The sequence below is a fragment of the Flavisolibacter ginsengiterrae DSM 18136 genome (genome assembly GCF_059568575.1).
This window is the reverse complement of record NZ_JCANTR010000004.1, coordinates 172,645-287,987: the sequence shown is the minus strand read 5'-3', so window position 1 is coordinate 287,987 and position 115,343 is coordinate 172,645. Positions and strand designations below refer to the sequence as shown.

103 protein-coding genes, 1 tRNA gene and 1 riboswitch (2 of these 105 only partly in view) are annotated in these 115,343 nt (G+C 41.5%); of the genes, 46 read left to right on the top strand and 58 right to left on the bottom strand.

Going from position 1 to position 115,343, the window contains the following annotated elements; translation table 11 throughout:
* The 4 genes from kaiC to BP74_RS06790 all read right to left on the bottom strand — a co-directional run.
* Positions 1–970, bottom strand: partial view of a circadian clock protein KaiC gene (kaiC, locus tag BP74_RS06805; RefSeq protein ID WP_496372380.1) — the 5' portion only. 758 nt of this gene lie to the left of the window's left edge; the window shows 970 of its 1,728 coding nt (coding positions 1–970); the start codon lies at positions 968–970; the stop codon falls past the left edge of the window.
* Positions 971–1,249: 279 nt separating this feature from the next.
* Positions 1,250–2,056 carry a COG4705 family protein gene (locus tag BP74_RS06800; protein ID WP_496372378.1) on the bottom strand — a complete coding sequence of 269 codons (807 nt, stop codon included), beginning with the start codon at positions 2,054–2,056 and terminating at the stop codon, positions 1,250–1,252.
* 169 nt (positions 2,057–2,225) lie between these two features.
* Entirely contained in the window at positions 2,226–2,534 is a 309-nt protein-coding gene (gene rbp / locus BP74_RS06795; protein ID WP_496372376.1) for an RNA-binding regulator, read from the bottom strand.
* A gap of 199 nt (positions 2,535–2,733) precedes the next feature.
* Complete coding sequence (locus BP74_RS06790) at positions 2,734–2,982, bottom strand: hypothetical protein (RefSeq protein WP_496372374.1); 249 nt, start codon at positions 2,980–2,982, stop codon at positions 2,734–2,736.
* 326 nt (positions 2,983–3,308) lie between these two features.
* Here BP74_RS06790 and BP74_RS06785 point away from each other — a divergent pair, with 326 nt between their 5' ends.
* Positions 3,309–3,731: a response regulator gene (locus tag BP74_RS06785; RefSeq protein WP_496372372.1), complete on the top strand. Its 423-nt coding sequence runs from the start codon at positions 3,309–3,311 to the stop codon at positions 3,729–3,731.
* 144 nt (positions 3,732–3,875) lie between these two features.
* Here the strand turns inward: BP74_RS06785 and BP74_RS06780 are convergent, their stop codons facing one another.
* The 14 genes from BP74_RS06780 to BP74_RS06715 form a co-directional block, all read right to left on the bottom strand.
* Positions 3,876–4,721: an alpha/beta fold hydrolase gene (locus BP74_RS06780; RefSeq protein WP_496372370.1), complete on the bottom strand. Its 846-nt coding sequence runs from the start codon at positions 4,719–4,721 to the stop codon at positions 3,876–3,878.
* Between the two features lie 234 nt (positions 4,722–4,955).
* Positions 4,956–6,137 carry a DJ-1/PfpI family protein gene (locus tag BP74_RS06775; RefSeq protein WP_496372368.1) on the bottom strand — a complete coding sequence of 394 codons (1,182 nt, stop codon included), beginning with the start codon at positions 6,135–6,137 and terminating at the stop codon, positions 4,956–4,958.
* Entirely contained in the window at positions 6,134–7,057 is a 924-nt protein-coding gene (locus BP74_RS06770) for a GlxA family transcriptional regulator (RefSeq protein ID WP_496372366.1), read from the bottom strand. The genes BP74_RS06775 and BP74_RS06770 overlap by 4 nt, the downstream gene beginning before the upstream one ends.
* A 45-nt stretch (positions 7,058–7,102) precedes the next feature.
* Positions 7,103–7,912 carry a hypothetical protein gene (locus BP74_RS06765; protein WP_496372364.1) on the bottom strand — a complete coding sequence of 270 codons (810 nt, stop codon included), beginning with the start codon at positions 7,910–7,912 and terminating at the stop codon, positions 7,103–7,105.
* Positions 7,913–7,948: 36 nt separating this feature from the next.
* Positions 7,949–8,437: a heavy-metal-associated domain-containing protein gene (locus BP74_RS06760; protein ID WP_496372362.1), complete on the bottom strand. Its 489-nt coding sequence runs from the start codon at positions 8,435–8,437 to the stop codon at positions 7,949–7,951.
* Positions 8,438–9,143: 706 nt separating this feature from the next.
* Positions 9,144–9,809 (bottom strand): GNAT family N-acetyltransferase, encoded by a 666-nt coding sequence (locus BP74_RS06755; RefSeq protein WP_496372360.1) that lies wholly within the window; start codon positions 9,807–9,809, stop codon positions 9,144–9,146.
* Between the two features lie 84 nt (positions 9,810–9,893).
* On the bottom strand, positions 9,894–10,325 hold the full coding sequence (locus tag BP74_RS06750; protein ID WP_496372358.1) for a DUF2147 domain-containing protein: 432 nt from the start codon (positions 10,323–10,325) through the stop codon (positions 9,894–9,896).
* Positions 10,326–10,332: 7 nt separating this feature from the next.
* Positions 10,333–10,584: a hypothetical protein gene (locus BP74_RS06745; RefSeq protein WP_496372356.1), complete on the bottom strand. Its 252-nt coding sequence runs from the start codon at positions 10,582–10,584 to the stop codon at positions 10,333–10,335.
* 407 nt (positions 10,585–10,991) lie between these two features.
* A complete protein-coding gene (locus BP74_RS06740) occupies positions 10,992–11,567 on the bottom strand; it encodes a helix-turn-helix domain-containing protein (protein ID WP_496372354.1) in 576 nt (191 codons plus the stop codon).
* Between the two features lie 34 nt (positions 11,568–11,601).
* Positions 11,602–12,249 carry an adenylate/guanylate cyclase domain-containing protein gene (locus BP74_RS06735; protein ID WP_496372352.1) on the bottom strand — a complete coding sequence of 216 codons (648 nt, stop codon included), beginning with the start codon at positions 12,247–12,249 and terminating at the stop codon, positions 11,602–11,604.
* A 70-nt stretch (positions 12,250–12,319) separates the two neighbouring features.
* Positions 12,320–12,754 carry a DUF6010 family protein gene (locus tag BP74_RS06730; RefSeq protein WP_496372350.1) on the bottom strand — a complete coding sequence of 145 codons (435 nt, stop codon included), beginning with the start codon at positions 12,752–12,754 and terminating at the stop codon, positions 12,320–12,322.
* A gap of 417 nt (positions 12,755–13,171) precedes the next feature.
* Positions 13,172–13,243: transfer RNA gene (locus tag BP74_RS06725), tRNA-Arg, on the bottom strand.
* Positions 13,244–13,291: 48 nt separating this feature from the next.
* A complete protein-coding gene (locus BP74_RS06720; protein ID WP_496372348.1) occupies positions 13,292–13,870 on the bottom strand; it encodes a MarC family protein in 579 nt (192 codons plus the stop codon).
* A gap of 90 nt (positions 13,871–13,960) precedes the next feature.
* A complete protein-coding gene (locus BP74_RS06715) occupies positions 13,961–15,931 on the bottom strand; it encodes a TonB-dependent receptor plug domain-containing protein (RefSeq protein WP_496372346.1) in 1,971 nt (656 codons plus the stop codon).
* 91 nt (positions 15,932–16,022) lie between these two features.
* Positions 16,023–16,229, bottom strand: a riboswitch (cobalamin riboswitch).
* 127 nt (positions 16,230–16,356) lie between these two features.
* On the opposite strand from BP74_RS06715, the gene BP74_RS06710 reads away from it, so the two are divergent.
* Positions 16,357–16,866 carry a MerR family transcriptional regulator gene (locus tag BP74_RS06710; RefSeq protein ID WP_496372344.1) on the top strand — a complete coding sequence of 170 codons (510 nt, stop codon included), beginning with the start codon at positions 16,357–16,359 and terminating at the stop codon, positions 16,864–16,866.
* A gap of 73 nt (positions 16,867–16,939) precedes the next feature.
* Positions 16,940–17,455: a thioredoxin family protein gene (locus BP74_RS06705; protein ID WP_496372342.1), complete on the top strand. Its 516-nt coding sequence runs from the start codon at positions 16,940–16,942 to the stop codon at positions 17,453–17,455.
* 66 nt (positions 17,456–17,521) lie between these two features.
* On the opposite strand, the gene BP74_RS06700 is transcribed toward BP74_RS06705, so the two are convergent.
* From BP74_RS06700 to rsfS, 6 genes are all read right to left on the bottom strand, one after another.
* Positions 17,522–18,607, bottom strand: coding sequence for a mechanosensitive ion channel family protein (locus BP74_RS06700; protein WP_496372340.1), 1,086 nt, complete (start codon positions 18,605–18,607; stop codon positions 17,522–17,524).
* Positions 18,608–18,645: 38 nt separating this feature from the next.
* Positions 18,646–19,464: a hypothetical protein gene (locus BP74_RS06695; RefSeq protein ID WP_496372338.1), complete on the bottom strand. Its 819-nt coding sequence runs from the start codon at positions 19,462–19,464 to the stop codon at positions 18,646–18,648.
* Positions 19,461–20,246, bottom strand: a complete 786-nt coding sequence (locus BP74_RS06690; protein WP_496372336.1) for a UDP-2,3-diacylglucosamine diphosphatase — start codon at positions 20,244–20,246, stop codon at positions 19,461–19,463. Before BP74_RS06690 ends, BP74_RS06695 begins: the two co-directional genes overlap by 4 nt.
* An 11-nt stretch (positions 20,247–20,257) precedes the next feature.
* Positions 20,258–20,884, bottom strand: coding sequence for a LutC/YkgG family protein (locus tag BP74_RS06685; protein WP_496372334.1), 627 nt, complete (start codon positions 20,882–20,884; stop codon positions 20,258–20,260).
* The gene (gene ftsH, locus BP74_RS06680) at positions 20,881–22,971 is read right to left on the bottom strand and encodes an ATP-dependent zinc metalloprotease FtsH (RefSeq protein ID WP_496372332.1); all 2,091 of its coding nucleotides are present in this window, start codon (positions 22,969–22,971) and stop codon (positions 20,881–20,883) included. The genes BP74_RS06685 and ftsH overlap by 4 nt, the downstream gene beginning before the upstream one ends.
* A 96-nt stretch (positions 22,972–23,067) precedes the next feature.
* Positions 23,068–23,469: a ribosome silencing factor gene (gene rsfS / locus BP74_RS06675; RefSeq protein WP_496372330.1), complete on the bottom strand. Its 402-nt coding sequence runs from the start codon at positions 23,467–23,469 to the stop codon at positions 23,068–23,070.
* 98 nt (positions 23,470–23,567) lie between these two features.
* Between rsfS and BP74_RS06670 the strand changes: the two genes are divergently transcribed.
* Positions 23,568–24,314 carry a biotin--[acetyl-CoA-carboxylase] ligase gene (locus BP74_RS06670; RefSeq protein WP_496372328.1) on the top strand — a complete coding sequence of 249 codons (747 nt, stop codon included), beginning with the start codon at positions 23,568–23,570 and terminating at the stop codon, positions 24,312–24,314.
* A 12-nt stretch (positions 24,315–24,326) separates the two neighbouring features.
* Here BP74_RS06670 and bcp read toward each other — a convergent pair whose 3' ends face one another.
* Positions 24,327–24,785: a thioredoxin-dependent thiol peroxidase gene (gene bcp, locus BP74_RS06665; protein WP_496372326.1), complete on the bottom strand. Its 459-nt coding sequence runs from the start codon at positions 24,783–24,785 to the stop codon at positions 24,327–24,329.
* Positions 24,786–24,870: 85 nt separating this feature from the next.
* Complete coding sequence (locus tag BP74_RS06660; RefSeq protein WP_496372324.1) at positions 24,871–26,559, bottom strand: M23 family metallopeptidase; 1,689 nt, start codon at positions 26,557–26,559, stop codon at positions 24,871–24,873.
* Positions 26,560–26,673: 114 nt separating this feature from the next.
* On the opposite strand from BP74_RS06660, the gene BP74_RS06655 reads away from it, so the two are divergent.
* The 4 genes from BP74_RS06655 (at position 26,674) to BP74_RS06640 (ending at position 30,947) form a co-directional block, all read left to right on the top strand.
* Positions 26,674–26,991: a hypothetical protein gene (locus tag BP74_RS06655; protein ID WP_496372322.1), complete on the top strand. Its 318-nt coding sequence runs from the start codon at positions 26,674–26,676 to the stop codon at positions 26,989–26,991.
* A 120-nt stretch (positions 26,992–27,111) separates the two neighbouring features.
* Positions 27,112–27,315, top strand: coding sequence for a hypothetical protein (locus BP74_RS06650; protein WP_496372320.1), 204 nt, complete (start codon positions 27,112–27,114; stop codon positions 27,313–27,315).
* Positions 27,316–27,496: 181 nt separating this feature from the next.
* Positions 27,497–30,319 carry a carbamoyl-phosphate synthase large subunit gene (carB, locus tag BP74_RS06645; protein WP_496372318.1) on the top strand — a complete coding sequence of 941 codons (2,823 nt, stop codon included), beginning with the start codon at positions 27,497–27,499 and terminating at the stop codon, positions 30,317–30,319.
* A gap of 148 nt (positions 30,320–30,467) precedes the next feature.
* A complete protein-coding gene (locus BP74_RS06640) occupies positions 30,468–30,947 on the top strand; it encodes a DinB family protein (protein ID WP_496372316.1) in 480 nt (159 codons plus the stop codon).
* A 238-nt stretch (positions 30,948–31,185) separates the two neighbouring features.
* Here the strand turns inward: BP74_RS06640 and BP74_RS06635 are convergent, their stop codons facing one another.
* The 8 genes from BP74_RS06635 to BP74_RS06600 all read right to left on the bottom strand — a co-directional run bounded on the left by BP74_RS06635 (position 31,186) and on the right by BP74_RS06600 (position 38,309).
* Positions 31,186–31,596: a hypothetical protein gene (locus tag BP74_RS06635; RefSeq protein ID WP_496372314.1), complete on the bottom strand. Its 411-nt coding sequence runs from the start codon at positions 31,594–31,596 to the stop codon at positions 31,186–31,188.
* An 8-nt stretch (positions 31,597–31,604) separates the two neighbouring features.
* Positions 31,605–32,342, bottom strand: coding sequence for a hypothetical protein (locus BP74_RS06630; RefSeq protein WP_496372312.1), 738 nt, complete (start codon positions 32,340–32,342; stop codon positions 31,605–31,607).
* Between the two features lie 35 nt (positions 32,343–32,377).
* Entirely contained in the window at positions 32,378–32,932 is a 555-nt protein-coding gene (locus tag BP74_RS06625) for an RNA polymerase sigma factor (protein WP_496372310.1), read from the bottom strand.
* Positions 32,933–33,424: 492 nt separating this feature from the next.
* Positions 33,425–34,387, bottom strand: coding sequence for a transketolase family protein (locus tag BP74_RS06620; protein ID WP_496372308.1), 963 nt, complete (start codon positions 34,385–34,387; stop codon positions 33,425–33,427).
* A gap of 64 nt (positions 34,388–34,451) precedes the next feature.
* Entirely contained in the window at positions 34,452–35,198 is a 747-nt protein-coding gene (locus BP74_RS06615; RefSeq protein WP_496372306.1) for a polysaccharide deacetylase family protein, read from the bottom strand.
* Positions 35,199–35,274: 76 nt separating this feature from the next.
* Positions 35,275–36,330, bottom strand: coding sequence for a UDP-glucose 4-epimerase GalE (galE, locus tag BP74_RS06610; RefSeq protein WP_496372304.1), 1,056 nt, complete (start codon positions 36,328–36,330; stop codon positions 35,275–35,277).
* Positions 36,331–36,360: 30 nt separating this feature from the next.
* Positions 36,361–37,578 (bottom strand): inorganic phosphate transporter, encoded by a 1,218-nt coding sequence (locus BP74_RS06605; RefSeq protein WP_496372302.1) that lies wholly within the window; start codon positions 37,576–37,578, stop codon positions 36,361–36,363.
* A gap of 89 nt (positions 37,579–37,667) precedes the next feature.
* Positions 37,668–38,309, bottom strand: a complete 642-nt coding sequence (locus BP74_RS06600; protein ID WP_496372300.1) for a DUF47 domain-containing protein — start codon at positions 38,307–38,309, stop codon at positions 37,668–37,670.
* 331 nt (positions 38,310–38,640) lie between these two features.
* Here BP74_RS06600 and BP74_RS06595 point away from each other — a divergent pair, with 331 nt between their 5' ends.
* From BP74_RS06595 to BP74_RS06580, 4 genes are all read left to right on the top strand, one after another.
* Positions 38,641–41,481, top strand: coding sequence for a TonB-dependent receptor (locus BP74_RS06595; protein ID WP_496372298.1), 2,841 nt, complete (start codon positions 38,641–38,643; stop codon positions 41,479–41,481).
* Positions 41,482–41,502: 21 nt separating this feature from the next.
* Positions 41,503–42,882 carry a beta-helix domain-containing protein gene (locus BP74_RS06590; protein WP_496372296.1) on the top strand — a complete coding sequence of 460 codons (1,380 nt, stop codon included), beginning with the start codon at positions 41,503–41,505 and terminating at the stop codon, positions 42,880–42,882.
* Between the two features lie 226 nt (positions 42,883–43,108).
* On the top strand, positions 43,109–45,535 hold the full coding sequence (locus tag BP74_RS06585) for a bifunctional YncE family protein/alkaline phosphatase family protein (RefSeq protein ID WP_496372294.1): 2,427 nt from the start codon (positions 43,109–43,111) through the stop codon (positions 45,533–45,535).
* A 197-nt stretch (positions 45,536–45,732) separates the two neighbouring features.
* On the top strand, positions 45,733–46,086 hold the full coding sequence (locus BP74_RS06580; protein ID WP_496372292.1) for a hypothetical protein: 354 nt from the start codon (positions 45,733–45,735) through the stop codon (positions 46,084–46,086).
* A 76-nt stretch (positions 46,087–46,162) separates the two neighbouring features.
* Here the strand turns inward: BP74_RS06580 and BP74_RS06575 are convergent, their stop codons facing one another.
* The 3 genes from BP74_RS06575 to BP74_RS06565 all read right to left on the bottom strand — a co-directional run bounded on the left by BP74_RS06575 (position 46,163) and on the right by BP74_RS06565 (position 48,043).
* Positions 46,163–46,519, bottom strand: coding sequence for an ArsR/SmtB family transcription factor (locus tag BP74_RS06575; protein WP_496372290.1), 357 nt, complete (start codon positions 46,517–46,519; stop codon positions 46,163–46,165).
* Between the two features lie 195 nt (positions 46,520–46,714).
* On the bottom strand, positions 46,715–47,245 hold the full coding sequence (locus BP74_RS06570; RefSeq protein WP_496372288.1) for a DUF2911 domain-containing protein: 531 nt from the start codon (positions 47,243–47,245) through the stop codon (positions 46,715–46,717).
* A gap of 147 nt (positions 47,246–47,392) precedes the next feature.
* Entirely contained in the window at positions 47,393–48,043 is a 651-nt protein-coding gene (locus BP74_RS06565; protein ID WP_496372286.1) for a TMEM175 family protein, read from the bottom strand.
* A 167-nt stretch (positions 48,044–48,210) separates the two neighbouring features.
* Between BP74_RS06565 and BP74_RS06560 the strand changes: the two genes are divergently transcribed.
* The gene (locus BP74_RS06560) at positions 48,211–48,867 is read left to right on the top strand and encodes a porin family protein (RefSeq protein WP_496372284.1); all 657 of its coding nucleotides are present in this window, start codon (positions 48,211–48,213) and stop codon (positions 48,865–48,867) included.
* Between the two features lie 51 nt (positions 48,868–48,918).
* Here BP74_RS06560 and BP74_RS06555 read toward each other — a convergent pair whose 3' ends face one another.
* Complete coding sequence (locus tag BP74_RS06555) at positions 48,919–49,986, bottom strand: sensor histidine kinase (protein WP_496372282.1); 1,068 nt, start codon at positions 49,984–49,986, stop codon at positions 48,919–48,921.
* Positions 49,987–50,013: 27 nt separating this feature from the next.
* Positions 50,014–50,694 (bottom strand): response regulator transcription factor, encoded by a 681-nt coding sequence (locus BP74_RS06550; protein WP_496372280.1) that lies wholly within the window; start codon positions 50,692–50,694, stop codon positions 50,014–50,016.
* Between the two features lie 201 nt (positions 50,695–50,895).
* Between BP74_RS06550 and BP74_RS06545 the strand changes: the two genes are divergently transcribed.
* The 13 genes from BP74_RS06545 (at position 50,896) to BP74_RS06485 (ending at position 65,281) form a co-directional block, all read left to right on the top strand.
* The gene (locus BP74_RS06545) at positions 50,896–53,103 is read left to right on the top strand and encodes a hypothetical protein (RefSeq protein ID WP_496372278.1); all 2,208 of its coding nucleotides are present in this window, start codon (positions 50,896–50,898) and stop codon (positions 53,101–53,103) included.
* 130 nt (positions 53,104–53,233) lie between these two features.
* Positions 53,234–55,003: an ABC transporter ATP-binding protein gene (locus BP74_RS06540; RefSeq protein ID WP_496372276.1), complete on the top strand. Its 1,770-nt coding sequence runs from the start codon at positions 53,234–53,236 to the stop codon at positions 55,001–55,003.
* 176 nt (positions 55,004–55,179) lie between these two features.
* Positions 55,180–56,172 carry a hypothetical protein gene (locus BP74_RS06535; protein ID WP_496372274.1) on the top strand — a complete coding sequence of 331 codons (993 nt, stop codon included), beginning with the start codon at positions 55,180–55,182 and terminating at the stop codon, positions 56,170–56,172.
* Positions 56,173–56,282: 110 nt separating this feature from the next.
* Positions 56,283–57,413 carry a F0F1 ATP synthase subunit A gene (gene atpB, locus BP74_RS06530; RefSeq protein ID WP_496372272.1) on the top strand — a complete coding sequence of 377 codons (1,131 nt, stop codon included), beginning with the start codon at positions 56,283–56,285 and terminating at the stop codon, positions 57,411–57,413.
* 30 nt (positions 57,414–57,443) lie between these two features.
* The gene (gene atpE / locus BP74_RS06525) at positions 57,444–57,722 is read left to right on the top strand and encodes an ATP synthase F0 subunit C (RefSeq protein WP_496372270.1); all 279 of its coding nucleotides are present in this window, start codon (positions 57,444–57,446) and stop codon (positions 57,720–57,722) included.
* Between the two features lie 130 nt (positions 57,723–57,852).
* Positions 57,853–58,347, top strand: coding sequence for a F0F1 ATP synthase subunit B (gene atpF / locus BP74_RS06520; protein WP_496372268.1), 495 nt, complete (start codon positions 57,853–57,855; stop codon positions 58,345–58,347).
* Between the two features lie 89 nt (positions 58,348–58,436).
* The gene (gene atpH / locus BP74_RS06515) at positions 58,437–59,000 is read left to right on the top strand and encodes an ATP synthase F1 subunit delta (protein WP_496372266.1); all 564 of its coding nucleotides are present in this window, start codon (positions 58,437–58,439) and stop codon (positions 58,998–59,000) included.
* Positions 59,001–59,071: 71 nt separating this feature from the next.
* Positions 59,072–60,649: a F0F1 ATP synthase subunit alpha gene (gene atpA, locus BP74_RS06510; RefSeq protein ID WP_496372264.1), complete on the top strand. Its 1,578-nt coding sequence runs from the start codon at positions 59,072–59,074 to the stop codon at positions 60,647–60,649.
* A gap of 148 nt (positions 60,650–60,797) precedes the next feature.
* On the top strand, positions 60,798–63,047 hold the full coding sequence (locus BP74_RS06505; protein WP_496372262.1) for a TonB-dependent receptor: 2,250 nt from the start codon (positions 60,798–60,800) through the stop codon (positions 63,045–63,047).
* A gap of 54 nt (positions 63,048–63,101) precedes the next feature.
* Positions 63,102–63,758 (top strand): tetratricopeptide repeat protein, encoded by a 657-nt coding sequence (locus BP74_RS06500; protein WP_496372260.1) that lies wholly within the window; start codon positions 63,102–63,104, stop codon positions 63,756–63,758.
* 41 nt (positions 63,759–63,799) lie between these two features.
* A complete protein-coding gene (locus BP74_RS06495; protein ID WP_496372258.1) occupies positions 63,800–64,375 on the top strand; it encodes a hypothetical protein in 576 nt (191 codons plus the stop codon).
* Between the two features lie 5 nt (positions 64,376–64,380).
* Entirely contained in the window at positions 64,381–65,004 is a 624-nt protein-coding gene (locus tag BP74_RS06490; protein ID WP_496372256.1) for a hypothetical protein, read from the top strand.
* Positions 64,997–65,281, top strand: coding sequence for a winged helix-turn-helix domain-containing protein (locus BP74_RS06485; RefSeq protein ID WP_496372254.1), 285 nt, complete (start codon positions 64,997–64,999; stop codon positions 65,279–65,281). Before BP74_RS06490 ends, BP74_RS06485 begins: the two co-directional genes overlap by 8 nt.
* Positions 65,282–65,337: 56 nt before the next feature.
* Here BP74_RS06485 and BP74_RS06480 read toward each other — a convergent pair whose 3' ends face one another.
* The 3 genes from BP74_RS06480 to pdxA form a co-directional block, all read right to left on the bottom strand.
* Positions 65,338–66,987 (bottom strand): T9SS type A sorting domain-containing protein, encoded by a 1,650-nt coding sequence (locus tag BP74_RS06480; protein ID WP_496372252.1) that lies wholly within the window; start codon positions 66,985–66,987, stop codon positions 65,338–65,340.
* A 129-nt stretch (positions 66,988–67,116) separates the two neighbouring features.
* Entirely contained in the window at positions 67,117–68,211 is a 1,095-nt protein-coding gene (locus BP74_RS06475; protein WP_496372250.1) for a T9SS type A sorting domain-containing protein, read from the bottom strand.
* A 457-nt stretch (positions 68,212–68,668) separates the two neighbouring features.
* Positions 68,669–69,757, bottom strand: coding sequence for a 4-hydroxythreonine-4-phosphate dehydrogenase PdxA (pdxA, locus tag BP74_RS06470; RefSeq protein ID WP_496372248.1), 1,089 nt, complete (start codon positions 69,755–69,757; stop codon positions 68,669–68,671).
* A gap of 763 nt (positions 69,758–70,520) precedes the next feature.
* Between pdxA and BP74_RS06465 the strand changes: the two genes are divergently transcribed.
* Positions 70,521–71,123, top strand: a complete 603-nt coding sequence (locus BP74_RS06465) for a hypothetical protein (RefSeq protein ID WP_496372246.1) — start codon at positions 70,521–70,523, stop codon at positions 71,121–71,123.
* Positions 71,124–71,668: 545 nt separating this feature from the next.
* Here BP74_RS06465 and BP74_RS06460 read toward each other — a convergent pair.
* On the bottom strand, positions 71,669–75,592 hold the full coding sequence (locus tag BP74_RS06460) for a T9SS type A sorting domain-containing protein (RefSeq protein ID WP_496372244.1): 3,924 nt from the start codon (positions 75,590–75,592) through the stop codon (positions 71,669–71,671).
* A 232-nt stretch (positions 75,593–75,824) separates the two neighbouring features.
* Between BP74_RS06460 and BP74_RS06455 the strand changes: the two genes are divergently transcribed.
* The 7 genes from BP74_RS06455 (at position 75,825) to BP74_RS06425 (ending at position 85,490) form a co-directional block, all read left to right on the top strand.
* Positions 75,825–80,144 carry a PQQ-dependent sugar dehydrogenase gene (locus tag BP74_RS06455; protein ID WP_496372242.1) on the top strand — a complete coding sequence of 1,440 codons (4,320 nt, stop codon included), beginning with the start codon at positions 75,825–75,827 and terminating at the stop codon, positions 80,142–80,144.
* Positions 80,145–80,210: 66 nt separating this feature from the next.
* Positions 80,211–80,963 carry a 16S rRNA (adenine(1518)-N(6)/adenine(1519)-N(6))-dimethyltransferase RsmA gene (gene rsmA, locus BP74_RS06450; protein ID WP_496372240.1) on the top strand — a complete coding sequence of 251 codons (753 nt, stop codon included), beginning with the start codon at positions 80,211–80,213 and terminating at the stop codon, positions 80,961–80,963.
* Positions 80,963–81,904, top strand: a complete 942-nt coding sequence (locus BP74_RS06445; protein ID WP_496372238.1) for an NAD(P)-dependent oxidoreductase — start codon at positions 80,963–80,965, stop codon at positions 81,902–81,904. Before rsmA ends, BP74_RS06445 begins: the two co-directional genes overlap by 1 nt.
* 124 nt (positions 81,905–82,028) lie before the next feature.
* Positions 82,029–82,418 (top strand): hypothetical protein, encoded by a 390-nt coding sequence (locus BP74_RS06440; protein WP_496372236.1) that lies wholly within the window; start codon positions 82,029–82,031, stop codon positions 82,416–82,418.
* A 54-nt stretch (positions 82,419–82,472) separates the two neighbouring features.
* Entirely contained in the window at positions 82,473–84,431 is a 1,959-nt protein-coding gene (locus tag BP74_RS06435; protein WP_496372234.1) for a T9SS type A sorting domain-containing protein, read from the top strand.
* Between the two features lie 113 nt (positions 84,432–84,544).
* Positions 84,545–85,018, top strand: a complete 474-nt coding sequence (greA, locus tag BP74_RS06430; protein WP_072836343.1) for a transcription elongation factor GreA — start codon at positions 84,545–84,547, stop codon at positions 85,016–85,018.
* 76 nt (positions 85,019–85,094) lie between these two features.
* Complete coding sequence (locus tag BP74_RS06425; protein ID WP_496372232.1) at positions 85,095–85,490, top strand: HIT family protein; 396 nt, start codon at positions 85,095–85,097, stop codon at positions 85,488–85,490.
* Between the two features lie 5 nt (positions 85,491–85,495).
* On the opposite strand, the gene ruvC is transcribed toward BP74_RS06425, so the two are convergent.
* Positions 85,496–86,068: a crossover junction endodeoxyribonuclease RuvC gene (gene ruvC, locus BP74_RS06420; RefSeq protein WP_496372230.1), complete on the bottom strand. Its 573-nt coding sequence runs from the start codon at positions 86,066–86,068 to the stop codon at positions 85,496–85,498.
* A 22-nt stretch (positions 86,069–86,090) separates the two neighbouring features.
* Here ruvC and BP74_RS06415 point away from each other — a divergent pair, with 22 nt between their 5' ends.
* On the top strand, positions 86,091–87,086 hold the full coding sequence (locus BP74_RS06415) for a lysylphosphatidylglycerol synthase domain-containing protein (protein WP_496372228.1): 996 nt from the start codon (positions 86,091–86,093) through the stop codon (positions 87,084–87,086).
* 47 nt (positions 87,087–87,133) lie between these two features.
* Here BP74_RS06415 and BP74_RS06410 read toward each other — a convergent pair whose 3' ends face one another.
* The 5 genes from BP74_RS06410 to BP74_RS06390 form a co-directional block, all read right to left on the bottom strand.
* Positions 87,134–88,021: an MBL fold metallo-hydrolase gene (locus tag BP74_RS06410; protein ID WP_496372226.1), complete on the bottom strand. Its 888-nt coding sequence runs from the start codon at positions 88,019–88,021 to the stop codon at positions 87,134–87,136.
* The gene (locus tag BP74_RS06405) at positions 88,018–89,313 is read right to left on the bottom strand and encodes an MFS transporter (protein ID WP_496372224.1); all 1,296 of its coding nucleotides are present in this window, start codon (positions 89,311–89,313) and stop codon (positions 88,018–88,020) included. Before BP74_RS06405 ends, BP74_RS06410 begins: the two co-directional genes overlap by 4 nt.
* A 105-nt stretch (positions 89,314–89,418) precedes the next feature.
* Entirely contained in the window at positions 89,419–90,255 is an 837-nt protein-coding gene (locus BP74_RS06400; protein ID WP_496372222.1) for an undecaprenyl-diphosphate phosphatase, read from the bottom strand.
* Positions 90,256–90,270: 15 nt separating this feature from the next.
* The gene (locus BP74_RS06395) at positions 90,271–90,549 is read right to left on the bottom strand and encodes a DUF3098 domain-containing protein (RefSeq protein ID WP_496372220.1); all 279 of its coding nucleotides are present in this window, start codon (positions 90,547–90,549) and stop codon (positions 90,271–90,273) included.
* A 150-nt stretch (positions 90,550–90,699) separates the two neighbouring features.
* Positions 90,700–91,578 carry a cell division protein FtsX gene (locus BP74_RS06390; RefSeq protein ID WP_496372218.1) on the bottom strand — a complete coding sequence of 293 codons (879 nt, stop codon included), beginning with the start codon at positions 91,576–91,578 and terminating at the stop codon, positions 90,700–90,702.
* A gap of 246 nt (positions 91,579–91,824) precedes the next feature.
* Between BP74_RS06390 and leuS the strand changes: the two genes are divergently transcribed.
* From leuS to BP74_RS06375, 3 genes are all read left to right on the top strand, one after another.
* The gene (gene leuS / locus BP74_RS06385; RefSeq protein ID WP_496372216.1) at positions 91,825–94,599 is read left to right on the top strand and encodes a leucine--tRNA ligase; all 2,775 of its coding nucleotides are present in this window, start codon (positions 91,825–91,827) and stop codon (positions 94,597–94,599) included.
* 82 nt (positions 94,600–94,681) lie between these two features.
* Positions 94,682–95,527, top strand: coding sequence for an endonuclease/exonuclease/phosphatase family protein (locus BP74_RS06380; protein ID WP_496372214.1), 846 nt, complete (start codon positions 94,682–94,684; stop codon positions 95,525–95,527).
* Positions 95,528–95,621: 94 nt separating this feature from the next.
* A complete protein-coding gene (locus BP74_RS06375; protein WP_496372212.1) occupies positions 95,622–96,104 on the top strand; it encodes a hypothetical protein in 483 nt (160 codons plus the stop codon).
* A gap of 19 nt (positions 96,105–96,123) precedes the next feature.
* Here the strand turns inward: BP74_RS06375 and BP74_RS06370 are convergent, their stop codons facing one another.
* Both BP74_RS06370 and BP74_RS06365 read right to left on the bottom strand, forming a co-directional pair.
* Positions 96,124–97,134 (bottom strand): hypothetical protein, encoded by a 1,011-nt coding sequence (locus BP74_RS06370; protein WP_496372210.1) that lies wholly within the window; start codon positions 97,132–97,134, stop codon positions 96,124–96,126.
* A 215-nt stretch (positions 97,135–97,349) separates the two neighbouring features.
* On the bottom strand, positions 97,350–100,598 hold the full coding sequence (locus BP74_RS06365) for a S41 family peptidase (RefSeq protein ID WP_496372208.1): 3,249 nt from the start codon (positions 100,596–100,598) through the stop codon (positions 97,350–97,352).
* 50 nt (positions 100,599–100,648) lie between these two features.
* Here BP74_RS06365 and BP74_RS06360 point away from each other — a divergent pair, with 50 nt between their 5' ends.
* Together BP74_RS06360 and BP74_RS06355 are read left to right on the top strand one after the other, a co-directional pair.
* Positions 100,649–101,377, top strand: a complete 729-nt coding sequence (locus BP74_RS06360; protein WP_496372206.1) for a peptidoglycan DD-metalloendopeptidase family protein — start codon at positions 100,649–100,651, stop codon at positions 101,375–101,377.
* Positions 101,378–101,515: 138 nt separating this feature from the next.
* Positions 101,516–102,766 carry an OmpA family protein gene (locus tag BP74_RS06355; RefSeq protein WP_496372204.1) on the top strand — a complete coding sequence of 417 codons (1,251 nt, stop codon included), beginning with the start codon at positions 101,516–101,518 and terminating at the stop codon, positions 102,764–102,766.
* A gap of 45 nt (positions 102,767–102,811) precedes the next feature.
* Here the strand turns inward: BP74_RS06355 and BP74_RS06350 are convergent, their stop codons facing one another.
* Entirely contained in the window at positions 102,812–103,474 is a 663-nt protein-coding gene (locus BP74_RS06350; protein ID WP_496372202.1) for an NADPH-dependent F420 reductase, read from the bottom strand.
* A 295-nt stretch (positions 103,475–103,769) separates the two neighbouring features.
* On the opposite strand from BP74_RS06350, the gene ruvB reads away from it, so the two are divergent.
* Positions 103,770–104,804, top strand: coding sequence for a Holliday junction branch migration DNA helicase RuvB (gene ruvB / locus BP74_RS06345; RefSeq protein WP_496372200.1), 1,035 nt, complete (start codon positions 103,770–103,772; stop codon positions 104,802–104,804).
* A 35-nt stretch (positions 104,805–104,839) separates the two neighbouring features.
* On the top strand, positions 104,840–105,676 hold the full coding sequence (locus BP74_RS06340) for a hypothetical protein (RefSeq protein ID WP_496372198.1): 837 nt from the start codon (positions 104,840–104,842) through the stop codon (positions 105,674–105,676).
* A 37-nt stretch (positions 105,677–105,713) separates the two neighbouring features.
* On the opposite strand, the gene BP74_RS06335 is transcribed toward BP74_RS06340, so the two are convergent.
* Positions 105,714–106,412, bottom strand: a complete 699-nt coding sequence (locus BP74_RS06335) for a response regulator transcription factor (protein WP_496372196.1) — start codon at positions 106,410–106,412, stop codon at positions 105,714–105,716.
* Positions 106,413–106,538: 126 nt separating this feature from the next.
* Here BP74_RS06335 and BP74_RS06330 point away from each other — a divergent pair, with 126 nt between their 5' ends.
* Positions 106,539–106,910, top strand: a complete 372-nt coding sequence (locus BP74_RS06330; RefSeq protein WP_496372194.1) for a co-chaperone GroES — start codon at positions 106,539–106,541, stop codon at positions 106,908–106,910.
* Positions 106,911–106,918: 8 nt separating this feature from the next.
* Here the strand turns inward: BP74_RS06330 and BP74_RS06325 are convergent, their stop codons facing one another.
* Both BP74_RS06325 and BP74_RS06320 read right to left on the bottom strand, forming a co-directional pair.
* A complete protein-coding gene (locus BP74_RS06325; RefSeq protein WP_496372192.1) occupies positions 106,919–107,302 on the bottom strand; it encodes a response regulator in 384 nt (127 codons plus the stop codon).
* A 72-nt stretch (positions 107,303–107,374) separates the two neighbouring features.
* Positions 107,375–107,752, bottom strand: a complete 378-nt coding sequence (locus tag BP74_RS06320; protein WP_496372190.1) for a response regulator — start codon at positions 107,750–107,752, stop codon at positions 107,375–107,377.
* A gap of 180 nt (positions 107,753–107,932) precedes the next feature.
* On the opposite strand from BP74_RS06320, the gene BP74_RS06315 reads away from it, so the two are divergent.
* Positions 107,933–109,480 (top strand): helicase HerA-like domain-containing protein, encoded by a 1,548-nt coding sequence (locus BP74_RS06315; RefSeq protein WP_496372188.1) that lies wholly within the window; start codon positions 107,933–107,935, stop codon positions 109,478–109,480.
* 11 nt (positions 109,481–109,491) lie between these two features.
* Here BP74_RS06315 and BP74_RS06310 read toward each other — a convergent pair whose 3' ends face one another.
* The 3 genes from BP74_RS06310 to BP74_RS06300 all read right to left on the bottom strand — a co-directional run bounded on the left by BP74_RS06310 (position 109,492) and on the right by BP74_RS06300 (position 114,036).
* Positions 109,492–111,426 carry a RecQ family ATP-dependent DNA helicase gene (locus BP74_RS06310; protein WP_496372186.1) on the bottom strand — a complete coding sequence of 645 codons (1,935 nt, stop codon included), beginning with the start codon at positions 111,424–111,426 and terminating at the stop codon, positions 109,492–109,494.
* Between the two features lie 18 nt (positions 111,427–111,444).
* Positions 111,445–111,801, bottom strand: coding sequence for a four helix bundle protein (locus BP74_RS06305; RefSeq protein ID WP_496372184.1), 357 nt, complete (start codon positions 111,799–111,801; stop codon positions 111,445–111,447).
* Positions 111,802–111,909: 108 nt separating this feature from the next.
* Positions 111,910–114,036, bottom strand: a complete 2,127-nt coding sequence (locus BP74_RS06300; protein WP_496372182.1) for a heavy metal translocating P-type ATPase — start codon at positions 114,034–114,036, stop codon at positions 111,910–111,912.
* A gap of 205 nt (positions 114,037–114,241) precedes the next feature.
* On the opposite strand from BP74_RS06300, the gene tsaE reads away from it, so the two are divergent.
* Both tsaE and BP74_RS06290 read left to right on the top strand, forming a co-directional pair.
* Positions 114,242–114,691: a tRNA (adenosine(37)-N6)-threonylcarbamoyltransferase complex ATPase subunit type 1 TsaE gene (gene tsaE / locus BP74_RS06295; RefSeq protein WP_496372180.1), complete on the top strand. Its 450-nt coding sequence runs from the start codon at positions 114,242–114,244 to the stop codon at positions 114,689–114,691.
* Positions 114,692–114,723: 32 nt separating this feature from the next.
* Positions 114,724–115,343, top strand: partial view of an alanine dehydrogenase gene (locus BP74_RS06290; protein WP_496372178.1) — the 5' portion only. It continues 595 nt past the right edge of the window; 620 of the gene's 1,215 nt are visible here — the first part of the coding sequence; the start codon lies at positions 114,724–114,726; the stop codon falls past the right edge of the window.

The following is a 115,343-nucleotide window of genomic DNA, read 5'->3' as shown; positions in this document are numbered from 1 at the left end:
TATTTCGAATAATCTGTTGAGTGGATTCCTCAAAAGCAAAATACAGGCATCTTTCTCTACGCTGGCAGCATGCATGAGCAAAAGAAACGGCAATACTGGTTTTGCCGGTTCCTGCAGACCCGGATATCAATATAGAACTGCCCCTGTAAAATCCTTTTCCTCCTAACATATTATCGAGGGACGGCAATCCTGAAGAGATTCTTTGTTTGGAAACAGGTGCATCAAGGGTTAAGGAGGTAATGGGTAATACTGATATTCCATCCTGGTCTATCAGGAAAGGATATTCATTGGTGCCATGAATAGAACCCCTGTATTTTACTATACGTAACAACCTGGTAGATATCTGGTTAAATACCCTGTGTTCCAATAAAATCACACAATCAGATACATATTCCTCTAAACCCTGCCTGGTAAGCATACCATCGCCTTTTTCACCTGTTATGATCGCCGTAACACCTTTTTCTTTCAACCATCCGAAAAGGCGTCGCAATTCAGCCCTTAAAATAGTTTCATTGCCCAAGCCTGAAAACAGGTTCTCGATTGTGTCCAGGACCACTCTTTTGGCACCGATACTGTCTATAGCATGTCCCAGCCTGATAAACAACCCATCAAGATCATATTCCCCGGTTTCTTCTATTTCACTCCTGTCAATATGTACATGATCCAGTTTGATGAGATTTTGCTTTTGAAGTTTATCAAGGTCAAAACCGAGAGAAGCCACGTTGATGGCAAGTTCATCAGATTTTTCTTCGAAAGCCATGAAAACCCCTGGTTCCTTGAAATTTAATGCTCCCCTTACAATGAATTCGATAGCGAAAAGCGTTTTTCCACTGCCAGCCGCACCGCATATCAGGGTGGGCCGGCCTTTTGGCAATCCGCCTTCTGTGATCTCATCAAGACCTGCAATGCCTGATGGCATTTTAGGTAAGGTTTTTTTTGATGCTGCTCTTTTATTGGACAATGATGACATAATTTTTTTTTATCATTTAGCTTCCCGGTTTGGCTTTTCTGTAGAAAAGACATTTAGGATATAAAAAAAACTCATGCCAAAACAGGCCATTACTGATTAATAATTCAGAATATATTCTTTGCAAAAGCTATTGCTTTGACTTAAGCACCAGTCTATTAGCCACTTGCACATCGCATATATCAAGACGTTATTTGTTCCTTCTCAGAAAACAATCCATGTTCACTTTAATAATTTGAAGTAGAAAGCAATATGCTAAGCCAAGCAGGATAAAGAGAGATTTTATGTTGCTGTGATCCCAGGTTTTCTGAAACCATTTAGTTGTTTTGAATTGTACTTCCTGTTCTTTATGGATTCATATATAATCAGAACAATCAATAATCCAAATAGAATCAGGGAAGAGCCTTTGGTTCCGTAATTCATTCCTCCCTTCTCATGTGGTTTGGTAAGCAGGTCACCAAAAGTGGCACCGAATGGACGGGTTAATACAAAGGCGATCCAGAATAATATAACTCTTGAGATACGGGTAAAATAATAAGCCAATACTACAATGGCTAAAACTGAGGAGATCAATAAAGCACTTCCTCCAAAGCCAAGCCCTGAATCATCGGCCAGGAAGTCTCCAAGAGCAGTGCCCAATGTATTGGAAAACAGAATGGCAGTCCAATAAAAAGCTTCTCCCCGGAAAGACCGGATGTGGTCTACGGAAAGGGATTTTTCTACCAGTTTCCATACTACCAGTATTAATATCAGTATGGATACAAGTATGAGAGCGCCTTTGGCATATCCCAGCTGCAGGGTTCTATCCATATAATCTGACATGGTAGTTCCAGCCGTGCTGGTGGCAACAATCACTGCCCAATATAATGGTGGTATATATCTTTTTACAGTGAGTTGTGAGATCACAGTGATTAAAAAGAAACTAAAAAAGATAAGGGTACTGACACCATACCCTACTTTCAGGGTTTGTGCAAGCAGGTCGCCGCCAGTTTCACCCAATGTGGTTGCCGTAATTTTTGTTATCCAGAATAACAAAGTGAGTTCGGGGATCTTACTTAGATACTTGCTATCATCTCCTGCTCTTTCCATTCTTTTTTAAATGGATTGTTACAACGATAATGCCATTACTGATCCTTTGAAGTGAAAATAATAGGGTAGCGTACAACGGATGTAAGTAATCTCCCAACTGTAAAACGGGCGTATTTAAAACTAAAAAAGCCTGGAGAACCAGGCTTTTTTATTACTTCGGAAAAGTATATTAATATCTGTTTTTATTATAATTATTTCCGTTGTTGTAACCGCCGCTGCTGCGGGCTGGCCTGTCTTCTTTAGGCTTTGCTTCCATTACTTTGATGGTCCTGTTTTCAACAGTAGCACCGTCTAATTCAGCAATAGCTTTCTTAGAAGCAGCGTCATCAGACATTTCAACAAATCCAAATCCACGGGATTTACCAGTTTCTCTGTCGTTGATGATTTTAGCTGAAGTTACTTCTCCATAAGGAGCAAAAAATTCTCTTAAGTCTTCATCTTGTACGTTGAAGCTTAAGTTTGAAACATAAATGTTCATGTGATCTAACAATAATTGATTAAAAAAATATCTGAGGCAGCGGAAGTAAAACTAACTACGATGCAGATTGCTAAGCAGGATAATTACTAAATACTAATGCGAGGCTCAAATTAACCCTGTGAAGATAGCTTTATTATTGATAGTAAATGTAAATATTATCACAAGGAATTTTGAGCCCGCATAAACTGACAGTTAAAAACTAATTGACAAGACCATCCAGGGAGATGGATTCCAGGTAAGGAGTGAGTGTCCTGATGTTATCGGATACCCTGTATTCCTCTACGGCTTTGTTATGCACATTGCAATAGGTTTCAACATAATAGCTATCCAATTGAAACAAAAAGACCATTCGATCATAAAATTGTCTTTTGCCTACTAACACTCCAAGATGGAGCACGGTTAACTTCTTTTCCTCTTCATTTAACAAGATAAAATCAGAAAGCTTCATAGTACCAATTTTAGAATTTAACTAATAATGTTTACTAATAACCTGACTCTGAACAATGATAAATGCTGATGCCTGACGAAACGAAATACTAACTGAAATAAATTCTACAAGGGCGATAGGTATATATGTAGGCGGCCCATATAGAAAAAGAGGCTAGGGCAAATATATAATATGAAATTTAAAAAGTACATAGGTATCTCCAATTACTTCCATTTTAACCTTAACATAAACTCTCTTAATACTCAAAAGTTAATATTCGACACAGAAAATCAACTGGATATACCCGGTTGGGTTTATTCACCTACCTTGTTTGGAAATGAACATAAATGAACAGGAACGGCCCTATCGTTATAATAGAAGATGATTCGGATGACCAGGAAATACTGGTAGAAGTCTTTAATAAGTTGAACTATTCAAATAAGCTCATTTTTTTCCAGGAAAGTGAAGATGCCCTCGATTACTTAAATCGCACTGATATTTCTCCTTTTCTCATCTTGTCTGATATCAATATGCCTAAATTGGATGGATTCGCTTTGCGAAACAAAATATACACAGATGCACAATTAAAATTGAAATGTATACCCTACCTGTTTTTCACAACTGCTTCCTCCCAAAAAGCTGTGATAAATGCCTATAGTATGTCGGTTCAGGGTTTTTTTGTAAAGCAAAATTCCATGGGTGAATTGGAAAAGACCATCCAGGTGATCATGGATTACTGGAAAAGATGCGTGGCACCAAATGATGTATAAAAAAAATTACACTTCTCTGCCTGGGGGTTGCATTGGTAGCCATGCCTGGTGTCATTTTTTCAAATATCTGATGTTATCCAAATTGTTTTTCACCAAGATTATTAACCTGGCTTTCATCTGTTTTAGTGAGATCACCAATTTTTGTTACCTATTTAAAAAATCAAGCAGAATTTTATTGAAAACATCGGGTTGATCCATCAATGGTAAATGGCCAGCCTCTTCAATTAGATGAAATTTTGCATTTGGAATTATTTTAGCAGCTCTTTCACCATATTCAACTGGAAACAATCGATCGTCTTTTCCCCAAATAATAAGTGTTTCATTTTTTATCTTTTGCAATAATTCTTCGGGCACTTTCGATACAACAGTACCTCTGCCTTGCTTAAATACATTCTTCCCACCCGTTGATTTGGCAACAGCAACCGAGTAAAGACTGTGGTTCGGGTCTCTGTTTTCAGGCTTCTGGAGTATATAATGAGAATTAAAACTATTTGCCATAGAGGATGGAAAACTATTCATCCATATGATTCCGAATAGAGGCCAAAAGGAAACTTTCGCACCTAAGCCAGCAGCGTCAACTAAAACAAGTTTATCAACCATCTCTGGATGGTCTATGGCAAACTGTAACGCAATGGCACCTCCTTGAGATAATCCAACTATATGAGCCTTTGAAATTTTCATTTTTATTAAAAAGTCTTTAAGCCATTTTGAGAAATAAGGGCGGTTATAATGCGCATTGGGCTTGTCAGATTCACCATATCCTACGATGTCTGGTGCAAGCACATGAAAATTTTTAGAGATAGTACCAATAGATGGATACCAGGTGACAGCACCAGCACCGGCGCCATGTAGACAAATCACGGAATTACCAATTCCTGCAGATAGGTAAGCAGTTTTAACTGAATCAATAGTTACCTCACCTTCCTCAACCGAAACCATCATCCTATCAATCAGCGCTTTCCTAAAATCATTTCTATTTCTTTTTTTCAAAATTTAAGTTTATGCAGTTTAATGTTAATGTAAATAGCCTGCCTAAAATGGTTTACAACAGTTGATATGGGTTCTAAGGAAATACTCATTTTAGGTTCACTTCTGAAGATAGTTTTATCAATGACTGTGGTAGGTGGCTCCAACAGGGGATGGGACATAAGGCTGCGATCCGTCAATCACCTGAAAATTCGCCATCTTGCCCTTTGCATTATGTTCCAGTATGTTAGTTTCATCTTAGTTATAGTCAAGCATTAGCTTCACGATGTTTTTATAATTATCACCATATTCATTTTCAATCCGAAGAAGGCACTCACTAATTATATAGTGTCTTTGAGAGCTATCATATTTGATAACTTGAGCGGATTTAAAAAGCTTCTGATCTGCCGTTGAAAATGTCATGGGGCTAACAACGTGGAGTTCATCTAAGTCATTATTGGTTAATTGCCCCGTAGGAATAAGGGTTAAACCATGCAATGTTTTTATGGGCTGGTCGCCTGCCGAAAAACTTTCAATTGACCCCGGAAAAGTACGGTTGTAAGTATCCATGATCCCTGCCAATGTAAATTCATTTATTCCTTCCTGAAGAAGTACCCCGAGCTTTTTGTTTTTCCTGAAAATTATTTTTTTACCAATCGTTACTTTATCGCTAAAGTGGAAGGTGTTGCTCTTATGGTCTAATTTGGGAGTGTCAAATGGATAAGAAACGTCTTCAATCACCTTGCGCATGGTTTCCATTCCAAATAATTTGTTGATAATCGTAAGACTCCCTTCAGTTGCGTTGGAGACACCGGCTGTACTATAAAGGTTTCCACTACTGGCAACGCTTGTATGCTGCACCCAGAGCGGCTTACTGAAACTTGCTTTGATGCCTTCGTAATCAGAGGCGTGTGCCGTGATCGGTTTCCCGTCGAACAGACCCGTTGCCGCCGCTGTTGCCGCACCGTCGCATACGGAAAGAATAGTTACGTTGTCAGAGTGATGCCTTTTAATCCAGTTAACAATTACCAGATCCTGATGAAGTGAATCGGCAACGGCTAAAAAAGGAATAACGATAACATCAGGATACATACGCAATGAATCAATTTGGGAAAACGTCATTTGCGGCAGAAGGAAAAAGCCTTTTTTAACGACGATTGGAACTTTGTTCTTTGCAACTATGTAGACATTGGCCTTTTCCGTGGCGTTAAAAAGATAATAGGGAGCCATCATGTCAAAAAGTTCAGTGCCTTCGTTATTTGCTACAATCACCACCGTCTTCTTTGAGCTATCATAAGTAGGAAGTTGGTAAGTAAAATTGTTCTTCCCCTCGTAAACTGGTGTTCTGCCAAACTCCCTTAAGGGTGCACAGGCATGGAAAAGGAGGGCTGTTACCGCTACCAGGATGATAGCGGCTTTCATAATTTTTGTCGGTTTCATTTTTTATTTGCTTTTAGTATTCGTTGTAATTGTCTTGCGGTTTTAAAACCACATTTAGTGGCGATGTATTCAATTGTAAACTCAGGGTTGTTGAGCATTGTCTTGGCGAACTCAAGGCGCAAAAGCGTGAGGTATTCAAGCACCGTCGTTCCTGTTTTTTCTTTAAAAACACGACTCAGGTTCCGTGGGCTCATGGCAACAAGTGACGCCAGGTCTTCGATGGTATTCTCATCTGATAAATGCTCAATCAGGTGGTCCTGGACTATGTGGATGGCCGGATTGATGTGGTTACGATAATCAAGGTAGATGCTTTGTTGGGTATGACTTTGGCTTCTGCGGTGATACACCACGAGACCCCTTGCAACTTTGTGCGTAAAAAGAGCGCCTTTTAATTCTTCCAGTATTGCCAGCGAAAGGTCAATGCCGGCACTGATGCCTGCACTGGTGTAAACATTGTTGCTCTTTTTAAAAAGAATGTCCGTAATGACTTTTGCTGTTGGAAACTGTCGTTGTAATTCTTCTACCCTCCTCCAATGAGTGGTGCATTCAGTGTCTTTTAGCAAACCAGCGTGGCCCAGGGCAAACGCGCCATTGCAAACTGAGCAAATGAAAACACCCTTATCAGAAAGTGATTTTATCCAGGAAAAGAAATGGTGCTCTGCCCGAAACGCAATGCTACTTACATACTCAAAATCCATCCCCGGAATGAAAAGGTAATCGCCTTCTTTTAGTTCGGCTTCTGTGTAATGCTTCACGTTCCCAAATGAAATTCCGGAGGTGCTAATGATTTCCTCCTTGTACGAATAAAATTGGAGTTCTACTTCGAAGCCATAGAATTTCGCCTCAGTAAATACCTGGGCGGGACCGGCCAAATCCAAGAGTTCAACGGAAGGAGGAACGATAAATGCTATTTTTCTCATCTCTTTATTTTGATTTTGAATAACTCCGGGTTCATGTGATGGCCATTAGAAGGTATTAAAAAAATTATATTCAAGGCGAATAAAGGCTCCATTGGGTGCGGTTCTCAATAGTGTCGTTCTTAATTCTTTTCTGTAACCAATGTCCAACCTGCCCTGGCTGTTAAATATAAATTGTACAGACGGGGCAACGTCCACGAAATATTTTCCTGATTCTGTATTCACCTGGCTTAAGAACTCCATCATTAAATTAAGATTTGTCTGTCTATAACCTTTGTACTCTTTTGGCAATAGTAACTTCCCAACTGAGAGGGTATAGTTTATAGCTTTTCTATTGTCTTGCCCATAAAGAAATTTGTTACCATTTCCGTTATCAGAAGCCTTTAGATATGATATGCTGGATGATAACGCCACCTTGCATAATAATTGGGTAGCAACGATGCCAAACTCCGCTCCCGTATTATGGCCGTACATATTGATTTCTTCCTGGTGAATGTCACTATTATTATAGCTGACCCTGCCAAAGCCAGCCATGCGAAAATGTTTTTGCACTGCATCATTACTTAAGAACCGATATTTCGCATAGACGCTCCCACCTTCATACTTCAAAACATCACTACGGTTACTAAAGAAAACATCACCGCTAACCATCAACTTTTTAGAAATACCCAGCATGATTTCCGGAATCAGGTGATAATTTATTTTCGACGTGTAGGTTTCACCCATGATAGAGTTGTCCACCCGAAAGCCAATGCTTCCAACGGCACGGTTGCTGGCCGGCTCTGTTTGCGAAAACAACTCCTGGGCACTTGCTGATACGAACAGAGAAAAAGACGTTATAACAAATAGAAGTTTCATTTTATCGGTTTGCAGCGTGAACGATAACTGAGCGTTTTATAGACTTGCGTGGTAAACTCCAGCAACTGTTGCAACCTGGCCAAGAGCATTACTTTTATATTCTTTCGAAGAGACAAAACCTTTATCCAACAACCTAACCCGTTGTATTCCATTTAACGATAGACCTTTGCCGTTGATAATGGAAAAGGTATAATTACCCATTGTCACAGTACCATTGTCCTTTAACTCTACGTCATTGAAATGTATAGCAGCAACAAAACTGGAAACAGAAAAGCCTGCATCTTCAACTTTCTTCTTTATTTTATCAAAATCAACTTCAGCGTTTTGCTTGAAGGAGATTTCAAACGTATAGCTTTTCAAGTCTGCGTCTACTTTCTCTACAAAATCAAGGGTCTTTAACGACTTGTTGATCGCATTACTGCACATGCTGCATGTTAGTCCACTTGCCTGCAAATAAACTTTGGTGATTTGAGCTTTTGCAATCATTGACACGACGATGGCAAGCAGTAAAAAAATCTTTTTCATGATATTTATTTTCTTTTTGAAAACTGTTTGATTAAGCCTGAAAATTAGATTTTGCATTAGAGCGTTTGAGGATAAGTCACCTTGATTACTTTCTCCTTTTCAGGTCCTTTTGAAACGGTATCCCTACCGACCTGTCATCAGTATAGGAAAGAGTCTCTTTTTCATTTTTTATTTGTTTTACAATATGAAGGTAAATTGACTCGGCAGGGTTGGAAGGACAGCCTCATGTCAGAAACGGACAACCTGTAAATTGCCACCCTGAGCCTCTGACTGATAGAAAAGTTTTTTAAACCCATAATGATATATATCACTGCTGCCGTTGCGCACAGGATAAGCATTAATAAAAACCCAACCTTGCTTTCCCATGAAGTTCAATGCGTCGATAATTGTGTTGAATTTTTTTAGTTTGCCATTGTAGGTTCTCAGCCGGTCATCTGACCAGAAACTTTTTTCTTCACCAAAGTCAATGTCTATGGTGACCTTATTGCTAAAAAGCCTGGGTGTAGTATGAGCTGGCAGTATTGCTCAATTTTGCTTGTGTCAGTTTGTGCAAATACAGCAATAGCTGACAGTTGAAAGAATAGAATGACTAGTAATTTTTTCATTTCTTTTTATTTAATTGTTTGAAATTTTCGGTTTTTGAAAGGCACAAAAGGGTGCATATGATGCTATGCACCACGTTAAAATTGTTGGCCTGTTTTCAGGATTAAGAAGCCAGGGAAAGTAGTTGGCTGCCGACGCATTCATTCTGGGAGGCAGCGCAACAACATGCAGGTTTTCTGTTCTTCAAATATGGGCTGCTACAGTTCCAGCAAGATGCAGGTTCTTCATGGGAGATAGTGATGTCCATTTCTGCAAGCAAGCTTCGGCTACTTTCGGATAAGTGAGTTTTTTCAATAGTGGCAAAGCCCTCATTGTTGTATATTTTGCCAACATAGTGAAAGCCTGCTTTCTGAATACCTTTCAAAGACGACCTGTTTTCCGGCGCATGAATAATCCAGAAGCGGTCTGCCTTTTTGCATTCAAAATTTATTATGTATTGGAGTAAAGTCGGATAGATACCCAGGCCGCGAAACGTTTCCATTGTTCTAAAGTTCCAGAGATAGCGATTGCCAATAGGCAATATCAGTTCGTGAGCCAGTTCTCCGATCATTGCCTTTCCCCTTGCCATCCATCCAAATGCAGCAGGCATATTGTTTAGGTAGGCTACAAAGGCCACATGATCATTTGCTATACGTTTTACTACGTCTTCACGGGTGGTGCCACCCATCCAGGCAAGCAAACCTACTTTGGTGCATTCTTCCATTATCAATCCTGCCGGTGGTTTAATGAAGGACAGCGTATCCGTGGATTTAAGTGTATAAAGAGACATGACTTTATGGTTGTTGTTTTAAATACAGAGATAGGTTGAGATGAATAGATGACTTGGTGAAGATTTGGCCCTTTGTTTTTTAGCTTATAAAATGCGCTCAAACGTTTCTTTTCTACCGAATAGCGAGATACCTATATAACCACGCACCTTAAGATTAAGCCCGCTGATACTTATTTTGCAACTATAGGTTTTGCCGTTTTCAGGATCATAAACCTGTCCATCCGTATAAGTGCCATCGTCATAAGAAAAATTAGTGAACATATCCATGCCAAGCAGGCCTCTGTTTCTCAGTTTGCTATCCTGATTCTTTGTGTCTTTTCTTGGGTTGGATGCCCAAATTGTTCTGCCGAAATAATGGTTTCCCTTTTTATACATTTCAATTTTTGCGTCTTTTTTTGGGGACCAATAAACGCCAATTATTTTGTCAGAAACGGACTTGCCGGGTTGTGCAAACCCGCCAACAAAAAGCAATATCATAGAGATGGAGAACAGTGATGTTTTGGTTATTTGTTTCATTTTGTTTTCAGTTTTTTGTAAGTGAAAATATTTCTGTCGGTAAAGTCTGCCTGTCGATATAACGGGATACTACATTTTCATTTTGTAGTCCTTTATTTGTGTGATAAGCCGTGGGAATGGTTTTCACGCCTTCGGTAAGTTTTGTAACGCCATTATTTTTTGTATGGGTTACCGTTGTGTGGTTCATTTCAACAATGACGTATATTGGCAATATAGCCATTAGCGTGAACACCTGTAAAGCGAATGCAATCTTTTTCATTTTAAAATTTTTAGTTGTTTTTGATGATGTAAAAGTAGACCGGCTTTCAAGGACTTGAAGGACGGGAACGTGTCAGAAAAAGACAATCATTTCATCGAACTTCAGAATGGCTATAAATTGTTTAGAGAAAAGCCACCCAGGTTAGAGCGGCTTTTAGCTTCAATGCCGTTAACCCCTACTTACTTGCAAGTGGCACATGTGCAATTGCTACCGCAATTACAGTTTTCGCAGGTGCAATTTGGGTTGTCACATTTTTGTTTGTCGCTTGGAGTAACCCTACTCAATTTGATTTCTGATTTCATAACTTTTGTTTTACTTGTTTTTAAATGATTTTGATAAAACAAAAGTAGAATCAGTGGGGCCTGTTGTTGTTACATTACCTTGGGTAAAGCTTACAGAATTTTGGGTTATAGTTGATCAAGCAGTTTGCGCTTTGCTGATCCAAATTTCTTGAAGTGTGAAGGCGTAAGTCCGGTAATTTGTTTAAACTGATTGGAGAGATGTGCAACACTACTATAGTCCATTTCAAAGGCGATGGATGACAAAGTCATTTCGTTGTACACTAAAAGCTCTTTTACCTTTTCAATTCGCTGTTGTATAAAATAATTTTCAATGGTGCGCCCCTCAACAGAAGAGAACAGGCTACTTAAATAGGTGTATTCATGATACAAATTCTGTGATAGGTAAGCTGAGAGGTTCATTTTGTGTTCCTTATCGTCAACTTCATTTCTTGCTTTTTTTATCACCAGTTGTTTGATCTTTTCTATTAGTCCGCTTGTTCTGTTATCATTTAACTCAAGTCCAATTGCTGCAAGGCAGGAACTTACAGAAACATATTGTTCCGCTGACAGTGGTTGAATAAGATGAATTTCCCCCACAATCACTTGTTGATAGGATATGGAAGCATTGGCCAAAACGTTTTCGACTGCCAGCAGGCAACGACGGCAAACCATGTTTTTAACCAGTAGAACATTCTCGGACATAATGGAAGATAAATGAAGTTAATTAAGTTGATAACTACCCAATAGATGGGTCAGTTAATAGCCTTTTGGCAAAAGTTTGGAGACACGCCTCCGAGCAAAAGAAAACTTCAAGCTTTTCGGGGTGCCGAATGGCTGCAGCTTTGTCCAGTATCAGCATTCTGCAAACGGGATCAACAAAGAAAGAAATAGCTCTTGGGTTCACTAATTCCGCTATGTCTTTTTCTTCGGCCATGTTTTTAAAGCGATGTTTCCCTTTTGGTTCAAATTCAAATGGAGATATATCGGTAACGGCTTCAAGAAAATCATCTGAACACCAGAAGGTACCGGGGCTGGCTTTAGCAGCTATGCGGGAGGTAAGATTGATGGCGGTACCAAAATAGCTATCGTTTCTTTTTAAGACCTTTCCGTAATGAAGCCCTCCGTGTACTTGCAGAAAATTGTCTTCCCTGGAGGTGTGCTTCATTAGCATGAAGGCTGTCGAAAGTAAAAAATCTGCTGATGCAGACACGATCATTACTTCATCTCCGGTACGTTCTTTTAGCTCGCTGTCGCCAACCAGGCAACCCTGTACAATTTCCAAAAACCTGTCAATTAAGTCGGCTGCCGAAGCCGCACCGTGTGTTTCGGTGAGCGCCGTATAACCGGAGAGGTCAGCCATTAAAATGGCAATGTTTTCTTCCATAACCATTGTTTAAAAAAGTATGTAAACCCTGGTGAGTATGCACCGAAAGGGCAAAATTGAATCTATACGTTTAAGCTTCTACAAATAGTTTCAAAGTGACTGGATTATGCCGTTTTTGGGCTTTGAAAACAAAAAGAAAGAATAAGCCATCAATGACATCTACAACAAAACAAAAGGTTGGCCAGTAGCCGGGTATTGCCGTTTGAATCGGTAAACCTTTGTGATGAAATATATCCCACACGCCATGAAAAAGAATGCCGTAGGCTATTAACAAACTGTTCCGTGTATAGCCAATAATCGCGAGAAAATACAAACCTAACGCAATGGCGACTTCCAAGATAATCAAATTAATGGGGTTATCTTTCAATGAAAAGCCGACGTAAATAAATGCAATGGCGACAAGGATGGTTGCAGCCATTAATTTTGTGGTGAAGTATTTAGCCAGCATTTGTGAAAGAAGGATGCATATTACAGCGGTAACAATCCCGGCAATTGTTTCTATCATTTATTTGGTTTTATTAAATGAAAATTCGCTAATGATATTCAGCGTGTGTCTGTTTGAACTGTAAAGATGCTATTATATCCAACGCTTAAAAAGACAATAAGGTGTCAGTAACAGACAAGAAGGCTATAACAGATGAGTTGGCAAAAGGCTCAAAAGCGGTGTCGAACCATGAGTTGTGTGTGAATTTTGCGGTCAACTATTCCTGCAAACTCGCTCCTGTGTGAGATTCTGCAAGTACACCCAAAAGCAAAGGCTTCAATTTTTGATGTTCCTGAAGGAATTTTCATAACAGAACAGAAGAAAGGTGTCGAACCAAAGGCGTCAACGAGGTGTTCTCCTACATTACAGGACTGGTGCGGTTTTTACAGAAATGTAAAAGCCGCACTTCCCTGAAAAATTTCGAGAGTGCAGTTTGAGTAGCCTCGCCGCGAATCGAACGCGGATCCAGGGCTTCGGAGACCCTTATACTATCCATTGTACTACGAGGCCGGAAAATTTGATCCGATAGAATGTAATATCACTCTCAATGTCACAATACTATTTGATCAACCCGTGTGCATTGCTGGCAAATATTTTTACGGCAATGGCCAGCAAAACTACGCCAAAAAATTTGCGCACGGCAATCAAACCACCCGGACCCAGTATCCTTTCTATAAACTTTAAAGATTTTAAAACCGCAAATACAACTATGAGGTTCAATAAGATGCCCATCAGGACTGTTGACTGTGTATAGTTCGCTTTTAATGATATAATCGTGGTAAGCGTTCCGGAACCTGCAATGAGTGGAAATGCAATAGGCACTACCGTAGCAGCCCTCACATCTTTCTCGCTTTTAAAAAATTCTGCTCCCAGCACCATCTCCAATCCAAGAATAAAGATCACGATTGACCCTCCTACGGCAAAGGAGCCAACATCAAGACTTAAAAGATTTAAAAAGGGCTCCCCGAGGAACAGGAAAAGGATCATCAGTCCACCGGAAATTAGGGTAGCTCTTATCTCTTTAATACCCCCCATCTTATTTTTGATAGAGATCAAAATGGGGATGGAACCTATGATATCTATGATGGCAAAAAGAGTAAACGTAACTGTGAGTATGTCCTTGACATTGGTTTGCATGGTAGTATTTGAATAAAATTAAGCTGTCCAGACAAGGGAAACAGTTTACAAAAATAAAATCTCCCCCGGTCAGAATGCCGGAATTCAAAATTATAATTGAAAACGGATACCTCCATATTCATTGAAGCCAGCTGTATTATATCCATATACATCCGCATATTTTTCATCCAGTATATTTCTAAGGTCTGCGAATACCTTCAATCTGTTATTGAAAATTGCGTATTCGATATAAAAATTCAGCAGGTAATACTTGTCCAGCTTTATATCATGTGATAGAAAGGATGCATCATAATAAATGTCCCTGCTGCTTCCCACAGCATTTGCCTGTAGGGATATATATAGCGATTTTGTCAGCTGGCTGCCTGCAGATGCCACGAGGTAGCTTTTAGGCCTTCTCAATAAGTTGAAATACGTAGTGTCCTTGCCATTTTGAATAGTAGTGATATTGCCGGTAGCATAGGTATAAATAACCTTCAACTGTAGTTTATGGGCTACTGTTGCGGAACCCTCGAATTCAACACCATGATCATTTTGCCTGTCCTGGTTGATATAGCGCGACCGGTAAGTGGCTGGGTCAAAGAAAAAAGTTATGACATCTTTTGTCCGCCTGTTAAACCAGGTACCTCTTACATTGAATTTCCCACTCCCTGGGAAATATTGCCATCCTGCTTCAAAGTTTAAAGATGATTCCGGCTTAAGACTCTTGTTGCCATATTCAGAGAATAACTGGAAAAGGCTTGGTGTTTTATAACCGGTTGATATATTAGTAAAGAGCTTTATTCTCTTTTGAATGAAATAGGAAGGGTTGAAGTTGAAAGCAAAATTGTTTCCATACACTGAGTGGTGGTTCAGTCGCCCCCCGGCTTCAACGCTTACTCCATTTTTCTGGTAGTGTAGCATACCATATAATGCCTGTTGGTTTTGCCTGACACTATCACCACTTTGAAATTGCTTTTCAATAACAGGATCCGGACTATATGGAGGAAAAGCAGGTGTAACCGTTAACCCGTTATAATCTGTTTTTGAAGATCTTATTTCCGTACCTATCGTGAGTTTAATGGCATTGAATGCCTGTACAAGGTAAGCTTCGGCAAAATGCTCATTAGCCTTGTAGGATGAGGTGCTGAAAGTATAATATCCATTCCTGCTTTGCGTGGAATCATCAAGGTAATCCCTGTTTGTCCTGTTAAATTGATAGATGATATTGATCTGTGAATTTTTAAAATTGATCATATTCCTTATCCCTGTTTGCAGGTTTTGAGCAGAATAGGTATGATCCAGTTCATCAATAAACGCATCCTGGTCCAGGCTTCCGCTGTTCTTGCTCCACCTGGCAAAGGGGTGAATTTGCACGCTTTTTCCTGCCTGTATGCCAAGGCTTGCCTGGACAACATTTTGTTTATACCCATCCTTGTCAAATACGGAGGAAGATCCTGCAGGAGGCATGGCTTCTGAAAATCCATCGGTTTTATAATGCGTATATCCAATGCTATAATTCAAAATTCCCTTTCTGCCATTAATGCCCGTATTATATCGTTGGGAATGATAACTTCCATAATGAGCTGTGCCAGTCAGGGTAAAAGGTTTACTGCCAGTCTTCCTGGTAATGATATTGATGACGCCTGCAATGGCATCACTTCCATACAGGGTGCTCTGACCACCTTTAAGTATTTCAATACGTTCAACATTATCGATAGGAATATTCCTGATATCAAAATTGCTGCCTATCCCCGAAGCGTCATAAACCGGTACGCCATCAATGGTGATCAAGGTATGATCCACCCTTGCTCCGCGTAAGTAAATATTCTTTTCCTTTCCCGGGTTATTGGTATACCCATTAATGAAAACACCACCGGATTCAGCGATCACCTGGGCCAAATCCCTGCTGCCTGCATGCTCAATCTGTTCTCTTGAAATTACAGTGACCACCTTACCGGTTTCTGTTGTTTTGGTAGAATACTTGGTTGCTGTAACCGTTACCTGGTCCAGCAGTTTACTGGAGTCCTGTGCTGATAAATGGCTGCCGATGAAGATCGCAGCCACTGTCAAAATTTTTCTCATCTGTTTAAATTTTGTAGTGACTGCTTCCTGGTAATAAAAGAGATAGATAATCTTGTGCCTTATCCTCTCTGCCTTTCACCCGAAAGCATGAATGTAGATACTGTATTTGGCAGGTCTTCTGGCTTAACCCCAACCTGATAGCCTTCCCGTTAATGAAAACAGTGGCAGAAGAATCAGGTTGATCTTCCTGGCCTGGGAGCCAGGGGGTCTAACAGCTACGGGGATAGCGCCGGAATTTCACCGGCTTCCCTTTTCATCCCGGTTTTTAAGGCCGGGAACCAATTACGTGGGCAAATGTAAAGGGAAATATAATGCAACTGTTAAAGACATTGGCTACGACCAGGATTTGAATAGCATGAAAACCATAAGAACCTTATTGCACATGGCTGATAACCTATTCCTTCTTATTTTTATATTTATTCCGCATGGACAAGCCTTTGCCACAGATCACATTTGATTTTTCTTCCCAGCCGGAAGAAGAAGAGAAGCCTAAAGAGTTTCTCTCAGGGCAACCTGTGCCACAGGCAAAACCACCCGCTCCAAAGAGCAACAGGGGCAGAAAGGCGTTGAAAGATATAGAAGCTGAAGTAGACCTGGTTGAAGTTCCGGATGACGAAGTGCTCTTTCAAAAACAATATTACTCTATTGGCGAGGTAGCCAATATGTTTAAAGTAAATACCTCACTGATAAGGTTCTGGGAAAATGAATTTGATATTCTCGAGCCCCGCAAAAACCGCAAGGGGGACAGGTTTTTCAAACCTGTGGATGTGAAGAATCTTCAAATGATCCATGACCTCCTGCGACGCAGGAAGTTCACCATTGAAGGTGCAAAGGACTTTTTGAAAAAGAACAAACAGGGTAAAGAAAAGTATGAACTGGTGCAATCTCTTCAGAAATTGCGGTCCTTCCTCCTGCAACTAAAGGCCAATTTGTAGCATCTATTTAACAACCTCTGTCTTGTATCCTCGGCATCCCAGGGTAATTTTGAAAGACAAGTATCATTTCATCATGAAGAAGATCATATTGTTTTCCATTGTACTTTTTTCAGCCGGAATTGTATTCGCCCAGTCAGCAGAAGTAAGTCATGATCCGGAAGGGAATAAGGTACTGAAAGGATTTATTACAAAGCAGGAATTGATCAATGATTCCAGCTTTACATGGTTTATTAAAAATCAAAAGGATTATACACCAGATCAAAGTGCATTGAAAGCTTTCAGGGCCAATAAGGACTCTATTAGTATCATTGCATTCGGCGGTACCTGGTGTGGAGATACTAAATTTATTCTTCCCAAATTTTATGCGCTGAGTGATGCCGCTGGCTTGTCACCTGACAGGATCACTTTAATTGGTGTTGATCACAACAAGAAGACCATACAGCATTTATCTGAAGCATTTAATATTATCAACGTTCCCACCTTTATTGTAATGAAGAACGGTAAGGAAATAGGCCGTGTTGTAGAATATGGCACTACGGGAATGTTTGACAGGGAACTGGGGGAGATCATATCCCGAAAGATCAATTAGTATGTTATCAGCAATATAAAAACCCGGTCTACCGGGTTTTTCTTTTTAGTTTACCAGTACTATCATTTAGGGAACAATGGCTATATCCTTTCCCTCTGCAGTGATCCTTATTTCCAGCTTTTCCATTGTTTGAAGAATGAAAAAATTGACCTGCTGTTTAATAGCTGTAAACTGGCTCCATTGCATGGGTGGCGTAAAGAATTCAATGAATACCATGAATGCCTGCACACGAATGTCATTGAAAAGCACATTATAGGTCTGCACCTCGGGGATACTCTCTAAATATTTCTTGATCTCGGCCAGTAACTGTTCCAGTTTTTGCGGTGAGGTTTGAAGGTTAATGAATAAATTGATCTCACCACGGATCTGAGAACGCAGTGATACATTATCCAGTATGCTGTCTACCATTTGCTTGTTGGGAACAGTCACGAAAGATTTATCTGCCGTTCTCACCCTGGTGCTTCTGAGGCCAATGCGTTCCACTGTTCCAGCCACACTCTGAACCTTTACAAAATCACCCGTGGTAAAGGGCTTATCAAAGAAGATCACAAATGAAGCGATCAGGTTTTCAAGGCTTTCTCTTAAAGCCAGGGCAATAGCGGCACCTACTATACTAAGACCTGTCAAAAGGCTGCTGATATTATAATTGAAGGCAAAATGCAATACCATCATGCCCCCTATAATGCCTATGATCACTTTAAGAAAATCCCTGAAGAAAACGATCAGCTGGTTATCACTTTGATTGGGTGTCTGGTTAGCCCTTATTTCCAAAACAGTGGCTATAAAATCAATAATGCGCAGCAGCAACCAGATAAATGTTATCACCTGGATAGAGATCCCTATGGATAGCAATATCTTTTCCAGCGTATACTTGTAAAGCTTGACATTTAAAGCCGAAGGGAAATCAAGCCTGTAAAGGGCTATTATAGAAACGGAGATCACCAGGAAGGTTCCAAGCGGTACAATGATCAGGTCAATGAATTTCTGCTCGTCAAAATTCTTCCAGCCTTTCTTAAACAACTTGCAAAGGAGGATAGCCAGGTACTTGGATATAAGCCGGTTCAATATCAACACAAAAAGTATAACCCCCAGCGCCCATAAATAATCCCTCACAGAATTATCCAAATAAATACGGTCTAAGAAAGAATTCATCTCCAGGATTTGGAATAAAATTATCGATTAGTGCAACACTAAAACCGGTATTGGTAAATACGTAACGAATCGTTAGTAAATGTGACAAGCTTCGCGGCAGTGGAAAAGGACCGGATATAGGGTTGAAAAGATGGTGGTATTGCCTTTTTTACATCTATAAAATTACTGCTGTTGTAAACGATGATCTCATTGGGATGTGTCTGGATAATATAATTCTCTTTTACGGCTATACTTTGCCATTTGGTAACGGCTATCTTTTTTTTAAAAGATCCATAATTATCAAAAACAAATACCCCATTGGCAGTGTCAGCAAGATAGACCAGGCCATTATCACTCAAGATCTTTTGCGGATGCACACTTACAGAAAAAAGCGTTCGCAGATCCGGTGTTTCCACCAGCAGGTTTCCCTGCTCGTCCACTTTCTTCAGCTTATTATCATATTCATCGAATACCCAGATATTATTATCATAGGAAACTCCGGCAGCACCCGGTTGGTAGATATTATAGCGCTTTAGGTCAAGCGAAGAACGGTTCGCCAGAAACCTGTCGAGGAGAACTATGGTAGAGAAATCTTTATAAAAAAGTAATGGTCTTAATGGGTTGGAAACGTCCAAAGAAAATAATTTACCGGCATTACGTACCTGGTTATAGATGGCTACCGAATCACCTTTTTCATTGAATTTACGTACCTGCCCGGAAGAAGAGATGATATACAGGTTATCCAGGTTATCTATAGCTGCATCGGCAATATCACCTTTATAGGTCTTCACCAGTTTGAAACCTGAATCTGTTTGTGCCAACACTATGGCCGGAACAAAACAAAAGGCTAACAGGCACAATTTGAATAAATGCTTCACCAGTTTTTATATATTTTATTTTCCATGCCCGAAAAAGATCTCAGCTGCATATCTGTTCCATCAAAAACGGCATAGGTGCTGAAATTCATCCATTCTCCCAGGTTGATATAACGGCTGTTATCTTTTAGACGAAAATCTATGGGAAGATGTCTATGCCCGAACACAAAAAAATCAAAATGTTCCTGCTTCAGCATTTCCCTGCTGTAGATCAGCAGCCATTCCTTATCCTCTCCCAAAAAGTTTTCTTCGCTGTCACCAGTGGCCGACCGGCTTTTATGGCTGAAATAATTGGCGATGCCAACACCAATGAAGGGGGGAAGTATGCCAAACATCCAGTGACAAACCGGGTTTCTGAAAACCTTCTTCATGGCTTTATATCCATGGTCTCCAGGGCCTAAGCCATCTCCATGGCCTATATAAAAACTTTTTCCGTTGAACTCAAAAGTTTTAGGTTCAAAATAGACAGGCACATTCAGTTCTTTTTGAAAATATTGACGCATCCACATATCGTGGTTGCCAACGAAAAAATGGATGGCTATCCCGGCATCAGTCAGTTCTGCTATCTTTCCCAACAGGCGCACACCCCCTTTGGGTACCACCTTTCGGTATTCATACCAGAAGTCAAACATATCACCTACAATAAATATCATGAAAGCATCTTCCCTGATCTCGTTCAGGAAGCGGACAATGCGCTTTTCTCTTTCAAGGCTGCTTTCTTCATTGGGGGCTCCCAGATGAAAATCGGAAAGAAAGTATATTTTTTTACCTGGCGGAATCTGCATAGGATCAATGACTATTGCTGGTCGTCAATTACAAAACAATATACTTCTTTTGGACCATGCACCCCAACCACCAGCGTTTTTTCAATATCTGCAGTTCGGCTGGGACCTGTGGCAAAAGTGATAAGCGAAGGGATGTATTGATGATACTTTTGTTGCAGGGCCACTAATCCATCCCTGATATCATAAACAAGTTGAGATGTATAGGCTATGCAAATATGTACCGGGGCATAGACACTTGGAACACGCCCCTGGTGAACTGAACTTAATACCATACTGCCTGTACGGGCAATAAGGAATTCACAACTGGTAATGGATGCTTCGCAACTTGCAATATCATTATGCCTGCTGTTTGGTAGTATTAATGATTTCCACTTTTCTTCCTCACAGTAAATGCGCGTCCATTGGTTCTGGTAACAAAGCTTATTAAATTGCTCGCCTAGTTCTTGCTCGTTCTCACAAAAAAGAAACTTTCCTTGTAGCGAGGAAAATTGCTCTGCAAATTCCACTACCAGGTCTTGTTGCTGTGGCTGGAAGACAGTTTCAGCACCTTCACTTTTTGGAAAAGGCAATGGCGTTGGATGAGCCAACGCCACGCGTATTTTTTTTAGAATGTTATTCTTTGCCTGTGAATTACTCATTTGGGAGCAGGAGCTTGGTTGGTAACATTTGGATCATAAGGAGGAACGCCTTCGCTGATGCCACCCTCAGGATGCTTTTCAGCTTCTTCATCATCCACATCCAGTAAATGCTTGTCCTCGTAAGGCCGTGGTCCTATCAGGGTTTCCACATCACTTTGAAACAGTACTTCTTTTTCAAGCAATGCTTCCGCCAGCTTTTCCACTTCCGCTTTCTTTTCAGTAAGCAGCGCTTTGGTCCTTAGGTATGCAACATCAATCAGTTTTCTAACTTCTTCATCAATCAGCTTAGCTGTTTCATCAGAATAAGGTTTTGTAAAGGAGTTGTCCTGTTGTGGATCGTAAAAACTGATATTACCCACTTTTTCATTCATTCCGTATACGGTTACCATAGCATATCCAATTCGGGTGATCTGCTGAAGGTCATTCTGAGCCCCGGTTGATATTTTACCAAAGAAAATATCTTCACTGGCGCGGCCTCCCAGGGTCATGCATATCTGGTCATTGAGCTGGTCTGTATTATACAGGTATTGTTCTTTAGGTGTATACTGCGCATAACCCAGGGCTGCAGTTCCTCTTGGAACAATAGTTACTTTCAATAATGGGTAGGCGTGCTCCAGGAACCATCCGCAAATAGCGTGGCCTGCCTCGTGGTATGCAATGATCTTCTTTTCTTCAGGAGAAATGATCTTGTTCTTTTTTTCCAATCCACCTATCACACGATCCACTGCATCCTGGAAGTCTGTCATGTCCACCGCAGTCTTTCCTTTACGGGCGGCTATCAGGGCAGCTTCATTACAAACGTTGGCTATATCAGCACCGGCGAAACCTGGTGTTTGTTCTGCCAGCTTATGTATATCTACTTTCTCTGATACTTTAATTGGTTTTAGGTGCACTTTAAAGATAGCTTCTCTTCCTTTTACATCTGGCTTGTCAATAGTGATCTGCCTGTCGAAACGACCTGGGCGTAAAAGCGCTGTATCCAATACATCAGGACGGTTAGTTGCTGCCAGTACAATAATGCCGGTATCAGTTCCAAAACCATCCATTTCAACCAGTAGCTGGTTCAACGTGCTTTCTCTTTCATCATTGCTCATCATCATGTTCTTGCCACGCGCACGTCCGATAGCGTCTATCTCGTCAATAAAGATCACACATGGAGCTTTCTCACGCGCCTGTTTGAACAGGTCACGAACACGGCTGGCGCCTACACCTACAAACATTTCCACGAAGTCCGAACCGCTCAGGCTAAAGAATGGGACCTGTGCTTCTCCTGCCATGGCTTTAGCCAATAAGGTCTTACCAGTGCCCGGAGGGCCAACCAGCAATGCTCCTTTTGGTATCTTACCTCCCAGAGAGGTATATTTTTTAGGATTACGCAGAAAATCTACGATTTCCATAACCTCTACTTTGGCTTCGTCAAGGCCAGCTACATCAGCAAAAGTGATGTTGACCCGGGTACCTTTATCAAATAAAGTAGCTTTTGATTTTCCAATATTAAAAATACCTCCGGGGCCGCCACCTGCGCCGGCGCCACCACCCATCTTGCGCATCAATAAGATCCAAAGACCTATAAAGATCAGGATAGGAAGTAGTGTCTGAAGTATGGGGCTAAACCAGTTGGTTTCATTTTCTACATCGGATCCGGGTTGATTTTGAGCCGGAACCTTGGCTACAGCATAATAATCATTCAATTCCTTGCGCACATCTTCATTAGCTGAAATGCGGAAATAGTAATGAGGGCCTTCCTGTGTGAATTTGGACTTAGTGGTGGAAGCATATTTTTGAATAGCTTCTGGTTTTAAATATACGCGAACAATATCCCTGTTATCAACAATGATGTACTTGGATACATCACCCTGGGCTACCATTTCCTTAAAATTCTCAAAATTGGTCTTCTCCAGCGATGTGGAGAAAGGCCCAAAGAATTGAAAGCCGATCAATACAGCGAAAATGATCGCATAAACCCAATAAATACTGAATTTAGGTCCTTTGCGGGGCGACTCTCCGTCATTGTTCGAACCTGGAGTTCTGTTAGAGAATTTGGGAAGTCGGGATTTACTATCGTTCTTATATGGCTCTTGTGACATTTTTAATTATTCTTATTAATCTTAAAGCTAAAGATGCAAGTAATTGAATTTTTGGTGGAATATCTAAGGCGGGACGCTATTTAACAAATAGATTCCCTAGCCATTGTGTTCTTCTCCCGCTGCATCACTCCACATTTCTTCCAGTTTATAGAATTTCCTTTGTTCCGGCAACATGATATGCACAACAATATTGACATAGTCCAGCAATACCCATTGAAGGTTATGCTTTCCTTCGTGCCTGTAAGGATATTCACCACAAACCTTTTTAACCTCTTCTTCAATGGAGTCTGAAATAGCCCTTATCTGCGGTTGGTTTGAGGCCTCGCAAATGACAAAAAAGTCAGCAACTGCTTCTGGGATTTTTCTAAGGTCCAGGGAAATGATGTTTTCACCCTTTTTTTCCTGTATAGCCTTTATGATCGATTTAAAGATTTTAGAGTTTCTGTTTAACCGGCTAACACTTTTCTTCCGAGTGGCTAATACTTCTAATGGTTCCAAATAGTAATAGTATTTTTTGTTATAATAATAAAATAAGTGAGGTCACTTAGGGTAGTAACAATTAAAGTTATTTTTCTTTGCTCAAAAATAGTAGTTAATTGTCATCTTTAAACCCAATAGGTACCCCTTTCATAGAACTACATACGGTGGATAGCACCAACAACTATGCCATGGGATTGCTACATGCGGGTATGGCACAGCATGGTACCGCTGTGTTTGCGCACGAGCAAACAAAAGGCCGCGGACAGCGTAACAGGACCTGGTTATCAGAGCCCGGATCCAACATAGCATTATCTGTTATTTTCCAACCTCCGGCCTATTCCACTTCGCAGTTGTTTATGATCAGTAAGTTAGTGGCAACTGCTACGCTTAATTTTTTTAACAGCTATACAACAACTGACACTTCGATTAAATGGCCAAATGATATTTATTGGCGTGACAGAAAGGCAGGGGGTATATTGATCGAGAACATCATCCAGGGAAGTGAATGGAGAAACACGATCGCCGGTATTGGTCTGAATATTAATCAAACCCAGTTCAAAGGCCTTAAAAATAAAGCAGTATCCCTTCGGGAAATAACGGGTAATATTTTTGAACCGGCAGCCCTGGCCAGGGAATTATGCATTTACCTTGATATACAGTTTAATAAATTATTGCAGGATCCTTCAGAGATCTCGAGGCAATACCAGGAAAACCTGTTTGGCTATGGTAAAAAAGTGAAGCTCAAACAGGGCTCACGAATATTTGAAGCAGTTATTCGTGAGGTTACTGACCTTGGGCAACTTGTAGTGGAACATACATTGGAAGAGCGTTTTGAAGTAGGCGAAGTGGAATGGGTATTGTAAACCGATTACCATTTAGCCTTTCACAATTTCTTCGGCATGTGCTTTATTCCTGGGACGCAAATAGATCTTTTGTATCATCCCCTTTTCATCAATCACAAAAGTAGTCCGGTGAATACCCATATATTTTCTTCCATAAAGATTCTTCTCACCCCAAACACCATATTTTTCAATGATCTTATGTTGGGGATCAGCAAGGAGTGTAAATGGTAATTGAAACTTTTCCCTGAATTTCTGGTGCTTCTCTTCAGCATCGGGGCTTACACCAATCACAGTAAAGCCATTCTTTTTCAAGAGGGAATAATTATCACGCAGATTACAGGCCTGGATCGTGCAGGTTGGCGTGTCATCCTCGGGGTAGAAGTACAACACTACTTTGGAACCTTTAAGATCACTTAACGATACCTTTTTACCATCCTGGTCAACCCCTGTAAAGGCAGGCGCTTTTTGTCCAACCTGTAAATGTGTAGCCATGCTAAAATGAAAAAAATTTAAAATGAAAATGTAAAAGTAAAGAGAAGTCAAAAAGCAACAATGAGATCCCTGCTAAGGCAGGACCTCATCGCATTACATTCCATGTTCGCTCCATCACATTTCCCGCTTCATCCTGAATAGCCAGTTTCAATTCATGCGCACCCGCCGGGAAGTTTTCATCAAACTGGTAGATCCAGGTCTTGCCTTTGTCATTGCTAAAGCATAACCATTTTCCATCCACTTCGGCACGGAAGCTTTTAATGGAATTAAAATTATCTCTGGGTGTAAATACCAGCCTGGAGATTTTTGAAAGATTGGTCGGGGGGGCATTCACAGTAGGAGGTGTAGTGTCTATAAATGCCTGAAAAGTTCCAAATTGCCTGAACCTGGCAGAAAGCCAACCGTTTTGCCAGGTAGCTTTTGATACAAAGGTTTTGCTGCCCGAAATATTCTTAATAACAAGCCTATCTCTTTGGTCCGCCGTGATGTCGGTATCAGGTTTGATACGAACGGTGAACAGGTCATGTGCGGGAATACCGGCCGATAAAAACCTATGCTGAGCAGATACGGATCCAGGCTCTTTGTTTGAAACCATTTCATAATTCACATGGATAGAATCATATAATGTGGCCTCAGTTGTAAATAATTCAAAGGCATCCAGTTCAACAACATTCACCTGCCCGGGATTTAATTCCTGGGTTACAGCCGGTACATAAGTTTTGGCAAGTGCCGGATCATACTGCACACTAAAACGGATCGTAGAAGTGTTTTTATTGGCATCCTGCACTTCGATGACAATATTATGTACACTGGTATCCTTTAATTCTATGATACCTGTGCCATTGAATACATCATAAGCCACTTTCATGGCTCCAGGTAAAGGACTCACTTGTTGAAGGGTAGGTCCTCCTCTTGATTTATAAGGCAGGTCCACCTGCGCATTAATATACCTGGTTTCATCATAGCCAATGTTATTCAACACAAATTGTGAAACTGGCCTGTCATCCATCATAATCTCCGCACAATAGATGCCATTTGGATTCAAAGTGCCACTGAAATGATCTACTGCATTGATAGCAAAACTGATCTTGTTTGAACCCACCTTTAGCTGTTCGGATGGTATGGAATACCTGGATCCGGTTTTTTTAAGCGTGATGACCTGGGGTGTCTGTTCGTAGGTGCTTTTTGTACGATCATACATTGCCATCCTGTATATGGTTGGTGCCACAGCATCAGCAATAGGAAAATTAAACAACAAGGGATTCAAACATTTGCCTGTTTTGGTATCCCTGATCTCAAAATGCACGTGTGGGCCTTCCGAACCTCCTGTACTGCCGCTTCTTGCAATAAAACTTCCTTTTTTGACAGGAAAAAGATTCGCTGGGATAGGAATATCAACATTCCAGCTTTGTTTGGCATATTGCTGCTTTTTAACATAATCTGCCAGGGCACGAAAAAATGCATTCAGGTGCGCATATAAGGTAGTATATCCATTGGGGTGATCTATATAGATAGCCTGGCCAAAACCTCCCGGTTCCACTACTATTCTTGAAACATATCCATCAGCTGCAGCATACACTGGCAGGTTTACTTTTTGTTGCGTACGGATGTCCAGGCCCATATGCCAGTGATTGGCGCGTATCTCACCAAAATTGGCCACTAATTTCATCGGGATATCAAGTGGATGACGGAAATAATTTTGAGGATACGTTTGTGCTTCACAGTAACCAAAGAAAATAAACGGGAGAAAAAGGAAGGGTAGTTTTTTGCGCATCATATTCCATTTAACAGACCGAAACTGCATTCAATCATTATTCCATAAAAGCTGGGCATAAAATTGGTAACTTAATAGTGTAATAAAAAATTATTCACCCAAAAACCCCAAACAATGAGTGTAAATAATAAACACCTGGCCACATTCCTCTTAGGTGCAGCAGCAGCATTTGGTGCCTACAAATACATGAATCTTACAGACGAAGAAAAAGAAAAACTGGCTAATGATATCAAGGACAAGGCTAATAAGGTGAAAAAAACAGCTATGGATGCTGAAGACCAGGCCATGGAGTATTTTAATGAATTAAAAACTAAAGGTTCTGATGCTTTAAAGGAATACATGCCTAAAATGGAGGAATTTTTCGAAGGGCTTTTTAAAAGTGGAACTAAAACCACAAATACAGCCCCTACAGAAAATCCTTCCAGTAATTAAAAGTTTTTGATACGACCCGCTATTGCGGTACGATATTTTATTATATAGGTTACACGAAACGTGCATTCATTCTTAACCTCGCCTGTTAAGGTCATCCTCGCAGGCATTAAAACTTATATTATGAAAAGTAAATCAGGACTTGGTTCTTTACTGTTACTGGGCGCAGCTGCCTTTGGTGCTTATAAATATTCCAAAATGACCGACCAGCAGAAAAAAGACCTGGTAAACAAAGGCAAAAAGCTGGTTGATGAAAATCTCGGTAGCCTGACAAACATCTTTGGCAAAAAGCAAGGCAGGACAGCAGCTGTTAACGGAACTGTATAAACTTTTCTGAAGAGGCTGTTAATAGTCCAAAAACATTGCAATGGTAAACCTTCATTTACCCTATTTTTGCACCCCGGGCATAAGCCCGGTTTTTTTATATCCTTAAATCAAGCAAATAAGGCTTTTTTCATATGTTTTAACCGGCAACTGCCGGCATGGGAAAAGTCAAATTTTAACACAGATGCCAAAAGACTCCTCAATAAAATCAGTTTTAATTATCGGTTCAGGACCTATTGTTATCGGCCAGGCTTGCGAATTTGATTACTCAGGCACCCAGGCAGCCCGAAGCCTGCGTGAAGAAGGTATTGAAGTAATCCTTATTAACAGCAATCCTGCCACCATCATGACTGACCCTATGATGGCCGACCGGGTTTATTTGTTGCCACTGAATGTGGAAAGCATTGAGCAGATCCTTGAAGAAAATAAAATTGATGCGGTACTCCCTACTATGGGTGGGCAAACTGCACTTAATCTTGCTAAAGAAGCAGAGGACCTGGGTATCTGGGAGAAGTACAATGTTAGGCTGATTGGTGTTGACATCAAAGCCATTGATAAAGCGGAGGACAGGGAAAAGTTCCGGCAGTGGATGATACATTTAAACGTACCCGTAGCTCCAGCGCATACGGCTAACTCTTTCCTGGAAGGAAAAGAGTTTGCCCAGGACATTGGATTTCCATTGGTGATCAGGCCATCTTTTACACTTGGTGGAACAGGCGGGGGATTTGTACATGACGCCTCCGAACTGGATGAAGCATTGCAACGTGGATTACAGGCATCACCCATACATGAAGTACTTGTTGAAAAAGCTGTTTTGGGTTGGAAAGAATTTGAATTGGAATTATTGCGTGATGCGGCTGATAATGTTTGTATCATTTGTACAGTCGAGAATTTTGACCCAATGGGTGTGCATACAGGTGATTCTATCACTGTAGCACCTGCCATGACCCTGAGTGATACTGCCTACCAGCTCATGCGCAATACCGCCATCATGATGATGCGTGACCTTGGCAATTTTGCAGGCGGCTGTAATGTGCAGTTTGCATTGAACCCTGAAACAGAAGAGATCATTGCTATCGAAATAAATCCACGTGTTAGCCGTTCTTCAGCGCTGGCATCCAAGGCAACTGGATATCCTATTGCCAAGATAGCTGCCAAGCTGGCCATAGGATATACATTGGACGAACTGGAAAACCAGATCACTAAAACTACTTCAGCATATTTTGAACCAGCGCTGGATTATGTGATCGTAAAGATCCCCCGCTGGAACTTCGATAAATTCAAAGGCGCTAATGATACGTTGGGACTGCAAATGAAAAGTGTGGGTGAGGTAATGGCCATCGGCAGAAGCTTTACGGAAGCTGTTCAAAAAGCCTGTCAGAGCCTTGAGAATAATGCGGTTGGTCTTGGTTATTATGGCAAAAGCGGCATGAGGTCGGAAGAGTTGCTGGAATACATTAAAACTCCGAAATGGGATCGCATATTCAGGATCAAAGATGCACTCATGCTCGGTATCAGTGTGAATACGATTGCCAAAGCCACTTACATTGATCGCTGGTTCCTTTACGAGATCCAGAAGATCTGCAACATAGAAAAAGAACTGGGAAATTACTGGCTGGAAGAATTGCCAACGGACCTGTTGCGCAAAGCAAAGGTTCATGGGTTTAGTGATGAACAGATCGCCCGTATCATCCAGGATGGCAGCGAGGAAGAAGTGTATGAAAAAAGGAAGGCTGCCGGCATCACCCGTGTATATAAAATGGTAGATACCTGCAGCGCCGAATTTGAAGCTAAAACACCTTATTTCTATTCCACTTTTGAAGAAGGGAATTTCAATGAAAGCAAAGTTTCAGATAAAAAGAAAATAATTGTCCTTGGTAGCGGTCCTAACCGTATTGGACAAGGTATCGAGTTTGACTATTGTTGTGTGCATGGACTGCTGGCTATTAAAGAAGCAGGTTATGAATCCATCATGGTCAATTGCAACCCGGAAACAGTATCTACTGATTTCGATATGGCAGATAAGCTATACTTCGAACCGGTATTCTGGGAACATTTATGGGAACTGATCGAACACGAAAAGCCCGAAGGTGTCATTGTGCAATTGGGCGGGCAAACAGCTTTAAAGCTTGCAGAGCGCCTGCACCAAAAAGGAATTAAGATCATGGGAACCTCCTATGATAATATGGATATAGCGGAAGATCGTGGTCGCTTCAGCGACATGCTGAAGGAATTGGAAATCCCATATCCCAATTATGGTACTGCCTATGATGTAGATGATGCCGTGGAAGTGGCCAAAAAAGTTGGCTACCCAGTATTGGTGCGTCCCAGCTATGTGTTGGGTGGACAAAGAATGCGTATCGTCATCAATGATGAGGAATTGGAGAAAGCGGTTATCAGTTTGCTGAAGCATATTCCCGGTAATAAAATATTAATCGATCATTTCCTTGACCGTTGCCAGGAAGCTGAGATCGATGCCATCTTTGATGGCGAGAACTTCCATGTAATGGGAGTGATGGAACACATAGAACCAGCAGGTATTCATAGTGGTGATAGCAATGCAGTGTTGCCGGCATTTAACCTTACGCCATTGGTGGTAACAACCATGGAGCACTATGCAGAAAAGATAGCAAGGGCACTGAACATCATTGGACTGATTAACATCCAGTTTGCCATTAAGGATGGTAAGGTTTATGTGATCGAGGCCAACCCAAGGGCGTCAAGAACAACGCCTTTCATTGCAAAAGCTTACGGTATTCCTTATTTGAATGTAGCTACCAAAGTGATGTTGGGTGCCAACAAACTCACTGACTTTACATTTGAAAAGAAGCTGAATGGCTTTGCTATTAAAGAACCTGTATTTTCATTCAACAAGTTCCCGGGTGTAAATAAAGAACTAGGACCTGAAATGAAATCAACGGGTGAGGCTATACGTTTCATCAAAGACCTCAGGGATCCTTACTTCAGGCAGTTGTATAAAGACAGAAGTATGTACCTGAGTAAATAGCAAATAAATTATTCTAGTTAGCCCACACCCTGGTGTGGGCTTTTTTATTCAAAATACAATGCCATTCATCATTTGATTACAATGAAGCATTAACTACCACTTTTCTTGCTTTGTGATTTTTTATTTATTTGTCTTTAAAAAATTCCGCATGAACAAAGAGATTCAGTTTCTTGTAACACAATTCCAGGAAAGCTTAAATGGAGATCCATGGTTTGGCCGCAATGCTCAAAAGCTATTAGGGGAAGTTACAGAAGCAATAGCTTTCCAAAATCCAAATGGTCAACATAGCATAGCAGAACTGGTATGGCATATGGTCAACTGGAGGGAATTTGTAATCAGCAGGTTTAGAAAAGATGCAAACAAAGACCTGCATTACTTTGAAACCAACGACTGGCGTCAACTGGATCATTCTGATAGCTCATTATGGCGACAAGGCCTGAATAAATTGTATGATACACAGGAAGTGTTGCTACACATTTTACAAGACCAGTCCGATTCGATACTTGACCGGAATGTTGAGGAGAGAACTTACAATTACAGGAAATTGCTACATGGCGTAATTCAGCATGATATCTATCACTTAGGTCAGATCGCTTACCTGGTTAAGTATATAAAGGAGGAAGAGTGAAAATGTTCCGAGATGTAATTTATGTAGACTGATTAATTAAGTTAGACGAAATAGAATAGTAAACCAACTGTATGGGCTTATCTATACCATCTTATTAAATAAGAATAGATATGACATTAATTGGAAGGAATTCTTAAATAGTAGGTCCTGGTAAAAAAGAAGGCCTGCCCTAAAAAGAGCCGGCCGTTGCTAACCTATGAAAAACACCAAGTTCAAATATAGTTTAAAAAACAAACTATTACAACCCGGGATTATTTCTTTTGTTAGCACGGCCTTCCAGGCGGTTTTGTAACCTGTCCTGTTGAAGTTCTTTAACGCCTTTTATGAAATCTCGTTCGTAAGTAAATACATCATTACTGCGTTTATCGCCAATGATCGGCTTAAACTGGTCCCTGTAACGCAAACGCAATTCAACGATCTTTTGCTGCAGCACCAGGCGGTCACCCCTGAAGTCCTGATTGGTCTTCCTGAGATCCCTGAAGTAATCAAGGAAAACCGGGCTGAATTTGTCAGCTTCAGTTTTAGATAATCCCAGTTTTTGCTGGATATATTCTGTCATCTTATCCTGCAACCTTCCGCCATCATCCTGGGCGTAGGAGCTGAAGCTGATTACAGAAAAGAAACTTAATATGAGTAGAATTTTTTTCATTGTCAGGGTTAATTAATAGCCGTTAAGTCTTCATCATCCGTAGGAACCTGTGTTAAAAACGCATCCAATTCTTTATCAGAAACGCCGTTCAACATGGATTTGACTTCAGTAACTACAGCAGGTTTATTTTGGGCAGTACTATTACTGCCGGAAGTTACATCTGCTGTTTTAATGAACTCACTAAGTTCGGTGGTGCTTACATTTTTAAGCTGTTGGGCAATAGGCTGGTCAGCATCAATACCCTTGTTCTGCAGGCTATAAAAATACCCGGTTACTCCAATGATACCCGCTACCATTGCGGCAACGGCCAATCTCATCCACTTTCTCCTAACCATCGGGATCACTCGAGTCTCTTGTTTATCAACTAGTTTTTCCAATACCTTGTCGGGAAAATTGGCAAAATAGCCTAAAGGAACCTGGTACGGTGTTACTTTTTCAACAAGCGAAAGGATAGCTGACTGGGGGTCATCCCCAACCAGGTAGGGCAATTCATCTATGGTCGATTGAAAATATTTTTCCGGAACGGCATAAGGCATAGCCCGTGAAATACCGGCCAATAAAGGTGACAATGAAGCAATTTCTTCAGCTGCAGTAGTACCTTCCGCGGTTTTGATCTTAGCCATAATAGAACCCGCCAAACCTTCAAAGTAACCCTCGGGAACCGAAAATGGGGTACTGTTGGGGTTGGAGGGGAGCTCACTGTTCAAACCTCTCAATTCATCCTGTATGTTATCCTGGCTGTTCATTTTCACGATCTAAGACCTAAAAAGGGTTCCAAAGTTTAATGATTTTTGATGTAATCCTCAATTTTTTTTACCGCGTGGTGGTAACTCGCTTTTAATGCCCCTTCACTTGTTTCCAGTACACGGCTCATCTCTTCATAAGGCATTTCATCATAATATCTCAATGTGAAAACAGCTTTCTGTTTTTCAGGCAATTGTTGAATGGCAAGCTGTAATTTCCACTCTAATTTGTTGGGATCGAAATACTTATCTGCCTTTATCTTATTGCTCAACCCACTTTCTACGTCACTCAAGCTTACTGAAGCTCTTTTTTTCTGTCCCTCAAGGAAGGTTAAGGACTCATTGGTGCCTATACGATAGAGCCAGGTATACAACTGGGAATCTTCCCGGAAGTTTTCCAGGCCATTCCAAACCCTGATAAAGACATTTTGCAATACATCATTAGCGTCATCATGGTCAACTACCATCCTTCGTATATGCCAATACAGCTTTTCCTGGTATTTTTTAATCAAAGCGGTAAATGCCTGTTCCTTGGTCGCAGGATTTTTAAACTGCATGAGCAGTTCAGCATCTGATCTTTCTGTCTGAGCCATTGGTTTTTAATTCCAGGTATCTGGATTTTAATGATTGCGGTAAAGATAATTTTAAAGAGATAAACTTTTTGCATTCCAATCCAGTTCTTTAAAGCGAGGTCATCAAAAACTAGCCGTCAATATTTTTTGTCAAGAAATGATATGTAACATTAATATCATGCGATATAATAACCCAAACCTGTCTTCAACATATTTAAGCCCCATCAACTCCCTACCAACCCCCTACCTCCAGTATAGATACTGCGTGATGATCACGCAGTATCTATACCTTAGATAAGGAGGAGATAGGTAGAAAATAGGGAGAAGCTTGGGGGATAGTCTGAAAAAAGCAGAAGGAAGCCAGGTCTAAAACGATGCAAAGGCCAGGAGCTCTATAAGCATTTCACATATTTATCATTAATAATGTGAGTACTGTGGCATTGCTTTAATGAAAGGCCGAAAACAAAAAGCCTTCCGGAGGGAAGGCTGGTGGTTTGTTTGTATAAAAAGGAATCAGGCTGTCTTTTTTGATATGACCTTTTCAGCGGCGGCAATGATATCCGGCACATCCAGGCCATATTTCTTTAATAACTGGTCAGGAGTACCGCTTTCGCCAAAAGTATCCTTAGTGCCTACATACTCAATAGGAATAGGGAAATTTTTAGCTGCTACCTGGGCTATGGCATCGCCAAGGCCCCCGATGATATTGTGTTCCTCTACCGTTACCGCACATTTGGTCTTGCGGATGGAGTTAATGACTGCTTCTTCATCCAAAGGCTTGATAGTGTGGATATTGATAACCTCCACGCTTAATCCTTTTTCTTCCAATGCCACACCGGCTTGTATAGCATTCCATACCATATGGCCACAGGCAAAGATGCTTACATCTGTTCCTTCAGAAAAGCGTTGGGCTTTTCCAATAACAAAGGGTTCATTTGGGTTGGTAAAGATCGGCCAGCTGGGGCGGCCAAAACGCAGGTAAACTGGTCCATTGTATTCTGCGATCGCAAGCGTGGCGGCCTTGGTCTGGTTGTAATCACATGGCACAATAACCGTCATGCCTGGCAACATTTTCATAAGCCCAATATCTTCCAGGATCTGGTGGGTAGCTCCGTCTTCACCAAGGGTAACCCCTGCGTGAGAGGCACAGATCTTCACATTTTTACCGCTATAGGCAATGCTTTGACGGATCTGGTCGTACACCCGGCCGGTGGAAAAATTGGCGAAAGTGGTTGTAAAAGGGATCTTGCCACCAATGGTAAGACCTGCTGCAATTCCCATCATATTGGCTTCAGCAATGCCAACCTGGATAAAGCGCTCGGGAAATTCTTTTATGAACTGCTGCAGCTTCAGTGAACCTGCAAGGTCCGCAGTAAGGGCTACAACATTTTTATTTTTTCGGGCGGCTTCTGCAATTCCATCACCAAATCCGCTCCGGGTATCTTTCTTTCCGGTCGATTGTATATCTTTTAGCATTACAACGATTTGGCTGCAAAATAAACGAACAATCTGCTTACCTGCCTAAAATAGTTATTCCTGATTATTGGCGGGTAATTTCACAAACTGTATAGAATTTCATATGGTTATTTGTGACTGCCTGTATGATCTTTCGCAGCCTTTCCGGTGATACATACATGTTTTTGTCTGACCTGTTGATATGATGTCCTACCAACACCAGGCAATTATTATTTTTTTGCGCGATATTGACCAGGTTTAAAAGCTCATTGATGGTTTTCCCGCTGGATCTGTCCATGCCTATGGCAAATAATTTTGAATTGTCCTCACCGGAAGTAAAGCTTTTTGTATAATCTGAAGATCCGTTTAAACAACGGATGCTTCTAAAGCGCCTGAGTAAGCAGTTATCAAGTACCTCGGTATGGCTTCCATAGGGATAGGCAAAATTTTTAGGATAGAATCCATCTGCATTCATCAGCACCAATCCTCGAAGGATCTCTTCTCCTTCCAGTTTTTCCATACTGTTTTTCCGCAGGTATTTTACCATGTCAGGATGACTTAGCGTATGGTAGGCTATCTCGTGTCCATGATTTTTTAATATTCTGAGTTTGTCCTTTTGATCATGTGTTAAATTCTGGTAGTTGGAAATGTAAAATGTGGCTTTTACATGAAAGGAATCAAATACAGGAAGGAAATCGTACCATTCGTCAATATAACAATCATCAAAGGTTAATGCCACCCCGGGCCTGGGCATATAGCCAGGCTTATCATATTTGGTGCAACCGAAAAAAAATACCAGGGAAAGGAGGGAAACAGAAGCAATAGTTTTCATTACAGTTTTAATAACTGCAGAAAAGTATCGAGCTCTTCAATAACAGAAAAATATTTTCGACAGGTAAGGCTAAATATTAGTTCATTTGAAAATTGCTGTTCTCATGAAGTGAAGAATCCTGCTTTAATTTCAATTCCCATTTCCATGCAGTACTCATCATGTCTTCGAGTGTACGTTCAGGGTTCCATCCCAGCCGTGTCTTTGCCTTGTCATTGTTGGCATAGATAGCCATGATGTCTCCGGGGCGTCGGGGACCAATTTCATAATTGAGTTTTACGCCACTTACTTTTTCAAAGGCTTTGATAGCTTCCAGTACGGTAACACCGTTTCCTGTGCCCAGGTTGAATACTTCGCAACCACTGTCATTCCGTTCTTCCTGCAGGTATTTGATGGCAAGGGTATGTGCATGCGCAATGTCACATACATGGATATAATCCCTGACGCAACTGCCATCGCGTGTTGGATAATCATCACCAAAGACCATCATCTTTGGCAATTTGCCAATGGCTGTCTGGGTTATAGCTGGAACCAGGTTTTGGGGTTTGCCAATGGGTAATTCGCCGATCAATGCTGATGGGTGTGCACCCACAGGGTTGAAATAGCGTAAAAGTATGGCCTGCGTATTACTTGCTTTTTGAAATTCTCCCAATATCTGTTCTCCCATTTGCTTGGTATATCCATAGGGTGAAGCAGCTGGTTTGGGTGGAGTTTCTTCCGTTACCATTTGCTGATCTGGCTCACCATATACCGTGCAGGAAGAAGAAAATACAAACCAGGGGATAGAGAATTCCTGGACGCATTTTAATAAGGATATAAGAGAGTAAAGATTATTCTCAAAATACATCAATGGCTTTTCAACTGATTCACCTACCGCCTTGTAGGCTGCAAAATGAATGATGCCGTCAATGTCTTCATTTTCCTGGAAGATGGCAAAAGTGTCGTCGAAATTACATAGGTCAACCTTGTAGTTCTTTATAGTTTTCCCTGTGATCTTTTGTACACCTTCCAACACCGCAGGGTTGGATCTGGAATTATTATCAACGCAGATCACTTCGTAACCGTTCTCAATCAGGTCAACGATAGTATGAGAACCTATATAACCGCAACCTCCCGAAACCAATATTTTTGCCATTTGCGAAAGTTAAGCCGCAAACTTCGGAAATTATGCAAGAAAAAAGCGGACGATGTAAAAAATTCCGGCTGCAAGCACTGCGCTGATAGGGATGGTTAATATCCAGGCCCATAATAAATTTATAGTAACACCCCAGCGTACGGCAGACAGGCGCTTGGTAGCACCAACACCCATAATGGCACCGGTAATGGTATGCGTGGTACTAACAGGAATCTTCAATGCTTCTGTAACAAACAGGGTAATGGCTCCTGCAGTTTCAGCTGCTACACCTTCAAATGGTGTCACCTTGGTTATACGTGTGCCCATGGTCTTAACGATCTTCCATCCACCACTCATGGTTCCCATGGCTATGGCTGAATAACAGGCCAATGGCACCCACCACTCCATATGATTAATATTGTAACGTGAAGGATCACTTGCCACCAGGGCAGCCATGATGATCCCCATAACCTTTTGTGCATCATTACCTCCATGCCCAATGCTGAACGCGGCAGATGATATTAATTGCAGTCGTTTGAACCAAAGGTTTGACTTATGCGCATTCAATGTATTGAGCCAGAAAGTGAATACAGCGAAGACCACCAGGATAAAACAAAGCAATATCCATTTGAAGTTCTTGGTATAAAAGAATGCCTGCCAGAAATAAGTTTTATAATGCGTTTTGCCTGCCAGTTCTTTTGGATCCAGTACTAATTGATCATACAGGAACCACACTACAAAAGCTATGACAAGGATGGATACCAGACGGGGCAGGTAATCTTTCCTGAAGGATAATAAGAACCAAAGGGAAATAATAAAGGCAATGAACATACCTACCAGCGGTGCTACAATTATAAAGCTGGCAGTTTTGATAATGGGATCACTATTAATAGCTCCCCAGCCACCAAAAGCTACACCTGCACCTGCAAATCCACCAATCAGGGTATGGGAAGAAGAAGAGGGAATACCAAACCACCAGGTAAGCAGGTTCCAGATGATAGCTGCTATTAAACCAGAGAGGACTACAATAAGACCTATATGACCCGTAACATATTCAGGTTTTACTGTTTTGGCCACCGTATTGGCTACTCCATGGTCTTTGAATATAAAAAAGGCTGCAAAGTTGAACACCGCAGCCCAAATAACAGCCTGGAAAGGAGTCAAAACCTTGGTAGATACGATAGTAGCAATAGAGTTGGCAGCATCATGAAAGCCATTAATAAAATCAAATATTAAGGCCAGGACTATGATGGAGAGAACGAAACTCATTCAAACGGTTTGAAAATGATTGGGAATATAGAATATATAGAACAAGGCCACATTACCATGGTTGCTATATTTTCAGCTCGCAGTTTGGATTATGCGTATTTGATAATGATTGATTCTATTACATTGGCAGCATCTTCACATTTGTCTGTTGCTGTTTCCATCACCTGGTAGATCTCTCTTTTCTTGATAACCTCTTTGGCATCAGGTTCTGTAGCAAACAACCGCTCAATGCTCATATCAAATATATCGTCGGCCTCATTTTCCAGGCTGTTGATCTTAACCAGCGATTCAGTGATCAGCCGCATGTTTTTCATGGTTCTTAGCTCACCTACAGTATTTCGTACTTCATTGGTGCTTTGAACAATGATCTCAGCCAGTTTGTGAATACCTATATCGTTAGGGTTGACCCTGTAAAAGTTTACTTTCTTGGCTGAAGCAAAGATGAAATCAGCGATGTCATCGAGTGCAGAGGCCAGGTAGTGAATATCTTCCCTGTCAAAAGGAGTGATAAAATTGCGACCCAACTCCGTAAACAGGTTGTGTGTGAGCTCATCATTGGCATGCTCCAGGTCTTCCATTTTTGATATAAGGGTTTGACGCTTATCAAAATCAGACTCTGAAACTACCTGGGTAAGTAAAACACCCATTTGTTTTACATTGTCCGCACTTTTTTCAAAAAGATCATAGAAAACCTTGTTTTTGGGAGCGAGCAATTTTGCGAAAATATTCATATTGACATCTTTTAATGGTCGGGGGCGAAGTTAAGTTCAATTCATTGGGTCGAAATGCTTAACGGAAAATTAATAATAACTTAATATAGAGGTAACAAGCGTTTCATAAATCGTGCTAATTCTCTGTTCACCTCTAAGGATTACATTTTTGATGTAAAAAGCTATAGGCCCATCAATCTATAAGATAAATTTTTACTATTATCACTTTGATTCCTACTTGGATTATCATCGGATGAGGTAACAATTCAGTAACATTCCGTTCATCATTCCTTAATTGTGCGTTAACCTTAGGGTAATATGATAGACCGTGCTTTGCCGCAAATAAGACGGAATGATGTTGCGCATATTAAGTTTACTTTTTTGTTTATCTATTGTTTCAACAACCTACGCGCAGTTCCAGAAGTTAAGCGGTAAAGTGTTGAATGATAAAAATGAACCTGTTGCGGGGGTTACTATTAAAGCCTCAGGAGGTGAAGGGACATCAACCAATGTGGACGGGCAGTTTGAACTGAATCTTACCCCAGGCAAAAAATACGCAGTTCGCTTTAGTGCCATTGGGTATAAGGAAAAGCTGGTCAACGATGTGGAAGTGATCACTGGCCAACTAAATGAATTGAACCTGGTTCTGGAAACAGAAAGCAAGAACCTGAACAACATAGTAATAACGGCAAGCAGTAATTCAAGGAAGGAAACAGTGAATTCACTGATCACTTACCAAAAGAATACAAATACCATAGCACAAGTGGTTTCTGCGGAGGCTATACGCCGTTCCCCTGATAAGAATACAGGTGAAGTTTTAAAAAGAGTACCCGGTACTTCTATACAGGAAGGAAAGTACCTGGTGGTAAGAGGCTTGGCAGACCGGTATAACCAGGCTTTATTAAATGGTGTACTTCTTGGTACCACCGAGCCTGACCGTAAAAGCTTTTCATTCGACATCTTTCCTGCTTCAATCATTGACAATATAATCATCAATAAAGCATTTGTTCCCGAATACCCTGGCGAGTGGGCAGGTGGATTGGTGCAGGTGAATACGAAAGATGTACCTGCAGCTAATTTTTTGAGTATACAGGTAGGCACAGGCTTTAACAGCCAGACCATTGGTAAAGATTTTTATACTTATAAAGGTGGTAAGTATGATTGGTTGGGATTTGATGATGGTACGCGTGGATTGCCTGCAGGTTTTCCTACTTCCAAACAATTTACAGCGCTGTCCAGGCAGGAGCAGGTTGATTATGCAAAAAAAATGGAAAACACCTGGAGCACTCAACCGGTTTCTTCAAAGGTATTGCCCCTGCTCAACACTTCATTTCAATTAAGCGGCGGTATTAATACACACATTGGTAAAAACAAGTTGGGAGGAGTAGTTGCATTGACTTACAACAGGAGCATGCGCAACCTTCAATACAACAACAGCATATTTGTTATCAATGAAGTGGACCAGTCAAACAGAAAGTATGACGCGGTGTCAAGCTTTTCCTATTCCAATCATAAATACAGCCAGGATGTATTATGGGGTGGCCTTGCCAACGTGACCTTGCAATTGGGTAATAACAGCAAGATATCCTCTAAAACACTGGTCAACGTAAATGCCACAGATTATGCCATCGACCGTGTTGGAAAAGACTATGAGGGGGCTGCCGGTAATATAGGTGATAATGTAAGGGCAACAGAACTTGCTTTCAGGTCCAATACTTTCTTTAATACACAATTAACGGGAGACCATAATATTCCATTATTGAAGACCAAACTACATTGGTTTGGAAGCTTTGGTATCCTTGATCAATATGTACCTGATCAGAGAAGAATCCGGTACACACAAAATGGTAATGATGCAACCGGTCCTTATTTATTGGATGTTTCATCTTCTCAAACCTCTCAGGTTTCCGGTAGCCGCTATTTTGGTTTCCTGAATGAATACATCTACACGGGTGGTGGCGATGCAAGTAAAACCTTTAACTGGGGTAGCAACAGTCAAACCATTAAAGGTGGGTACATGGTGCAGGTGAAGGACAGGCTCTTTGATGCCAAGCCATTTGCAGTGTATATTCCTGCGGGAGACAACAAGGCCCTTCGCCAATTGCCTGCTGGCCAGGTGTTTGATCCTGCAAATTTTGGTGATGGCAGTGCCACCAGTAATCTCTTCGCTTTTAATGAGCTGACAGGATCACAATACAGGTATGTAGCCAATTCTATTCTTAACGCGGGTTTCCTCCAGTTAGATAACCAGTTTGCTTCCAGGCTAAGAGCTGTGTGGGGACTTAGGGTCGAAGATTTTGACCAGGTAATAGGCAGTATGAATGCTAAAGACCCCCGCCATGTACATACCCGTGTTACAGATTATTTGCCAGCCCTTAACCTTACCTATAAATTAAACAATACTACCAACCTGCGGTTGTCCGGGTCTCAAACTGTGATACGCCCTGAGTTCAGGGAGCTGAGTGATTTTGCCTTCTTTGATTTTGAGCTGGGTGCTACGGTTACCGGGATCAAGTCATTGCAGCGTACAAAAGTTACGAATGCCGATCTGCGTTATGAGGTATATCCACGGGCAGGTGAATTATTTACCGTCGGTTTGTTTTACAAATATTTTAAAAACCCTATCGAGTTATATTTTAACCAGTCAGGTACCGGTAGTTCCAGCACGTTTAACTATATCAATGCTGATAATGCCAACAGTTTCGGGGCTGAACTGGAAATGCGTAAAAAACTGGACTTCAGCCAGGCACTGCGCAACTTCACTTTCCAAAGTAATATTTCCTACATCTATAACAGGGTGAAATGGGAAAGCGCCAAACTGGACAGGCCAATGCAGGGGCAGAGTCCATATGTGATCAACGCATCCCTGCAATATGATCTGAACCGTTCCGGATTTAATACCACCTTATTGTTTAACCAGATTGGCAGAAGGATACTGTATGTAGGTGGAAATGACATTCCACCGGTATGGGAAGCTCCGAGAGCTTTGCTTGATTTTCAAATTGCTAAAAAAGTGCTGAATAGCAAAGGGGAACTTAAGCTGAATATTTCAGATATCCTGAACCAGAGAGCTGTTTATTATCATGACTTGCAGGACGATGGGAAATATTCAGGCAGTAATGCGGATGCCCTTGCCATTGACCGCAAATATGGAACGAATTACAGTCTCAGTTTTTCCTATAACATCAAATAAAAAAATCTTTAAGAATAAAACATGAAAAAGTTACTGACACTTACCGCAATTATTGGTTTACTGAGCAGCGGTTGCCGCAAGATCGAGATGGATGGTGGAACTACTGTGGTGACACCAACTACCGGCACTGAGAACACGATACTTGAAGGACGCATTACAGAAAACAGGACTCTAAAAGCCAATTATACCTATAAGCTCAGGGGATTGGTGTATGTGACCAACGGTGCTGTTTTAACTATTGAGCCAGGCACAAAAATAGTTGGAGAAACAGGTCAACGCGGTGGATTGATAATTACAAGAAATGCCAAGATCTCTGCTGACGGAACTATAGATAAACCCATAATCTTCACTTCAGAATCTCCTACTCCGCAAAGAGGAGACTGGGCTGGGGTAGTGATATTAGGGAATGCCCCGGTGAACTCGTCTTTCAATGGCGTACAGGGCGTGGGAGAGATTGAAGGCGGCATCAATAATAGCGACGGCCTGGGATTATATGGAGGAACCAACCCTGCAGATAACAGCGGTATTCTCCGCTATGTTCGTATTGAATATGCAGGCTATGCTTTCCTTCCGGATAAGGAGATCAATGGTTTGACCTTTGGTGGTGTAGGTAATCAAACGATAGTGGATTATGTACAGGTATCCTATGCCAACGATGATTCTTTCGAGTGGTTTGGTGGTACAGTGAATTGCAAACACCTCATTTCTTTCAGAACATTAGATGATGACTTTGATACTGACAATGGATTTTCCGGTAAGGTACAGTTTGGAATAGTATTAAGAGATTCATCAGTTGCTGATATTTCCAAAAGCGAAGCATTTGAAAGTGACAATGATGCCAATGGAAGCTCTTTAACACCACAAACATCTGCAGTGTTCTCTAATATTACTGCCCTTGGACCAAAGGCCACCCTGGCCAATACAGGTAACAACCTGTTTGTATGGGGAGCGCAGATCAGGAGAAACTCCACAATCTCAATATTTAATTCCCTGATCATGGGATGGCCCAATGGCTTGTATATCGACGCGACCAAAGGCACACCCACAGATAATAATATACCCGGCAGCTTATTTGTACAAAATACAATCATTGCCGGATCGCCTACGTCAGTTCTGTATGGTGCCAGCACTACTGCCCCCACGGGTGCTACTACTGCCAGTATCAATACCTGGTTCAATACCGCTGCATATGGAAACAGCATTCTTACTAACAATACGGATGTAGGCCTGGCTGCTCCTTTTAATTACACTGCGCCTGATTTTAATCCAACCGCTGGCTCGCCGGCTGCTGCAGGGGGCGTATTTACCCACGCCAAACTCAATGGATTGACAAGTGTAAATTATAAAGGTGCCTGTGCAGTGGGTGATACCTGGTGGAAGAACTGGACCAAATTCATGTAATTCATTTTTATAATTAATTGGTTAAACCATCCCGGGACAAACGGGATGGTTTATTTTTGTTGACCCCATCCATCCCACTATGACTTCGTATAAAAGCTTTTGGACGATATATATTCGAAGGCATGTATTAGCCATAATTTAACCTGTATTTGCTGGCCCAGTTTAAATCTAATATCAATTTTTTATACACCTTTGCTGCCCTAAGCATATACATAAAACCGCACACGTGAAAAACATCCTGATCCTTCTTACTACTTTTCTATGCATCAATGGCTTTGCTCAATCATCCGATAGCCTCAACAAAATTAGACTGCGATTACCTAATGGGTGGAGTCTTACTCCTGTAGGAAAAAAGTTGCCCCTTGGAGATCTGCCCCTGAACATGGTCGTGAGCCCGGATAAAAAACTGGTGGCTGTTACCAATAATGGTCAAAGCTTGCAGATGCTGCAATTGTTTGATGCCAGGAAAGAGAAGCAGTTAGATTGGGTGGAAATGGGTAAGGCCTGGTATGGGCTGGCATTTAGTGCGGATAGTAAATCCCTTTATGCTTCTGGTGGAAATGATAATTGTATCCTTCGCTTTAGTATTGTTAATAATAAACTGCAGTTAAAGGATTCAATCAAACTGGGTAAGCAATGGCCAAATAAGATCTCTCCTGCCGGCATTGCATTAGATGATCCCAGGCAGGAACTATATGTAACCACCAAGGAAGATAATAGTTTGTACGTGGTAGACCTGGTGACCAGCAAAGTGGAACATGTTTATCCATTGAATGGTGAAGGATATAGCTGTATTCTTTCTGCCAACCGCAAACAATTATTTATTAGCTGTTGGGGTTGTGATAAGGTGCTGATCTTTAATACAGAGAAGAAAATATTTGATCAATCTATACCTGTTGGAGATAATCCCAACGAGATGGTTCTTTCCAAAGATGGAAAGTATTTGTTTGTATGTAATGCTAATGATAATTCAGTATCCATTATTGATACCAGGCAATTGAAGGTAGTGGAAACACTCAATGCTGCTTTGTATCCTAATGCACCAAGCGGATCTACTACCAACGGATTGGAATTGAGCAAGGATGGAAAAACTTTATATGCAGCTAATGCTGATAATAATTGTATAGCTGTTTTTGATATAACTGTGCCTGGCCGCAGCAGGTCAAAGGGATTTATTCCTGCAGGATGGTATCCCACCAGCGTAAAACTGGTAGGTGATAAACTCTGGGTAGCAAATGGAAAAGGTTTTTCTTCCATGGCTAATCCTCACGGTCCCAATCCAGTATCTTCTAAAGAAAAAGTGTGGCGGCATGAGGGGGATACTGCCTTGCACAAAGGTGTTCAATATATAGGTGGACTTTTCAAAGGCGGCCTTAGTATTATACCTTCTCCTGGTGCCTGGCAGTTAGCCGAATACACAAAAGCTGTATATGGGAATACACCCTACAGCAGTCAAAAAGAAAAAATGGCAGAGGGTGAAATGCAAAACCCCGTACCTGTATCTGCCCATAAAAGCTCTCCCATAAAACATGTATTCTATGTAATTAAGGAAAATCGCACCTATGACCAGGTATTGGGTGATATGCCTGGTGGTAACGGAGATACATCTCTGGTGTTATTTGGGAAAAACATCACGCCCAATCACCATGCTTTGGCTGACCAATTTGTTTTACTGGATAATTTTTTTGTGGATGCTGAAGTCAGTGCGGATGGTCACAACTGGAGCATGGGTGCTTATGCAACAGATTACCTGGAAAAAACCTGGCCTACAAGCTATGGTAAACGCGGTGGCCATTACGATGCTGAAGGGAAAAGAGCCATTGCCAATAATAAAGCAGGCTTTATCTGGGACCATTGCAAGAAATACGGGATAAGCTATAGGAGCTATGGTGAATTTGCTGATGATTATAAACCTAATATCCCGGCTTTGAAAGACCATTACTGTCCTTACTTCACAGGCTTCAATGGAGAAGTAATGGACACCAGTCGCTTTTACCAATGGAAGAGAGATTTCGATTCTTTGCTGTCCATTCATGCTGTTCCGCAATTCAATACAGTGCGTTTTGGAAATGATCATACCAGTGGTTTAAAGCTGGGAGCTAAATCGCCTTTCGCTATGGTTGCTGATAATGACCTGGCAGTGGGTATGTTCATTGACTATTTAAGCAAATCCTCTATCTGGAAGGAATCTGTTGTTTTTATTTTAGAAGATGATGCGCAAAACGGCGCTGACCATGTAGATGCACACCGAAGCACAGCCTATATAGCAGGAGGATTTGTCAAAAGGAATTTTATTGATCATACGCCCTATACTACTACCTCTGTATTGCGAACCATAGAATTGATCCTGGGTTTACCCCCAATGACACAATATGATGCCGCAGCCATACCAATGTGGAGGTGTTTCAATACAATAGCAGACAGTTCCGGTTTTTCCAGCCTGCCTGCCAATGTTGACCTGCTGCAAAGAAACCTGGTTAAAAATAAATGGCAGGAGCGTTCTGAGACCTTTAACCTTACAAAGGAGGACGCCATTCCTGACCTTGAATTCAATGAGGTCCTATGGCATGCGGTTAAGGGTGAAGGAGTTGCTTTTCCCGGGCCAAAGCGGGCTGCATTTGTTCAATGGTCACAGGATGAAGATGATGAGTAAGAATAGTATGCAGATATAGAAATTGATTATGCATACAGGGTTAGTAATACCATAAATTGACATGATTATTTGAGCTAATGGCAGACCTCGCCACGTAGATTATACAGGTATAAATCCGATTGCCTGTCATTAGCAGGGAAGTTATCTTGCAGGTCCTGCCAATATCCTTTTTAAAGGACCTTTTTCAACCCTTAATCATGTTAAAAAGAACGCGTGTCCTTGTAGTGGACAGTGACCTGCATAATCTTTCCCGGATTTATTTATCGCTTATCCATAAAGGATATAAGGTAGAAGCTTCTGAAGATGGGCTGGAGATCATCCAGCGTATAGAAAGATTTAAGCCATCCATTATGATCATCCATGAGCATACAAGGAATATTACTCCTGAGATCTATTCTTTTATGGAACAAAGCAGGAAACAGATCATCCTTATCAAAGCAAATGATGAGCCCAAACCCTTCAGTTCAAGGCGCTTGCAGGTTGTAAAAATGCCTGAGGATATCAGCTATTTTGACAGAAAAATACGTGAGATACTAAGCCTGGTGGATTAAATACCTAATACATTGTCCTCAGGGCATATTTAATGTCCTTACCTTGGATTATTTACAATTACTGCACGTAGGAATCTCAGCTTTCAGTGGATAATTCAGCGTCGCTGGCCTTTTCTTTGGCCACATGAATGATCTCTTCGGCTACCTGGTGTATCTGTTTCAGCCGTTGATAGTTGACAGAATAAAATATGAATTTACCCTGTCTTTCGGTTAAGACAAAACCTGCTTTTCTGAGAATGGCCAGGTGTTGGGAAGCTACAGACTGTTCAAGCCTGAGTTTAATAAAGACTTCCGTAACAGTCATACGTACATTCTGGTGCAGTAACTGGAGAATTTGCCGCCTTAGTGGGTGATTGACAGCCCTGAAGATTAAAGCAGCTTTTTTGATTTGAATGACCTCAATAATGAGCTCATTTTCGTTAGATGTTTGCATTTTGGTGCGTTAAGCTATAGTAAGATAGAAAATCTTTATGATATATATCATAATTTTCGGCAGGAAGGCGATTTATTCCGTTAATTAGGAATCTTCAGGAACTTATAAATGAAAAAAGTTTATACCTGCCTGTAAGATATAAATAAAAAAAAAGCCCCCGGCATTTGCAGGGGGCCAGTAATATAACCAGGACGATTATTTCACATTAAAACTAATGACCCTGTCTCCCCAAAGCAAAGAAACCTTGCCAGATTCATCAATCTTGTAAGTTAGTTTTTCCTGTGAAGTAGAGGATGTTCCAGGCTTAACTTTTACCTGGAGCGCATCCTGATCTTTATTTTTATCATGGTCAAAAGCTCCCCAGGTTTTCCAGACTTTATTGAAGATGATCGTATAATCAGTTCCATTATCCATCATGAAAAGCGCATATTTTCCTGCAGGCAATGATTGACCTTCAACTTTTACATCTTTATTGGTTTCGAAAACCGTGGCTTCATTGGCCCCTGCACGCCATAATTCTCCCTGTTTAGGCTCCACATCTTTTCCAATAGTCCTTCCTTTTAATGAAGGTTGGCTGTAATCAATGCTGATGGTAGCACCTGATTTTATCTTTTGGGTAACCTTTGCAGGAGGGCTGGGACGTTTGGTTTTATCCTCCTGGGCTTTTACAGAAGCCGAAATAAATAACGCAGTACTTAATAAAGCAAGTGAGAAAATACTTTTCATAGCAAAGTTTTTATATAGGAAAGTTAAGTACAGTAAAGCAGAAATAGAGATTAAATTCTGTTTGATACATGTAAGGTCAAAATTCATACTTGACAGGTACACTGGTATTCTATGATCGGGGCAATGTATAAATCCAGGCGGCCACCTTTATTGATTCTTTTCTATGATCTTTTCTGCCAGGTTTTCATCATCAATGCCATCGGGAATGAAAAAAACAATGGCCGCTCCAATAAAACAGGCATACGAAATGTATATGCTTATGTAAGCAAGCGGAATGGACACCAGGTATACAAAAGCTACTATATATGATTTGGTTTTTGCTTTTATAGAAACAACCCTGATCTTTTTATTCATGGCCCTGTCCTCTGACTTATGAACTAATTCTTTCTTAATAGTATAAGACCGCATAAATGCAAAGGCTACGGTTGTCATTAACATTACAAAACCATACACTGCTAACGATTCCGAAAGCCGGGGGTTGGCACCAACTACTGCAGTTGTTATGGGTATTAGGCTCATCCAGAAAAGAAAGATCAAATTCAGCCACAGTAGCTTTTCGTCAGTTCTTTTTAATAAATGGAACATATGGTGGTGATGGATCCAAAAGATACCGATCATCATAAAACTAAAAGCATAGGAAACAAAATAGGGTATGATCTGAACGAGGTAATGGCGCATCCCCCATTCAGTATCTTCGTGTTTAAAGTCGGGAAGCTTTAAAGCTAATACCATGATGGTAATGATTATGGCTATGACACCATCACTAAACGTTTCTACCCTGGTTGTGCCGATCTTCATGCATACAGTACTTTAAGTCTGCTGCTTCATACCAGTTAATAATCATGCCATTGCTGAGGCACATCACGTTATTAAGGCAATTCAATCTTTCTTTTTAACACTTCATCTCCTTGACTCTTTACTTCAATCGATGGTTTTATTTTCTTGCTGCTTTAAATAAAACGTTTATGAGAAAGATATTATTTACACTTTTATTGGCAGCGCCTTCAGCGAGCTACCTGGCTGCCCAATCTTTGCCAACTTCCGCTGATTTCAAAAAGCAAATGGATAATTACAAACCAAAGCTTGGAATAAAGGTTGGCTATAACTGGTCATACATTACAGGCAATGCGGAAGGATTAAAGAAAAACAACAATAATGGCTTTATGATAGGTGCATTTTATGCACCAGCATCAAAAGGCATGGGTTACCGCTCCGAGATCATCTTCTCCAGGCAGGGGTACACATTTGATAATGGCGGAAAGAACACTGATGTTCAAAATGACTACATCTACCTTCCCCAGTTAACCACTTTTACCATTGCCAAAGTTTTGCAATTGCAGGCCGGAGCACAAATTGGTTATTTATTAAAATCAAGGACTACTACCAATTCAAAGGATAGTTCCGTTACAGACCTGATGAATCGATTTGATTACGGCTTCGTAGGTGGAGTGGAAATATTCCCCTTCAAAGGATTATTGATAGGTGGGCGGTATAACCTCGGGTTGGGAAAACTTTATAAGAAGATGTACAGCGAGCCTTCGCCCTTTCCACTGCCTTTTAATCCTGAGACAACTGATTTTAAAAACGGATTGGTTCAATTATATGTAGGCTATCGGTTTTAATAAATCTTTAAGGTTGGCAAGGGTGGATGACTTTAGGCGAAAGTTAAATGATCATTCAATTTCTGCCCTTGCTTCCTTTCTTGAATTGATAGTAAATCCAATAGTGGTTCCAACACCTTCCTTGCTTCTGACATGAAGCGTGTGTCCATGAGCCTCGATGATATGCTTGCAGATAGCAAGGCCCAGCCCGGTACCTGTAGCGTCTTTATTACGTCCTTCCGTGGTGCGGTAAAAACGTTCAAATATCCTGTCCAGGTATTTCTCCGGAATGCCAATCCCATCATCACTTATTTCTACCAGTATGTTTTTACCATCTGTGTCGTACATGCTGGCTACCACTGATCCATCACTTTTGCCATACTTGATTGCATTGTCTACAAGATTCAGGATCACATGTCGCAGCTTTTCTTTGTCTGCATATACTACCAATGGTTTTTCGCAGCCTTTTTTAATGGAAAAGGAAATGTTTTTTTGTTCCGCTTTCCAGGAAAGACTTTCAAAAACTTCCCTCACGAGGTCCTGTACAACAAATGATTGTTTGAATAGTTTGATCTCTCCTCTTTCAAGTTTAGATATCTCATCCAGGTCTCGGATGAGGGATACCAATCTTTCTACGTTCTTTGCGGCTTTTTCCAGGAAACGTTTGTTGACCTCGGGATTTTCCATTGCGCCCTGTAAAAGGGTATCCACATAACCCTGGATGGCAAATACCGGGGTTTTAAATTCATGGGAAAGATTTTGCAGGAATTCCTTGCGAAAGACTTCGTTATTTTTTAAGATTTCAATTTCACGGCTTCGCTGTTCTGCCCAGTCTTCCACATCTTCTCTTACTTCATCAATACTTTTTTTAGGAAGGATATACTTGTAGTACATCTCTTCTTTCTTGGTAGCCTTTGTTTGATTGATGAATTTATAGATCAGTTTTATTTTACGGAAGATGAAATTTTGGATGATAGAGAAAATAAGAAAATAACTCCCGGTAAAAATGATGACAAAGGCTACCAGCCCATCCATCCAATCTTGTTGCAGCACATAAATTCCAATACTGATCGGAATGGATAGTATGAGAGCAGTTAAAGCGGAAAGCTGTTGAGGTGAAAGATTTTTTTTATCAAACATGGTTTAAAATAATAACTGCCCGGGCTGTTACATTAATTCAAACTTATAACCAACGCCTTTGACGGTGGTAATGCAGTCAACTCCAAGTTTTTGCCTGATCTTGCGTATATGCACATCGATCGTTCTGTCGCCAACTATTACATCATTTCCCCACACCTGGCTAAGGATCTCATTGCGCAGAAATACGCGGCCGGGTTTAGTAGCCAGCAGGTATAATAATTCAAATTCCTTTTTGGCCAGTACGATATCTTTTCCATCATATTCCACCAGGAACTTCTCAGGGTCTATGATCAGGTTGTCAACAGTGATAATGTTATGTTCGGGCTTTTTGATGCGCCTGAATAAGGCATTGACCTTGCTTACAAATACATTAGGGCTTACCGGCTTAGTCACATAATCATCAGCGCCTGTGCTGAATCCTTTCAATTGGGTGGCTTCGTCGCTTAAGGCTGTCAGAAACATGATCAGCGTGTCTTTATATTGAGCCTGAGCCCTGAGCAGCTCGCAAACCTCCATTCCATTCTTTTTAGGCATCATCATGTCCAGCACTATCAATTCAGGCTGCGTCAATTTCGCTTTATCCAGCGCCTCATCTCCGTCTTTGGCTGTGATCACTGAATAACCTTCTTTTTCAAGGTTGTATTTTAAGATCTCAATAATATCCGGTTCATCATCAGCGATCAATACTTTTCTACCCTTACCATCCATGGGCTTATATGTTTAGGCAAACCTACAGGAATTGGGATTATTTGGCTTTACTTAATGCTTTTGGTAACAAATACTTAATGATAAATTAATGAAATGGCTGCTACCAATACACCCTCTGCAACGTAAATGCTTTATTATCTGTCTTTTAAGAATTGTGAATCCTTAACCGGGCTTTAAATGTTCGGGTATTAAATTTGTACTATGAGGCGCATGGTTCTAACCTTACGATTACTATTGACAAGCTTTCCGATCCTGATGAGCTTGATTTCCTTTTCCCAAACTGATAAAACATGTAAACCTCCAATTGGCAGGGCTTTATGGCATGACCGTATTGACAGGGAACAAAGGAATGCTTTAAAAGCAGATGGAAAGGCCGACCAGGTGTTCTATACAGGTACAAATGAGGATATTAATTACTATGTAACCCAGGCCCTGGTGCACAGAATAGATGGTATTCAATGTAAAATAGAAAGCGATAGCTTATTGGGTGACCAAAAGAAAAAAGGTTATTTGCTGGGAGTGGAAAGGATCCTGAAAAGTTTTACCTCAGGCTTCAGAAACCGCCAGTTTACACCTTCCCGCCTGCCAACCTTGCTCGATGCCTTCGAGCTTGCCATGGAAAAGGACAAAAAAGGTGAATCTATAGAACCAGTGATAGAAGAAAATGCTTACGAGGTGAGTAAGGTCCTTGTAGGATGCCAGGCTTTTGACCGTAACCCGGGTATTAAAAACGCTGAGAACATTTTACTCCTTAAATATTGTACGCTTCATCCTGATAAGGTATTTATTACTTTGAAAGACAATCCCGATGTTCCTTTCCGCGATAGTCTTATAAAGCTTGCCGGATACAAGAACCCCAGGTACCTGTATGATTTTGCAGCAGCAAACAACCGTTTGGGTTATGCCATTAGAAAAATAGATGATCCCTTTATTCAGACGGTTTCTAAAATGGCAACGAGCGGCGGAAGCGGACAGTTATATTTTCCCTTCCTGGATAACCTGATTAAGGGTAAGATGAAGCTGAGTGATATCGATGCTGTAAAATCTGATGATGCCAAATATTACAAGCTGCTGGTTAAAACCAGGATGGAATATGTGCAGCGCACATTAGAAGGTGAGAAGATACTGGAAATGGAATCCCTTTCAAAAATGATGGAAAAGAAAGGGAATGAAGTGTATACAAAAGAGATCAATGCATTGCATGAGTCGCCTGATGCTGTGCGCTTTAAAATTTTGTACACACTGACACCACAGGAATTGTATTACCTGGTCATTGCCGGTGAAACAGAATTGTACACCTCCAGTTATGTGAAAGGCATTTACCCGATCATGATGCAGAAGATCGGCAACAAGGGGGATTCACTCCTGATGAGTGTTGGATTTGACAGGTTCAAGAAGTTTATAAAAATGGCGGCAGGTTACAATACCTTATCCGACTTTTTAAACACTTTCCCGGATAAAAAGCAGGCGCAGGTGCTGATGACAGCCTTTGTAAACAACCTGGAGAAATCTGAGGGACTCGAGGATGGGGTGGATGTAGCAGATTCCTATGCAAGTATCCAGGAAACCATCAAACCAGTGGCTGCGGACATGTTAAGTAATGTCAGGTTGAATTATGACCGCAATGTGGCTGCTGGTAATAAAAGAGGCATGGTGATCTATAACCTGTTGAACAAATTGTTCCGTTCTTCTTCAGATAGTTCGGTCAACCTTTCCCAGGAGTTTGGTATACCGCCGGTGTATTCAGTAAGCTATGAATCATTGGTAACGGATTCAGCCCATGAAGTGGTAACACAGGTTTTCTTCTATGGGGATGAAGACGGCAGGATGAACTATTCACGCTTTACACCTCAATTTTCCAATGGCAACTGGAAAAAGATACAGGACAATAAATACTGGATCGCTTTTGCTTCCACCAAAGGAAAGCCTATCGTGATCTATGCCAATAAACCCCTTGATGAACAGTCAGGAGAATTGGATAAGGCACAGGAAAGTTTAAATAATTACCTGGCCTCAAAAAGTATTGAACCTACGATAGTAGTACACAGGGGACATAGTTATTATGCACCATATACCATTCAACAAATCCAGCCGGCAGCCAAGATCGTTTTTCTTGGATCCTGCGGGGGCTACCACCTGATACATGATGTTTTGGCTCATGCTCCGGACGCTCATATCATTGCATCCAAACAAATAGGAAAACAGGTGATCAATCAGCCTTTTATGGACTTGCTCAATGAGAAGCTGCGTGTGGGATCAAATGTTGACTGGATGCCCTTCTGGACAGAGTTCAGGGCAAAGGCAGGAAAAGTTGAAGGATTTGATGATTACATCCCGCCTTATAAAAACCTGGGTGCTATATTCATAAAGGCATATAAAATTGCTATGGGCGATGAGGGTGATGATTAATTCCGTTGAGTATGGTCTTAATAAATAACTGGTATTAAATAAGGTAATGAAGTAAGTTTTTGATGAATGGAAAGCGCCCATTCACCATTGCTTTTTTCTTTCCTTCTAACTTTACCGTAAAGATTGACACTTGAGCACAGCTAAAAAGACGTTTGATATTGCACTGCTGAAAAGGGTTTTACAGTTTACCAGACCATACAGGAAGGTGTTTATAGGCTCCATTGCAATGGCTGTTCTTTTAGCCGCTTTTACACCTGTTCGTCCTTTCCTGATTCAATATACTGTTGATAAATTCATTGGAGGCAAGAAACTGGACTGGGTCATTTATATTACAGTGATCCAGGTTGTTTTCCTTTTAGTGGAAACCGGATTTCGCTTTTACTTTTCCTATATCACCACCTGGCTGGGCCAGGCAGTGGTGAAGGATATGAGAACTAAAGTGTTTAAGAAAGTGGTCAATCTTAACCTGCGCCAGTTTGACCGAACACCTATCGGCACATTGACCACACGTACCGTCGATGATATTGAACGAATCAATGATATATTCTCAGATGGCCTGATCCCTATTATTGCGGATCTCCTCTCCATATTGTGCGTGCTAGGTATTATGTTCTGGACCGATTGGAAACTTACACTGGTATGTCTCATACCTTTTCCTATTATCATTTTAGCTACCTATTATTTTAAGGAAAGTGTGAATCGTTCATTCCATAGGGTGAGGAATGCGGTTTCTCATTTGAATGCATTTGTACAGGAGCATATTACTGGGATGTACATTGTACAGTCTTTTGCTGCTGAAAAAAGGGAAGCAGATAAGTTCAGGGAGATCAATAAGGAGCACAGGGATGCCAACATCAAAGCCATTTTCGCTTATTCCGTATTCTTTCCCATTGTGGAAATTGTGCTCGCCCTTTCCATGGGACTGATAGTTTGGTTCACCGCCCGTGAAGCACTTTCATTGCAGGTAAGCCAATATGGAAAAGTAACTGCCTTTATTCTTTACCTGAACCTGATCTTCCGGCCTCTCAGGGTTATAGCCGATAAGTTCAATGTGTTACAAATGGGAATGATAGCCAGTGAAAGGGTATTCAAAGTGCTGGATAATGAAGATTTCCTGGCACCATCACCAAAAGAGGCTATTGCTATTATCCCTAATAAGGGGAAAGTGGAATTTGATCATGTTTGGTTTGGCTACGATGAAAGCCATCCTGTATTGAAGGATGTTTCCTTTACTGCACTCCCAGGTCAGACCATTGCAATAGTAGGACATACCGGAAGTGGTAAGACCACGATCATAAGCCTGCTAAACAGGTTGTACGAAGTCAATAAAGGAGAGATCCGTATTGATGATATCCCGGTGGATAAATACAAGCTTGATATTCTCAGGAAAAGTATTGGGGTAGTGCTCCAGGATGTATTCCTTTTCTCCGGCTCCGTAATGGATAATATTACCCTCATGAATCCTGAAATCCCCAGGGAAAAAGTCATTGAAGCTGCAAAACTCATTGGAATGCACGATTTTATCATGCAATTGCCGGGTGGCTATGACTACAATGTAATGGAGAGGGGGGCAACTCTATCCGTGGGTCAACGCCAATTATTATCCTTTATCAGGGCATTACTATATAATCCTACTGTTTTGATCCTCGATGAGGCTACTTCTTCAGTGGATACGGAAAGTGAGCAGATGATAGAACATGCTATCGATACCCTGATTGCCGATAGAACTTCCATTGTCATTGCCCACAGGCTCTCAACCATTCAAAGAGCTGATAATATCATTGTCCTTGATAAAGGCGAGATCAAGGAAGTGGGTAATCACGGTGAACTGTTGGAAAAAGGCGGATTCTATTCAAAACTTTACCAGATGCAGTTTGAAACCAAGGCCGTTTCCGTTTAATGTGATAAAGGGTATTTTATTAAACTCCTCAAATAGCGTTCTTGCCCTTTAGGTAGTCCCCTGTGCAGGGCTACACAATATTAATCCTGTATTGCAGTTTATAACAAGTTGAGAGCCATGCCTGAAGGGGCTATATTAAAATTAATTGTAGATTAGATAAAATTTGCTAACTGTTTATGCAGCGTATTGTAATCACCCTTATCACCTTCCTTTTTTTGATTTCCTGCCAGAAAGAAGTGAGTCTTGAAGCAGGCAAACCTTCCTCCGGATCCCTGCAGGATAATGGAGGGGATTGTCTTCCTAAATTGGTTGGCGGAACATTCGAAGCTAATAAAGCACTGACTGATAGTAATTATATAGATGTTACGCTGTCTGTTTCCTTAACAGGAACCTATCGTATTTACAGTGATACCGTGAATGGTTATTATTTTGCCGGGTCAGGAAGCTTTGGCAACCCTGGCACCAATACTGTCAGATTGAGAGGAGTTGGAAAGCCTGTTTCAGAAGGTAATGACCTCTTTACTATTTATTATGATAGTAGTTTTTGTTCCATCCAGGTTCCCGTTGTGCCGGCAGGAACACAACCAGCCACGGGTGACCATTTCATTCTTACCGATAATAGTTGGTGGAGCTATGCCACACCCATCCAGGGAGATACATTGAAAAGGACGATTGTGGGCTCTGCCACGGCTGCAGGTGTCACTTACAAAGTGTTAAAAGAAAAGAACGGGACTAACGTATATGATGATTCCCTTTATGTACGCAAAAGCGGTAATAACTATTACGAACTCAATTATTCTGACTATTACAGCAGCTTTTACTTCGATACCCCGGTTCTTGACAGCCTGCTATTTTTAAAAGAAGGACTTGTCACAGGCGATACCTGGACCTCCAGCGAATATACCGGAACGGTAGGCGGAGTGGACACTAAGCTTAAATATCTCTTTAACGTTATCAATGCCAATGCTACAGTAAGTTATAACGGGCGCACCTATACCAATGTGTACCAGGTCAGTATGAAAGCCCAGAAAAGTGAAAACGGAGGTGCATACACTAATGATGTAACCTGGACCAATTATTATGCTCCGGGGGTTGGATGGATATACCAGAAATACGATGATGGCACACAGGCATTTGAGTTGCCCATACGCTATTTCAAGGTTTTCTAAGCATGTCTTTTCACTGCTTTTTTAACAGCTATAAGCTGCTATAATTATCTTAAATAAGCCTTCAATTTTGGTGCTGCTCCCTTATCTTTGCGCCAAATTTCGGGTATACTATGCTCATTGGACGTGTCAAATGCTTATTGGTAGCGGCTTTCAGCGTTTTAGCCCTCACTTTTTCTACATCTGTTTTTGCCCAGGAAGGTCATGTTACTCATGGCGAAGCTGAGCATGTGGAAAAGTTGGATGCTGCTAAAGTGATTATGGAGCACATAATGGATAACCATGAATATCATTTTGCTGAAATTAATGGTCATCCAATCAGCATTCCTTTGCCTGTGATCCTGTATTCTCCGCAGCGTGGATTGGATGTATTCATGTCCTCAAAACTGGAACATGGTCACACTGTTTATAATGGTTATAAACTGGAGGAAGGGAAAATAGTTCCTGTGAATGCCAATGGGTCTGTAGATGAAGGTGTAAAAGTTTATGATTTTTCTCTTACCCGGTTCGTGGTTCAATTATTTCTTTCTGCCATCTTGTTGATTGTTATCATGACCAATGTAGCAAAGGCCTACCAAAAAAGAGGCAACCAGGCACCGACAGGGTTTCAGAATGCAGTGGAGCCTGTCATCACATTCATTCGTGATGAAGTAGGAAAACCAAACCTGGGAACTAAATACCAGAAGTACATGCCGTACCTGCTTACGGTTTTCTTTTTTATTTTGATCAATAACCTATTGGGCCTGATTCCGGGATCAGCCAATGTTACCGGTAATATTTCTTTTACCATGGTGCTGGCATTCATTTCCATGGTTGTCATTTTATTAAGTACCAATAGTCATTTTTGGGGTCATATTTTCTGGCCTCCGGGAGTTCCCTTCCTGGTAAAGCTTATCCTGATCCCGGTGGAGTTTGCCGGTGTTTTTATCAAGCCTATGGCATTGATGATACGTCTTTTTGCCAATATGGTGGCAGGGCATATCGTGATCATTTGTTTCATATCGCTGATATTCATTTTCGGAGCTATGAATACTGTGGCAGGTGTTGGTTTTTCACCTGTTTCACTGGCCTTTACGGTTTTCATTTACCTGATTGAAATACTGGTAGCATTTATCCAGGCCTTCATTTTCGCAAACCTGACTGCTGTATTTATCGGCCAGGCTTTTGAAACAGGCCATGATAAAGCCCACCCTCATGATCCTCATCCTACGCATAACAGGGATGAGAAAGAATTTGCCTTATAATTTTTTTTATAATAAACAAAAACAAACAGTATGTCTTTAATGAATCTTTTGTTGCAGGTTGGAACTGAAGCAGCTCAAACAGTGGTAGATGTTTCTAAATCACATTTGGGTGGTGCTATCGGTGCTGGTTTGGCAGCTATCGGTGCCGGTATTGGTATCGGTCAGATCGGTCGCGGTGCAGTTGAATCAATTGCCCGTCAACCAGAAGCAGCTAATGACATTCGTGCCAACATGATCCTGACTGCTGCCTTCGTAGAAGGGGTTGCCCTTTTCGCAGTTATCGCAGGTATCCTGGCTGTATTGAAATAATACAGGCACAAAATGATTACTGCATCTTAAGCACAGGGCGGCGGATGCAGTAATTCAATTTCAGGCAGTTAGAATTGATAGCTTGCTGCCGGTAAAAAATGACTTAATTATCAAATTTTCAAATTAGTATATGCAACTGTTATTACCAGGTATCGGATTGATCTTTTGGACATTAATTGCCTTTTTGGTAGTGTTCCTTATCCTGAGAAAATTTGCCTGGAAACCCATTCTTTCTTCCCTTAATGACAGGGAAAAAACGATTGCAGATTCACTGGAAACTGCTGAAAGGGTAAAAAGAGAAATGGCCCAGTTGAAGAATGAGAACGAAGAGATGATGGCCAAAGCCCGTGAAGAAAGAGGTGTAATGCTGAAAGAAGCAAGAGAAACAAAAGACAAGTTGATCAGCGAAGCAAAAGAGCAGGCTAAGATTGAGGCCAACAAGATCATTGCCGAAGCCCAGGTTCAGATCAATGCCCAGAAAATGGCAGCACTGACAGAAGTTAAGAACCAGGTAGGTAAAATGGTAGTGGAAGTGGCTGAGAAAGTGTTACGTAAGGAATTGAGTTCTCCTGCAGCACAGGAAGCGCATATCAAAGACCTGGTGAACGAAGTAAACTTAAGTTAGTTGGATTCGATGACCTGTTGTTTTGAAATAGCAACATACCAGGTCAGGAACACAAGATCAGAACATTAGCAAATTGACAAACAGAATAAATGCCTAATCCACGCTTAGCAACAAGATACGCAAAGTCAATTCTGGACCTGGCCATTGAAAAGGGCCAACTGGAAGAGGTGTATGCCGATATGCAATACCTGCAGTTGTTGAACAATAGCAGCCGCGAGTTCTTAAACCTGCTTCGAAGTCCTATCGTTGCTTCAGATAAAAAGCAAAGCGCGGTAGATGCTGTTACCGCAGGAAAGATCAGCGTGATAACCACTTCCTTTACGCGGTTATTGATTACAAAGGGTAGGGAGGCGGAATTGCCTGAGATCATAACTGCCTTTATCACTCAATACAAAGAGTACAAAGGCATACATACAGTGAAGTTGACCACTGCTGCCCCTGTTAGTGAAGAAGTTAAAAATTCCATAGTTGCCCAGGTAAGGAAAACAAGTAACATGGAAAATATCGAATTGGAAACAAAGGTTGATCCAAAGCTCATTGGTGGATTTGTGTTGCAGGCTGGTGACAAACTGGTTGATGCCAGTATTGCCACAGACCTGAAGGAGATAGCCCGTGACTTTGAGAACAATGATTTCATTTATAAAGTAAGATAATAGGCCTTGACCTTTATGGTCGGTAGCTACAAAAACATATAAAAACTAAAGCAAAATTTTAAACTGATAATATGCCAGAAATAAAACCAGATGAAATAAGTGCCATATTACGCCAGCAGCTAAGCGGGTTCACCGCCGGAGCTAACCTGGAAGAAGTAGGCACCGTATTACAGATCGGAGATGGTATTGCCCGTGTTTATGGTTTAGGTAATGTTCGCGCAGGTGAACTGGTGAAATTCGAGAACGGTGTAGAGGGAATTGCCCTGAACCTGGAAGAAGATAATGTGGGTGTGGTATTAATGGGTGACACAGGTACGCTCAATGAAGGATCCCAGGTAAAACGTACCGGGCAGATCGCATCTATCAGGGTAGGTGAAGGTATGGCGGGACGTGTGGTGAATACCCTTGGGGAACCGATTGACGGTAAAGGCCCGATTGAAGGTGAGCGTTATGAAATGCCCCTGGAGCGTAAAGCACCTGGAGTAATTTATCGCGAACCGGTAAAAGAACCATTGCAGACAGGTATCAAGGCTATTGACGCCATGATCCCTATTGGTCGTGGTCAACGTGAGTTGGTTATTGGTGATCGCCAGACGGGTAAAACTGCCATCTGTATCGATACTATCATCAACCAGAAAGAATTTTTTGATGCAGGGCAACCTGTTTATTGTATATATGTAGCTATTGGTCAGAAAGCATCAACCATTGCAGGTGTGATGAAGACTTTGCAGGATGCAGGTGCCATGGCTTACACAACGATCGTAGCAGCCTCCGCTTCTGATCCGGCACCTTTGCAGTTCTATGCTCCATTTGCTGGTGCTGCTATTGGTGAATTCTTCCGTGATACCGGTCGCCCGGCATTGATTATTTATGATGATCTTTCCAAACAGGCCGTAGCATACCGTGAGGTTTCACTTTTATTACGTCGTCCCCCAGGCCGTGAGGCTTATCCTGGAGATGTATTCTATTTGCATAGCCGTTTGCTGGAAAGAGCTGCAAAGATCATCGCGAATGATTCAGTAGCCAGGCAGATGAATGATCTCCCTGAATCTATTCGTCCATTGGTAAAGGGTGGTGGTTCTCTTACAGCCCTGCCGATTATTGAAACACAGGCTGGTGACGTATCAGCCTATATCCCAACCAATGTGATCTCTATCACAGATGGCCAGATATTCCTTGAGTCCAACCTTTTCAACGCAGGTATCCGCCCGGCGATCAACGTGGGTATCTCTGTAAGCCGCGTGGGTGGTAACGCTCAGACCAAATCGATGAAGAAAGTGGCTGGTACCTTAAAGCTTGACCAGGCTTTATACCGTGAAATGGAAGCTTTCTCTAAGTTTGGAGGTGACCTTGATGCTGCTACAAAGGTGGTATTGGATAAAGGTGCCCGTAACGTGGAAATCCTGAAGCAACCTCAATATTCTCCAATGCCGGTTGAAAAGCAGGTAGCTATAATTTACCTGGGTACACAGGGATTGTTGCGTAATGTAGCAGTAAGGAAAGTAAATGAGTTTCAGGACCATTTCTTAATGGAAATGGAAAACAAACTTCCTGAAGTATTGGCTGCATTTAAGAAAGGAGCTTTACCAGATGATGGCGTTCAAAAAATGGTGGAGTTAGCCAATGGCCTGATCCCACAATACAAATAAGTATTTCATTTTCAATAGAAAAGCGGCTCTCGAGCCGCTTTTTTTGTGCCTGCAAATAGTTGAAAAGCAAATCTTTTAAGAAAAAACCCTTAGAATTAATTTGGTTTATATTATAAACTACTTTACGTTTGTGGGGCAATCGACAATTATGAGAAAGATCTTAGCCTTGGGTATTTTCCTTTTCACAATACATACCCTTACTGCACAAACCCTTATAAAAGGAACCGTAAAAGATGTTAAAGACCATCCCCTGGCTGGAGCCACTATAGCTATCAAAGACAGTTATGATGGAGGTACTTCGGATTCTTCAGGTAATTTTTCATTCAGAACGTATGAAAAAGGTGATCAAATTCTTTTGGTTACAGCCATTGGTTATAAAGGATGGGAGCAAAAAATAGCGGTTAAAGACTCCACTCTACATTTCGGAATTAATCTAAAAGAAGAGATCAATGAAATGAAAGCCGTAGTGATCACTGCAGGCTCATTTGAAGCCAGTGATAAAAAAAGGACCACTGTACTGAATTCAATTGATATAGTCACCACAGCCAGTGCCAATGCAGATATTACAGGAGCTATCAAAACCCTCCCCGGTGCCCAGCAGGTTGGCGAAAGCGAAGGCCTTTTTGTAAGAGGTGGCACTGCTTCAGAAACTAAAACCTATATAGACGGAACCCTCGTCAACAATTTCTTTTATACCAGTGTGCCAAACATCGCCCAGAGAGGTCGGTTCTCCCCATTCATTTTTAAAGGCACTGTATTTAGCGCAGGGGGATATTCCGCTTTATATGGACAGGCCCTGTCTTCTGCTTTGATACTGGAATCAATAGATCTGCCAGATAGAAGCAGCGCTAATATTAGCATTTCACCAATTGGAGGTGCTGTAGGGATTCAAAAGCTGTCTAAAGATAAAAAGTCTTCATGGGGGGCTAATTATGGGTATACGAATATTGTATTAGCCTACAAGGTTTTAAATCCAAGGGTAGACTATTATCATATGCCTGAATTTCACACAGGGGATGCCAACTTTCGTATTAAAACTTCCGCCTCAGGCATCTTAAAATACTATGGCTATTTTAGCCAGAATCAATTGGCAGTCCGGAATCCAAGCCTTGACTCACTCGGGTATAAAGATGCATTCCGGTTAAAGAATTTCAATATCTACCACAACCTGGCATATAGGGAAAATATTGGCGCTTACTGGAAGTTCAATGGTGGTGTTTCATTTACTAACAATAAGGACAATATAGAAGGAAGTATGGAAGATGCAAGCAATAAGCCGGTCGTCTTGCAAGGCCTTGAATACAAAAACTTTCATTTAGATGCCCATGGAAATTATTTCAATGCCAAGGCTGTATTTGAAAGAAGGCTGAGAGGCCTGAGCGCTATAAGATTCGGATCTGAATATAATTACAGTAATGACAAGGCTGACTATACATTGTATAACGGGAATAAATATCCGAATAATATAAAGGAAAACCTTGTATCTGGTTTTGCAGAAGCAGATATATACCTTACCAATGACCTTGCTGCCAAACTGGGCAGCCGGCTTGAGCATTCATCTCTTTTAAATAAATACAATCTTGCCCCCCGTGCTTCTCTGGCATATAAAGTAGGAAAGGACGCGCAGGCTTCCCTGGCCTATGGCATATTCTACCAAAATCCTGAAAGAAGGTACCTGCCCTCTTTCAATGATCTTACATTCTCAAAAGCCACTCATTACATAGCCCAGTACCAGAAGGTTACGAGCCTGACAACATTCAGGGTGGAGGCTTTTTATAAAAAATATGATGACCTGATCAAAACCTCTGTAAGCAATAACCAGGAGAGTGCAACTTCCAACCAGGGCTTTGGATATGCCAGGGGTGTGGAGTTTTTCTGGAGAGATAAAAAGACCGTAAAGAATTTTGATTACTGGATTTCTTATTCTTACCTCGATACCAAAAGGGATTTTTTGAACTTTCCTGGTGAGATGGAACCCAATTTTGCCGCGAAGCATACAACTAACTTAGTATTGAAGAAATTTGTCAGCGGCATGCGAACGCAATTCAATGCCAATTACCAGTTTGCTTCCGGCAGGCCTTACTACAATATCCGGTACGACAATACAAACAATAAATATAACATCTTCGATAAGGGAAGGACAAAGGATTTCAATAGTGTAAGCCTCAGTGTGAATTACCTGCCTAATATATTTAAGAAAGGTGCCAACCAGTTTACAGTATTTGTATTTTCTGTTACCAATGTCCTGGGTAGCAACCAGGTGTTTGGTTACAATTATTCGTACAATGGTATGCGCAAGCAGGCAATCATTCCGCCAACAAAAACATTTGTTTACCTGGGTGTCTTTCTAAGTTTTGGAGTGGACAGGTCACAGGAGGTGATCAACAGTAATCTATAAATTTTCTATAACAGCAATCTTGAAATTATAACCGATAACTTTAAAACAAGTAATATGAAAAAAGTCTTCTTCACAGTCTTAGCCTCTTTTTTACTCCTTGCCTCGTTTGCACAAAGCGATAAGTACCACAATGCCATGCTGCCAAAAGTTGTAGCCATGGATACTACGCATAATATTGACGTGATCAAAGACCTGGCAGGTTCTTTTGAACGCATCGGCGATGCAGAAAAAACGCAGTGGCTGCCTTATTACTATGCAGCTCTTGCAAATGTTAATACAGGATATATGTTATCTATGGGTAAAATGGGGGGGCTTGTAGATCAACTTGACCCATTAGCCGACAAGGCAGATGCTATGATAACAAAAGCAGAGGCATTAAGCAAGGATAATTCTGAAATATTTGTGGTAAAGAAAATGATTGCTACGCTGCGTATGATGGCAGATCCAATGAACCGATACATGACCTATGGTCCCCAGGCACAGGAAGCATTGGAAACAGCTAAAAAATTAAACCCTGAAAATCCAAGAGTGTACCTGCTGCAAGGACAGGATAAATTTTATACGCCAGAACAATATGGTGGAAGTAAAACGGAAGCCAAATCCCTATTTGAACAGGCAGTAAAAAAATACGATACTTTCAAGCCAGCTACAGATATTGATCCTAACTGGGGCAGGGCCATGATTCAATATTTAATGAGCCAGATGAAATAACCTTTAGATACTGCTTATTCAATTAGCATTAACTACATCAAATGGAAGATAATTTTTCTCCCCAGCAAAGCCTGCAACTGATACAGGCGATGCTTCATAAAACAAAAGCAAACCTTGGAGAGAACAGCATTTACTTTTTGCTCTGGGGATGGGTGACTTTCATTGCCATTATTGGACAATTCTTTTTAAAAGTGGTGCTCAGGAATGAGCACCACTATCTTGTTTGGTTATTGACCATTCCAACAGCTATCATAACTATTATATACTCTGCACGCAGGCATAATAAGCATAAAGTAAAAACCTATATAGGTGAAAGCATGAGTTATCTATGGACGGGCATAGGTATCAGCTTTTTTATTCTCAGCATGATCATTTCTTACTCCAATGGGGGATGGGCGCATGCATGGCCATTCTTTATATTGATGTATGGGTTGGGAACTTTTGTATCAGGAATGTTACTGAAGTTCAGTCCCTTGGTGATCGGTGGCATAATTAGTTGGATATTGAGCCTCGTCAGTGTTTTTGTTGCTTTTGATTACCAGTTATTATTAGCGGCTTCAGCTATTTTATCCAGCTATATTATTCCCGGTCACTTATTACGCTCTATCAATAAGTAAATTCTATGGAAGAGAAACAAATATCTGAACATGAAGGCTTGTTGCTTATTCAACAAATGATCAATACGGCCAAGAAAGAACAGAAAGACGATGGTAAAGGATGGATCATTTGGGGATGGATGTTATTCCTGGCCTCTGTATTAACAGTATTGAATATGCGCTTTAAATGGTTCCAGCCTTTTTTCTTCTGGAACTTTTTTGGATTGATCACACTAATCGCATTGGCCTATCAATCGGTAAGCTATCTTTTCTTCCAGAAAACTGAAAAGGTACGTACCTATACAAAGGATCTTTTTCAAAGGTTGAATACAGGCTTTTTTATCAGCCTGATGTTTATTATAGTAGCCATCAATGTCAATATTTCACCTGCTATCGGGTTTTCATTATTAATCAGCCTGTATGCTTTTTGGATATTGATCTACGGTAGTGCCCTTAACTTTCGTCCTTCCGTTATTGCAGCATACTTAACCTGGGGTATCGGTTTTGTTTCTTTATTTATGAAGAGCTTTGAACAGGTGATGTTACTGCATGCGGCAGCTGTACTCATAGGATATATCATTCCCGGGCATATAGCCAACAATGAATTCAGAAAATTGCACCAGCGGAATAAAGTAGTGGAAAGTGTTTAAAGATCTGGACCCCATATTACATTCCCAGTTGCGCCTGGCCGTGATGTCCTTACTTATAAGCGTTAAGGAAGCAGAGTTCACGTATATACGGGAGAAGACAGGGGCTACGGCTGGCAATTTAAGCGTGCAGGTGCAAAAGCTGAAAGACGCAGGGTATATTGAGGTCACCAAGCAATTCAAAGACAACTACCCTCAAACTTTATGCAGGGTCACCTCTTCTGGCGTTAAGGCATTTGAAGTGTACGTCCAGGCACTGCAGGAATACATCAAAAAATGAGGAAGGCTCCTGGAAAGGAGCCCTCGAATCTATAATCCGTACCGAAAAAAGGTAAACTATCTCTTTATGAATTTCACCCGGTCGTTGTTCATTTGATTAGATAGCTCAAGTATGTAAGCCCCGGTATACAATTTACCGTCAAGGGCAAGAGTTATTGTATTATTTCCTTTGGCCAGGTTTGTTTTTTGGCTCATTAGCCTCGATCCTTCCACGTTATATATGTTTACGGTTGTCATACCGTTTATGTCTGAGTTGTAATGGAAACTTACATAAGAATCCACGGGATTTTGTGAAAGCTGTATGGATCCTTTTACTGCTTTATTATTTTCAATGAATACCACATTGGAATAAAATGATTTGCCGGAACGGTCCACCAGTTTCAGCCTGTAATAATAGTTGGCCATTGCACCGGCATCAGTAAAGGAATAGGTTTCAGCACCTTTTTTTTCTGTAGCCGGTACCATGCTGATGGCGACAAAATTGTTGGCATCCTGGCTTCTCTCTACCTGGAACTGCTGACCCGATTCATTTTCTTCTACAGTCCATCTTAATTTATTTTTATCCTGCTCTTTACTTCCGGCAAAGGAAATAAGCTTTACAGGAAGTACATTCACGTTGGGTATAAACCGATAATTATCTATACAGCCCGCACTGGTTGTGGTTTGAATGATAACATTGGCGGTATAGGGAAAGAAAAGAGATGTAAAAGGTCCATCTGATACCGTGTTTTCAGTTTTACTTACCAGGTACGTATCAGTAGCATCCAGTTCTCCGGGCACAGACCCATTGTCAACATACACGTTCATCGTTACCGGGAAATCTGTCACAGGGCCAGCTACGGCATCAAAGTTCAATGTCGATCCTCCCAGCGCCGTTCCTCTTACAATGGCAGCAGCAACACTGATGGCGGGAACAATGATTTCAGAAGCTCCGCCATTAGTCACTCCTGGTGAGTGATTGACCTGCGCACTTGACTTGGTCCATGTGCCGCAGTATCCATCTTTCAGCCTGATATAACCATTATCAGAACCAACATCCTGTATCACATATTCAGGATGTGCAGTAGCATAACTTGAAAAGTTAATGGTGAAATCAGGTGCTGTGCTGCTCATATCTACATACAGGCTGGGCAGGCTAACAATATAAGTTGGTAGAAATGTTGCTCCTCCAGTTCCACCCAGGAAGACATTTTGTAATATTCCGTTCTTAAAAACAAACACATTATAAGTTGCACCTTGTCCACCGATCTTGTTGAAAAAGTCATTAAAATTGGCAGGCACTGGCGCCAGGTCATAGCTGGCGTTTCCATCAATTGCTGCACTCACATTATTGCTTATGATCCATTTCTTCAGGTAGGCATTATTGTTAGCCATAAAGGTCAAATCATTCCAGCTGTATTGTGAATTATTGCTGTTTGATACGCCCTGGTAATTAAAGGGCACACTTGAGGATCCTACAAAGAATCCCAACGGTGCCACAGTTAATGCCGGCAGGTCCAGCACATAAAATCCTTTGTCACCGCCCGCTTCAAAATAGGTAACGATGGTATAGTTATCCATTGAAACAGGGGTTGTGCTGCTATTATAGAATTCAAAGAACTCCTGTCTTGCGCTTCCAGGGATGGCGTACACCTCGTTAAGGATGGCCTGTGCCTGCATATGCAAACTGGCAGAGACAGTGATCAAAAGGGTAAAGATTCGTTTCATTTCTTCAGTTTTGAATTGAATAATCTCAAATTCATGTCCTAAGAAATATTGGATGGTGGGCGAACCGATCTAAGGATCGGGGATGGTGGTAAAACAGCCCTTTGGCAGGGCTGTTTTGATCTGCTGTGCTTATTGATTGCTGTACATGACTTTTTGTGAAATTCTTGTTGACTTTGTAGCCAATTCAACGATGTACATTCCATTACTATAATTACCTGCAAGAGCTACAGTGGCTGTATTTACACCTGCAGATACATTCATTGATTGCTTTTGAATGGTCCTACCTGTATGATCATAGATGGTTAACTGGGCTACTTCGCTGGTTTCGTTATTAAAGCTGATGATCAGTTTTTCTCTTACAGGGTTTGTTAACACCTGCAGGCTTTTTTGTGCATTGGCTCCGGTATTAAATACCAGTATCTTAGAGTATTCAGCCTTATAGTTATTATCAAACATTTTCAAACGGTACATCACTCTTTCTGCAGAGACATTTTCTGAAAAGCTGTATTGTGCATCTCCTGATTTGGTGCTGGCAGTAACATTACCTGCAGTTGTGAAGTCAATACCATTCGTACTTCTTTGTACTTCAAAATTCCTGGCTGTTTCATTCTCAGCTACCATCCACTGTAATTGTGTTTTGCTTTTGTTTACAGAACCGCTGAAGTTTACAAGCTTTACGGGCAATGGTAATGGAGCATTGCTGGCTGCAAGAATTGAATTAGTAGTCAGCGTTAAAGCAGAAATAGTCTTATCATTTCCTACAGTTAACGACAATTTGATCCTGAAATTGGTATTGGCAGGGAAAGTAGAACCTGGTACAAATGTAAAATAGTAGCTTCCTCCGCCACTGGTGAATGTAAAAGGCGATGCTGTATATGAAAGTACTTGTTGCGGTGAACCGTAAACAATGCTTATGATTGGTGTTGCAGTTGTTGGTTGGCTGGCAGCATTTGATAAAAGATATTGAAAATATATGGCTGTTTGAGAACCATTATAATAATATTCCGGAGAAGTTAATTCAGTAGTCTTGTTTTTTGGAAATGCATTCAGTGTTGTCGTGTTAGTACTTGAAAAACCATTGGGTATATCATTTACCACTAATGGTGATCCCCATCCTGGTGTTGGATTTGGGTCAACAGTACTGATTGTTCCATTGTTTCCTTGTGCGGAAAGGTTAGTAAGAATAAGGCATAATGATGCAAATAAGGTAGAGATCCTTCTCATGACGGTACGTTTTAAGTTTGATTATAGATTATGAATTCTCGAAGGAGATTGGAAAAGAGGCTTCAAAAAGATAGGTGGACTTAAATACGGATTTCGAAGGATAAATTTTGGGTCTTTGGCTTTGCAAATAAATTGTACGTGGGGGAAATAATACTTACAGGTATGTAGTATTACAGTGAAAGGACCAGGTACAGATTATTGCGTTATGCTTTTCGAAGGATTGGTAGAACAAACATAATAGGTGTTTTTCATTAATGCAAGTGTTTCTACTAAAAAAAACATAAGTATTACCGTATTTTCCGCAATAAATTTACCATTAGCCCTTGATAACTAATGGTTTTTACTTGCCCTGGTGTAGGTAAAAAAATTTTAAAAATAGGTGCGCTTTTCATTGCATTTCATAAAAAAACCTTCCGTCAGGAAGGCTTTTTTATAGAAAAATATTCCAGTTAAATGGTTATCGTTTATCGATGGTATCATCTATTCTTTCATCTTCCACATTCTTTAATACCTCCGCTGTTATTTTCCGCAGCGGGTTGCGGGTACGCTCCTCGTATTCATTACGGCGGTTGATAATATCCAGGCATTCAAAAACTGCTGTGGTAAAAGATCCCGCATCGGCTTTATTCTTTCCGGCAATATCAAAAGCTGTCCCATGATCGGGTGAGGTGCGCACAAATGGCAATCCGGCTGTGAAATTCACGCCTTCACCTACCGAAATGGTCTTAAAAGGTATCAATCCCTGGTCATGGTACATGGCCAGCACCGCATCAAACTGCAGGTAGCTTCTGCGGGCAAAAAAAGCATCGGCACTGTAAGGACCAAAAACCAGCTTATCCTGCTTTGCTTCTTTTATGGCAGGTTTAATGACCTGTTCTTCTTCATTACCTATCAAACCTTCATCACCTGCATGGGGGTTAAGCCCCAGTACCGCAATTTTAGGCTTATCTATTCCAAAATCCTTTTTAAGGCTGGTATGCAGCAGGTTTATTTTGGAAAGTATGGCCTCTTTGGTGATATGCGTTGCAATGGATTTAACAGGAATATGTTCTGTTACAAGTGCTACCCGTATATCTGTTGCATATAAAAGCATCAGTACATCCTTGGCGCCTGCCACTGCCTGCAGGAAAGGTGTATGGCCTGTAAAATTAAAATCGGCCGACTGAACATTCATTTTATGAATGGGAGCTGTAACCAGTCCCTGGATATGTCCCTGGTGTAGGGCTTCGGCGGCAGCCTGTAGGGATTTCACGGCATATTTACCACCCATTTCATTTAACTGGCCCGGTGTTATGGCCAGTTCTTCCTCCCAGCAGTTATACACATTGATCTGTTTGGGGTTGACCTTGCTGAAATCCTTTATGCTTTGGTAGTTGAAATGAGCCTCAGGCACTGACTTTTTATAAAAATTGATCAGTTTATTCGATCCAAAGATCACAGGGGTACAATGTTCCAATATCCGGTGATCAGAAAAAGTTTTAATGATCAACTCCGTTCCAATGCCATTTAAATCACCACAGGAGATACCTATTACCGGTTTATTCATATCCAAATTTCAGCAAATAAATGAAAATAGTAAGAAACTAAGTTGAAGGAGAGGAGATGAGTCGGTAGCCTGGAACCTGGAGTCGGGAGTCAGAGCGGGTAGCTGATTGAAAAGTTGATATGATTGATAGCTTGAAAAGTTGACAGGTCCAATAAAGTATTAGGTGTTCGGGCTTGCTGTGTTATACAACGACACCTTGTCGGTAGCATATGGTGTGAAGTGCTTCAAAAGCGTTCCGGCGGAACGTCTTGTGGTTTATAATGAATCAAACCTCGGGGTTCCTTGCTGCCTGGAAGCAGCCTGGTTACTACCTACTGCCGGTCTGGAGTATAGCTGCCCCCTATCTACTCCCTACCTGCGGTATAGATACTGCGTGGTGATCACGCAGTATCTATACCGCAGCTATACTGCAGGTAGGGCGCTTGTATACTGTAGATAGGGAGAAGGAGGGGAATATCGAACAGATGAACAAGGAATGTCGAATGATGAAGGGGGGTAGGGCGGAGAGGTATAATTTATAGCGGTCTTTCCTTAATGGTAAGGAGGAAGAATGCTCAATGAGCAATGCTCAATTTTCAATGTTCAATGAGGGAAAAAGGAGTAAGGATCAATTGGTTAGAGAGGAAAACGGACAAAACCGGCCAATACGGTCAAAAGCGGTCATTACCGGTCAAATCGGTCAAAAACGGCCAAAACGGACATAGGGGTTTTGAACTGAGAGGGATTTTCAAAAACTTGCAGCTATTAAAATCTAATACCAGTTATGGCCAGGCAAGTAGGATACGTTACAGCAACAGGCACCGTGGATGGTGACACCAACTTTTATAAGGATGTGGAATGGGGATTTTTGGTAAGAATGCTTCCGGGGGTAAGCAGTAAGCGCTTCTGGAAGGATCCTGCCTTTGAAGGAAGCCGCAGAAGCGCAGAAAGGTTTGGACTGGGCAATATCATTTCTTCCATCATCTACCGCTTTGTACCGGTTAAAAGAAGGTACAGGCAGTTGTTTAAACAGGTAAGGACCATTGCCATTGTTTGTTTGAAGCAGGGAATGGATAAACCAGGGGTATTTACAGCCCTGCATACCTTCCTTACTGAGCAAAAGCGTATTTCCTTAACCCAGGAGCAGTTTACGCTTTTGCTCTCTTCCTTTGAACAGGAACTGGCAGGAAGGCTGAAAGAGCCAAAGCGGGAGAAGGAAAAGAAGATGAAGAACAAGCTGGAGATTACAGTGAAAGCACCCCTGAGTGCAGAAGACACTGAGTACTTACAATTGTACATGGATGATTATGACTGGACCATCAGGTTTGAGGGAGAGTTTCCAGTGGATTACCAGGTACCTTTCTTTCTCCTTAAACATGCTGTTTAAGGAAGTTTGTAGTTTGTAGTGTGTAGTTTGTAGTTCTTTAGGTCAAATGGAACTATTGGGTGCAGGCATTTCTTATTGGTCTTCATTTTAGCGATCCTTTGCGAACATCTTTGCGTTCTTTGCGTTACTAAGTATCGCAAAGTCCGCAGAGAGAAAAGCCACGCAAAGATTTTGACACTACTTTAATACTTAAAAATTTAAGGTATGCCTTCAAGGTATAAACCTTGATACTCTGTCATGCTGAGGCACGAAGCATCTGTGGATTGCACAAAGACGACTTACCATATCTATAAGACTAATGCGCAATCTTAAAATTCGGAAGTGTTTACTCTTCTTGGTTTAGGTTGAAGAGCCTCCAATAATACAATGGTCGCCTATGTAGTTACCAGATGATTCCTGCGTCAGGACGACAGACGGCTTCACAATTTCTTTACAAATTCAGACTAAACTGCAATAAATGAAAAGCATCTATCATTTCTTATCTATTGGATATAAAAAAAGCGGCATCAATTCGATACCGCTTTTTAGGAAACTTTTATTTACTATTATTTCTTGATCAATTTTCTTGTAATGGTCTGGTCTTTATTCTGGATCTGAAGAATATAGATGCCCTGTGACAATCCCTGGAGGTCCTGGAGAGCGTAGTAATTGACACCATTGTAGGCTGTAAAATCTTTTTGTCTTACGGGAACTCCTGAAGCATTTAACAAGGCCACTTTGATCTTGGAATCAGAGTTAAGGGTTACATCAAATTGCAGGTCCTTTTGGAAGGGATTGGTCATGATACCAACTTTAAAATCATCAAAAGAAGTTGTGTTCAACTGAATGATCCTTGAAAACTTCATCTTTCCGGCAGGATTGGTTATAACGATCCTGTAAAAAGTTTTGCCAGCAAGTAATGATGAATCTGTAAATGAATAATGGTTATTTTCTGCACTGGTGTTGTTACGCCCGTTAACTGTCCCTATTCTTGTAAAGTTGGTTCCATCAAGGCTTTTCTCCACATGGTAACGCAGTACTTCATGTTCACGCGTAGTGGTCCAGAAAAGATTAGAGCGGTTATTAGCCAGCTTTCCATTGAAGGATAACAGATCTGTATTCAATACAACACCGCAATCCATTACATTCAACGCGATCTGGCTCACTCCATCAGTTACCTGGCAACTGGAGTTAGATAGGTTACCTGCGGTTGTAGAAACCACCACCCTGTATTTATCACCTGCATTTGAAAGTGTTGTTGCTGATACAGGCACAGTGTAGCTGGTAATATATTCCCATGCCGAGCCATTCCATGTAGGAGTGGAAGTACCTGTAGCACCGCTGATATCAGACCAGGAATTGCCTGCATCTGTACTCCTCTGCCATTTATAATTCTGGTAGGTATTAAAATAGGAACGGATGGTGTCATTAATAGCAATCGGATTATTCTGGCAAACAGATGGATTTAATGATGGTGAATAGCGCATATTAGGCAGACAGGTATTCACGGCAATATCATCCAGAGCCCAGTCATTTCCACCACCACCAGGGGCATTGTTTCTTAGTGTTAAAAGGAAAGATGTTTCTGAAGGCCCTGTTAAATACACAAATCCACGTTTTACCCACTGGTTAGTAGAGTCTGATCCATTTGGTGTTACGCCTGAATATCGAATATCACCCGTGGTATAATAATCGCTACCGTTAACGTCAAACGCAATGTTGGGTCTTACGCCAGATGAATCACCAGGGGCAGTAGGAATATAAAGAGCAGTTGTTGAAGATCGGCCAAGGGAGTCTGCACCACATTTGTAACAAATATTCTTGAACCAGGCTGATAACTCGTAGTAGGTATTAGGACATAGGTTGTTTACTGTATATGTAAACGCGGTATCCGCCCTGTAAGCTGAGTTAATTACCAGCATGTAGCCGCAAGGATTGGTGGGGCTTACAGGTTTTGTAGTGTCACAGGCAGGGTTACCTCTTGTTGGATTGCTGGCACCTGTATGATCACCAGTTATATCCCACAAATTAAAGACCCTATACGTGGCATCTGGCTTACCCCATGTATTAATTGTTGTAAATGCAGAACTGGTGTTATTGGCTATACCATAGAAATAGTCATTTGGTCCACCAGTGGTCGTAAAGGGTTTATAGGTATAACCTGTACCAATATATGGAGTTGTTCCCCTGTTCCTGGCTAAAGGAGTACCACCACTTGGGAGTCCAAAAGTACCATTAGATTCAGCACCCAGGGCATTAGTTGCGGATACTGCATTGGGACAAAGACCAGGGCTATTGTAAACTACCAGGTTATTTACAGGAAACCGGGCATTGGTTAGTATGCCTGTTGCCTGGTCTTTATAAGTTAAGGCACCTGTTTTGAAGTTGATCTTTGTATTATACCCGGCATATACTACAACCCTGTAAGTGGCCATAATCAAACAGGGGCTTGTAAATACCCGTGGAAAAGAGGTGCTTGTCAATTGCCCCCTGGTAGTGCCATTTGATCCGGCGCCAATATTGATCCTGATGATGGTATCCAGTCCGTTGGTGTAAACAGTTCCCTGGTCGGCATCCAGTGCATCCGTAAAGGCAGAAGCTCCGTTTCCATAGATCTTGCCTTCGTTGGTGCGCCAGGCAAGACTGCCAGGAACTAGTCTTAAGCCTTTAGTATTATATAATGTATCAATAAATGACAGGCTATCTAAGGTTTTAGAACTTATGGAAAGGATAGCTCTCATTTCCAGGGTATCTCCTGGATTAACTGTTCCACCTGCAGCACCTTTTGTTACATTAATGTAGGTCCGACTGATGTCATAAGTGGCTTGAACAGGAGCTGTAACGCAAATGGAAAAGGTTCCTCCACTAGATGGACTGCTGCCAATATTGGAAACACGAACATAATAGGTAGCACCAACAATGATATTTGGAACGACAAGACTTGTAGTGCCACAAGCAAGCGAGGTTAAAGTGCCACATGTTCCGCTAAAGATTTGTAATTCCGGGTTTGTGATACCCGCTCCCAAACCTGTTACTGAAACATTTTGAACAGTTCCGGTTGCCACAAATTTGTACCATACATCATAAAGGCTTCCAGCAGATGCACAGCCAATTGGAATGCCAGAACTTGCTGTAGCACTAATCAAAGTGCCTGAGGTGTTTGAACAAGTTGTATTTGAATTTAAGGTTATTGCGCCAGTACAATCATCATTGGCGGGAGGTGGAACTGGATGTGTTACGCAAATACTGAATCCAGTAGTTGCAGCCAGCGAGCCAACACTGGACACCCTTACATAATAGGTATTACCAGATGTTAAGGAATTATTGGTTATGGAGGTAGTTCCACATTGAAGTGATGTTAATGCTCCGCAGGTGCCGCTATACAATTGAATTTCCGGTGTTGTAATATTGGTTAATCCAGTTAAGCTGATCGTATGAGAATTATTATTTGCAACAAAACTATACCAAACATCATAATGGGTGCCTGCTGATTCGCAACCAACTGGTAAACCCGTGGTGGCAGTTGCCCGGTCAAGGTTGGTAACAGTATTGGAACATGTAGTATTTGATATCAGTGATACTGCACCTGTACAATTATCATTGGCAGGGGGAGGGAGAGGTTGTGTTACGCAAATATTGAAAGTAACTGTTCCAGCAGGTGCTGAAGCACCAACATTAGAAACTCTTATATAATAAGTTGTTCCTATTGTTAATGAAGATGAAGTAAGCGTTGTTGTACCACATTGGAGAGATGTTAAAGATCCTGGGCTTCCACTGAAAAGTTGAATTTCAGGAGAAGTGAAATTTGTCCCTAGACTACTGATGGTAACAGTACTTGTTGTATTAGCAGCAGTAAATTTGTACCATACATCCCAGTGATTGCCCGCTGACTGACAGCCTGCTGGCAATGAGGCACTCATAGTAGTAAGTAATAGTGAACCCCCTGTGTTTGTGCAAGAAATATTTGGTGTTAAACTTATTGCAGAAATAGATTCATCGTTCGGTGAACTTTGTAAACAAATGTTGAATCCTCTTTTATTTGCAGGGGTACCTGACGTAGTACCGGTAACATAAATACGGACATAGTAAATTGTACCAGGAGATAGCGTTGTCAATGCTAATGATGTAGCCACTTTTTGACAAATTATTGGAGTTAAGCTGGTACATGTTCCACTAAATAATTCAACATATGTTGTATTGGTATTCAAGCTGGTTCCCAAACCGCTGACTGTGATGGTTGCATTTGATGAAGTAGCTGTAAAAACATACCATACGTCATTTGTGGGACTTGTTGCACCAGCACAGGCCCCATTTGGTGATCCAGTGCTTGTGGCATCCTGTAAATCTCCTGAAATAGTTGAACAAGTAACAGATGCGGAAAGCGGAGTTGCATTATCGCATAAATCATTTGTCGGCTGTGAAAAAACTAGTTTAGGCAAGGAGAATAGGAAACAAATTACAAGGATTCTTAGTGTCGAGTTGGTTCTCATTTAGCAGGATTTAGGCATTCTAAGGATTTGGCTAAATTACTGAAGCCTTGACTTAAAACAAGGCGACAAGTAAAGCAGCGAAGTTATTAAGTATAAACATTTATAGCAATAGGAAAACTACCATAAGTGCTTATACGTAATTCTATCATTAAAAGAAGCATTATTGCTATTTGAAGCAGAGGTAAGTACACCTAATTTTACCGCTTTAAATCCAACCAAATCCTAAAAGACCATGGTCTCTCTAACTGCAATTCGAAAATTCTCTTTGATTTCATTGCTATGTGTTTTTTCAAATTTCCTTCATGCGGCCCCTGGAAATGATGATTGCACTGCATCTTCACCTACATTAATATCAAATGGGACTTGTAATACTTCCAGTTCCTTATACCAGGCAACTAATAGTGGTGTTGCTAGTGTCAATGGCACTGCCTATGATGTCTGGTTTCAGTTTACTCCTTCATCTGCTGTTGAAACTATTACCGTTTCTTATACAAATCCTACAAATCTTGCTTCCTCCAACTCTTATATAGAAGTATTTGATGGTTCATGTAGTGGTACATCATTGGGTTATTCAAATACCGGAACTGATCTTACTTTATATGGTTTAAATACCACTAAGACATATTATGTCAGAGTTTATACAACCACCAATCCTTCTACAGGTAATACAAGTAAGTGGTCATTTTCCATTTGCCTGACACATATAACATCTGCTTTAACCAATGATGATTGTAATGGGGCTACAACCATAAATTCCAATACTTCCTGTACTGTAACTTCAACTACATTGGCAGGTGCAACACCCAGTACCAGTGTTCCGGCAGGATGTACAGCAAATACACATTATGATGTTTGGTACAAGTTCGTAGCTGCAGCAACTACAGAAACAGTTACCATAAGTAACCTGGGAACCGCAATCACAACTTCCGAAGTACAATTATTTAGTGGAGCTTGCGGCTCACTCAATTCCCTGCAGTGTGGAAGCTCTGTGATCACTGCTTCTGGTTTAACAGTTGGCGCCAACTATTATATTAGAGTGTCGAGTGTACTGGCAACTCCTTATGGATATGCATCAGGTACAGGTACTTTCGATATTTGTATAACTCATATTCCTCCACCTGCCAACGATGATTGTTCAGGCGCTGTATTACTGACGTCAAATACTACCTGTACTAATACAACAACTACAATGGATCGTGCAACTGCCACAACAGGTTTACCTGTTGGCTGCGAATCAGCAGGCACACATTATGATGTTTGGTATAAGTTTAGTGCTCAGAATACTACAGAAACTGTGTCGTTAAGTTCCTTGGGGGCGACAGTTTCCAACCCGGAGATTCAAATATATAGCGGAAGCTGTGGAAGCCTTGTGTCTTTATCCTGTGGAGCTTCAAGTGCGATAGTGTCAGGTCTAACTATTAATACTACCTATTATATCAGAGTTTCCAATGTTGGAACGGATCCATCTGGATCTGGAACAGCGAATTTTAATATCTGCCTTACTCATACAACACCGCCTCCAGTAAATGATAATTGCAACGTTGCTACTGCTCTTTCAATAGGTACAGCCACTGCTTCTACTGTATGGGGTGCAACAGATAGTGGAATACCTTCTATTTGTACGGGAACGCCTGACGATGATGTATGGTTTACTTTTACTCCTACTGCTACCAGCGCCACAATAACATTGAGTGGGGTAGGTTCCAATCTTAGTACTTCAGGTGCCAACATCCAGGTTTTTTCTGGTAGTTGCGGATCTTTAACTTCATTGGCTTGTGGAAATTCAGGGATGTCTGTATTAGGCCTTACTCCTGGTAACAGCTATTATATAAGAGTATATTCTGCAGGAAGCGGATCTATTGGAGGTACTTCAACAGGTTCAGTCTTTACTATTACGGTAACAGGACCAACCAATCCAACACAGGCTACTGTGGGATCCGGCCGTATGAACGAAGTATTTAAACAAACAATTCTATCCGGTAGTAATGTTTTGAATTATCCCTGGGAAGTTACTTATGGTTCAGATGATAAATTGTGGATCACAGAATCACGTGGCTATAAAGTGTACAGGATGGATCCAAATACAGGAGCCAAAACGACTGTACTGGATCTTTCAAGCGGGAGCACATTTCTTCCATCACCTTCAGATACATTAAATGCTGTGAGTTCTTCAAGCTGGTCCAAATGGCCGCAAGGGGGCCTTGCCGGACTGGCGCTTCATCCAAAATTCCTGGATGGCACAGGAACAAATGATTTTGTATATGTATCCTATGTTCACAGGTATCTAAGTGGCAGTACTGCTGTAAAAACCGGTATGTTCTTTAGGAACAAACTGGTAAGATTTACCTACAACCCTTTAACCAGCAGGTTAGAATCACCTGTAGTTCTTTGTGATACCCTGCCAGGTAGCAGTGATCACAATTCGCAAAGGATCATCATTGCTCCTGTTACCAAGGGAGGAGCTTATTATTTATTCTATGCCCAGGGTGATATGGGGGCCGGTCAGTTTGAAAACAGGGACCGCCCGGAAAAGGCACAGATCGCTGCTTCCTATGAAGGAAAAATATTGAGATTTAACCTGGTTTCAGACGGTGAATCTGGCGGGAATGCGTGGATTCCTAATGATAATCCCTATAATGCTTTACTGGGTGTGCAGAGTGCTGTGTATAGCACAGGTATCAGGAACAACCAGGGATTTGCCTATGATACTTCTTTAAATATATTGTACGGTTCTTCGCATGGTCCTTACAGTGATGACGAGATCAATATTATCAAAGCATTTAAAAATTACGGCCATCCTTTAGTGGTTGGATTTGCAGATGGTAATTATAATGGTACTACCACGGCAAGTACGAACACCAGTGTATCGGCCGGAGCACCTTTTACAGATAATTCAGGTAACTCTTCATGTCCTGCCGTTGGTGATGAAGTGGCCAACGTGGCAACTATCAATGCCGCTGGTTATGGACAATACCAGGATCCGATCTTCTCTGCTTATCCAGCACCCAATGGTGATGTAAATACACCTGGAACAATAAAGTATATCTGGAAAAATAACCCGGGAAACGCTTTGCCTGCCCCCGGATGGCCAACTGAGGCCTGGTCAGGCCTTGATTTGTATAGTCATACGCTGATACCAGGTTGGAAAAGGTCATTGGTGGCTGCTTCCTTAAAATGGGGAAGGTTGTTACGTATCCGTATGGATGCAACTGGTACAGGAACTGCACCCACCAATACTGTTAGTGATACAGTGAGTTATTTCGGTGGACAAAACCGTTTCCGCGACCTGGCATTTGCTCCTAACGGAAAGGATATCTATGTTATCATGGATAACTCTTCTACTACTTCAGGCCCCGGTAATGCGAATCCTGTTGTACCACAATGTATGGGTTGTGTGCAGAAATATACTTTTCTTGGTTATGCAGATGCTGGAGGGAAAAGTACTATTTCTACAGAGGTAGATGTTACAGCCGGAACTGCCAATACTTGTGTTGCCGGAACAACTGTAACAATCGATAACAGCAATAACACTTTATGGGTGCCTATTACGGGGCCTGATGGTAATATCATGGCTGAGATCAAAGCCAATGGTAATAACCTTGGAACTGTGACCTCATCTTTTTATACGAACAATGGCCCTGTAAGGGAAAATTCAAAAAAGCGCCTTTACCTGGACCGCAATATGACGATTACGCCGCAGGTGCAACCTAATCCGGGAACTCCTGTTAGCATTCGTTTATACCTAACAGTCAATGAATTGAATTCTTTAAAGGCTGCCAACAATTCACAAGGGGCATCCAGCCTGGTGAATTCCATCTCCAACCTGGCAATCTATAAGAACAGCGATGCCTGTGGAGCAAACTGGGTCAATGTTACTACACCTACTGTCATTACACCTCAATATGCTGAAGCCCATGGTACGAGTGGCTATGTATTGCAGGCTGATATCAGCTCTTTTTCTTCGTTTTATTTTGCCAATACCAATCCTATCACATTGCCATTGAACCTGCTGACATTTAAAGGTTCCTGGCAGGATAACGTAGCCATTTTGCAGTGGGAAACCTCCAACGAGGTCAATACATCTCATTTTATGGTTGAAAGAAGCATTGATGGCAGAAACTTTAACGCTGTTGGAAGAACAGAAGCTGCAGGTAATTCAACAGGACACAGCTATAGCTATCCTGATAAAGACGCAGGTATGCTCAATGCAAGGATTGTTTACTACCGCTTAAAAATGTTTGACCTGAATGGCACATTTAGCTATAGCAATATTGTAAGTATTAACGTGGATCCTTCAGCACTGGTGAACATTTATCCCAATCCTGTACATTCTGTAGTCATGGCCAGGGTTTCATTGAAAAAAGCTGATAACCTGAATATCCAGGTAACAGATATGAAAGGACAGGCTGTTTATATGGCAACTAAATACATGGGCGCCGGATCTTCAGAATTGCAAATAGATACAAGGAAGTGGACCTCTCAGGTTTACTCCATCAAGATCACAGACAGTAACAATAAAGTGCTCATTACAAAAAATATTGTCAAATTATAAGGGCCAGGCCCGTTCATTTTACAACTACAACCCCCTCTTTCATGGAGGGGGTTTATTTTTGCAGGGATGTACACGTTAAAGAAATCGCTGGGACAGCATTTTTTAAAGGATGAAAACATATGCAGGAAGATCGTGCAGGAGCTGCAGCAATGTTCTTTTACACGCCTGCTGGAAGTAGGTCCCGGCGGTGGTGCATTGACCAAATACCTGGTCCAGATACCCGGCATTGATTTTAAAGCTGTAGAAGTGGATGATGAAAAAGTAGTGTACCTGGAGAAAACTTACCCGGTTTTGAAGGGCAAGATCATTCATCAAAGCTTCCTGGATATTGATAAACCTTTTGAAGAGCCCTTTTCCATAGTTGGTAATTTCCCTTATAATATTTCCACTGAGATACTATTTAAAGTGCTGGATTGGATCAGTTCGGTAGATTGTGTAATTGGGATGTTTCAAAAAGAAGTGGCCCTCAGGATCGCAGCCAGGGAAGGCAGTAAGGTTTATGGCGTGACCAGTGTATTGATACAGGCTTATTTTGATGTGAGCTATTTATTTGATGTGGACGAAAATAGTTTTACTCCACCTCCAAAAGTAAAAAGCGGTGTAATAAGGTTAACCCCTGTAAAGCAGCCTGTGAATATGAAAAGCAGGGAGGTGTTTTTTAAATTGGTCAAGACAGCCTTCGGGCAGAGAAGAAAGACACTGAGGAATGCGTGTAAATCGTTGTTTGCACCCGGGGTATTACAAAATGAAATTTTTAATAAACGTGCAGAACAACTGAGTGTACAGGATTTTGCGCAATTAAGTTTTTTGATGCAATAATGGAAAGCAAGCAAGTTATTATCACTGCACCTGTGTACCCATGTTTGATTGATGAATTAAGATCCGCTGGTTATACTATTAGTTATGAACCTGCTATCAGCTATGAGCAATTAAGAGATGTAATTGCCGATGCAAGCGGGCTAGTAGTTACTACAAGGATTAAGATCGACAAGGCTATATTAGAAAGTGCTGCAAAGCTGAAATGGATAGGCAGGTTAGGAAGCGGTATGGAGTTGATAGATGAAGGATATGCGGAGCAAAAAGGCATTGCCTGTATAAGCACACCTGAAGGCAACCGCAATGCAGTGGCGGAACATGCCCTTGGTATGCTGTTGAACCTGATGAACCATATTAGCAGGTCATTTAACGAGGTAAGGGAAGGAAAATGGCTAAGGAACGAGAACCGTGGCATTGAATTGTCCGGTAAGACTGTGGGCATCATAGGCTATGGAAATACAGGGCATGCATTTGCCAGGTTGTTGCAACCATTCGGTGTGGAGGTGCTGGCGTATGATAAATATAAAAAAGGATTTGCTTCAGGGTATGTGAAAGAATCGTCGTTGGAGGAGATCAGTGCAAAGGCAGACGTGATCAGTATGCACGTGCCACTAACTTTTGAAACACGCCATATGGCGAATGATGCATTTTTTGATCAATTGCAACAACGTCCCTTTTTTATGACCACCTGCCGGGGAGGTGTTACCAAAACTTCTTCAGTAATACATGCGCTGCGTGCCAATAAAATTGCCGGTGCAGCGTTAGATGTGCTGGAAAATGAGAAGCTTTCCACTCTTTCTACAGAGCAAAAAGAGGAGTTGCAATTCTTATGCGAACAGCCTAATGTCCTTATCACGCCTCATATTGCAGGTTACAGCAATGAAGCCTATAGGAAAATGTCCGAAGTTTTGATAGAAAAACTACGTATCCTGCACTTGTTGTAATAGGTAATTACCTATGCCTTTACAAGTAGTTTCCATCAATTATTGTACTGGGAGAAATCAGGCTATTTTACTCTTTTATTTCATCAGGGAGTAGTCTAATTTTAGGGTATTAAATCAAACCCTTATGAAAACGCTAATCTCCTATGTAGCTGTCACCATTTTTGTTCTGGCATCTTCGTTCACGATAGATGTGCAACAAAATCTGAATCACAAAACAACTTACAATTGCTTTAATTATCTCCGTGGTCACCGCCAGGGCAAATCAGGTGTAAACCTTTCCTGGGCTGTAAATGATCCTTCTATTGATCATTTTACCATTGAACAATTCTTCGAAGGTGATGATTATGCATACCCAGTAGGTAGTGAAGTGAAATTCAATGGATCCTCCACGTATAAAGTGGTGTTAACAGATGTATTTCCCGGAAATATCACTTATCGTGTCACTGCAGTAAGGGCAGATGGAACCTCTGAATGTTCTCCACTGGAACAGGTGCGAATTGTCCAACGTAAATAAAAAGGTGCGGAATTTATTTCCGCCCCTTTTATTCGTTCAATTAAATCTGGTTCTATGAAAACACTTTTACCCTTTCTCCTTCTTCTAACCCTAACAGCTTCTTCCCAAATCACTACCCCGATTATCAAAGCGGGTTTTGGTGTTGATGGTGAATTAAGAGCTAACTTTTATAATGGTTTACTTCAAAATGGTAATGACGACTGGTTTTTAAATAATACCGGTATTGGTAGAAACGTCATTGATACTACCGGCGCTGCATCAATTGTTGCCGGTTATTTATCGGACGTTTCACCATATAAAAAGAGAATGAGCAGCTTTTATCGTCCAATGAGCGTACCTCAATTTTCTATTGTCAACAACAGGCTATGGCTGGATGCTTTATTTGTCAGGGATTATCATGGTACTGATACCACTGTATTTGTAGGTGGCTCTAACAAAAATGGAGATTCACCCAACAGCTGGATGGGTGGCATCCAGGGTGTGCCTGACAAAAATGATATCCTTGACATGTTTATGCATGTGAGAAGAGCGGGGCCTAACCGTACTGACTCTCTCTGGATGTTTGGAGGTTTATCCCTTGACAATACTACAGGTCAGCGTTATTTTGATTTTGAAATGTACCAGACTGATATTTACTATGACCGTCCTTCTGGTAAGTGGTTTGGCTTCGGGCCTGATGCTGGTCATACCAGCTGGCAATTTGATGCTGCCGGTAATGTAACCAGGCCAGGAGATATTATTTTCTCTGCAGAATACCAGAGTTCTACCTTATCTAAAGTGGAAGCCCGTATCTGGATTGACAGGGCACTTTTATCCATTACGCCTGCAGGTTTCAGCTGGTCAGGACAATTTGATGGAGCAACTACCAGCGCACAATTCGGATATGCCAGTATTATACCAAAAACCGCCGGTGCTTTCTATACCGGGTTGGGAAGTGGAAACAACACATGGACAGGACCTTTCCAGGTAGTTTTAGTTGATAATAGCCTTGCCGCTAATTATATCAAGGATCAGTTTATGGAATTTTCTGTGAACCTCACCAAACTTGGACTTGACCCTGTGACAACTTTTGGATCTGATATTTGTGGTACACCCTTTAACCGAATTGTAGTAAAGACGCGGTCATCTGCATCATTTACTTCAGAGTTAAAGGATTTCGTAGCTCCTACGGATCTATTCCTGGCTCCAAGAGCCCAGGCCATTGCAGACGTTCCGTTTTATTGCGGCGCAGTAGGCGTTAGTAATCTTTCAGTGATCAATCCCTCAGCCAGTTCTGTGTACACATGGTCTACAACAGACGGCCATTTTTATAATACAACAACTGGCCCTTATGTTACAGTGGATTCACCTGGTACCTATATTGTAAAGCAACAGCTGGCAGCAGGTTGTAATCCTTATGCCTATGATACTTTGACCATCTTATACGATGCAAGCTGCATTCCTATGGCTAACAGGATCACTGGCTTTCGTGGCGCCATAAAATATAAAACAACACATTTAAACTGGACCACTAAAGCCAATAAGGAAACTGTTTACTTTGAAGTAGAGAGAAGTATTAATGGCCGGGACTTTGAAAAGGTGGGCCAGGTCATGGCAGACGCTCCCAATAGCGAAGCGGATTATAGTTTTGATGATAATGTTGCAACAATTGGATCAGCTTCTGTTTATTACAGGCTAAGGGCGGTGATGCATGTAGGCCAGGCCAATTATTCCGGCATTATTATGCTGGGTATGAGGCAGGATCAAAAAGACATCAATCTTTTCCCTAATCCTGTAAATGATTTGCTACAATTATCTGTTCCTTCCTCCATCAGGCAGGAAGCCAGGGTTTCGGTATTTGATATTTCAGGATCTTTATTAAAGACCGAGCATTTTGTACTGAATAATGGCGTCAACATCCTTCAAATGGATGCCACGACCTGGAAAGCAGGAACTTATATGGTTAATATAAAAACGGGTGATGCTTCCACCTGGAAGAAATTTGTAGTGAACAGCACCCTGCTCAATAAATAAAGCGCTGGCTTTTTTATAGTTATTTATTTCTTTTTATCTTTACATTATGTATGCAACGCTTCGGTAAAACGAGGCGTTGCTATTTTTTTCATTTTGATGTAAACCTAATTACCATGAGCGGAATTCAATATGTGACAAAAGAGACCCTTGAACAGATGAAAGCTGAGCTTCAGCATATGAAGGGAGTGGAGCGCCCCGCAGCATCCCGTGCCATTGCCGAGGCAAGAGAAAAAGGTGACCTGAAAGAAAATGCTGAATATGATGCTGCAAAAGAAGCCCAGGGAATGCTGGAAGCCAAAATAGCAGCCCTGGAAGGCCAGGTAGCTACCGCCCGTATTGTAGATGAATCTTCAATAGATACCAGTAAAGTTTCAGTATTGACCAAGGTCAAGGTAACCAACCTGAATACAAAAAAACAGGTAACCTACCAGATAGTTAGTGAGAAAGAAGCTGACCTCAAAGCCGGAAAGATTTCCTATACCTCACCGATTGGTAAAGGTTTGCTGGGTAAGCAGATAGGCGATGTGGCTGAAGTAACAGCTCCTGCTGGAGTGATAAAGTTCAAAGTAGAAGATATCAGTATCTGATCATTTGATTTTTGTGTACCAGGGAATGTGAATAAGCAAAGGCTTTTTACATTCCCTGTTTTAATTTACAATCGTTATGACACTTTTTTCCAGGATCATTGCCGGCGAGATTCCTTCTTATAAAATAGCGGAGAACGATCATTTCTTTGCTTTTCTGGATGTTTATCCATTAAGAGAGGGGCATACTCTTGTCATTCCCAAAAAAGAAGTAGATAACCTGTTTGACCTTCCGGCAAACTACCTCTCAGAAATGCTCGTATTTGCTCAACCCATCGCAAAGGCCATTGAGCACTCATTTAAATGCAATCGCTGTGGCATCAGTGTCATAGGTCTGGAGATACCACATGCACATATGCATTTGATCCCTATCAATTCTTCCAATGATCTCAACTTTACCCAGCATAAGGGCAAAGCTTCAGATGATGATTTGCAGAAAGTACAACAAAAGATCCTGGATGCTTTGAAACAGTAACTTCTTTACTGTATCCTTTTTGGATTTTCCCTGGCGAAGGCTTCCCAACTGGCCTTTTTGGTTTTCTTCACCGTGGTGGTTGATTTGGGCACAGGTACTTTGCTTCCAAAATGATGACAGATAGCAACGGCAAGAGCATCAGTTGCGTCAAAGTATTTAGGTTTATTCGGTAATAAGGTGATACGCTGCAACATATTCCAAACCTGTTCCTTATCTGCATTACCATTGCCCGTGATGGATTGTTTGATCTTGCGCGGTGAGTATTCCGTTACCGGTATATTTCGATCCATTGCTGCTGCAATGGCCACGCCCTGGGCCCGGCCCAGTTTCAGCATACTCTGTACATTCTTTCCAAAGAAGGGTGCTTCAATAGCACATTCATCAGGATTGAATTTTTCTACCAGTTCTGTAATGCGACGGTGAATTTTTTGAAGCCGTTTATAGTGGTCTAATGTAGATGCCAGCTTTAAAACGTCTATCTCCATTACAGTGAAAGTATTGTTGCGGGCTTCAATGACACTGTATCCCATGACAAGGGTACCCGGATCTATTCCTAATATTATTACTGGCTTTTGCAAGGAGGTGGTTATTTTTACTGCGATGCAGTTGAACAAAAGTATTAAAATCTTTATCAATTACTTTTTTGGTCCTATACTGTTCGCCTGGCTGGCTTTTTCCATCTATAATAATATTAAACACCAGCCTCAATTAAGTGATTCCTGGCTGCAGATACAACACTCTTTTTACTCGGTGAAGTTCATTCTATTGATTGCAGCACTGTTACTTGTATTTGTGAACTGGGGTATTGAAGCATTGAAATGGAAAGCTTCTGTAGCCATGATACAACCTATTGGTTTCTGGCAGGCTTTTAAAGCAGTTCTTTCCGGTGTTACGTTTTCAGTAACCATGCCAAACAGGGTAGGAGAATACCTGGGTAGGGTACTATACCTACCCGAGGGCTCCAGGTTAAAGACAATATCCGTGACACTGGTTGGTAGCTTTGCGCAATTGCTTACCACTCTTTTTGTTGGTATTCTTGGTCTTGTAATTCTAAAAAAGATACTGCTGCAAACCTATCCGGATTTGATTATATGGTACCAGGTTGCTCTATATAGTTTGATAGCAATAGTGCTTGTCCTTGCCTTGATCTATTTCAATGTTTCGGCAACTGTAAACATTTTCAATAAATGGATCAGGAGTCAGAAATACCTGTACCTGGTAGAGGCACTCAATAGTTTTCATTCTAAACTATTGGTCAGGATTATCTTGCTTTCCATATTGCGATACCTTGTTTTTGTGGTGCAATATATTTTGATATTCTACCTTTTCGAGGTAAACGTCTCTGCATTAATTATAGGCTGGGTCATGAGTGTGGTCTTTCTTGCCATGGCCATTGTGCCCTCTATTGCATTAGTGGAGATTGGCGTAAGGGGTGAAATTAGCTTAAAGCTAATGGGAATGTTCTCTAATAATAGCCTGGGCATAGGCCTTACTTCTATAACTGTCTGGCTGATAAACCTGGTGATCCCTGCAATAATCGGCAGCTTGCTGTTAATGAATATCAAGGTATTTACCAGGAAAGGCAATGCAATCTAAGGATGCTACAAAAAGTACCTGTTTTAAGTAGTTCGGTTTCCCTGGTATTACAATTCTTCCAGTTTAAAGCCCCTGTCCGCCCTGATACCTTTGTCCGTCTTCTTAAGTTCACAACATTCAATTAATGGATCGTGTTCGAAAAATAATATATAATTATTATCGGCAGCTTCTTTAAGAAAGGACTTCTTCTCCTTTAGGGTCGTAAGTGGGAACATATCATAAGCCATAATGTAGGGCATTGGAATATGCCCGGCAGAAGGTAATAGATCTGCCATGTACACAATGGTTCTGCCTTTATACTGCACCTGTGGAAACATCATCGCTTCGGTATGCCCATCTACAAAACGAATGGATATGCTATCGGTAAAAGTTACTGAAGGCAGTTTGGCAATTTCCTGGTGTTGAAGGTCCTTCGCAACAGGTGTAGACGGATTGCTTATAAATTGAAGTTGTCCACTTTCCTGTATCGGCAGGATATTTTCTTTCAGGAAAGAGGCCTTTTCCCTGTCGTTGGGGTAAACTGCCCATTCCCAGTGTTTTTGGTTGCTCCAATAAATTGCATTTTTGAATGCAGGAACCAGTTTGTCACCTACACGAATAATAGATCCGCCACAGTGGTCAAAATGAAGATGGGTGAGAAAAACATCCGTAATATCATCACGGTGAAAACCATGTAATGCAAGGGATGAGTCCAGCGTATCATCTCCATGTAGATAATAATGACTGAAGAATTTTTGGTCCTGCTTATCTCCAATACCATTGTCTACCAGTATCAGCCGGTTGCCATCTTCAATCAACAGGCAACGCATGGCCCAGTCGCAAAGATTATTTTCGTCAGACGGATTGATCTTGTTCCAGATGGATTTGGGCACTACGCCGAACATGGCCCCGCCATCAAGTTTAAAGTTTCCTGTATTAATAGTATAAAGATTCATATAGCAATACCTGGTTTTCTTACCCTTGTTTGTACACGGTTCACAAATAACAATAAAATCCCCCCGATTATAAAAAATACCATAAGGGCCATTACGGAGTTCCTCATGCCTCCCAAAAACTCTCCCACATAACCAAATGTCAGCGTGCCTAATACAAGGCCTATTTTATCACAAACATCATAAAAGCTGAAATAGGAAGCCGTATCTTTTGTTGGGGGCAATAATTTGGAATAGGTGGATCGTGACATGGATTGTATGCCTCCCATGACCATTCCAACACAAAAAGCCAGCGCATAAAACTGCATGGCCGTTTGAATAAAATAAGCAGACAGGCATATGCCGATCCAAATGATGATGATGACACCAAGTGTAAATAGGTTACTGGTGATCTTAGACAACCTCGAGAAGATCACAGCACCCAGGATGGCTACCAACTGGATGATGACAATGGTGATGATCAATTGGGAAGACTCCATTTTCAATTCATCGGAAGCAAAATAGGGAGCCAGGTACATGACAGTTTGAACGCCCATATTGTAAAAGAAAAAGCTGACAAGAAAGCGTTTGATAATGGGATGATGCCGAAACTGGTACCAAACTTTTTTCAATTCGTAAAAGCCATTGATAAATATGCTATGCTCGGGGTGTTGTTGTGATGCCTTTGATGCCGGGAGACGATTAAAGGTGATCTGCGCAAATCCTGCCCACCATAAACCTACTGCCAGGAAAGAAAGTCTAACAGGCCATGCGTCCCATCCAAGGTGCATATTGTCATTCAGTATAATAGCGGTAAGGCAGAAGACCATTAACAACACACTTCCAATATAACCCAGTACAAACCCTTTGGCGCTGATACGGTCCTGGTCTTCCTCGGCGGCTATATCAGGCAAATAAGAATTGTAAAAGACAATGCTACCCGCAAATCCAATGGCACCCATGATGGCGCTTACTATACCAAAGGTGATCGTTTCTTTGGTCATGAAGGTGAGGCTAACACAGGCTGCCGCGCCCAGGTAGCAAAAGAACTTCATGAATGATTTCTTATTGCCTTTGTAATCCGCAATGGATGAAAGAATGGGAGATATAAGGGCAATAACAAAAAAGGAAAATGAGATCATGTAAGATGCCAGTGCAGACCTGTCAAATGACCTTCCCAGTAACTGTACGCGCTCTGGTGCTATGGCAATGAAATAGGAAGGGTAGAGCGCTGAAACAACCACAAGGGAATAAGCGCTGTTGGCCCAGTCGTACATGGCCCAGGCATTGATCACTTTCTTGGGAGCAGTTTGCATAATTGCGTCAATTATGTCTTCCTTAGCTAATTAAGAGAGACGGTATAGGTAAAAATAAGAAAGACATCACGAATGATGCCTTTCAAATATTTTAAAAAATAATCATTAACCCAGGTAACCTGTAAAGATCAGGATAAGGAGCAGGATGCCTACAATGATCCGGTAAATGCCAAATAGCCTGAAACCATAGGCCTTGAGATAATTGATAAAAAAGCGGATGGCTAACAAGGCTACTACGAAGGCTACTATGTTTCCTATAACAAAAGCCACCATGTTCTGGTTGCTTTCCATGATCAGTTCATATCCACGCCTTGGTACGCCGCTTCCATGCCATTTTTTTAAAAACAATGAATAAGCAGTAGCCGCAAACATGGTAGGGACTGCAAGAAAGAAGGAGAATTCAGCGGCCAGGTTACGCGTCAGTTTTTGCTGCATACCTCCAATGATAGATGCTGCACTGCGGCTGACGCCGGGGATCATCGCTAACACCTGCCAGCACCCGATGATGAAAGCATTGGGATAGCTGATATTTTCTTCTTTTTCAATGGTGTGGACTTTAAAAAAGTTGTCTATGAACAACAACACAATACCACCCAAAAGCATGGTGATGGCAACTGTTGTGGGACTTTCCAGCAATTTATCTATCTGGTCATTAAAGAGGAAGCCTAGTATAAGTGCTGGTAATACTCCTACGACCAGCTTTGCATAGAATTTCCAACCTTCGGCACCTTTGGAAAGAGGAGAAATAAATCTTTTCCAATACAAGACCACTACGGCCATAATGGCACCCAGCTGGATGGCGACTTCAAATAACTTGGTAAAATCATTTTCACCAATCCCTAATAAGGAACTGGCAATGATCATATGGCCAGTGGAGGATATTGGCAAAAATTCGGTGAGGCCTTCCACGACGGCTATGATAATAGCTTCAATAATATTCATCAGGGTATATTGATACTAGCTGTTTTTGGGCTGCCTGAAGATGGCAACGATCTCAATGACAAGGCCTGCTAAAATAATAATGGGTGCAATGGTGATGCGGCGGGTGCCGTAAACTTCATTTACATTAAAGACATTGGGATCGTCGCTGCGTCCGCCTGCCATCAATATAAACCCAAGTATCATCACACCGGCGCCTATCAGCATCCAGGTGAAATTGGTCTTTTCAAAAAGTGAACCAATGCCCGACCTTTCCTTCTTAACGGCCGTTGTCGTGGTAGTTCTTTTTTCTTTCATCGGACAAACATAACAAAGTTTATGGTTTATAGTTTGTGGTTTGTAGTTGGCGTGATGTTATAAAAAACTTTATAATATTCAGAATGGTTACAAGTTCAAGGCTACTTCAACCTAAAGAACTACAAACTACAAACCACAAACTACAAACTTTTAATATAATTCATCCAGCTTCATGCGCAGGTATTTTAATACGCTGCGGTAGGTGCTGAATAAGGTGATGGTGATGCCTATAATGATCAATACAAAGAATAAAAGGAGCATGGTGGAAGTGGAATGCACCACCTTGATCTCAGGAACCAGGTTGCCCGCAATGGTGATCAGTATATAGATCAGGGTAACCGCAATCACGGCACTGATGGCCCCATTGATGATCGCCCTTAAGTTCAGGGGGCGTGCAATAAATCCACGCGTTGCGCCTACCATTTGCATGGTCTTGATCAGGAAGCGGTTACTGAACATGGCCAGCCTGATGGTATTATCGATCAGGATAATGACCACGATGGCAAGGATAATGGCTATGACCAATAAGATCAGGCTAATGTTGCGCAGGTTCTTATTCAGGTTGGTAACCAGTTCCTTTGGGTATTGTACATCCGTTACGTAAGCACTTTGGGTCTGCTCGATATTCTTACGAATGGCCTCAAGTGTATCCACCTGCACAAATTCCTTTTTCACATTGAAATAAATGCTGTTGGGCAGGGGATTGTAATCAAGTATTTTGTTCCAGTCCTCATTTCCATCAGACAGGTATTTCTGCCTGGCCATTTCCTTATTGACAAAGCTGTAATTTTTGACATAGGGCTGTGAGGCGAAATATTGCATTAAAGCTACGCTGTCCTTTGAGGGCACATCGCCCCTTAAATGAACTTTTACTTCCACATTTTCCCTGAAATAATCACCCAGCTTGGCCGCATTTATGACCAGCCAGCCCACAATGCCTAGTAAAAAAAGAACAAGCGTCACCCCGATAATAGACATTACATAGGATGGTTTTCCACGTCTTGCTGCTGCTTTGCTTGATTGAGCCATGCTATCTCTTTGTTTAAGAAGTGAACAAAAATAAAGGTTTGGTGCTTAGCATTGAGGTCAACCCTTTGGTTTTGCAAAGTTTAAAGCCTGAAAGGGTTATTTTTGCCCTCCCTAACGGTTGCCTGTTATTGAATATTGTTACGCTATTTAAGCGTAAATGAGAAAATTTTGATAAATGAACCTATAGAACCTGGAAGGTTCTTTTTTTAAATCCCTGAGCAACTATAGACAAAAAGTAAAAGATCAATGGAGTACAAATTCAGAGATATTGAACAGAAATGGCAAAATGCATGGACGGAACAAGGTGTATATAAAGTTCCCAACGATACCACAAAGCCCAAATATTATGTGTTGGATATGTTCCCTTATCCAAGTGGGGCAGGCTTGCATGTTGGTCATCCTTTAGGGTATATTGCCTCTGATATTTTTGCCCGCTATAAAAGGTTAAAGGGATTTAATGTGCTGCATCCTATGGGCTATGACGCTTTTGGGTTGCCAGCAGAACAATATGCCATTGAACATGGTGTGCATCCTGCTGTAAGTACAACTAAGAATATCAAGACCTTTCGCAGCCAGCTTGATAAGATAGGCTTTTGCTTTGACTGGAGCCGGGAGGTCAACACTTCTCAACCGGGTTATTATAAATGGACACAGTGGATATTTCTGCAATTATTTAAAAGCTGGTATAACCGTGAGAATGATAAGGCTGAGCCGATAGATCAACTGGTTGCCATTTTTGAAGATAATGGAAATAAAGACCATCCCATTCCAGATAGCAATTTCCAGATACCCGATTATCCGCATGTCACCTTTACCGCGGAAGCATGGAATAGTTTCCCTGAAAAGACTAAGCAGGTCATACTTATGGAATACCGCCTGGCATATTGTGGGTATGGTGAAGTGAACTGGTGCGAGGCATTGGGAACGGTACTGGCCAATGACGAAGTGATTAATGGTGTAAGCGAGCGCGGTGGGTATCCTGTTGTAAAAAAGAAACTGCGTCAATGGTACCTGCGCATTACGGAATATGCCGATCGTTTACTGAAAGGACTGGAAACAGTGGATTTCAGCGATGCCATGAAGGAAATGCAAGGCAACTGGATCGGGAAAAGCAGTGGTGCAGAAATGGACTTTGCCATTGCTGGTCATGAGGATGATGTATTGAGAGTTTATACTACAAGGCCAGATACCATTTTCGGTGTTGATTTTATGGTGATAGCTCCTGAACATGAATTGGTTGAGCACATTACAACAACGGAACAAAAAGGTGCTGTAGAGGAATATATTGCCTATGTCAAAAGCCGCAGTGAAAGAGAGCGGATGGCAGAGAAAAAGATCAGTGGTGTATTTACCGGCGCATACGCCATTAATCCATTTGATGGAAAACAGATACCCATCTGGATCTCTGAATATGTATTAGCGGGTTATGGCACGGGAGCCATTATGGCTGTGCCCAGCGGGGATGAAAGAGACCACAAGTTTGCCAGGTATTTCAACCTGCCGATAACCAACATCATAGGTGACGCGTACAACGGCGAGGAGGCTAACCCAACCAAGGAAGCACGGTTGAGCAATAGTGGCTTCCTGGATGGAATGGTGATGAAGGATGCCATTGATGTTGTTATCAATAAGCTGGAAGAAATGGGAATAGGTAAACGGCATGTGAATTACAAGATCAGGGATGCAGCGTTTAGCCGACAGCGTTACTGGGGTGAGCCATTCCCGGTTAAATGGATTGATGGTATTGCCTGGCCATTAGATGAAACTGAATTACCCTTGGAATTGCCATTCGTTGAATCCTATAAACCGGGACCTGAAGGAGAAGGGCCACTGGCCAACATACCTGAATGGACATTGAGGAACCTGGAGACCAATACAATGCCTGGCTATGCCGGTTCTTCCTGGTATTTCCTCCGATATATGGACCCTCACAATGAGCAAACATTCTGTGATAAGAAATGGAGCGATTACTGGCGCCAGGTAGACCTATATGTGGGAGGTACAGAACATGCTGTTGGACACTTGCTGTATAGCCGCATGTGGACCAAGGCGCTTTTTGACCTGGGATATATCAGCTTTGATGAACCTTTTAAAAAATTATTGAACCAGGGAATGATACAGGGTTCATCCCGTTTTGTTTACAGGGTGCATGGTACGAACCAATTTGTATCAGCAGGCCTTAAAGATCAATACGAAACAGATGATCTTCATGTGGATGTCACCATTGTAGATGGAGTTGAACTGGATATGGAGGCTTTTAAATCATTGAAGCCGGAGTATGCCGAAGCCACATTTATCCTGGAAAATGGAAAATATATCTGCGGTGCTGAAGTGGAAAAAATGAGTAAGAGCAAGGTGAATACGGTCAACCCAGATCTTATTGTAGAGCGCTACGGTGCAGATACTTTCCGTATGTACGAAATGTTTCTCGGGCCTGTAGAAATGAGTAAGCCCTGGGATATGAAAGGCATTGAAGGTGTACACCGCTTTTTGAAAAAACTATGGCGCCTGTTTTTTGATGAGCAAAAAGGAAACCAGGTTACGACGGAGAAAGCAACAGGTGAAGAATTAAAAGTATTGCACCGCACCATACGTAAAATAGAAGAGGACACTGAACGCTTTTCCTACAATACGGCTGTAAGTGCCTTTATGGTTTGTGTCAATGAACTAACCGATTTGAAATGTCATAAAAAGGAGATCTTCGAGCCCTTGCTAATATTATTGACACCGTATGCCCCTCATGTAAGTGAAGAACTGTGGCACCAGCTCGGAAATACAACTACCATACTCGATGCGCGTTTTCCAAAATTCGAATCTCAGTATGTAATTGAAACTTCCAAGGAATACCCTGTATCCATAAATGGAAAATTACGAACACAGATAGTGCTTGACCTGAACGCAACACAACAAGAGGTACAGGACATTGTGATGGCTAACCCCGTAGTTCAAAAATGGATGGAGGGTAAGGGGTTAAAGAAATTTATTTATGTGAAAGGGAAGATGGTGAATGTGGTTATTTAATGACCCTTGCCATGCCATTGAATACGAGGAACACATGGAGTTTAAATTATAGCCAATTATTTGAGACCTTAATAATCTTACCATGAAAAGATCAATCGCTCTTGTGGTTACCATTTGCCTGGTTGTTTTTTTGCAGGCACAGTCCCTTAATATAATGACATTTAATATCCGGCTGAATGTTGCATCTGATAGCCTGAATGCCTGGCCTTACAGGAAAGACAAGGTGGCTTCGCAGATACTGTTTCATGAAGCTAATATTGTAGGTGTACAGGAGGCTTTGTATGACCAGATGATGGATCTGCAAACCAGGCTTACAGGTTATAAGTATGTAGGGGGCGGTAGGGATGATGGTAAGCAGAAAGGTGAATTTTCAGCCATTTTTTACGATACGGCAAGGTTGCAATTGTTACAATCGCAAACATTCTGGCTTTCCGAACAACCTACTATTCCCGGAAGTAAAGGATGGGATGCAGCAATTACCAGGATTGTTACCTGGGCAAAGTTCAGGGACCGTAGGACTAAAAAGCAATTCTATGCTTTTAATACTCATTTTGATCATATGGGAAGGATTGCCCGGAGGGAAAGTGCAAAGCTCCTTTTAAAGAAGGTAAAAGATATAGCTGGTTATTATCCTGTAGTGGTAACAGGTGATTTTAATTCAAAGCCTGATGATGAACCCATACAGGTGATTACCGATGCCACGGATGCAGATCATCTCATAGACTCTAAGTCCATAAGCGCAACAGGCCATTATGGCCCTACAGGTACATTTAATGGCTTTCAATCAAAGGAAGTGGACAACGAGCCTATAGATTACATCTTTCTTAAAAATGGCGGACGTGTAATAAAGCATGCTACATTCTCACAAAGCTGGGAAGGGCGTTTTTCTTCCGATCACTTTCCTGTATTTGCCAGGATAATTTTATAGTTGGAGCATTCAATTTTCACATTGATCCATACCAGCGGTGTGGATTTTTTATTTATAGGAATGATAGTTGTGCAAGAAAAAGAAAAGGCAATAAATGGCACATCCCAACCTCACATTGATCCAGGCACTACGCCAGGCAGCTACTAACCTCAGGAATGGTAAGCCATATGCCTGGGGACACCATGGGGCTTGCAATTGCGGCCATCTATTACAGGTGGTAACTCATTTGAGTAAGGAAGAGATATTAAGCTATGCCCATACCGGCATAGGAGAGTGGACGGAGATCGCTCAGGGCTGGTGTGAAACAACAAGGGTTCCTGTAGATATGCTGGTTTCCAAACTGGAAGCAATAGGTTTAACAGCTACCGATATTCACAACCTGGAATACCTGCAGGATAGAGTCATATTACAAAAGCTACCCGGCGGATTCCGCTGGTTGCAAAAGAATCAAAGGGAAGATGTGGTCCTATACTTTGAAACTATGGCTGATGTGCTGGAAGAAAAATTGATCAACAGAATAGATATCACCCAGGTAGCCAATACTCCAGTTCTTATATTAGAAAATAGTAACCAATAGCCAGGAAGCTGCTGGTTGATTATTGTTTCACCAACCGTATCATGGCGCTGCTATTTTCCGTACTTGCCAGTTTGGCTTCATACCTCTTGTCCCCAACCAGGGCCACCATATAAGAAGTATTTGGAGGGATGGACCCTAAATTCTCTGCAACCATTGTCAATTCATTGGTGTCTGCCAGTTCCTGAACAGGCAATTTGATGGAATAAGCTTTGTCTGTTAAACGGATGTGCGTAAAAATCAACCTGGCATTCAGAAATAAGGAAATAGAATCACCATCTACTTCGGCATTATCATAAAACCTTAGTTCCACTGAATCTCCTTCAATTGGTATGTCTGCTGTAAAGACCTTCTCCCTTGAAATATATTTTTCTTCTATGGTGAGCGGTTTTATTTCTGGTGTAATAACAAGTGCTGAAGTTGTAGGGACAGATGTCATTCCAGGCAAAAGCACAGGCGGTGTTTCTTCTTTCTTATTTTCTATAACAACTGGTTCCTCATGAGGTCTGATGTAAGGTGTAAAGGCTATCAGGAAAACGCTGTCAATGATGTCAGGGTCATTAGCACCAATAGTGTAATTGTCGACAACATAATCCCATTCATCAGGAAATTGTGGATCATGGATTTTAGTCAGAGCTACTATGCCGTTTTTTTGCTCTGGTTTTCTTTTAGGAGAAGACTTTCCATCAAGATACATTTCACCTCCCCCAGGGCAATTGAAATCTGCTTCTGAAAGGAGTGGGGTGCGTGAAGCGCCACCCAATGGCTTATCGCCCTTATCTTCAATCAACTGGTCATCCCACCATATAACACTATTGTTGTTGGGATCGAAATAACCCTTGATACTATATCGCCTGTAATTTTTGGAAGATTCGTAATAATACGAAGTGCCTGTCAGGCTATCTCCTTTTTGAATGATCTTTACCTCAACATTTTTCTTATCAATCTTTCCTTTCCACACACCTGTTACCTGCTGGGCACGAGCTGAAAATGTAATGCTTAACAAAATAAATGAGGATACTAAGCGAATCATATTGGTGTTTTCAAGGTGAATGGATTATTAACGGTAAAAGATAATAATAATTGTCTTTTCGCAGGCGCTATTCATTGGTGTGTAGTGGTTAATACCTATTGCATGGGATACTTAGCAATTGCTGCAAGCAATAGTGCTTTTACGAAGCAATTTTCACAGCTATGTTAATGTTATGCGATTAAAAAAGCCCCGGTAAGTTCCGGGGCTTTTTTCATTTAAAAGTCTTTCTTTTTGTTTTTGATCTCTTCTAGCATTTCTTTCACCGCTCTTTCCAGTTGAAGGTCCTTGCCAGTTAAAATAGATTTGTAATCATTTGCTACTTTAATATCAGGTTCCAGTTGCAAATTCTCTGTGGGTCTTTTTTCTTTTCCAATTGTTGCTACCATAGGAATTCCAAATACAAGTGTAGGATCTATTTGTGTTTCCCACCATACTGCTGTTCCGGTACCAGGCACCGGCATGCCAATTGTTTTTCCTATACCCAAACTTTTATAGGCATAGGGAAATATAAAGGCATCTGAATAGTTGCTCTCACTCATTAACACAGTTGAAGGTGCTGTCCATTTATTAAATGGCTCTGATGATTTGATCTGTGTTCCCTGTGGAGCCATGCCCAGGTATTTTTTACCGCTCAGGAAAGTAACCAGGTCATCATGCAGCCAACCACCACCATTAAAGCGGGTATCTACAATCAGCGCTTCCTTATCTCCTTCTTTTCCCAGCACATCCTCATAAGTGGAACGGTAACTGGCATCGTTCATTCCCTGTACATGCACATAACCTACTTTGCCGCCAGATAATTGCTCTACTTTTTTCCTGTTGCTACTTACCCATCGTTCGTACAGCAGGTTTTGTTCTTCACCCTGTGATATAGGTTTGGTGGTTTCATCCCAACGCTGTTTTGTTTCCGGATCGAATAGACTCAATAGAATGTTTTTACCTGTTTTGCGGTTGAGTAACCTGGCCCAGTCAAAACTATTGTTGATGGCTTCATCATCTATCTTTTCAATGATAACACCCTTTTTGATCTTTGTTTTGGCATTAACAAAAGGCCCTCCCTCCAGTACTTCCATAACCTTCAGCCCATTACCTTCATAGGTCTCATCGTACAACATTCCAAGGCTGGCTGTTGCATCTCCATTCTGAACCTGGGGAGCATAACGTCCTCCTGTATGCGAAGCATTTAGTTCGCCAAGGAACTCGCTCAATAATTCCTGGAAATCGTAGTTGTTATTAATGTGCGGGAGGAATTTGGCATAAGTGGTATGGTACTGGTTCCAGTTAACGCCACCAAGATTGGGGTCATAGAATTTTTTGGCGACCTGTCTCCAGGTGTGGTCGAATATATAGGCTCTTTCTTCTGTTGCCTTCAACACCATTTCTCCATTAACAGTTACTGGTGATACCTTACCGCTTTCCGCATCCACTTTCATGATTTTTCCATCACTTACCACAAAAAGATTTTTTCCATCTGCAGTCAGGCTCATGCCTGCGGGGCCACCATCCATTTTAGCTACCAGTTTGGTCTCTTTGGTTCTGGGATTGGTCATCCAAAGGTCGTAGCCTTTTTCCATCCGCGCCATGAAGTATAATTTCTCCCCGTCATTGCTAAGGATATAATCAGATATATTCCCCGAGTTGATGGTGAGCCGCATTTTGCGATGGTCCAGGCCTTCTATCATTGGCTGCCAGCTTTTGCCGGGAGGATTGATCTTTAAGCTGCTGTCTTTTTTGAGGGCTTCCTTATCCTTGTCTTCCTTTTCCTTCAACAGGCTGAATTCATCTTTATTCAGTTTGAACTTGTCATAAGCTTCCTGGTCAAAGAACATGGCATATACATCCACTTCACGGGCACCCTGTACAGCCAGGGGTCTTTTGCCATCCCTGTCTGTTACCCACAATAAAGCCTTACCGCCAAAAGCCCATTTGGCCAGTCCATCAGAAAAACCACTTTGAGTAAGGTTTATCCTTTCTCCTGATCCATCTGCTTTCATCAAAGCTACTTCTGAAGAAGGCCATTTTCCTTCGGCAGAATTGAAGGCGATCCATTTGCCATCCGGCGACCAGGTATAATACTGGTCACCATCTGCATAAGAGAAATTGACACCTTTTGGAACTATGGTCCTGCTTTTTTTGGTAGCCAGGTTATAGACTTTCAAAATATTTCTTTCTTCCAGGTACGCGATCTCTTTTCCATCCGGAGAAACTTCAGGTTGAAATTCTTCCGCCTCAGTGGCGATAACAGGTTCTTCTTTGATAACCGTTGATGTATAAAAATATGGCTCTTCCTTGCGCTCAATAGAGGCTTTATAGATGTCCCAGCTATTACCTCTTTCAGATGCATAATAAAGAGAACGGCCATCAGGGCTGAACTCAACAGTTCTTTCCTGTGACGGAGTGTTCGTGATACGCTTGGTGATGCCCCCTTCCACAGAGGTTACAAATACTTCACCCCTGACAACAAATGCTACTTCCTTGCCATTTGGCGACAATACTGTTTGGGTAACATTTGAATTCACAGGCAATATCTTGTCATCATTGCCTCTTGTATCCTGGTTTATGGTAATGGAAACTTTTTGAGGCTCAGAACCTTCCTTCAAAGTGTATATCTCGCCATCATAGGTAAAACAAAGCAGGCCATCGGAAGAGCGGCTTAAAAAACGAACGGGATGTTCTTTGAAATGTGATAGCTGGCTCAAGGAAGTTCCGCCTGCTACACTGGCCTTATAAATATTTTGTGTACTACCTTCCTTTTCACTCAGGAAATAAAAACTATTATCATCATTACCCCAAACCGGGTTACGGTCTTCGCCTTCAAAAGTTGAGACCTGCATATACTCATCTTTCTTAGTGTCATACACCCAGACATCCCGGGTCACAGATGAAGTATGGTGTTTGCGATAGGCATCTTCATAACCTTTGCGATCCTGGAAAATTAATTTGTCACCACTGTTGTTGAAACGGGCAAATTCAGCACCAGCGGAGTTGAATAAAACAGACCGGCCACCTGTTACAGGTACCTCGTACAATTTCTGGAACAGGTTACGCTGGGGAAAGCGCGCCGATGTGTACACATCATTCCTGTTGGTGCCAAATAATATAGACTTGTTGTCTACAGTAAAATCGTATGGATAATCATTGGCAGAATTGTAGGTTAATCTTTTTGCTTCCCCTCCGGTAGCAGGCATGATGTACACATCAAAATTTCCGTAGCGGTCAGAAGCAAAGGCGATCCATTTTCCGTCATGGCTCCATACGGGCATGTAATCATACGCTTCATGAATGGTCATTGGATAGGCCTCTCCCCCGGAGGAAGGAACTTTGTAAAGGTCACCTTTATAACTAAACACGATTGTTTTGCCATCAGGTGACAGGGAAGGATACCTCATCCATAGGGGGGTGTTTTGGGCATTACCGGCCAGGCTGAAGGCCATTGCAGCCAGCGCAATCCATCTTTTCATCATACAGTTGTTTAATTTTATTGTAAGAATACTAAATTATCAACTTACAGTATATGAACTCACTGAAATGGGAAGAGCGGTTAAAAGCGCACAGGGCCAAATTCTCCTCCATCGTGCCCTATGAAAAAGGTGATAAATTATTATTGATGGATTTTACAGCCGGCAACAATGAACTGACAGAAGATCTGGTCAGGGACACAGAGAAATTTACAAGGTATATCAATGCCAGTTTAGGTTCGGCAGGCGCACGTTATGGTATTGGTGGATATAATGAATGCAGAACAATTTATTCAAGAAGTGATTTATTTGATAAAAGCAGGCCTGCTGTAAATGAATTGCAGCACCAGTTGATTGATACACTGGAGGAACCCAGGTGCATACACCTGGGCGTAGACATCTGGGGTAAGCCTTATACTAAAGTAATGGCACCACTGGATGGGATCGTTCACAGTTTTGCATTCAATAATGGGTTTGGTGATTATGGTGCAACGATCATTCTTACACATAACCTTGATGGACAAACTTTTCATACATTATATGGTCACCTGAGCCTGAACTCTATCAAAAACATCCAGGAAGGTGACAGAGTGAAAGGGGGTGATGTGTTCGCTGAATTTGGGATACCATTTGAAAATGGACAATGGCCTCCTCATTTGCATTTCCAGGTGATCATAGATATGGAAGACAGGAAGGGTGATTATCCCGGTGTATGTGCGCCTTCAGAGAAAGAAAAGTATTTGAACAATTGTCCTGATCCCGACCTCATATTGAACCTGCAATAATGGTTGTAAGCAAACACTTGTGTATCGCCGTTAGATGTGCGAAAATATTTGCCATATAACCAAACATATTGTGGTAACTTACAATAATCAGTCAACAGCTGAGTTTCAGTTTTATATTCCTCACTTTAAATCAGAATTATGGCAATGAATCTTCTCGATGCTGTGCGCAATTATCTTCCCTCCAATCTTGCAGAAACAGCATCCAAATACCTGAATGAATCTCCGACAGGAATTAGTAAAGCAATTACAGCAGCAGTGCCCGCGTTGTTAGCAGGTTTTGTAAACCGTGCAGAAAGCGGGGATGCCCATGGATTGTTAAATGATGCTCATGCCGCTGCAGATAGCGGTGTATTAAATAACCCACAAGGCTTGTTTGAAAACACTGGTGGTTTGTTAACAGGTGGACTGGATCGTTTGAAGGGTTTATTTGGCGGTGGCGGTATTGGAAGTATTGCATCTGCCTTATCATCATTCGCCGGAATCAAATCTGATTCTATTCAATCTCTGCTCGCCATGCTGGCACCATTGGGATTGGGAGTACTTGGCCGGCATGCCAGGGAAAATAATCTCTCAGCCCAGGGTCTTACCTCTTACCTGGCAGATCAAAAATCAAATATAATGAGCGCATTGCCTGCAGGATTGTCACTGGGCAGCCTGTTTGGCGGTGCCAAAATTCCTTCAGCCAATGTAGGACAAAACATCAGGGAAGGGAAAGCGTATGTTGAAGACCGGGCACCAAAATCAGGAACCAGCCCCATTTTGTGGGTTATTTTGGCTGTTGCAGCCATCGCATTGTTATGGTATTTCCTGGGTAAGGGATGCAATAAATCTGAATCGGAAGCGGTAACAACTGATACCACTACCACCATGACCACTGCGCCGGTTGATACAACTACAAGCACCACAACAACTACTACCACTGAACGCCAATCCATGAAGGTGAAGCTGGCCGATGGTACTGAAATAAACGCCTATACGGGTGGGATAGAAGACCAGTTGGTAAAATGCCTGGATGATGCAGCCTGCCAGGCTGGAAAAGACAAATGGTTTGATTTTGATAATATCAATTTTGAAACAGGAAGTGCCAAGCTGACTGCCGAAAGCCAGCAACAGGTTCAAAACATAGTGGCTATATTAAAAGCCTATCCTAAAGCCAAGATCAAAATTGGTGGTTATACAGATAAGGTAGGCAATGCTGATGCCAATAAGAAGTTGAGCCAGCAAAGAGCTGATGCTGTAATGAATGCTATCAAATCTGCAGGTGCTACTGCAGGGCAGTTGGTCGGTGCAGAAGGTTACGGTTCCCAGTTTGCCAAAGTGGATGCTTCTGCTTCAGATGAAGAAAGAAGATCAGACAGGAGGATTGCTGTACAATTGCGTGAAAAATAGAAAGATATGCCAAGGTATCCTGCACCATGATGCAGGATACCTTTTTTATTTTACAATCTTAAAGTTGAACAGGGGTGTTCCCAACGACCTGTAAACTAATACCCAAAAAGGTACTATAGCCTCAACGGCCCTTGCAGATTCTATTCCACCCAGGTCTAAAATCTTGTCTGCCTTCCAGTTAAAATTATCAGCAAGAAATTTCCTGACCTTATTTTTTGCTTCCGCATCATTACCGCAGATAAAGAGGTTATGGTCTGCCTTATTCACTTCCCTGGCATCAACCATTAATTTATAGTTTACTGTATTCAATGTTTTTACAACAAATGAATCTGGCATTGCTTTTTGAATTTCTTCTCCTAATGAATTGGAGTTGCCCAACCCTTCAACGATCTGGGGTGGCAAACCTTTGGTAAAATCCAAAGGATTGGTAATATCTACAACGATCTTCCCATCGAAGTTCTCCTTATTTACTGAACTGATCGCCTGCAATGCATTGGCCCCGTTAAGGCATAGAAAGAGCATTTCTCCAAAAGCAGCAGCATCATTAAAATTGCCCTGCGAAGCATGCTCATTGGATTGTTCCACCCATTCTGCAGCTTTTTTGTTGTTTTGCGTCCGGCTGCCCATCATTACATCATAACCCTTATCTATTAAAGCTGATGCTATGGCTTCGCCAACTGTTCCGGTTCCTAAAACGCCTATTTTCATGGTTTAACTCCTGGTTTAGATAATGATCAAATCAATGTATCCATACAATGGATCTTCCAAATTTCCCCTTCAAAAGGTACGGCAAAATCTTTCAATTTATAGTTACAGAATCCTAATGTGCATTCTCAGCCTGATAATATGCTATTGTATTCTACGCCATGGTTCCAATGGAAAAATAAATGGGTTGACCTGGTTGGGTACAATGGATTGCTGCCTGCTTTTATGACCTTGTAAAGTAGCTTATTAAAAGAGATCCTTAACAGGCTTTGCTGCTCAAAATCATTACATTTACAGCATGTCCAATCCTAATTTACAAGGCGACAAAAATCAGTTAACATCGGCGGATAAAGAGTTTGAAAATGGCATCAGGCCACGGGAGATCAATGATTTCGCCGGGCAGAGCCAGGTGATCGAGAACCTGGTGATTTTTATCAAGGCTGCCAAGATACGTGGGGAGGCCCTTGATCACGTCTTGTTTCACGGACCCCCGGGTTTGGGTAAGACGACGCTTTCCAGGATCGTTGCCAATGAATTGGGGGTGAATATTAAGGAGACTTCCGGCCCTGTAATTGAAAAGCCGGGTGACCTTGCAGGCTTACTTACCAACCTTGAACCTAATGATGTATTATTTATTGATGAAATTCACAGGTTAAGTACGGTAGTCGAAGAATACCTCTATTCTGCCATGGAAGATTATAAGATCGATATCATGATCGATAGTGGTCCTAATGCCCGAAGCATACAGATCAACCTGAATCCTTTTACACTTATTGGAGCTACCACCCGCAGTGGGTTATTATCTGCTCCTTTGCTATCGAGATTTGCCATTAAATCAAGGCTGGAATATTATACGGCTGAAACATTAAGAAAGATCATTTTGAGGGCTGCACATATATTGAATGTGGAAATAACCAATGAAGCAGCCGCCGAAATATCAAGGCGTAGCCGGGGCACTCCTCGTATAGCCAATGGGTTGTTGCGACGGGTGCGGGACTTTGCACAGGTGTTGAATGATGGCCAGATAGATATTGGCATTACACAACATGCCTTAAAAGCTTTGAATGTGGATGAACATGGATTGGACCATATGGACAACCGCATACTTTTAGCTATCATAGATAAATTCAAGGGAGGCCCCGTTGGCATCACTACCATTGCCACTTCGGTGGGAGAGGAAGCCGGAACCCTTGAGGAAGTGTATGAGCCCTTCCTGATCCAGGAAGGATTTATTAAAAGAACACCAAGGGGTAGGGAAGCTACACCTAAAGCGTATGAACATTTAGGAAAAGCGCTGCCCGGATCTTATGGTCCCTCTCTTTTCAATCTTTGATCTGGTATGGATTCATCACTGTTTGACAAACTATTATGAAGCAAATAATGCTATGCCTGTTGGTGACAACGGGCATCCTTTTTTCCTGTACGCCAAAGAAAGATGTGTTGGTAAAAGCCTGGATATTCAATGATGCTGAAAATGGGGATCAAAGAGGAAACCCTGGTACAGACCCCGGCCTTGTTATAGACAGTCATTACAATACAGGTAATTTTATAGACATACAGGCTGATGGTACTTATTCAAGCTATCTGGCTGATTATGAAACAGGTAAATGGTTTTTTAAGGACCAGATGCTGATACTTGTAAACCGTAAAAAAGATATACTGGAATTACAGGTGAATAAACTGGATGACAATGAACTGGTATGCACTAATAAAATGAAACAGGTGGTTTACAGGTTTAAAGGTCTTCCTAATAGCTTTGTTTCAAAAGGGGAGAATCCTTTTTCATTGACCAATAATCTTTGGCGCATAAAACCGTTAAAACGCGAAACAGATGAAGAGCTGAGGAAAAGGATGAAGAATCATTTCACTTACTGGAAGCAATATTTTGCCATGGGGCTTAAGAATGAAATAGAGGTACTGAACATTGGAAGCACTCCCAGCCTTTTTAAATTATACGGTAACGGTATTCAGCTGGAATACTACGAAAACCTGTTCCCGGAGTGGAAGAATTGCTTTTATGACAGTACAGATTGCAGGATGGCTTACGAGAATGTGTATTACAAAATGTACCAGAAGAAAATAAAATGGCCGGATACTGAAAACCGTTTTGAAAGGTTCGTTGCTGCATTCAGCCAGCTGGAACAATGGATGGATGAAGAAACATCTCCTTATGTCAGGGCAGCCAGCAAACAAAAAAAGGATTGAGAATACCCAATCCTTTACATAATCAATTTATTTCTGATCATTCCTGCACCACAAGCCTGAAGCCATTGCCATGTATGTTTACGATCTCAATCTTAGGATCGTCTTTCAGGTACTTACGCAATTTGGCGATGTATACATCCATGCTTCGGCCATTGAAATAAGTATCACTTCCCCAGATTCTTTTCAATGCCTGCTCTCTTGGTAGCAAATCGTTCATATGCTCACAAAGCATTTTGAGTAGTTCATTTTCTTTAGGAGAAAGGGTTTGCATTTTTCCATCATGTGACAACTCACGAAGTTTTGGATTGAAATGATAAGAAGAAAGATCAAATTCTTTATTCTCAGATTCCCTGTTCAACTCTTCGTTACGCTTCAGTATCGCTTTTATTTTATGCAGTAATACTTCACTGTCAAAGGGTTTGGTGATATAATCATCAGCGCCCAGTTTATATCCCTGGATGATATCTTCCTTCATGGTCTTTGCACTCAGGAAAAAGAGCGGAACATCGGGATTTATATCCCGGATCTCTTCAGCCAGAGTAAAGCCATCCATATTTGGCATCATAACATCAAGCAGGCAAAGGTCGAATTGTTCACGCTGAAAAGCGGCAAGTCCAAGCCGGCCATCTCTTTCCAGGGTAACATTATAATCATTCAGTTCAAGGTAATTCTTCAGAACACTTCCCAGGTTTGGATCATCTTCGCATAATAAAATCTTAGCTTTTTTTCCTTCCATGACTAATGGGTTTTTAATTGAGAAATAAAGTTAACGCATTTGCTCATACGCGTTTTATGATTAGTTGCATTGATCTTCACAAATTTGTCCCTATGCCTGTTTAATTTTGCATAGGAGAAATTTGATATGCAGATCACGCCAGACAATAAATTGAAAAAACTGATCATCATAGGTGACCGGGTACTGATCCGGCCTACACGACCCAATGAACGTACTGAAACTGGTTTATACCTTCCACCGGGTGTGCAGGAAAGAGAAAAAGTACAACAGGGATATATAATAAAAATCGGGCCCGGCTATGCCATACCAATGTTGCAGGAAGAAGAATCATGGAAAGCTCATGAAGAACAGGTGAAATATGTTCCCTTGCAGGCCAGGGAAGGGGACCTTGCAATTTTCTTATTAAGCGGTGCTACTGAAATTATGTATGGCGGCGATAAATACTTTATTGTACCGCAAAGTGCCATCTTGATGCTGGAGAGGGAAGAAGAATTATAGATGGCAATTTATGCCAGTGCCTGGTTGGAATAGCTCATTTGCTTTTGCACCCTGTTGAGCAGGTCCGTATAATCAAATGGTTTTTGCATAAAATCATCAGCACCAACCTGCGACATGAGGCCAAGAGAGTTATCATAACCAGACATCATGATTACCCTGATGTTACTGGTCTCATCATCATGTTTCAGTTGGTTGCAGAAATCGCGGCCATCCTGGTCAGATATAAAAACATCCATCAGGATCAATGCGGGCTTATGTATCCTGATCTTTTGAACAGCCTCTTCAATGCGGGAGGCAAGAACAGTATCGTAACCCTGGCCTTTTAATATGATCTGCACAATCTGTAACAGGTCCTTATTATCATCCAGCAGGAGAATCTTTTGATTACACACGGTGATCGATTTGCCCTGTCTATTCAAATATCCTTCCAAAAAATGCAAACAGGTGGATTTCAGCCTGTTTGTTTAACCGGCTATCACATGAGAAAGCATTTCAGAAACCTTATTGGTAAAGGCCTGGTATTGATTGGGTTTGGTTATGTATTGAACCTGGTACAGTTCAAAATAACGTTGGTCAAGACTGCTTGACGAAGTGCTGAAAACGACCAAAGGGATCTTGCTGAGATCCTCATCTTCCTTGATTAACTGTATGGCCCTGCGTCCGTCCATCTTTGGCATATTGATGTCCATAATGATAAGGCAGGGAAGCTCTCCTGACTGTTTTGCACGGTATAGGTAAGCAAGTCCTTCTTCGCCATTCTTTGCTTCCACCACTGAAAAGGGAGTGCTGTGGTTTTTGATTGCTTCCTGGATAAAAACCAGGTCATCTCCATCATCATCCATACATAATATAGTAGTGGAAAAAACCATCTATACAAATCTAAGTCAAAGACTTTTGCATCTGAATTCGTAGAATTACGATTCTTTTTGCGGGAAATACGGTTCAAGTAAAACCTTTTACAAACCCAAAAACATGGGCAAGGCTTTTTGTTCGCCCTGTAATTATTTTCTTTACTTTCAGGTATGCCAAATAAGGAAGATTTTATAGCAGCGGTATCCAGTGGATATAGCTTTAAAGGTGAAGCTTTTAAGATAGGAAGAGCCATGCTCGATGGACAGGTAGTGGAGGGTGCAGATGTGTTGCTACCCTTAAAAACGATGAATCGTCATGGATTGATAGCAGGAGCTACCGGTACGGGTAAAACCAAGACACTGCAGTTGATCAGTGAAGGATTGAGTGACGCAAGTGTACCCGTTCTGTTATTGGATATCAAAGGGGACCTGAGTGGAATAGCTGCTCCGGGAACGCCCAATGATAAAATTACAGAGCGTTCAAAGATCCTTGGGGTTGATTATAAGCCGAAGGGCTACCCTGTAGAACTGCTGACACTTAGCGATAAACCAGGCGTCAAACTGAGAGCCACAGTCAGCGAGTTTGGACCTGTACTTTTAAGCAAGATCCTGGGACTGAATGATACGCAGGGTGGAGTAGTAGCGTTGATCTTTAAATATTGTGATGATAACAAGCTTCCCTTGCTTGACCTTAAAGATTTTATTAAGGTGTTGCAATATGTAACTGCTGAAGGAAAAGAAGAGATTGAAAAGGCATATGGTAAAATATCTACTACATCTACAGGCACCATCCTGAGAAAAGTAATAGAACTGCAACAGCAGGGTGCCGATGCTTTTTTTGGAGAGAAAAGTTTTGATGTGGATGACCTGATGCGTATTTCCGGCGACGGCAGGGGTATTATATCTATTCTGAGGGTAACAGAACTCCAGGACAGGCCAAAGCTGTTCTCGACCTTCATGCTCCAGTTATTGGCTGAGTTATATGCTACCTCTCCGGAAGAAGGTGACCTGGATAAGCCCAAGCTGGTCATTTTTATAGATGAAGCGCACCTGATCTTCAATGATGCTTCAGAAGTATTAATGCAGGAAATAGAGAACATTGTTAAGCTCATCCGTTCAAAAGGCATTGGTGTTTTCTTTTGCACCCAGAATCCAATGGATGTTCCTGCATCAGTATTAGCCCAGTTAGGATTGAAAGTGCAACATGCGTTGAGGGCTTTCACCGCAGCAGATCGTAAGTCTATCAAACAAACAGCAGAAAATTACCCTGAAACACAATACTATGATGTGGACCAAATGTTGACGCAGATGGGTATTGGAGAAGCTTTTGTTACTATGTTGAATGAAAAAGGTATTCCCACACCATTGGTGCATGTTATGCTCAGGCCTCCACAAAGCAGGATGGATATTTTGACCGATGCCGAAGTGCAGAATATCGTGATGAGTTCAAAGTTGGTTAGTAAGTATAATAACCCGGTAGATTCAGAAAGCGCCTATGAGATCTTGAATAAAAAGATCGAAGAAGCGCAACAGAGATCCCAGGAGATAGATCAATTGCAGCAGAAAGCCAAGGCCGAAAAAGCAGCGCCAAAAGAAAAAAGCTTTCTTGATAATCCTATAGTTAGAAGTGCCGGAAGAACAGCAGCAACCATGATCACGCGCTCATTATTAGGCGTTCTTGGTTTGGGAAGTTCCCGGAGCCGCAAGAGTTTGTTTTAAATAATTAGATATCAGATTATTTGTAGCAGTCCCTTTTCATTTGTAGATATCTTTTTTTCGGCCTGGAGAAAATCAATCACTCTCCAGGCTTTTTCTTTCCGGATGCCATTGAGTTTTTGAAATAATTCTTCGGTTGTTAAAGAATGAACTGATAAATGTTCCAAGATCAATACAGCAATTGATTCTAATTCCGCAGGGGTTAAAGTAGATTTTTTCTTTTTGAGGCAATTATCACAAACACCGCAATCCCTGGCAGTTTCCTCTCCAAAATACATGCTGATCGTTTTACTGCGGCAAGCTGCCGTTTGGGCATATGCGATCATTTGATTGGCCCTTTCTATAAAGATGTCCCTTCGTTTGTAATAAAGCATCAGGTTGAACGACAGGTCTTCCGCAGCTACCCTGTTCTTCCTGAAAATAATCTGGGGCTCTGTATTTTGAGGTATGTATTGAATAATGCCAAAGGACGCAATAGTTTTAAGTTGCTTTTTTATTTCTGCTTCCTCTTTTTTCAGAAGTTTGGCTACCAGTAATTCAGATATAAAGCCGGGGAAATCAAATATGCCTTCATAAGTGCGCAGCAAGGAGGTTAGTAATTCTTCATGCTCCGGGTGGCTTTTTTGAAACTCGTACAATCCTTTTTTAGAGGTGGTAAAAACCAATGTTGCAGGAGCAAAATTCTTTTCATTGAAATCCAACCATCCATCACTTTCCAGGGCTTTCAGGGAATATAAAGCGGTGTTGCTGTTTAATTTAAAATTGCGGATGAAGGCATCGAAGTGAAATGTATAACTTTTATCCTGGCCCGTGTTAACGGGTATTTGAAGGTAATTGCCAAGTGCATGGTAGATGGACCTGATCTGCTCCAGGGTTGGATAGCGAACCAGGTGCAACAATGATAATTCTTCCATATCCCTCGTGTCATATAACAGTACAGGAAAGGCTTTTTTACCATCTCTTCCGGCACGTCCGGCTTCCTGGTAATAATTTTCCAAACAATCAGGCGTATCCATGTGGATCACAGTGCGTACATCGGGTTTATCTATGCCCATGCCAAAAGCATTGGTGCACACTATTATCCTGGTTTTATTGTTGATCCAGTCCAGTTGTCTTTTAGATCTTTCTTCAGATTTTAATCCTGCATGATAATATGTGGCCGGCATGCCATGCATCTGAAGCAGGTTGGCAATTTCGCCTGTACGTTTCCGGCTTTTACAATAGACTATAGAAGTTCCCTCTACTTTTTTCAGTATATCTACCAGCTTTGCGATCTTGGAATCAACTTTAAAAACACTGTAGGCCAGGTTCCTTCTTTCAAATGACTGGCGATAAACCTGCCAGCCAGCGTTTGCTTTAGGTTTTGCATGAACTAATTCGGGCATTGCCAGTTTTTCACAAATATCTTTTTGCACTTCCTCAGTGGCGGAAGCAGTTAAAGCCAGAACAGGAACCCCTGCCAACTCTTTTCTTAATTCTGCAATCCGTAAATAGGAGGGCCGGAAATCATAACCCCATTGGGAAATGCAATGGGCTTCATCCACTGCTATCAGGCTTACATCAAAAGATGGAAGGTATTCCTTAAACAGGTTTGTTTCCAGTCGTTCCGGAGAAACATACAGGAATTTAAAATAGTTATGCTTTGCATTTTGAAGTGTCTGGATCACATCAGCTCTTTGCATTCCCGAGTGGATCAGCAGTGCTGGAATGTTCCTTTTTTTCAGGTTTTCCACCTGGTCTTTCATCAAAGCTATTAATGGAGATATTACAAGGCAAATTCCCTGGCTGCCCATAGCGGGAATCTGGAAGCAGAGCGATTTGCCTCCGCCGGTAGGCAGTACAGCCAAAGTATCCTTTCCTGCAAGAATGGATTGGATAATTTCTTCCTGTAAAGGCCGAAATGATTTATAGCCCCAGTATTGCTCTAAAATAGACAGCACTTCACTCATGAAATGCAACAATACTAATCATTTCCGTTTTTTCAACTCATCAAAGAATGTATAACAGGCACTGGCAAGCTCCCTTAATTCTGCGGCTTTTTCTTCAGGTACCAGTTTTACTTCAATGAGTACCTGCATGGCGGTGTCCATCACTACAAGCGCATTCTTCACGGTTTTAATAAATTGTTTTCTCTTTTTTTTCCTTTTAAAAAAGCCACCCTGGGCAATATTGAGATGGACGGTTACCCCCGCATTCCTTATGTATTGAACAAGATTTGTTTTTTCTTCAGGAGGGAGATCATGGGTCAATTCATAACAGGCAACCACCAATCTTTTGGATAGGTAATAGACATCAAGGGTCTTGTATGCTGGTTGAATGGGCATTCGGATTAGCTGGTTGCTCTGTGAAAGTATATAATATAAGTAGTATTTAAAAGCAGGCAGCTTTTGTATTACCGTTTAAGCTATCCTGGTAATTTAGTAAAGGGTCCGTCAATCCAGCTTTTTCACGAATAGCCTAACAGAATTGGCGGCCAGTACCACATCGCTAACAGCCATGATCAGGGCACCATAGGTAGGTCCATAATGACCCAGCAATCCTATAGCAGCCACCGGGATGGCAATAATATTATAGGAGAATGCCCAGAAAAGGTTCTGTTTGATGGTTCTGAAAGTGTGCTTGCCTAATCCCAAAGCAGTTGGTAATTTTTGAAGTCCATGATTGATCAACACTACCTGTGCACTTTGCATGGCCAATTGAGAAGCATCACTCATGGAAATGCCTATCGTTGCCTTTGCAAGGGCGGGGGCGTCATTAATGCCATCACCTACCATGACTGTAGGTGTTTCAGCAGAAAGCTTTTCAATGGTTTGAAGCTTTTGATCGGGAGTTTGCTCAGCTATAACGTTATCAATAGAAAGACTATCACCAAGCTTTTTGGTTTTTGCAAACCTGTCTCCACTTAGCAACACTGTTTTCAAACCTTTTCTATGCAGGTAACTTACTATTTCCGCAGCTTCAGGTCTTAACTGGTCTTTAAGGTCTATCCATCCTGCCAGGGAATCATTATGCAATAAATAAATATTATGGCTATCATCGGTAGTCAATCCTTTTACCATATTGTAAGAACCAAGAGCAAATGAATCACCATTCTTGTTCTCCGCCAGCATGCCCTTGCCTTTGATTTCCCTGATGTTCTTCCAGTGAATAGGATCGGTTGTTTTCCACTCCTCCACAATGCTTTTGGCAAGGGGGTGATTGGAATATTTTTCCATAGAAAAAACAATCCTTTTAAAGGCTTCTTCTGAAAGGATGTTGGTATCAACATGCCATTTATCCACATGAAACTTGCCGGTAGTTAAAGTGCCTGTTTTATCAAATACAACCTGTTTGATATTCTTAAACAATTCAAGGCTTTTGGCATTACGGAATAGTATGCCATTGCGGGCACCTCTTCCCAATCCAACGGCAATGGCAGCAGGAGTGGCAAGACCCATGGCACAAGGACAGGCAATGACCAAAACTGCAATGCTTCGCAATAGAGAAGGGGTAAATTCTTTTAAAATGATCCAGTTGATGAGGAGTGTTAATACAGCTATAGATAATACTACAGGCACAAAAATGGCACTTATCTTATCAGCCAAATGTTGCATAGGCGGTTTTTCGCCCTGTGCTTTTTTTACCAACTCCAGTATATGAGCAAGAACGGAATCATTGCCTGCGGCTGTAACCTGGGCTTTCAGGTTACCGTCTTCAACAATGCTTCCTCCTATAATAAGATCTTTTGCCTTTTTGTGAAGCGGAATACTTTCCCCCGTGAGAATTGATTCATTAATATGCGCTTCCCCCCATAAAATTTTGCAATCAGCCGGTACCTGTTCACCGGTTTTGATCAAAACGAGATCGCCTACACGTAATTGGGTGTTTTCGATAGGGAAAACCACTTCTTTATGGTCCCCATCAAAAGCGATCATATTGGCCATTACTTTTTGCGATTTTACCAATCCTTTTAATGCTCGCTGTGTAGATTGTATGGAAGCTTCTTCCAGGTAATTACCCAGGAATACAAGTGTAATGATTGTGGCAGTGGTCTCATAAAAAAGATAGGCTGGTCCAAGGTTCAAAATGGTGCCGGTAAGACTATAGATGAATGCCGCTGCGGAACCTATTGCGATCAAAACATTCATGTTAGGCACTCCATTGCGAATGCTTTTGATAGCTGATCTGCCAAAGAACCGCATGCCAATAATGAATACAGGAAGTGCAAGGGCCAATTGAATCCACGGGTTCATTAAAATATGGATATGAACACCGGGTATCATATGCAGCATGAGAATTATGGTAAAAGGAAGGCAGAACCAAAACCGGTGCATATTGGTAGATAGAAAAGCATTTTGTTTTGCGGCAGTGAATCCATTGCCTTCCACCTTGTAGCCTAAAGATTCAACACCTTTTGCTATTTGTTGCAGTGGCTTGTTCTCTGTCAATTCAAAAGATACGTCGCCGTCAATAGGATTTACCACCACAGCTTTTGCTCCCTGTTGCTGCAAATATTTATTGACAGTAAGCGCACAATTGGCGCATGTCATTCCTGCCACTTTCCATTGAACCTTTTCCATTCCTGTTGCAAATTTGTTCTGGTGCAAAGTTACTCCAGCATTTTTTGTGCTTTAAACTGTTACATCTTTATCTTTTCAACTTTGTTGCAACCGGATGTTAAAGTTTTACAGGGTGGAAGGCAATTGGTTTGGATTTTTTAAGAGTATGTTCCATTAATTGCATTCACCATATTTGAAGGAATGGGCTTTTTGTTAGGTTTGCACAATGGAGTTTCATGTATCAATTGAAAGGCTGAATGATTTTGCAGCGCAATTCTGGAAGTTGGTGAAAGAAACAAGTGTTTTTGCCTTTCATGGAGAAATGGGTGCTGGAAAAACTACGATCATTGAAGCATTATGTAAAAGTAAGGGTGTTCGGGATGTGATGGGAAGCCCCACATTTTCCATTATTAACGAATATGGCTACTCTGAAAACGGAAAGGAAAAGTTTATATACCATATAGATCTTTACAGGTTAAGAGACGAGCAGGAGATCGTCCAGGCGGGTGTGGAAGATTGCATTTACAGTGGCAATATTTGTTTTATTGAGTGGCCAGAAAAAGCACCACATTTATTGGATGATTCAGTCATGCATGTCTTTATTGAACTCTCGAACGAAGAAGAAAGAATTGTAAAACTGCTTTTGCCTTCCGATAGTTTGGAAGAACTATCGTAATTTGTCAAACCAAATTATAGTCAAAGGCCTTTATGTCCCAACAAAAACCATTTGTAAGCACCTCCTTCAGTTATGAAACTTTAGAAGAAACCCTGGATATAAAACCCAAAGGAGCCCGTTTGCATATTGGTATTCCCAAGGAAATAGCCTTCCAGGAAAACCGCATTGCCCTGACACCAGATGCGGTAAGTGTATTGATCAGTAATGGACATGAAGTGACCATTGAGCACAATGCCGGGGAGGCAGCTCATTTTGCAGATAAAGATTATAGTGAGGCAGGAGCAAGGATATCTTATAACCGTGAGGAAGTTTATAAAGCTCCCATCCTGGTAAAAAGTGCGCCGGTTATCGATGAAGATCTCCCTTTATTACAGTATAATCAATTGATCATTTCTCCCATTCATTTAAGTGTGCTTAAAGCAGAGTTGCTGCAAAAAATGATGGAAAAGCGGATCACTGCCATTTCTTTTGAGAATTTAAAAGATGACAGCGGCAGCTATCCTATTGTGAGAAGCATGAGCGAAATAGCTGGTAGTGCCGCTATGTTAATAGCTGCTCAATATTTAAGTTCTGCCAATCATGGAAAGGGAGTTTTGTTGGGGGGTATTTCGGGAATAGCGCCAACAAAGGTTATAATTATAGGAGCGGGCAT

Bases quoted from the DNA above. Each gene is read 5' to 3' on its own strand.
- BP74_RS06635 (WP_496372314.1), bottom strand. From the start codon at position 31,596: ATGAAAAAAATTCTACTCATATTAAGTTTCTTTTCTGTAATCAGCTTC.
- BP74_RS06410 (WP_496372226.1), bottom strand. From the start codon at position 88,021: ATGAATCTTTATACTATTAATACAGGAAACTTTAAACTTGATGGCGGG.
- bcp (WP_496372326.1), bottom strand. From the start codon at position 24,785: ATGGCTACACATTTACAGGTTGGACAAAAAGCGCCTGCCTTTACAGGG.
- BP74_RS06465 (WP_496372246.1), top strand. From the start codon at position 70,521: ATGGCCAGGCAAGTAGGATACGTTACAGCAACAGGCACCGTGGATGGT.
- greA (WP_072836343.1), top strand. From the start codon at position 84,545: ATGAGCGGAATTCAATATGTGACAAAAGAGACCCTTGAACAGATGAAA.
- BP74_RS06475 (WP_496372250.1), bottom strand. From the start codon at position 68,211: ATGAGAAGGATCTCTACCTTATTTGCATCATTATGCCTTATTCTTACT.
- BP74_RS06320 (WP_496372190.1), bottom strand. From the start codon at position 107,752: ATGGATGATGATGGAGATGACCTGGTTTTTATCCAGGAAGCAATCAAA.
- BP74_RS06565 (WP_496372286.1), bottom strand. From the start codon at position 48,043: ATGAAGATCGGCACAACCAGGGTAGAAACGTTTAGTGATGGTGTCATA.
- BP74_RS06750 (WP_496372358.1), bottom strand. From the start codon at position 10,325: ATGAAACAAATAACCAAAACATCACTGTTCTCCATCTCTATGATATTG.
- BP74_RS06460 (WP_496372244.1), bottom strand. From the start codon at position 75,592: ATGAGAACCAACTCGACACTAAGAATCCTTGTAATTTGTTTCCTATTC.
- BP74_RS06690 (WP_496372336.1), bottom strand. From the start codon at position 20,246: ATGCAGATTCCGCCAGGTAAAAAAATATACTTTCTTTCCGATTTTCAT.
- BP74_RS06395 (WP_496372220.1), bottom strand. From the start codon at position 90,549: ATGAAAGAAAAAAGAACTACCACGACAACGGCCGTTAAGAAGGAAAGG.
- BP74_RS06790 (WP_496372374.1), bottom strand. From the start codon at position 2,982: ATGAAGCTTTCTGATTTTATCTTGTTAAATGAAGAGGAAAAGAAGTTA.
- BP74_RS06575 (WP_496372290.1), bottom strand. From the start codon at position 46,519: ATGCAAACATCTAACGAAAATGAGCTCATTATTGAGGTCATTCAAATC.
- atpE (WP_496372270.1), top strand. From the start codon at position 57,444: ATGTCTTTAATGAATCTTTTGTTGCAGGTTGGAACTGAAGCAGCTCAA.
- BP74_RS06735 (WP_496372352.1), bottom strand. From the start codon at position 12,249: ATGGAAGAAAACATTGCCATTTTAATGGCTGACCTCTCCGGTTATACG.
- BP74_RS06390 (WP_496372218.1), bottom strand. From the start codon at position 91,578: ATGGCTCAATCAAGCAAAGCAGCAGCAAGACGTGGAAAACCATCCTAT.
- BP74_RS06765 (WP_496372364.1), bottom strand. From the start codon at position 7,912: ATGAAACTTCTATTTGTTATAACGTCTTTTTCTCTGTTCGTATCAGCA.
- BP74_RS06305 (WP_496372184.1), bottom strand. From the start codon at position 111,801: ATGCCCATTCAACCAGCATACAAGACCCTTGATGTCTATTACCTATCC.
- BP74_RS06580 (WP_496372292.1), top strand. From the start codon at position 45,733: ATGTTAAAAAGAACGCGTGTCCTTGTAGTGGACAGTGACCTGCATAAT.
- BP74_RS06630 (WP_496372312.1), bottom strand. From the start codon at position 32,342: ATGAACAGCCAGGATAACATACAGGATGAATTGAGAGGTTTGAACAGT.
- carB (WP_496372318.1), top strand. From the start codon at position 27,497: ATGCCAAAAGACTCCTCAATAAAATCAGTTTTAATTATCGGTTCAGGA.
- atpF (WP_496372268.1), top strand. From the start codon at position 57,853: ATGCAACTGTTATTACCAGGTATCGGATTGATCTTTTGGACATTAATT.
- BP74_RS06560 (WP_496372284.1), top strand. From the start codon at position 48,211: ATGAGAAAGATATTATTTACACTTTTATTGGCAGCGCCTTCAGCGAGC.
- BP74_RS06415 (WP_496372228.1), top strand. From the start codon at position 86,091: ATGCAGTTGAACAAAAGTATTAAAATCTTTATCAATTACTTTTTTGGT.
- rbp (WP_496372376.1), bottom strand. From the start codon at position 2,534: ATGAACATTTATGTTTCAAACTTAAGCTTCAACGTACAAGATGAAGAC.
- tsaE (WP_496372180.1), top strand. From the start codon at position 114,242: ATGGAGTTTCATGTATCAATTGAAAGGCTGAATGATTTTGCAGCGCAA.
- BP74_RS06705 (WP_496372342.1), top strand. From the start codon at position 16,940: ATGAAGAAGATCATATTGTTTTCCATTGTACTTTTTTCAGCCGGAATT.
- BP74_RS06710 (WP_496372344.1), top strand. From the start codon at position 16,357: ATGGACAAGCCTTTGCCACAGATCACATTTGATTTTTCTTCCCAGCCG.
- BP74_RS06730 (WP_496372350.1), bottom strand. From the start codon at position 12,754: ATGATAGAAACAATTGCCGGGATTGTTACCGCTGTAATATGCATCCTT.
- BP74_RS06760 (WP_496372362.1), bottom strand. From the start codon at position 8,437: ATGAAAAAGATTTTTTTACTGCTTGCCATCGTCGTGTCAATGATTGCA.
- BP74_RS06360 (WP_496372206.1), top strand. From the start codon at position 100,649: ATGAACTCACTGAAATGGGAAGAGCGGTTAAAAGCGCACAGGGCCAAA.
- BP74_RS06740 (WP_496372354.1), bottom strand. From the start codon at position 11,567: ATGTCCGAGAATGTTCTACTGGTTAAAAACATGGTTTGCCGTCGTTGC.
- BP74_RS06600 (WP_496372300.1), bottom strand. From the start codon at position 38,309: ATGAATATTTTCGCAAAATTGCTCGCTCCCAAAAACAAGGTTTTCTAT.
- atpA (WP_496372264.1), top strand. From the start codon at position 59,072: ATGCCAGAAATAAAACCAGATGAAATAAGTGCCATATTACGCCAGCAG.
- BP74_RS06545 (WP_496372278.1), top strand. From the start codon at position 50,896: ATGAGGCGCATGGTTCTAACCTTACGATTACTATTGACAAGCTTTCCG.
- ruvB (WP_496372200.1), top strand. From the start codon at position 103,770: ATGTCCAATCCTAATTTACAAGGCGACAAAAATCAGTTAACATCGGCG.
- BP74_RS06455 (WP_496372242.1), top strand. From the start codon at position 75,825: ATGGTCTCTCTAACTGCAATTCGAAAATTCTCTTTGATTTCATTGCTA.
- galE (WP_496372304.1), bottom strand. From the start codon at position 36,330: ATGGCAAAAATATTGGTTTCGGGAGGTTGCGGTTATATAGGTTCTCAT.
- BP74_RS06615 (WP_496372306.1), bottom strand. From the start codon at position 35,198: ATGAAAACTATTGCTTCTGTTTCCCTCCTTTCCCTGGTATTTTTTTTC.
- BP74_RS06755 (WP_496372360.1), bottom strand. From the start codon at position 9,809: ATGTCTCTTTATACACTTAAATCCACGGATACGCTGTCCTTCATTAAA.
- rsmA (WP_496372240.1), top strand. From the start codon at position 80,211: ATGTACACGTTAAAGAAATCGCTGGGACAGCATTTTTTAAAGGATGAA.
- BP74_RS06340 (WP_496372198.1), top strand. From the start codon at position 104,840: ATGAAGCAAATAATGCTATGCCTGTTGGTGACAACGGGCATCCTTTTT.
- BP74_RS06660 (WP_496372324.1), bottom strand. From the start codon at position 26,559: ATGCGCAAAAAACTACCCTTCCTTTTTCTCCCGTTTATTTTCTTTGGT.
- BP74_RS06650 (WP_496372320.1), top strand. From the start codon at position 27,112: ATGAAAAGTAAATCAGGACTTGGTTCTTTACTGTTACTGGGCGCAGCT.
- BP74_RS06655 (WP_496372322.1), top strand. From the start codon at position 26,674: ATGAGTGTAAATAATAAACACCTGGCCACATTCCTCTTAGGTGCAGCA.
- BP74_RS06700 (WP_496372340.1), bottom strand. From the start codon at position 18,607: ATGAATTCTTTCTTAGACCGTATTTATTTGGATAATTCTGTGAGGGAT.
- BP74_RS06400 (WP_496372222.1), bottom strand. From the start codon at position 90,255: ATGAATATTATTGAAGCTATTATCATAGCCGTCGTGGAAGGCCTCACC.
- BP74_RS06715 (WP_496372346.1), bottom strand. From the start codon at position 15,931: ATGAGAAAAATTTTGACAGTGGCTGCGATCTTCATCGGCAGCCATTTA.
- BP74_RS06570 (WP_496372288.1), bottom strand. From the start codon at position 47,245: ATGAAAAGTATTTTCTCACTTGCTTTATTAAGTACTGCGTTATTTATT.
- BP74_RS06745 (WP_496372356.1), bottom strand. From the start codon at position 10,584: ATGAAAAAGATTGCATTCGCTTTACAGGTGTTCACGCTAATGGCTATA.
- BP74_RS06435 (WP_496372234.1), top strand. From the start codon at position 82,473: ATGAAAACACTTTTACCCTTTCTCCTTCTTCTAACCCTAACAGCTTCT.
- BP74_RS06605 (WP_496372302.1), bottom strand. From the start codon at position 37,578: ATGAGTTTCGTTCTCTCCATCATAGTCCTGGCCTTAATATTTGATTTT.
- BP74_RS06375 (WP_496372212.1), top strand. From the start codon at position 95,622: ATGGCACATCCCAACCTCACATTGATCCAGGCACTACGCCAGGCAGCT.
- BP74_RS06500 (WP_496372260.1), top strand. From the start codon at position 63,102: ATGAAAAAAGTCTTCTTCACAGTCTTAGCCTCTTTTTTACTCCTTGCC.
- BP74_RS06770 (WP_496372366.1), bottom strand. From the start codon at position 7,057: ATGAGAAAAATAGCATTTATCGTTCCTCCTTCCGTTGAACTCTTGGAT.
- BP74_RS06620 (WP_496372308.1), bottom strand. From the start codon at position 34,387: ATGCTAAAAGATATACAATCGACCGGAAAGAAAGATACCCGGAGCGGA.
- BP74_RS06625 (WP_496372310.1), bottom strand. From the start codon at position 32,932: ATGGCTCAGACAGAAAGATCAGATGCTGAACTGCTCATGCAGTTTAAA.
- BP74_RS06505 (WP_496372262.1), top strand. From the start codon at position 60,798: ATGAGAAAGATCTTAGCCTTGGGTATTTTCCTTTTCACAATACATACC.
- BP74_RS06685 (WP_496372334.1), bottom strand. From the start codon at position 20,884: ATGAGTAATTCACAGGCAAAGAATAACATTCTAAAAAAAATACGCGTG.
- BP74_RS06785 (WP_496372372.1), top strand. From the start codon at position 3,309: ATGAACAGGAACGGCCCTATCGTTATAATAGAAGATGATTCGGATGAC.
- BP74_RS06595 (WP_496372298.1), top strand. From the start codon at position 38,641: ATGATGTTGCGCATATTAAGTTTACTTTTTTGTTTATCTATTGTTTCA.
- BP74_RS06590 (WP_496372296.1), top strand. From the start codon at position 41,503: ATGAAAAAGTTACTGACACTTACCGCAATTATTGGTTTACTGAGCAGC.
- BP74_RS06535 (WP_496372274.1), top strand. From the start codon at position 55,180: ATGCAGCGTATTGTAATCACCCTTATCACCTTCCTTTTTTTGATTTCC.
- BP74_RS06355 (WP_496372204.1), top strand. From the start codon at position 101,516: ATGGCAATGAATCTTCTCGATGCTGTGCGCAATTATCTTCCCTCCAAT.
- BP74_RS06380 (WP_496372214.1), top strand. From the start codon at position 94,682: ATGAAAAGATCAATCGCTCTTGTGGTTACCATTTGCCTGGTTGTTTTT.
- BP74_RS06405 (WP_496372224.1), bottom strand. From the start codon at position 89,313: ATGCAAACTGCTCCCAAGAAAGTGATCAATGCCTGGGCCATGTACGAC.
- BP74_RS06425 (WP_496372232.1), top strand. From the start codon at position 85,095: ATGACACTTTTTTCCAGGATCATTGCCGGCGAGATTCCTTCTTATAAA.
- pdxA (WP_496372248.1), bottom strand. From the start codon at position 69,757: ATGAATAAACCGGTAATAGGTATCTCCTGTGGTGATTTAAATGGCATT.
- BP74_RS06800 (WP_496372378.1), bottom strand. From the start codon at position 2,056: ATGGAAAGAGCAGGAGATGATAGCAAGTATCTAAGTAAGATCCCCGAA.
- BP74_RS06775 (WP_496372368.1), bottom strand. From the start codon at position 6,137: ATGAAACCGACAAAAATTATGAAAGCCGCTATCATCCTGGTAGCGGTA.
- atpB (WP_496372272.1), top strand. From the start codon at position 56,283: ATGCTCATTGGACGTGTCAAATGCTTATTGGTAGCGGCTTTCAGCGTT.
- ftsH (WP_496372332.1), bottom strand. From the start codon at position 22,971: ATGTCACAAGAGCCATATAAGAACGATAGTAAATCCCGACTTCCCAAA.
- BP74_RS06445 (WP_496372238.1), top strand. From the start codon at position 80,963: ATGGAAAGCAAGCAAGTTATTATCACTGCACCTGTGTACCCATGTTTG.
- BP74_RS06300 (WP_496372182.1), bottom strand. From the start codon at position 114,036: ATGGAAAAGGTTCAATGGAAAGTGGCAGGAATGACATGCGCCAATTGT.
- BP74_RS06480 (WP_496372252.1), bottom strand. From the start codon at position 66,987: ATGAAACGAATCTTTACCCTTTTGATCACTGTCTCTGCCAGTTTGCAT.
- BP74_RS06495 (WP_496372258.1), top strand. From the start codon at position 63,800: ATGGAAGATAATTTTTCTCCCCAGCAAAGCCTGCAACTGATACAGGCG.
- BP74_RS06330 (WP_496372194.1), top strand. From the start codon at position 106,539: ATGCAGATCACGCCAGACAATAAATTGAAAAAACTGATCATCATAGGT.
- atpH (WP_496372266.1), top strand. From the start codon at position 58,437: ATGCCTAATCCACGCTTAGCAACAAGATACGCAAAGTCAATTCTGGAC.
- BP74_RS06310 (WP_496372186.1), bottom strand. From the start codon at position 111,426: ATGAGTGAAGTGCTGTCTATTTTAGAGCAATACTGGGGCTATAAATCA.
- BP74_RS06335 (WP_496372196.1), bottom strand. From the start codon at position 106,412: ATGGAAGGAAAAAAAGCTAAGATTTTATTATGCGAAGATGATCCAAAC.
- BP74_RS06315 (WP_496372188.1), top strand. From the start codon at position 107,933: ATGCCAAATAAGGAAGATTTTATAGCAGCGGTATCCAGTGGATATAGC.
- BP74_RS06720 (WP_496372348.1), bottom strand. From the start codon at position 13,870: ATGCAAACCAATGTCAAGGACATACTCACAGTTACGTTTACTCTTTTT.
- BP74_RS06440 (WP_496372236.1), top strand. From the start codon at position 82,029: ATGAAAACGCTAATCTCCTATGTAGCTGTCACCATTTTTGTTCTGGCA.
- BP74_RS06370 (WP_496372210.1), bottom strand. From the start codon at position 97,134: ATGATTCGCTTAGTATCCTCATTTATTTTGTTAAGCATTACATTTTCA.
- leuS (WP_496372216.1), top strand. From the start codon at position 91,825: ATGGAGTACAAATTCAGAGATATTGAACAGAAATGGCAAAATGCATGG.
- BP74_RS06350 (WP_496372202.1), bottom strand. From the start codon at position 103,474: ATGAAAATAGGCGTTTTAGGAACCGGAACAGTTGGCGAAGCCATAGCA.
- BP74_RS06640 (WP_496372316.1), top strand. From the start codon at position 30,468: ATGAACAAAGAGATTCAGTTTCTTGTAACACAATTCCAGGAAAGCTTA.
- BP74_RS06555 (WP_496372282.1), bottom strand. From the start codon at position 49,986: ATGTTTGATAAAAAAAATCTTTCACCTCAACAGCTTTCCGCTTTAACT.
- BP74_RS06550 (WP_496372280.1), bottom strand. From the start codon at position 50,694: ATGGATGGTAAGGGTAGAAAAGTATTGATCGCTGATGATGAACCGGAT.
- BP74_RS06365 (WP_496372208.1), bottom strand. From the start codon at position 100,598: ATGATGAAAAGATGGATTGCGCTGGCTGCAATGGCCTTCAGCCTGGCC.
- BP74_RS06490 (WP_496372256.1), top strand. From the start codon at position 64,381: ATGGAAGAGAAACAAATATCTGAACATGAAGGCTTGTTGCTTATTCAA.